Origin of the sequence: Azospirillum picis, assembly GCF_017876115.1 — a bacterium.
Lineage (GTDB): Bacteria > Pseudomonadota > Alphaproteobacteria > Azospirillales > Azospirillaceae > Azospirillum > Azospirillum picis.
In genome coordinates, this window is sequence record NZ_JAGINO010000019.1 from 1 (window position 1) to 113,050 (window position 113,050).

General features: G+C 69.5%; 103 protein-coding genes, 1 pseudogene and 1 riboswitch. Of the genes and pseudogenes, 45 read left to right on the plus strand and 59 right to left on the minus strand.

The annotated features are described in order from the left end of the window. Window positions 1–256 precede the first annotated feature (256 nt). Together J2850_RS32370 and J2850_RS22185 are read left to right on the plus strand one after the other, a co-directional pair. A pseudogene (locus tag J2850_RS32370) lies at window positions 257–373 on the plus strand (pentapeptide repeat-containing protein); the annotation flags it as partial. Window positions 374–379: 6 nt separating this feature from the next. Continuing rightward, window positions 380–736, plus strand: coding sequence for a pentapeptide repeat-containing protein (locus tag J2850_RS22185; RefSeq protein WP_209986457.1), 357 nt, complete (start codon window positions 380–382; stop codon window positions 734–736). A gap of 182 nt (window positions 737–918) precedes the next feature. Here J2850_RS22185 and J2850_RS22190 read toward each other — a convergent pair whose 3' ends face one another. The 5 genes from J2850_RS22190 to J2850_RS22210 form a co-directional block, all read right to left on the minus strand. Next, a complete protein-coding gene (locus J2850_RS22190) occupies window positions 919–1,401 on the minus strand; it encodes an ATP-binding cassette domain-containing protein (RefSeq protein ID WP_209986460.1) in 483 nt (160 codons plus the stop codon). A 53-nt stretch (window positions 1,402–1,454) separates the two neighbouring features. Continuing rightward, the gene (locus tag J2850_RS22195) at window positions 1,455–2,150 is read right to left on the minus strand and encodes an amino acid ABC transporter permease (protein WP_209986462.1); all 696 of its coding nucleotides are present in this window, start codon (window positions 2,148–2,150) and stop codon (window positions 1,455–1,457) included. A gap of 2 nt (window positions 2,151–2,152) precedes the next feature. Beyond that, on the minus strand, window positions 2,153–2,911 hold the full coding sequence (locus J2850_RS22200; RefSeq protein WP_209986465.1) for an amino acid ABC transporter permease: 759 nt from the start codon (window positions 2,909–2,911) through the stop codon (window positions 2,153–2,155). A gap of 87 nt (window positions 2,912–2,998) precedes the next feature. Next, complete coding sequence (locus J2850_RS22205; protein ID WP_209986468.1) at window positions 2,999–3,946, minus strand: amino acid ABC transporter substrate-binding protein; 948 nt, start codon at window positions 3,944–3,946, stop codon at window positions 2,999–3,001. A 103-nt stretch (window positions 3,947–4,049) separates the two neighbouring features. Then, complete coding sequence (locus J2850_RS22210; RefSeq protein ID WP_209986470.1) at window positions 4,050–5,372, minus strand: aspartate aminotransferase family protein; 1,323 nt, start codon at window positions 5,370–5,372, stop codon at window positions 4,050–4,052. A 217-nt stretch (window positions 5,373–5,589) separates the two neighbouring features. On the opposite strand from J2850_RS22210, the gene J2850_RS22215 reads away from it, so the two are divergent. From J2850_RS22215 to J2850_RS22245, 7 genes are all read left to right on the plus strand, one after another. After that, complete coding sequence (locus J2850_RS22215) at window positions 5,590–6,510, plus strand: LysR substrate-binding domain-containing protein (RefSeq protein ID WP_209986472.1); 921 nt, start codon at window positions 5,590–5,592, stop codon at window positions 6,508–6,510. 160 nt (window positions 6,511–6,670) lie between these two features. Beyond that, a riboswitch (TPP riboswitch) is annotated at window positions 6,671–6,798 on the plus strand. A 99-nt stretch (window positions 6,799–6,897) separates the two neighbouring features. Beyond that, on the plus strand, window positions 6,898–8,022 hold the full coding sequence (locus J2850_RS22220; RefSeq protein WP_209986474.1) for a LuxE/PaaK family acyltransferase: 1,125 nt from the start codon (window positions 6,898–6,900) through the stop codon (window positions 8,020–8,022). A 1-nt stretch (window position 8,023) separates the two neighbouring features. Then, window positions 8,024–9,514, plus strand: a complete 1,491-nt coding sequence (locus tag J2850_RS22225) for an acyl-CoA reductase (RefSeq protein ID WP_209986477.1) — start codon at window positions 8,024–8,026, stop codon at window positions 9,512–9,514. 68 nt (window positions 9,515–9,582) lie between these two features. Next, on the plus strand, window positions 9,583–10,356 hold the full coding sequence (locus J2850_RS22230) for an ABC transporter ATP-binding protein (RefSeq protein WP_209986480.1): 774 nt from the start codon (window positions 9,583–9,585) through the stop codon (window positions 10,354–10,356). Next, entirely contained in the window at window positions 10,353–11,171 is an 819-nt protein-coding gene (locus J2850_RS22235; protein ID WP_209986484.1) for an ABC transporter permease, read from the plus strand. The genes J2850_RS22230 and J2850_RS22235 overlap by 4 nt, the downstream gene beginning before the upstream one ends. A gap of 14 nt (window positions 11,172–11,185) precedes the next feature. Further along, a complete protein-coding gene (locus J2850_RS22240; RefSeq protein WP_209986487.1) occupies window positions 11,186–12,220 on the plus strand; it encodes an ABC transporter substrate-binding protein in 1,035 nt (344 codons plus the stop codon). Beyond that, window positions 12,217–12,984 (plus strand): SDR family oxidoreductase, encoded by a 768-nt coding sequence (locus J2850_RS22245; RefSeq protein ID WP_209986490.1) that lies wholly within the window; start codon window positions 12,217–12,219, stop codon window positions 12,982–12,984. The genes J2850_RS22240 and J2850_RS22245 overlap by 4 nt, the downstream gene beginning before the upstream one ends. Before the next feature lie 34 nt (window positions 12,985–13,018). Here the strand turns inward: J2850_RS22245 and J2850_RS22250 are convergent, their stop codons facing one another. Beyond that, on the minus strand, window positions 13,019–14,203 hold the full coding sequence (locus J2850_RS22250) for a plasmid replication protein (RefSeq protein ID WP_209986495.1): 1,185 nt from the start codon (window positions 14,201–14,203) through the stop codon (window positions 13,019–13,021). A 767-nt stretch (window positions 14,204–14,970) separates the two neighbouring features. Here J2850_RS22250 and J2850_RS22255 point away from each other — a divergent pair. Beyond that, window positions 14,971–15,975 carry a helix-turn-helix domain-containing protein gene (locus J2850_RS22255; protein WP_246513365.1) on the plus strand — a complete coding sequence of 335 codons (1,005 nt, stop codon included), beginning with the start codon at window positions 14,971–14,973 and terminating at the stop codon, window positions 15,973–15,975. 71 nt (window positions 15,976–16,046) lie between these two features. Beyond that, complete coding sequence (locus J2850_RS22260; RefSeq protein WP_209986498.1) at window positions 16,047–16,670, plus strand: hypothetical protein; 624 nt, start codon at window positions 16,047–16,049, stop codon at window positions 16,668–16,670. Window positions 16,671–16,685: 15 nt separating this feature from the next. On the opposite strand, the gene J2850_RS22265 is transcribed toward J2850_RS22260, so the two are convergent. The 13 genes from J2850_RS22265 to J2850_RS22325 form a co-directional block, all read right to left on the minus strand. Beyond that, entirely contained in the window at window positions 16,686–17,825 is a 1,140-nt protein-coding gene (locus J2850_RS22265) for an alpha-hydroxy acid oxidase (RefSeq protein WP_246513367.1), read from the minus strand. Window positions 17,826–17,853: 28 nt separating this feature from the next. Further along, complete coding sequence (locus J2850_RS22270) at window positions 17,854–18,732, minus strand: IclR family transcriptional regulator (protein WP_209986503.1); 879 nt, start codon at window positions 18,730–18,732, stop codon at window positions 17,854–17,856. Window positions 18,733–18,820: 88 nt separating this feature from the next. Continuing rightward, entirely contained in the window at window positions 18,821–19,741 is a 921-nt protein-coding gene (dapA, locus tag J2850_RS22275; RefSeq protein ID WP_209986506.1) for a 4-hydroxy-tetrahydrodipicolinate synthase, read from the minus strand. 45 nt (window positions 19,742–19,786) lie between these two features. Next, window positions 19,787–21,571 carry an ABC transporter permease subunit gene (locus tag J2850_RS22280; RefSeq protein WP_209986510.1) on the minus strand — a complete coding sequence of 595 codons (1,785 nt, stop codon included), beginning with the start codon at window positions 21,569–21,571 and terminating at the stop codon, window positions 19,787–19,789. A gap of 1 nt (window position 21,572) precedes the next feature. After that, a complete protein-coding gene (locus J2850_RS22285; RefSeq protein ID WP_209986512.1) occupies window positions 21,573–22,697 on the minus strand; it encodes an ABC transporter ATP-binding protein in 1,125 nt (374 codons plus the stop codon). 182 nt (window positions 22,698–22,879) lie between these two features. Continuing rightward, window positions 22,880–23,962 carry an ABC transporter substrate-binding protein gene (locus tag J2850_RS22290; RefSeq protein WP_209986514.1) on the minus strand — a complete coding sequence of 361 codons (1,083 nt, stop codon included), beginning with the start codon at window positions 23,960–23,962 and terminating at the stop codon, window positions 22,880–22,882. A gap of 57 nt (window positions 23,963–24,019) precedes the next feature. Next, window positions 24,020–25,477, minus strand: coding sequence for an FAD-binding oxidoreductase (locus J2850_RS22295; protein WP_209986516.1), 1,458 nt, complete (start codon window positions 25,475–25,477; stop codon window positions 24,020–24,022). Window positions 25,478–25,807: 330 nt separating this feature from the next. Next, the gene (locus tag J2850_RS22300) at window positions 25,808–26,002 is read right to left on the minus strand and encodes a hypothetical protein (protein WP_209986518.1); all 195 of its coding nucleotides are present in this window, start codon (window positions 26,000–26,002) and stop codon (window positions 25,808–25,810) included. A 38-nt stretch (window positions 26,003–26,040) separates the two neighbouring features. Continuing rightward, window positions 26,041–27,234 (minus strand): ROK family transcriptional regulator, encoded by a 1,194-nt coding sequence (locus J2850_RS22305; RefSeq protein WP_209986521.1) that lies wholly within the window; start codon window positions 27,232–27,234, stop codon window positions 26,041–26,043. A gap of 152 nt (window positions 27,235–27,386) precedes the next feature. Beyond that, on the minus strand, window positions 27,387–28,148 hold the full coding sequence (locus J2850_RS22310; protein ID WP_209986524.1) for a DeoR/GlpR family DNA-binding transcription regulator: 762 nt from the start codon (window positions 28,146–28,148) through the stop codon (window positions 27,387–27,389). Between the two features lies 1 nt (window position 28,149). After that, window positions 28,150–29,847, minus strand: coding sequence for an ABC transporter permease subunit (locus tag J2850_RS22315; RefSeq protein WP_209986526.1), 1,698 nt, complete (start codon window positions 29,845–29,847; stop codon window positions 28,150–28,152). Continuing rightward, a complete protein-coding gene (locus tag J2850_RS22320) occupies window positions 29,844–30,851 on the minus strand; it encodes an ABC transporter ATP-binding protein (protein WP_209986529.1) in 1,008 nt (335 codons plus the stop codon). Before J2850_RS22320 ends, J2850_RS22315 begins: the two co-directional genes overlap by 4 nt. A gap of 94 nt (window positions 30,852–30,945) precedes the next feature. Then, entirely contained in the window at window positions 30,946–31,995 is a 1,050-nt protein-coding gene (locus J2850_RS22325; protein ID WP_209986531.1) for an ABC transporter substrate-binding protein, read from the minus strand. A 152-nt stretch (window positions 31,996–32,147) separates the two neighbouring features. Between J2850_RS22325 and hisN the strand changes: the two genes are divergently transcribed. The 8 genes from hisN to J2850_RS22365 all read left to right on the plus strand — a co-directional run bounded on the left by hisN (window position 32,148) and on the right by J2850_RS22365 (window position 41,146). Further along, window positions 32,148–32,951, plus strand: coding sequence for a histidinol-phosphatase (gene hisN, locus J2850_RS22330; protein WP_209986533.1), 804 nt, complete (start codon window positions 32,148–32,150; stop codon window positions 32,949–32,951). Between the two features lie 424 nt (window positions 32,952–33,375). Then, window positions 33,376–34,686, plus strand: coding sequence for an ABC transporter substrate-binding protein (locus tag J2850_RS22335; RefSeq protein ID WP_209986535.1), 1,311 nt, complete (start codon window positions 33,376–33,378; stop codon window positions 34,684–34,686). 139 nt (window positions 34,687–34,825) lie between these two features. Next, complete coding sequence (locus J2850_RS22340; protein ID WP_209986537.1) at window positions 34,826–35,698, plus strand: carbohydrate ABC transporter permease; 873 nt, start codon at window positions 34,826–34,828, stop codon at window positions 35,696–35,698. Window positions 35,699–35,701: 3 nt separating this feature from the next. Then, window positions 35,702–36,532 carry a carbohydrate ABC transporter permease gene (locus J2850_RS22345; RefSeq protein ID WP_209986539.1) on the plus strand — a complete coding sequence of 277 codons (831 nt, stop codon included), beginning with the start codon at window positions 35,702–35,704 and terminating at the stop codon, window positions 36,530–36,532. An 11-nt stretch (window positions 36,533–36,543) separates the two neighbouring features. After that, the gene (locus J2850_RS22350; RefSeq protein WP_209986541.1) at window positions 36,544–37,572 is read left to right on the plus strand and encodes an ABC transporter ATP-binding protein; all 1,029 of its coding nucleotides are present in this window, start codon (window positions 36,544–36,546) and stop codon (window positions 37,570–37,572) included. 11 nt (window positions 37,573–37,583) lie between these two features. Continuing rightward, on the plus strand, window positions 37,584–38,357 hold the full coding sequence (locus tag J2850_RS22355; RefSeq protein WP_209986542.1) for an L-iditol 2-dehydrogenase: 774 nt from the start codon (window positions 37,584–37,586) through the stop codon (window positions 38,355–38,357). Between the two features lie 71 nt (window positions 38,358–38,428). Beyond that, entirely contained in the window at window positions 38,429–39,901 is a 1,473-nt protein-coding gene (locus J2850_RS22360; protein ID WP_209986545.1) for a mannitol dehydrogenase family protein, read from the plus strand. 237 nt (window positions 39,902–40,138) lie between these two features. Then, entirely contained in the window at window positions 40,139–41,146 is a 1,008-nt protein-coding gene (locus J2850_RS22365) for a PfkB family carbohydrate kinase (protein WP_209986548.1), read from the plus strand. Between the two features lie 12 nt (window positions 41,147–41,158). Here the strand turns inward: J2850_RS22365 and J2850_RS22370 are convergent, their stop codons facing one another. The 6 genes from J2850_RS22370 to J2850_RS22395 all read right to left on the minus strand — a co-directional run bounded on the left by J2850_RS22370 (window position 41,159) and on the right by J2850_RS22395 (window position 49,556). After that, a complete protein-coding gene (locus J2850_RS22370; protein ID WP_209986550.1) occupies window positions 41,159–42,862 on the minus strand; it encodes a methyl-accepting chemotaxis protein in 1,704 nt (567 codons plus the stop codon). 232 nt (window positions 42,863–43,094) lie between these two features. Further along, window positions 43,095–44,645: an AMP-binding protein gene (locus J2850_RS22375; protein WP_209986556.1), complete on the minus strand. Its 1,551-nt coding sequence runs from the start codon at window positions 44,643–44,645 to the stop codon at window positions 43,095–43,097. 38 nt (window positions 44,646–44,683) lie between these two features. After that, entirely contained in the window at window positions 44,684–46,447 is a 1,764-nt protein-coding gene (locus J2850_RS22380; RefSeq protein ID WP_209986557.1) for an ABC transporter permease subunit, read from the minus strand. After that, window positions 46,444–47,532, minus strand: a complete 1,089-nt coding sequence (locus J2850_RS22385) for an ABC transporter ATP-binding protein (RefSeq protein WP_209986562.1) — start codon at window positions 47,530–47,532, stop codon at window positions 46,444–46,446. The genes J2850_RS22380 and J2850_RS22385 overlap by 4 nt, the downstream gene beginning before the upstream one ends. 25 nt (window positions 47,533–47,557) lie before the next feature. Then, window positions 47,558–48,643: an ABC transporter substrate-binding protein gene (locus J2850_RS22390; RefSeq protein WP_209986565.1), complete on the minus strand. Its 1,086-nt coding sequence runs from the start codon at window positions 48,641–48,643 to the stop codon at window positions 47,558–47,560. Between the two features lie 133 nt (window positions 48,644–48,776). After that, on the minus strand, window positions 48,777–49,556 hold the full coding sequence (locus tag J2850_RS22395) for an enoyl-CoA hydratase/isomerase family protein (RefSeq protein ID WP_209986568.1): 780 nt from the start codon (window positions 49,554–49,556) through the stop codon (window positions 48,777–48,779). 175 nt (window positions 49,557–49,731) lie between these two features. On the opposite strand from J2850_RS22395, the gene J2850_RS22400 reads away from it, so the two are divergent. From J2850_RS22400 to J2850_RS22410, 3 genes are all read left to right on the plus strand, one after another. Beyond that, entirely contained in the window at window positions 49,732–50,589 is an 858-nt protein-coding gene (locus J2850_RS22400; protein WP_209986571.1) for an IclR family transcriptional regulator, read from the plus strand. A gap of 228 nt (window positions 50,590–50,817) precedes the next feature. Next, window positions 50,818–51,072, plus strand: a complete 255-nt coding sequence (locus J2850_RS22405; RefSeq protein ID WP_209986574.1) for a hypothetical protein — start codon at window positions 50,818–50,820, stop codon at window positions 51,070–51,072. Continuing rightward, entirely contained in the window at window positions 51,060–51,326 is a 267-nt protein-coding gene (locus tag J2850_RS22410; protein WP_209986576.1) for a hypothetical protein, read from the plus strand. The genes J2850_RS22405 and J2850_RS22410 overlap by 13 nt, the downstream gene beginning before the upstream one ends. Before the next feature lie 70 nt (window positions 51,327–51,396). On the opposite strand, the gene J2850_RS22415 is transcribed toward J2850_RS22410, so the two are convergent. Genes J2850_RS22415 through J2850_RS22435 form a run of 5 tightly spaced genes read right to left on the minus strand, consistent with a single transcriptional unit; the run spans window position 51,397 to window position 57,308 of the window. After that, window positions 51,397–52,278, minus strand: coding sequence for a phosphonopyruvate hydrolase (locus J2850_RS22415; protein ID WP_209986579.1), 882 nt, complete (start codon window positions 52,276–52,278; stop codon window positions 51,397–51,399). Between the two features lie 11 nt (window positions 52,279–52,289). Then, window positions 52,290–53,492, minus strand: coding sequence for a pyridoxal phosphate-dependent aminotransferase (locus tag J2850_RS22420; protein ID WP_209986581.1), 1,203 nt, complete (start codon window positions 53,490–53,492; stop codon window positions 52,290–52,292). A gap of 55 nt (window positions 53,493–53,547) precedes the next feature. Continuing rightward, complete coding sequence (locus tag J2850_RS22425; protein ID WP_209986583.1) at window positions 53,548–54,555, minus strand: extracellular solute-binding protein; 1,008 nt, start codon at window positions 54,553–54,555, stop codon at window positions 53,548–53,550. A 12-nt stretch (window positions 54,556–54,567) separates the two neighbouring features. Then, window positions 54,568–56,214, minus strand: a complete 1,647-nt coding sequence (locus J2850_RS22430) for an ABC transporter permease (protein WP_209986586.1) — start codon at window positions 56,212–56,214, stop codon at window positions 54,568–54,570. A 14-nt stretch (window positions 56,215–56,228) separates the two neighbouring features. Next, window positions 56,229–57,308, minus strand: a complete 1,080-nt coding sequence (locus J2850_RS22435; protein WP_209986589.1) for an ABC transporter ATP-binding protein — start codon at window positions 57,306–57,308, stop codon at window positions 56,229–56,231. 208 nt (window positions 57,309–57,516) lie between these two features. Here J2850_RS22435 and J2850_RS22440 point away from each other — a divergent pair, with 208 nt between their 5' ends. After that, window positions 57,517–58,407 carry a LysR substrate-binding domain-containing protein gene (locus J2850_RS22440; protein WP_209986593.1) on the plus strand — a complete coding sequence of 297 codons (891 nt, stop codon included), beginning with the start codon at window positions 57,517–57,519 and terminating at the stop codon, window positions 58,405–58,407. Window positions 58,408–58,954: 547 nt separating this feature from the next. After that, window positions 58,955–60,037, plus strand: coding sequence for an apurinic/apyrimidinic endonuclease family protein (locus tag J2850_RS22445; RefSeq protein WP_209986595.1), 1,083 nt, complete (start codon window positions 58,955–58,957; stop codon window positions 60,035–60,037). A 10-nt stretch (window positions 60,038–60,047) separates the two neighbouring features. On the opposite strand, the gene J2850_RS22450 is transcribed toward J2850_RS22445, so the two are convergent. Further along, window positions 60,048–60,590 (minus strand): TetR/AcrR family transcriptional regulator, encoded by a 543-nt coding sequence (locus tag J2850_RS22450; RefSeq protein WP_246513369.1) that lies wholly within the window; start codon window positions 60,588–60,590, stop codon window positions 60,048–60,050. Window positions 60,591–60,826: 236 nt separating this feature from the next. Between J2850_RS22450 and J2850_RS22455 the strand changes: the two genes are divergently transcribed. Beyond that, window positions 60,827–61,414: a sugar O-acetyltransferase gene (locus J2850_RS22455; RefSeq protein WP_209986601.1), complete on the plus strand. Its 588-nt coding sequence runs from the start codon at window positions 60,827–60,829 to the stop codon at window positions 61,412–61,414. A gap of 60 nt (window positions 61,415–61,474) precedes the next feature. Here J2850_RS22455 and J2850_RS22460 read toward each other — a convergent pair whose 3' ends face one another. Then, window positions 61,475–61,846, minus strand: coding sequence for a winged helix-turn-helix transcriptional regulator (locus tag J2850_RS22460; RefSeq protein ID WP_209986603.1), 372 nt, complete (start codon window positions 61,844–61,846; stop codon window positions 61,475–61,477). Between the two features lie 97 nt (window positions 61,847–61,943). Here J2850_RS22460 and J2850_RS22465 point away from each other — a divergent pair, with 97 nt between their 5' ends. The 3 genes from J2850_RS22465 (at window position 61,944) to J2850_RS22475 (ending at window position 63,877) form a co-directional block, all read left to right on the plus strand. Continuing rightward, complete coding sequence (locus tag J2850_RS22465) at window positions 61,944–62,330, plus strand: nuclear transport factor 2 family protein (protein ID WP_209986607.1); 387 nt, start codon at window positions 61,944–61,946, stop codon at window positions 62,328–62,330. Then, window positions 62,327–63,109, plus strand: a complete 783-nt coding sequence (locus J2850_RS22470; protein ID WP_209986609.1) for an SDR family oxidoreductase — start codon at window positions 62,327–62,329, stop codon at window positions 63,107–63,109. The genes J2850_RS22465 and J2850_RS22470 overlap by 4 nt, the downstream gene beginning before the upstream one ends. Window positions 63,110–63,502: 393 nt before the next feature. Further along, window positions 63,503–63,877 (plus strand): DUF427 domain-containing protein, encoded by a 375-nt coding sequence (locus tag J2850_RS22475; RefSeq protein WP_209986611.1) that lies wholly within the window; start codon window positions 63,503–63,505, stop codon window positions 63,875–63,877. Window positions 63,878–64,055: 178 nt separating this feature from the next. Here the strand turns inward: J2850_RS22475 and J2850_RS22480 are convergent, their stop codons facing one another. Beyond that, the gene (locus tag J2850_RS22480; protein WP_209986613.1) at window positions 64,056–64,760 is read right to left on the minus strand and encodes an ArsR/SmtB family transcription factor; all 705 of its coding nucleotides are present in this window, start codon (window positions 64,758–64,760) and stop codon (window positions 64,056–64,058) included. 124 nt (window positions 64,761–64,884) lie between these two features. Here J2850_RS22480 and J2850_RS22485 point away from each other — a divergent pair, with 124 nt between their 5' ends. Together J2850_RS22485 and bla are read left to right on the plus strand one after the other, a co-directional pair. Next, complete coding sequence (locus J2850_RS22485; protein WP_209986615.1) at window positions 64,885–66,153, plus strand: MFS transporter; 1,269 nt, start codon at window positions 64,885–64,887, stop codon at window positions 66,151–66,153. A gap of 142 nt (window positions 66,154–66,295) precedes the next feature. Continuing rightward, window positions 66,296–67,195: a class A beta-lactamase gene (gene bla / locus J2850_RS22490; RefSeq protein ID WP_209986618.1), complete on the plus strand. Its 900-nt coding sequence runs from the start codon at window positions 66,296–66,298 to the stop codon at window positions 67,193–67,195. Window positions 67,196–67,281: 86 nt separating this feature from the next. On the opposite strand, the gene J2850_RS22495 is transcribed toward bla, so the two are convergent. The 7 genes from J2850_RS22495 to J2850_RS22525 all read right to left on the minus strand — a co-directional run bounded on the left by J2850_RS22495 (window position 67,282) and on the right by J2850_RS22525 (window position 73,510). Beyond that, entirely contained in the window at window positions 67,282–68,448 is a 1,167-nt protein-coding gene (locus tag J2850_RS22495) for a hypothetical protein (RefSeq protein ID WP_209986621.1), read from the minus strand. A 257-nt stretch (window positions 68,449–68,705) separates the two neighbouring features. After that, the gene (locus J2850_RS22500; protein ID WP_209986624.1) at window positions 68,706–69,053 is read right to left on the minus strand and encodes a RidA family protein; all 348 of its coding nucleotides are present in this window, start codon (window positions 69,051–69,053) and stop codon (window positions 68,706–68,708) included. Window positions 69,054–69,101: 48 nt separating this feature from the next. Continuing rightward, on the minus strand, window positions 69,102–69,449 hold the full coding sequence (locus J2850_RS22505) for a RidA family protein (RefSeq protein ID WP_209986627.1): 348 nt from the start codon (window positions 69,447–69,449) through the stop codon (window positions 69,102–69,104). Between the two features lie 22 nt (window positions 69,450–69,471). Next, window positions 69,472–70,647, minus strand: coding sequence for an NAD(P)/FAD-dependent oxidoreductase (locus J2850_RS22510; RefSeq protein WP_211113998.1), 1,176 nt, complete (start codon window positions 70,645–70,647; stop codon window positions 69,472–69,474). Window positions 70,648–70,657: 10 nt separating this feature from the next. Beyond that, window positions 70,658–72,097, minus strand: a complete 1,440-nt coding sequence (locus J2850_RS32120) for an FAD/NAD(P)-dependent oxidoreductase (protein WP_209986630.1) — start codon at window positions 72,095–72,097, stop codon at window positions 70,658–70,660. After that, the gene (locus J2850_RS22520) at window positions 72,094–72,396 is read right to left on the minus strand and encodes a (2Fe-2S)-binding protein (RefSeq protein WP_209986633.1); all 303 of its coding nucleotides are present in this window, start codon (window positions 72,394–72,396) and stop codon (window positions 72,094–72,096) included. The genes J2850_RS32120 and J2850_RS22520 overlap by 4 nt, the downstream gene beginning before the upstream one ends. Continuing rightward, complete coding sequence (locus tag J2850_RS22525) at window positions 72,377–73,510, minus strand: NAD(P)/FAD-dependent oxidoreductase (protein WP_209986636.1); 1,134 nt, start codon at window positions 73,508–73,510, stop codon at window positions 72,377–72,379. The genes J2850_RS22520 and J2850_RS22525 overlap by 20 nt, the downstream gene beginning before the upstream one ends. A gap of 367 nt (window positions 73,511–73,877) precedes the next feature. Between J2850_RS22525 and J2850_RS22530 the strand changes: the two genes are divergently transcribed. The 5 genes from J2850_RS22530 (at window position 73,878) to J2850_RS22550 (ending at window position 79,033) form a co-directional block, all read left to right on the plus strand. After that, on the plus strand, window positions 73,878–74,834 hold the full coding sequence (locus J2850_RS22530; protein ID WP_246513371.1) for a LysR family transcriptional regulator: 957 nt from the start codon (window positions 73,878–73,880) through the stop codon (window positions 74,832–74,834). A 261-nt stretch (window positions 74,835–75,095) separates the two neighbouring features. After that, window positions 75,096–76,151: an ABC transporter substrate-binding protein gene (locus J2850_RS22535; RefSeq protein ID WP_246513373.1), complete on the plus strand. Its 1,056-nt coding sequence runs from the start codon at window positions 75,096–75,098 to the stop codon at window positions 76,149–76,151. Between the two features lie 85 nt (window positions 76,152–76,236). Further along, complete coding sequence (locus J2850_RS22540; RefSeq protein WP_209986639.1) at window positions 76,237–77,310, plus strand: ABC transporter ATP-binding protein; 1,074 nt, start codon at window positions 76,237–76,239, stop codon at window positions 77,308–77,310. Beyond that, on the plus strand, window positions 77,307–78,236 hold the full coding sequence (locus J2850_RS22545) for an ABC transporter permease (protein WP_209986643.1): 930 nt from the start codon (window positions 77,307–77,309) through the stop codon (window positions 78,234–78,236). The genes J2850_RS22540 and J2850_RS22545 overlap by 4 nt, the downstream gene beginning before the upstream one ends. Further along, complete coding sequence (locus J2850_RS22550) at window positions 78,233–79,033, plus strand: ABC transporter permease (protein WP_209986645.1); 801 nt, start codon at window positions 78,233–78,235, stop codon at window positions 79,031–79,033. Before J2850_RS22545 ends, J2850_RS22550 begins: the two co-directional genes overlap by 4 nt. Before the next feature lie 69 nt (window positions 79,034–79,102). On the opposite strand, the gene J2850_RS22555 is transcribed toward J2850_RS22550, so the two are convergent. Both J2850_RS22555 and katG read right to left on the minus strand, forming a co-directional pair. Beyond that, a complete protein-coding gene (locus J2850_RS22555) occupies window positions 79,103–79,309 on the minus strand; it encodes a hypothetical protein (protein ID WP_209986648.1) in 207 nt (68 codons plus the stop codon). A gap of 132 nt (window positions 79,310–79,441) precedes the next feature. Further along, complete coding sequence (gene katG, locus J2850_RS22560) at window positions 79,442–81,637, minus strand: catalase/peroxidase HPI (RefSeq protein WP_209986651.1); 2,196 nt, start codon at window positions 81,635–81,637, stop codon at window positions 79,442–79,444. Between the two features lie 139 nt (window positions 81,638–81,776). Here katG and J2850_RS22565 point away from each other — a divergent pair, with 139 nt between their 5' ends. From J2850_RS22565 to J2850_RS22580, 4 genes are all read left to right on the plus strand, one after another. After that, window positions 81,777–82,691, plus strand: coding sequence for a hydrogen peroxide-inducible genes activator (locus J2850_RS22565; RefSeq protein WP_209986655.1), 915 nt, complete (start codon window positions 81,777–81,779; stop codon window positions 82,689–82,691). Between the two features lie 377 nt (window positions 82,692–83,068). Beyond that, window positions 83,069–83,824 (plus strand): SDR family oxidoreductase, encoded by a 756-nt coding sequence (locus J2850_RS22570; RefSeq protein WP_209986658.1) that lies wholly within the window; start codon window positions 83,069–83,071, stop codon window positions 83,822–83,824. A 100-nt stretch (window positions 83,825–83,924) separates the two neighbouring features. Then, window positions 83,925–84,356, plus strand: a complete 432-nt coding sequence (locus J2850_RS22575; RefSeq protein WP_209986660.1) for a cupin domain-containing protein — start codon at window positions 83,925–83,927, stop codon at window positions 84,354–84,356. 101 nt (window positions 84,357–84,457) lie between these two features. Then, window positions 84,458–84,988 (plus strand): RrF2 family transcriptional regulator, encoded by a 531-nt coding sequence (locus J2850_RS22580; RefSeq protein WP_209986662.1) that lies wholly within the window; start codon window positions 84,458–84,460, stop codon window positions 84,986–84,988. A 39-nt stretch (window positions 84,989–85,027) separates the two neighbouring features. Here J2850_RS22580 and J2850_RS22585 read toward each other — a convergent pair whose 3' ends face one another. Next, window positions 85,028–85,246, minus strand: a complete 219-nt coding sequence (locus J2850_RS22585) for a hypothetical protein (protein ID WP_209986664.1) — start codon at window positions 85,244–85,246, stop codon at window positions 85,028–85,030. A gap of 164 nt (window positions 85,247–85,410) precedes the next feature. Then, on the minus strand, window positions 85,411–87,012 hold the full coding sequence (locus J2850_RS22590; RefSeq protein ID WP_209986666.1) for a S41 family peptidase: 1,602 nt from the start codon (window positions 87,010–87,012) through the stop codon (window positions 85,411–85,413). Between the two features lie 289 nt (window positions 87,013–87,301). Between J2850_RS22590 and J2850_RS22595 the strand changes: the two genes are divergently transcribed. Both J2850_RS22595 and J2850_RS31860 read left to right on the plus strand, forming a co-directional pair. After that, window positions 87,302–88,315, plus strand: a complete 1,014-nt coding sequence (locus J2850_RS22595) for an SWIM zinc finger family protein (protein WP_209986668.1) — start codon at window positions 87,302–87,304, stop codon at window positions 88,313–88,315. Further along, window positions 88,213–89,058, plus strand: coding sequence for an SNF2-related protein (locus tag J2850_RS31860; RefSeq protein ID WP_307354473.1), 846 nt, complete (start codon window positions 88,213–88,215; stop codon window positions 89,056–89,058). The genes J2850_RS22595 and J2850_RS31860 overlap by 103 nt, the downstream gene beginning before the upstream one ends. Here J2850_RS31860 and J2850_RS32375 read toward each other — a convergent pair. The 11 genes from J2850_RS32375 to J2850_RS22655 all read right to left on the minus strand — a co-directional run bounded on the left by J2850_RS32375 (window position 88,968) and on the right by J2850_RS22655 (window position 99,195). After that, complete coding sequence (locus tag J2850_RS32375) at window positions 88,968–89,354, minus strand: type II toxin-antitoxin system RelE/ParE family toxin (protein ID WP_425514134.1); 387 nt, start codon at window positions 89,352–89,354, stop codon at window positions 88,968–88,970. The two genes, J2850_RS31860 and J2850_RS32375, sit on opposite strands and share 91 nt — an antisense overlap. Next, the gene (locus tag J2850_RS22610; protein WP_209986672.1) at window positions 89,291–89,524 is read right to left on the minus strand and encodes a hypothetical protein; all 234 of its coding nucleotides are present in this window, start codon (window positions 89,522–89,524) and stop codon (window positions 89,291–89,293) included. The genes J2850_RS32375 and J2850_RS22610 overlap by 64 nt, the downstream gene beginning before the upstream one ends. A 108-nt stretch (window positions 89,525–89,632) precedes the next feature. Beyond that, on the minus strand, window positions 89,633–90,439 hold the full coding sequence (locus J2850_RS22615) for an alpha/beta fold hydrolase (protein WP_209986674.1): 807 nt from the start codon (window positions 90,437–90,439) through the stop codon (window positions 89,633–89,635). 295 nt (window positions 90,440–90,734) lie between these two features. Continuing rightward, window positions 90,735–92,339 carry a Na+/H+ antiporter gene (locus J2850_RS22620; RefSeq protein ID WP_209986677.1) on the minus strand — a complete coding sequence of 535 codons (1,605 nt, stop codon included), beginning with the start codon at window positions 92,337–92,339 and terminating at the stop codon, window positions 90,735–90,737. 70 nt (window positions 92,340–92,409) lie between these two features. After that, window positions 92,410–93,111 carry a YoaK family protein gene (locus tag J2850_RS22625; RefSeq protein ID WP_209986679.1) on the minus strand — a complete coding sequence of 234 codons (702 nt, stop codon included), beginning with the start codon at window positions 93,109–93,111 and terminating at the stop codon, window positions 92,410–92,412. Between the two features lie 14 nt (window positions 93,112–93,125). Continuing rightward, entirely contained in the window at window positions 93,126–93,593 is a 468-nt protein-coding gene (locus J2850_RS22630; protein ID WP_209986682.1) for a DoxX family protein, read from the minus strand. A gap of 14 nt (window positions 93,594–93,607) precedes the next feature. Continuing rightward, complete coding sequence (locus J2850_RS22635) at window positions 93,608–95,593, minus strand: amidohydrolase (protein WP_246513375.1); 1,986 nt, start codon at window positions 95,591–95,593, stop codon at window positions 93,608–93,610. Continuing rightward, entirely contained in the window at window positions 95,593–95,883 is a 291-nt protein-coding gene (locus J2850_RS22640) for a XapX domain-containing protein (RefSeq protein WP_209986684.1), read from the minus strand. Before J2850_RS22640 ends, J2850_RS22635 begins: the two co-directional genes overlap by 1 nt. Window positions 95,884–95,994: 111 nt before the next feature. After that, on the minus strand, window positions 95,995–96,681 hold the full coding sequence (locus J2850_RS22645) for a hydrolase (protein WP_209986687.1): 687 nt from the start codon (window positions 96,679–96,681) through the stop codon (window positions 95,995–95,997). A 234-nt stretch (window positions 96,682–96,915) separates the two neighbouring features. Further along, window positions 96,916–97,752 carry an alpha/beta fold hydrolase gene (locus J2850_RS22650; RefSeq protein WP_246513377.1) on the minus strand — a complete coding sequence of 279 codons (837 nt, stop codon included), beginning with the start codon at window positions 97,750–97,752 and terminating at the stop codon, window positions 96,916–96,918. 174 nt (window positions 97,753–97,926) lie between these two features. Then, window positions 97,927–99,195 (minus strand): MFS transporter, encoded by a 1,269-nt coding sequence (locus J2850_RS22655; protein WP_209986692.1) that lies wholly within the window; start codon window positions 99,193–99,195, stop codon window positions 97,927–97,929. Window positions 99,196–99,354: 159 nt separating this feature from the next. Between J2850_RS22655 and J2850_RS22660 the strand changes: the two genes are divergently transcribed. Continuing rightward, complete coding sequence (locus J2850_RS22660) at window positions 99,355–100,230, plus strand: LysR family transcriptional regulator (protein ID WP_209986695.1); 876 nt, start codon at window positions 99,355–99,357, stop codon at window positions 100,228–100,230. Between the two features lie 166 nt (window positions 100,231–100,396). Here the strand turns inward: J2850_RS22660 and J2850_RS22665 are convergent, their stop codons facing one another. Together J2850_RS22665 and J2850_RS22670 are read right to left on the minus strand one after the other, a co-directional pair. Continuing rightward, the gene (locus J2850_RS22665; protein WP_209986698.1) at window positions 100,397–105,409 is read right to left on the minus strand and encodes a beta strand repeat-containing protein; all 5,013 of its coding nucleotides are present in this window, start codon (window positions 105,407–105,409) and stop codon (window positions 100,397–100,399) included. Window positions 105,410–105,943: 534 nt separating this feature from the next. After that, complete coding sequence (locus J2850_RS22670) at window positions 105,944–106,366, minus strand: MerR family transcriptional regulator (protein WP_209986701.1); 423 nt, start codon at window positions 106,364–106,366, stop codon at window positions 105,944–105,946. 76 nt (window positions 106,367–106,442) lie between these two features. Between J2850_RS22670 and J2850_RS22675 the strand changes: the two genes are divergently transcribed. The 3 genes from J2850_RS22675 (at window position 106,443) to J2850_RS22685 (ending at window position 110,860) form a co-directional block, all read left to right on the plus strand. Further along, window positions 106,443–108,752, plus strand: coding sequence for a heavy metal translocating P-type ATPase (locus J2850_RS22675; RefSeq protein ID WP_209986704.1), 2,310 nt, complete (start codon window positions 106,443–106,445; stop codon window positions 108,750–108,752). A 158-nt stretch (window positions 108,753–108,910) separates the two neighbouring features. Then, window positions 108,911–109,732, plus strand: a complete 822-nt coding sequence (locus tag J2850_RS22680; protein WP_370878950.1) for an alpha/beta fold hydrolase — start codon at window positions 108,911–108,913, stop codon at window positions 109,730–109,732. A 261-nt stretch (window positions 109,733–109,993) separates the two neighbouring features. Beyond that, the gene (locus tag J2850_RS22685) at window positions 109,994–110,860 is read left to right on the plus strand and encodes a substrate-binding periplasmic protein (RefSeq protein WP_246513378.1); all 867 of its coding nucleotides are present in this window, start codon (window positions 109,994–109,996) and stop codon (window positions 110,858–110,860) included. A 70-nt stretch (window positions 110,861–110,930) separates the two neighbouring features. Here J2850_RS22685 and J2850_RS22690 read toward each other — a convergent pair whose 3' ends face one another. Further along, window positions 110,931–112,190 carry a YbfB/YjiJ family MFS transporter gene (locus tag J2850_RS22690; RefSeq protein WP_209986707.1) on the minus strand — a complete coding sequence of 420 codons (1,260 nt, stop codon included), beginning with the start codon at window positions 112,188–112,190 and terminating at the stop codon, window positions 110,931–110,933. Continuing rightward, complete coding sequence (locus tag J2850_RS22695) at window positions 112,187–112,846, minus strand: TetR/AcrR family transcriptional regulator (RefSeq protein WP_209986710.1); 660 nt, start codon at window positions 112,844–112,846, stop codon at window positions 112,187–112,189. Before J2850_RS22695 ends, J2850_RS22690 begins: the two co-directional genes overlap by 4 nt. Between the last annotated feature and the right edge of the window lie 204 nt (window positions 112,847–113,050).

The window sequence follows — 113,050 nt, forward strand, 5'->3', positions numbered from 1 at the left end:
CCGAGGATGGAAGCCTCGAGGTTGAAATCAGCATCCACCACGGCGACGAGATCCAGCTCAAGGCTCACCGCTGGTAGTTTTTCAGCAGCCTGCTAATGGGCACCAGAAGTGCTTTCAAAGGCCTGCTGCAGTTAGCGCAGATGTTCAAACAGCTATTAGCATACTGAATAAATGGAGATCGTCACCATACTATTCAGATAGGTTTTGCAACAAGCCTCTAGCGGTACATGAAACAATCAATTTCCGGCAAGCGTATCTGTTTAAAGCAAGCTTTGAAGGATCTCACGGATACTGCGGGTCGTATTTTGAGCAATCCACCATACTTGGAGCGAATTTCAGAAATGCGGATCTAAGATACGCACAATTTGGAGGCGCCAATTTGGAAGATTGGAAAGCTTACGGAAACTGTGGCCCAGACGGCAACATCAGACCAGATAATCTGGATGAGGAATTGCATAAATTGAAAGAGTGGGAGAGGTATTATTATGGAGCTGACTTCACAGGCGCAATCCTTATTGGTGCGAATTTCCAGGACGCAGGGCTAACCGGAGCCATATTTAAAAAAGCGGATCTTAATGGAACGTCATTCAAGGGCGCGAATATCGGAAGAGCGGATTTCCGAGAGTCCCTGAATTTGAATGCTGAACAGCTCGCCGAGGCTTGTGCGGATGACACATTTTTCCCTCCTGATAGAATGAAAGATGAGGCCGTAAAGGTGAAGCGGTGTAGTAACTAAAGTTCCTTTTTACGCAATGATTTCCATTCCGGCAATTTGGGTAAATTTTGTGTTCCGCTGCAAAGTTTTACGGCAGGCGCGGGGAACCGTGCAAGTTGCGACTTCAGGCGGCCTTCTCCAAGAGGCTTGCGATGAAGGTCGCCTGGGCTGATACGTCGTTGGCAGGAATGGTGGCAACCCGCTCATCGCGGGCCATCGCCATGATTTCGGAGCCGGCGATCGTGCGGAACGCGCTGTGGACGCTCTTGCCCCCTTGTCTTGGCCAGCTCCGACGTCTTTTCCCGCCCGACGCCCTTGACCTTCATCGGTGCCAGGCAGCAGTTCTTGAGAATGGTCAGGTGAGGGAACAGGTTGAAATTCTGGAAGACCATACCGGTGTCCCGCCGGACGGCGGCGATATCCTTGCCGTTGTTGGTCAGTTCCTTGCCATTGACGACGATGCGCCCGCGGTTGTGCCGTTCGATGTGATTGATGCACCGGATCAGGGTCGTGCCGGACCCCGAAGGTCCGCAAATGATGACCCTCTCCCCCTTGCCGATCGCCAGGTCGATGTCCGACCGGGCCTGGAACTCACCGTAGATTTTGCACACGCCCTCCAGGCGGACGATCGGTTCCTCGTTCCTCGGCGTCGCAGGTTTTTCGGTATCGGCGATTTGAATGTCCATGGGCCATTTTCCAACCGTTCAAAGGTCTGCCGGGATTTTGCAAGTTCGGGGGCTCACCGCTGTGCCGCGTGGGCGGCCGTTCGGCGCTTGAGGATGGCGACGCAGTGCGATGCCAGGCTGCAGATGGCGAGATAAACCAGGGCCACGGTCACGGAGAGCTCCACGAACCGGCCGTTGAGCTGGACAAGTTTCGACGCCGCCCCGACAAGATCCGTCAGGGAAAGCACATAGACCAGGGACGTATCCTGAAAAAGAATGATGGTCTGGCTGAGCACGATCGGCGCCACCGTCCTGGCGACCTGGGGAAGGACGACGTAGCGGTAGGCTTGCGGCGTGGTAAGGCCAAGGGCATGCGAGGCCTCGACCTGGCCGCGGTTCAGGGCGCGCAGTCCGACCCGGATGATCTCCGAGTAATAAGCGGCTTCGAACAGGCAGAAGGTGATGAAGGCCGTCGACGTCGGACCGATCGAGATGGGCCGGCCGTCCGGCGACAGCGACCCGAGGATGATCGGAACCAGGAAGAAGAACCAGAACAGGACGAGGATCAGCGGAATGGATCGCATCGTCGCGATGTAGATCCGGTCGGCATGGCCCAGCACCGGGATCTCCAGATGCTGCGCCAGGGCGAGACCGGTCCCGAGCACGATCCCCGCCGTGAAGGCCGTTGCGGTCAGGGCCAGGGAAAAGGCGAGCCCCGAACACAGATAAGGCCAGGCCTGAAGGACGACCGTGAAATCGATGGCTTGCATGTCTAGGCTCCCTTCGCCGTCCGCAGGCGACCGAAGCGCGGCCGGCTGCGCTGTGCCGGCCCTGGAATGTGGAAACGGCGGTCGACCAGGGTCATCAGGCCGTAGGCCACGAGGGCTAGGGTCAGATAGGCGAGGGTGGCTGCGCCGAAAGCCGCGAAGGTCTGGAAGGTTTCCTCGCTGACCTGACGCGCCTGGGCGGTGAGTTCCAGCAGGCCGATGGTCAAAGCCACCGACGTGTTCTTGTAGATCGCCATCACTTCGCTGGTCAGGCTGGGCACGATCAGCCGCAGCGCCTGCGGCAGGATCACCAGCCGGTAGGCTTGGACGGACGAAAGCCCCAGCGCGCGCGTGGCTTCGGCCTGTCCCTTCGGCAAGGCCTCGATCCCCGCCCGGACCTGTTCGGCGACGCGCGACGCCGTGTAGAAGGACAGGCAGGCCAGGGCCGGCAGGAAGCTTCCCCAAGGCGGCGGAAGCTGCTTGAGCCAGCCGCCGGCCGCGGCCGGCAGGATTTCGGGCAGGACGAAGTACCAGAGGAACATCTGGACGAGGACCGGGATGTTCCGGAAGATTTCGACATACAGGCGCGCCAGGAGCGCGACGGAGCGTCTTTCGACCGTCCTGCCGACGCCGACCAGGACGCCGACGGCAAACGCAATCCACCATCCGAAAAACGCCAGGGCGAGAGTCCAGCCAAGCCCCGACATCAACCAGTCCAGATAGCGTTGGCCATCGGACGCTTGATCGAAAAGAACATCGAACATTCGACAACCCCTCGGCACGGTTTCCGGTTGGCCGCATCGGCACCGGACGGCGCCGGCACCATCGGCGGCGGTCGGTGGGACCGGAACCTAAGGGGTGAGGGCGTCGCTGGGGTGGGTGACGCGTTCCTTCAGGGCCGCGCTCATCGGCAGATAGAGGCTCATCCCGGCCGGCGGGATCGGCTGCACGAACCAGCGCTCGTACAGGCGGTCGAACTCGCCCGACGCCATCACCCGCGCCAGCACCCCATCGACCAGCCGCTTGAAGCCGGCATCGTCGCGGGCGAGCATCAAGCCGTAGAAGGTGCTGTCGCCACGGGAGTCCGGCAGGACGGCAAAGGCTTTCGGGTCGGGTGCGTTGGCCACCAGCCCGGCCTGCAGGATATCGTCTTCGAACCAGGCGGCGGCACGGCCGGTGCGGAGCATCAGCAGGGATTCCGCCTGGTCCTTGGTTTGGATGAAGGCCAGGTCGAGGGATTTTTCGCGATTGATCCGCTCGGCGACCGAACGGTTGAGCGACCCCTGCGTCACGACCACGGGTTTTCCCTTCAGCTCGTCCGCCTTGGCGATCCCCGAAGAGGCCAGCGTGAGCCATCTGGCCTGGCTGACGAACGTCGCCACCGAGAAGGCGATCTGCTTCTGGCGTTCGGCGGTGTTGGTCGTGCTGCCGCATTCGAGATCGACGGTGCCGTTCTGGATCAGCGGAATGCGGTTCGACGCGTTGACGGCCACATAGGCGATCTTGAGATCGGGACGCTTCAGCTCCGCCTTCACATGCTCGGCCACCGCCTGGCACAGGTCGATGGACAATCCGACAGGCTTCTGGTTGCCGTCCAGGTAGGAGAAGGGAACCGACGATTCACGATAGCCGAGCGTCAGCGTGCCGGTGTCCGCGATCTTGGCAAGCGTCCTGCCGTCGGCGGCAGCAGTGGCGGCAGCAGTGGCGGCCATGGCCGTGGTCGTAGACGTGGCCGCGGCGAGCGCCATCAGGCCGAGAGCGCCGAGGGCGGTGCCGACGAAGAATTGACGTGATTGCATGATGCCTCCTGTCGGCCGCCCGCGGGCGACCCTGGCCGTAGGTCTCTGCGATCGGACGGCCGGAGACGCCGGCCGCCCGACGGGTTCGCCCGCCTTCTCCCGGTCAGGCCGCCTTGCTCGCCGCCAGCTCGTCCAGGCTATCGCGCAGGGACCGGTCGAGGATGTCGACCGCGCGGTCGATCTCCTCGGTCGAGACGGTCAGCGGCGGCGCGATGCGCCACACCGAGCCGCGCTCCGGCCGCCTGCGGATGTTCATGCTCAGGCCGCGCTCGAAGCACTTCTGCGTGGTCAAGGCACCCAACTGGTGGGCCGGCGTGCGGGAGGTCCGATCGGTGACGAGTTCGACGCCGAGCAGCAGGCCAAGGCCCCGGATGTCGCCGATGGCCTCGTAGCGCTGCTGCAACTCCTCCAGCCGGCCGCGCAGATAGGTCCCCATGACGTTGGCCCGCGCGACCAGGCTTTCCCGCTGGATGACGTTGAGGACCGCCAGCCCGACCTCGGCGGCGAGCGGGTCCGAGACGTGGCTGGTGTAGAAGGCGAATTTCTTGGAATGGATGTCGTCCTCGATCTTCGCGGTCGTGGAAACCGCCGCAACCGGCAGGCCGCCGCCCAGCGTCTTCGACATGGTCATGATGTCCGGAACGACGCCGAAATACTCCGCGCCCGTCCGGGTCCCGATGCGGCCGAACGCCGTCTGGGCCTCGTCGAAGATCAGCAGCATGCCACGGTCGTCGGCCGCCTTCCGCAGCGCCTGCATGAAGGCCTTCGGGGGCACCAGCACGCCGCCGGCGCTGACCACCGGCTCCACGATGATGGCCGCGCCGCGGCCGGTCGACTGCATGTCGAACATCTTGAGCGCAAGGTCGAGATTGGCCAGTGCCGCCTCTTCCTCGGTCGCCTTGTCGATGTAGGGCCGGTAGGCGTTCGGTTCGGGGATGACGTAGATGCCGGACACCGGAACGCCGTAGCCCTTGCGGTCGCTTGCCATCGAAACCGCGCTGGCCCCACCGGTGATGCCGTGCCACGAACCGCCCAGCGCCAGGATCTCGAAGCCGCCGGTGTACATCTTCGCCATGCGAAGGGCGACTTCGCTGGCCTCCGAGCCGGTGTTGATGAAGATCGAGCGCTTGAGATCCCCCGGCAACCAGTCCCGCGCCAGCGTCTGGGCGAGCTCGGCCACCACCTCCGGGATCATGCCGCTGAAGAAATGGAAGGCCTTTTCACCGGCGCGATGCACCGCATCGACGATGGCCGGATGGTTGTGGCCGATCGTTGCGCACATCTGGCCCGACGTGAAGTCGAGATACTCCCGCCCCTGACTGTCCTTTACGATGGTTCCTTTCGCCGACGTAAACAGGGTCGGGAAGACGTCGCCACCATATCTGACCAGGTGCTCCTGAGCCAGATTGTAAAGATCTTCCTTCATTTTCGATTTTCCTTTGGAAACGTGAGCGATCTGGATTTCCGACTTAAAAGCAGTCTCGTCGTGAGAGCCTCCGAACTTCTGGACGAACTCACAGGACTGACAGTTATCCCCGACCAGACGCGCCGGATTTTGCTCAGATTTACTTGGATTTCCTTGACAGGATTGATACCGAATGCTTCACTGCCCAACCAGCCGAAAAAAGTCAGCGCCTTGTGAGATGAATTCAACAGCCGGACCCAAACGCCCCCGACTGCCTCCGCTCAAGGCTCTGCTTGCCTTCGACGCAGCCTGCCGGCACGGCAGCTTCAGCCAGGGCGCCGAGGAGCTCGGCGTGACCCCCTCGGCCGTGAGCCACCAGATTCAGCAGTTGGAGGATTTCCTGGGAATATCCCTGTTTCAAAGGCATGCAGGCCGGGCGGTCCTTACGAACACCGGGCAGGCCTACGCCCGCGAGATCGGACACGCACTGGGACTGATCGCCGAGGCGACCCGGCGAGCCGCCCCACAATCCCAAACCGGGCACCTCGTCATCGCCTCCGGTCCCAGCTTTGCGGCCAAATGGCTGCAGCCGCGCCTTCCACAGTTCCTGGCTGCCAATCCAGGGGTGAAGGTGCGGCTGTCGACATTGTCCGACCGTGGGGATTTCGACAACGCCCGGTTCGATATCGCGATCTCCTATGGCCGGCCGGCATCGCCGCAATGGCATGCCGAGCCTTTGTTGATCGAAAGGCTCCGACCCTACTGTTCTCCGCAGCTTGCGGAAGCGCTCGGCCTGAAGACGGTCGAGGACCTGGCGCGCGCGACACTGATCCACTCGGTCAACGCTCTGACCTGGGCCGAATATCTTCGCACCATCGGCCATGACGGCCTCAGGCCGGTGAACGAGCTCTGGCTTGACCGGTCGACCATGGCAATCGACGCTGCGGTCGCCGGCATGGGGGTCGTCCTCGAAAGCGAACTCCTGACCGCGCGGGAGGTCCATGACGGCAAGCTCGTTCCGTTGTACGAGGGGGCGTCGCTGCAGGTGGAGACAACGTCCTATTTCCTGGTCAAGCCACCCGGATACCGGCACGGCACACGGATCGCGGCGTTCGAAAAATGGCTGAGGAACGGGATCGCCGCCGAGAGGAAGGTTTGATTTCAGTAGGCGTGCCCGATTTCCCGGCGTCGGGACGGAAACCGCCGCCGGCGCCCCGCGACGGCACGCTTCCGGAAGAGGGCGATCCTCGCCAAACGCGATGCCCTTGTTCGCTTCTCCAACCATCCTTGACAGGATGCCGCAGGCTCCCCTAGCTTGGTCGCGTTCCCTGGGGGGCCTCGTTAGGAGGCTGAGACTCCGCCGGCCGGGCTTCGTCCCGGCAACGCGGTGACCCACCGAACCTGATCCGGGTCATGCCGGCGTAGGGATGCGGAACATCGGGCGGGTCAACGCCCCCTTTTTCCGTCCTGACACCCGTGGTCCGCCAGCCATGGTCCGCCGCACCGCCGGCCGGATCGGCCGCCCTCGCGAAAGGTGTCAGTGGACGTGTCCGACGCTCGAACCTCCGAAGCCCGCCTGATCGACGAACTGCTCGCCTTCATCGCTTCCGGCGATATCGAGGGTATCGGCGACGACGCCTTCAACCGCCTGGCCTTGCGGGTCTTCGCCCACCAGTTCGACCACAACGCGCCCTACCGCCGCTTCGCCGTACAGCGCGGCCGCACGCCGCGCACGGTGCGGAGCTGGCGCGAGGTGCCCGCCGTCCCGATCAGCGCCTTCAAGGACCTGACACTGAGCTGCCGGCCGCCGGAGGAGTGCGAGCGGGTCTTCATGACCAGCGGCACCACCCGCGGCGTGCGGGGCAAGAGCCACCATCCGACGCTGGCGGTCTACGACCGCTCGATGACCGCCAACTTCGCCCGCCGCTTCATGCCCGCCGACCCCGGCCGCCCGGACCAGCGGCAGGCGCGCCTGCGCATGGGCATCCTGTTCCCGACCGAGGAGGCGATGCCGAACTCCTCGCTGGCCCATTACCTGGCACTTGCACTGCGGGAGTTCGGCACCTCCGACAGCCGCCATTTCATCGGCGACGGCGGGCTCGACGTCGCCGCCGTAACCGCCGAGCTGGAACGGGCAGAGCGCGACGGCGAGCCCTACGCCCTGCTCGGCGCCAGCTACGGCTTCGTCCACCTGATGGACGCCCTGCGCGCCCTGGGCCGGCGCTTCTCGCTTCCCGCCGGCAGCCGCATCCTCGACACCGGCGGCTTCAAGGGCCAGTCGCGCGAGCTGGAGCCCGACGAGTTCTACGAATGCCTCTCAGCGTTCTTCGGCGTGCCGCGCAGCGCCTGCATCAACATGTACGGCATGACCGAGCTGAGCACCCAGTTCTACGACGACGGCAACGCGGTCTGCCCGTCGGTCAAATCCGGGCCGCACTGGATCCGCAGCCGCCTGATCAACCCCCTGACCGGGGAGGAGGTGCCGGACGGCGCGGTCGGCGTGCTGGTGCACCACGACCTGGCGCATTTCAACTGCGCCTCGGCCATCCTGACCGAGGATGCCGGGATCGCCGCGGGGGGCCGCTTCCGCCTGCTCGGCCGCGCCGACGGCGCCGACGCCAAGGGCTGCTCGATGGCGGTCGAGGAGTTCCTCAAGGCGGCGCGACCCTGAGATGGCGGCCCACGACGCGGAGATCGCCGGCCATCTGCCCGGCTTGGCGGCCGACGAGGTGGCTTGGCGGACGCTGGCCTTCGCCCGCGGCGGCGAGACGCTGGAGGTCGCCGTCCCGGCGCTTGACGAGGCGCAGGTCGCCCGGCTCGCCGCCCATGTCCGCGCCGCCGCATGCCGGTTGCGGGAGCGGCCGGTCGGCGCCATCGCCGCCGCCATCGATCTGGCGGTGGCGCGGCTGCTCGACCGTAGCGACCCGTGGCGGCGCAAGGCCGAACGGCTGCTGCCGCTGGTCACCGGCTACGACGCCGAGATGGTCCGGCTCGGCCTCACCAGTTACCTCAAGACCTTCCGGCGCCCGCAGCTTCAGACGTTCCTGGTCGAGGATTTCGGCAATCCCCTGGTGCTCGACGATTTCCAGCCGATCCCCAAGGGCGGTTTCGCCCGCGCCTTCGGTCCCGGCCTGCTGCTGCACGTCTGGGCCGGCAATGTCCCCGGCCTGCCGCTGTGGAGCCTGGTCTCCGGCCTGCTGGTGAAGGCCGGCACGGTCGGCAAGCTGCCAAGCGCCGAACCGCTGTTCGCCGGCTGGTTCGCGCGCATCCTGGCGGAGGTCGATCCGGATCTCGCCGACTGCCTCGCCGTCGTCTGGTGGAAGGGCGGGGACAGGGGCGGGGATGAGGCGCAGGAGCGGGCCTGGCTGGCGCAGGCCGACACCGTCCTCGCCTATGGCGGCACCGAGGCGCTTGACGCCATCCGCCGCCGGCTGCCGGTCACCACCCGCTTCCTGCCCTACGGCCACAGGATCAGCTTCGCCATGGTCGCCCGCTCGGCCCTCGACACCGGCAAGGCGCAGGCGGTGGCCGGCCGGGCGGCCTGGGACGTGATGCGCTACGACCAGCAGGGATGCTATTCGCCGCAGACCATCTTCGTCGAGCGCGGCGGGCGGGTGTCGCCGCGCGACTTCGCCGGCTACCTTGCCGGCGAGCTGGCCGGGCTGGAGATCCGCCATCCCCGCCGCGCCCTGTCGCTGGAGGAGGCGGGCAGCGTCGCCGCCTGGCGCCATGCCGAGGAGACGAAGGGCTTTGCCGATCCCGGCCGGACGCTGCTGGGCGATCCCGCCGGCGCCTGGAGCGTCGCCTGTGTGGACGGGCCCGGTGGCGGGTTGGGCGAAGCCGCGCTGGCGCCCTGCGGGCTGAACCGCACCGTCACCGTGGTCGCCCTCGACCGGCTGGAGGATGCCGTCCTCGGCCTCGTCCCCTATCGCGCCTTCCTGCAGACCGCCGGGATCGCCGCGGCGCCGGAGGAGCTGTTCCGCCTCTCCGGGCTGCTCGGCGGCGCCGGCGTCACCCGTGTCTGCGCGCTCGGGCGGATGACGGCGCCGGAAGCCGGCTGGCACCATGACGGGCGCTTCAACCTGCTCGACCTCGTCACCCTGACGGAGATCGAGCATTCGGCGGAGCAGGCTGCCGACGACTTCGCCCGCTATGCCGACTGAGCGGCCGGCCCTGAGGAGAACGGCCCTGAGAAGAACGGCCATGGGAGAGCGGCCTTGAGGAGACGCGCATGAGCTTCGTCGCCATCGACGGCGCCGGCTACGCCATCGGCAACGGTCCCGCCATCGTCGAGGACATCGACTGGCGGATCGGCGAGGGCGAGTTCCATTGCCTGGTCGGGCGCAGCGGCTGCGGCAAGACCACGCTGCTGAAGCTCGCCGCCGGCCTGCTGCTGCCGACCTCCGGCAGCATCCGCATCCGCGACCGGGCGGTGAGCGAGCCGAGCGCCGAGGTCGGCTTCGTCTTCCAGGCGCCGACCCTGCTCGACTGGCTGCCGGTGATCGACAACATCCTGCTGCCGCTGTCGCTGAAGCGCCGGGTCGGGCCGCAGGACCGCCGGCGGGCGGAGGAGCTGCTCGCCCTGGTCGCCATGCCCGGGCTCGGCGCCCGCTATCCGCGCGAGCTGTCCGGCGGCCAGCAGAGCCGGGTCGCCATCGCCCGCGCCCTGGTCACCGACCCGGCGCTGCTGCTGTTCGACGAGCCCTTCGCGGCACTCGACGCCATCACGCGCGAGGAGCTGCAGGACGACCTGCTGCGCCTGTGCGGCCGCGGCGGCACCACCATGCTGTTCGTCACCCACGACATCGCCGAGGCGGTCTATCTCGCCGACCGGGTCGCGGTGATGGCCGGCGGGCGGCTGTGCCACGACCTGCGCATCGACCTGCCGCGCCCGCGCGGGCGCGACGTCCGCTACGCCCCGCGCTTCACCGCACTGTGCCGGGAGCTCCGCCGGGCGATGGATGGCGGCGCGGTCGCGGCCATGCCGCTGGACGCCGCGTCATGAGCGCCCCAGGCACCCTGCGGACAGGCACCACCCTGCGGGCACGGGCCGGCTCCGTCCTGCTGCTCCTGCTGCTGGTCGGCGGCTGGGAGGGTTACTGCCGCCTTGCCGGCGTGCCGGCCCTGGTGGTGCCGCTGCCGTCGGCGGTGCTGGCGACCTTGTGGGACGGGCTGGCCAGCGGCTTCCTGCTGCCGCACATCGCCAGGACGGTGGCGGAGATGGCGCTGGGGCTGGGGCTCGGCTGCGCCGTCGGCTTCCTCGCCGGCGTGCTGCTGGCCGAGGCCGAGGGGCTGCGCCGGCTGCTCCACCCCTACGTCATCGCCAGCCAGGTGGTGCCGAAGCTGGCGCTGGGGCCGCTCTTCATCATCTGGTTCGGCTTCGGCATGACCTCCACCGTGGTGATCACCGCGCTCGTCTGCTTCTTCCCGCTGCTGGAAAACACCATGACCGGCCTGCGGCAGGTCGACCCGCAGAAGCGCGAGCTGTTCCGCATGCTGCGGGCCACCCGCCTGCAGACCCTGCTGCGCCTGAAGATCCCGGCCGGGCTGCCGGTGATCCTGGCCGGCGTCCGGGTGTCGGTGGTGCTGGCGCTGGTCGGCGCCGTCGTCGGCGAGTTCATCGGTGGGCGCACCGGGCTCGGCGCCTCGATCATCGCGGCGCAGGGCATGATGGACTCCACCATGATGTTCGCCCTGTTCGTCGTCATCACGGCGCTGGGCATGCTGGCCTACCAGGCCGCCGTTCTTCTGGAACGCCGGCTGCTGCGCCGCCATCCGTCCAACCAATCGACCAATCAACCAACCAACCGACAGGGCTGAAGGGCCGACCACCGATGAAGACGCCGTTTGCTGGGTATCTGCGCAGGGCCGCCGCCCTGGGCTTCGCCATCGGGCTCGCCGCCCTGTCGGGCTTGGCCACCGCCGGGCCGGCGCTGGCGATGGACAAGGTGACCGTCGCCGGCTGGAGCCAGCCGATCAGCGAGATCACCAACCTGCTGGCCGAACCCGACAAGGGCTTCTTCAAGGCCCGCGACATCGCGCTGGACTATGTGCCGGGCACCGGCGGCGGCTCGGCCATCCAGACCCTGCTGACCGGGCAAGCCAACGTCGCCTTCACCGACCCGGCCTCCTTCTTCCTGGCGCTCGACAAGGGCCAGAAGCTGGTCGCCATCTACAACATCTACCCGCAGAACGTCTTCAACGTGGTGTCGCCGAAGGAGCGCAACATCACCAGGCCGGCCGACCTGAAGGGCAGGCGGGTCGGGGTCTACAGCCTGTCCAGCGGCACCTACCAGAACCTGCTGGTGCTGCTGCACCAGGCCGGCCTGTCGGAAAAGGACGTGACCATCGAGGTGACCGGCCTGCTGAACTTCGCGCCCGTGATCCAGGGACAGGTCGACGCCACCGCGGCGACCGACACCGGCCTCCATGTCGGCCTGCAGAAGGGGCTGAAGGACGTCAACGTCATCGAGGTGAAGGACAGCCTGAACCTGCCCAGCGACATCTTCGTGGTGACCGCCGAGACCTACGCCACCCGGAAGGACCTGCTGAAGCGCTTCCTCGCCGGCTACCGCGACAGCGCCGCCTGGATGATCGCCCAACCCGAGGAGGCGGCGCGCATCGCCGTGACCCGCGCCATCAACGGCCGCGACGAGGCGACCAACCTCGCCATCATCACGCTGCGCAACGCCTCCAGCCAGTCGGAGACGACCCGGGCGACGGGGCTCGGCAGCTTCGACCCCGCGCTGATGCAGCAGGGCGCCGACAGCTTCCGGCAGCTCGGGCTGATCGCCGGTCCGATCGACATCGCCAAGGTGGTCGCCACCGACCTGATCCCCGCGCCGGACGGAAAGGCTGCCGCGCCATGAAATTCCGCGACAGGACCGTCCTCGTCACCGGGGCCAGCCGCGGCATCGGCGCCGCCATCGCCAGGGCCTTCGCGGCGGAGGGGGCGACGGTCGTCGTCAACTACCTCCGCAACGCCGAGGCGGCGGAGTGGGTGGCGGCGGAGTGCCGGTCGCTCGGCGGCGACGGCTGGGCGCTGCAGGCCGACGTCACCGACGACGGCGCGGTGCGCGCCATGGCCGACCGGCTGTCGGACGAGCTCGGGCGACTCGACGCCATCGTCAACAACGCCTTCCGGCCCTACGCCTTCGATCCCGAAAAACGCGCCCTGTTCTGGGACCTGGAGTGGGGGGACTACCGGTCGCAGGTCGACGGCGCCCTCAAGGGCACCTTCACCGTCTGCCGGGCGATGCTGCCGCTGCTGCGCCGGCGTCCGGGCGGCAGCATCGTCAACATGGCCACCGACCTCGTCGCCCGCCCGACGGTGCCCTACCACGACTATGCCACCGCCAAGTCGGCGCTGGTCGGCTTCAGCCGCAACCTGGCGGCGGAGCTGGGGCCGCTCGGCATCCGGGTCAACTGCGTCGCCCCCGGCCTGGTCTATCCCACCGACGCCAGCCGCTCCACCAGGGAGGACGTCAAGGACAGGATCATCGCCCAGACGCCGCTGCGCCGCATCGCCACGCCGGAGGACATGGCCGGCCCGGTGCTGTTCCTGGCCTCGGACTGGAGCCGTTTCATGACCGGCCAGACCCTCTACGTCGACGGTGGCCTGGTGATGGGATGAGGCATCGAGCCGGCCGCCAGCAGGCCGCAGCCGGTCAGTCCTCCGTCCGCGCGGCGCCGGCCTCCAGCAGGCTGGCGCGGCGGCGGCGCACCTCGGCGCTCTGGCCGGAGGTGATCGCGACGAACTCCTTCGGGCGCTCGTCGCCGCCGGCGAGTGCCTTGTAGGTGGCCGCGTTGGCCTCCTGGACGTCGTTGCCGCGCCGGACCTGGTCCAGGAACTTCCGGCTCGGCATCATGATGTACTCGATGTCGTCGATGCGCCGGCCGGCCTTCGACACCGTCTTCTCGACGCGGTCGAGGATGCCCTCGTCCACCAGGGAATCAACGGCCAGCGTCACGGTGCGCAGCGTGTCGCGGCGCCGGCTCCACTCGTTCATGCCGCTGTTGTTGATGATCTCGTCGGCCGACAGCGTCATCGGCGGCACGCCGGCCCGGTCGAGGCGGGCGGGATCGAGGTCGCCGTATTCGATCGACAGCCGGTTGTACAGCCAGCGCGCCACCGGGCTCTTCAGCCGCATGATCCACTGGTAGGAGATCGGCTTGAATTCCAGGTTGCGGATGGCCGAGGCGACCAGCGCGTTGAATTCCAGGTAGGTGTCGTCCTCGTCCTCCTCGCCGGCCTCGCCGCTGCGCGGACGGATGTACAGCGTCGGGAAGACCGAAGATTCCAGGACCGGGCGAGCCGACTTGCGGCCGTTCTCCGGACCCTTGCTGATGATCATCCGGGTGCGCGCCAGGATCTCCAGCGCCTCGCGGATCTCCGCCGTGTCCATGGTCCGATTCACGGCGCGCAGTTCGCGGCGGATTTCATAGAGCGAGAAATGGACGCGGACCCGGTCCTGCTTGTCCCCCATCAGCGACAGGCGCGACCGGTCCATCGCCAGCCGGCGGACCACCTGCTCGACGATCTGCTCGCGCTCGGACGGGAACACCTCGTATTCGACCATGCGCTTTTCCGCCGGATTCTCGCCCGGCACCGGCTTGGCCGGCCGGTAGATGCGGGCGGGCTGCAGCGTCAGGCTGAACATCGAGTCCTTGAAGGGGAACTCCTTGTGCACCGACTGGACGAAGGAATTGGCGGCCGGCAGCTCCGGCTCGCCGCCGCGCCCCTTCGACACGAACACGAAGCGTGGTGCGGTGTCGTAAAGCGCGATCATATGGGACTGGCTGCGGTCCTCCATCTCGAACAGCGTCAACTGGACCGCGTTTGCCTTGCTCATGGCTCATCCCTCCTCGCCCAGCCCTCACGATAGGGGGCGGCACGCCGCGCAGGCAACCGGCGGCGGCCTGCCGCAGCGGATCGCGGGCGCCGCCTGTGTCCCCTTTGCCCGCGTCTGTGTAGGAAATGCCCGCGGCTCATGTCCCGTTTGCCCGCGGTTCCTCCGGAAGGGGTCCGAGGATCTCTCGCGGCGCCGACGACGACGGGCCAGCGGGCGGAGGAAGCGCGCGAATCGGGGGTCGTGGGGAAGCGCGGGCAAACGGGACAGGTCCGGCCGCGACGGCGGCCGCGCTGGGAACTGACGGACCGCGCCCAAAACGCGGGCAAATGGGACAGGCCGTGGGCCTGCGGCTGGCAAACGCGGGCAAACGGGACACAAGCCACGCAGTGGCCGTCGGCCAAGCGCGAGCAAATGGGACAGGTCAGACCGCAAATCATCAGGAAGCGCGGGCAAACGGGACAAGCGGGGCGCCGGGGCGCGGTGCGCCGTCGGCGGCGGCGCACCGGCAAGCGCGGGCAAACGGGATCGAATCCGATTCGCGGAACAGGCGCGGGCAAACGGGACAGGTCCGCGAGCAAATCCGACACAGGCGCGGGCCGGCGGGACCGGCGCGCGGGCAAAAGGGACACAACCGACTCGGTCCTCTTTGCCCGCGATTCGACGCCTGCCGCGGTCGGCGGAATCCTTGGCGCAACGTCGCGGCCCGCCAAGCCGCATTCCCCCTGCCGCCGGCTCACCCCCGGCCACCCGATCGCGGAGAATCTCCGATGCCGACCATACCGCGCGACCCCCGGCGCGCTTCCAGGCCCGCTTCCCAGCCTGTTTCCAGCCCGGCCCGCCGCCCCGCCCATCCGTCCGGGGCCGGCAGCGCCGGAAAACCAGCCACGCAGGACGCCAAACCATACGATGCCCGCCGCTGGGGCCGCATTCCGGCATGGTGGCTGGAGCATCCCGACCTCGATGCCGACGGGTTCGCCGTGCTCGCGGCGCTGGCCACCTTCGCCGACGACCAGGGCCTGTGCTGGCCGTCGCAATCGACCCTTGCCGCCAAGCTGAAGCGGTCACGCCCGACGATCAACCGCATCATCCAGACGCTGGGTGACCTAGGGCTGGTCAGCGTCGAGCATCGCCGCGGCCGCGACGGCGCCCGCCTGTCCTGCCTCTACCGCCTGCGCTTCACCCCGGACGGCGCCACCCCGGACGGCGCCACCCCGGACGGCGCCACCCCGGAGGATGCCGCAGCGGAACTGGCCGCCGACGCGGCCGGCCTCCGCCCTGTCCAGGCGGCCGACAGGGATGACTCGCAGGCGTACACCCCCTGTCCGCAACCGAGTCAGGAACAGGTCCATTCCGAACAGATTCCGGACTCGCACGCTTCGGGCGGGCACGGGCCGGCGACGGACGGAGCCGCACGGGAAGTTCCCGCCGACTGGATGCCGAACGCCGCCGACCTCGCCTGGGCCGGAAGCCGCCATGCCGGAATCGACCTCGGCCGCCATGTCGAAGGCTTCGTCCTGCGTTGCCGGGCCCACGGCTACCGCTACCGCGACGTTTCCGCCGCGTGGCGGGCCTGGCTGATCCAGGATGCCGCCGCCGGCAAGGCGCCGCCGCAACCGGCTGGAATGCCGCCGTCGTTCCAGCGTGACGCCACCCCGGCGGCAGCTCTCAAAGCCACCCCGCCGCGCCCACAGGCTGCCGCCGACCAGCGCCTCGGCGCCTGGGCCGCCGCCGCCGCCGAGTTGCGCCGCCGGACCTTTGCCTCACCCCTCTGATCCGCCACTCCGGTCCATCACTCCGCTCCATTGTCCAACCCTCCGGAACGCCACGGGAGACCGCAACCGCCATGGCCACCGTCACCAGCCTGCCGCGCCCGCTGCCCTCGGTTTTCGATCCGGCCCTGCCGCCGCCCCTGCGCCGGGACAGCCTGCTGTCCGCCCTGCCGCCGGTCCTGCGCGATCGCCTTGCGCAGGGACGGACCGAAAGCCGCCCGCGTTTCGCCGAGGACGGCTTCGACGGCATGGCCGAGCGGTGGTCGCCGCCGGCCGGGGTGACGCCGGCCGAAGCGGCCCTGGCGCAGCGCGCCCACGACGAGCTGTGCGCCAGCGTGCTGGCGCCGGTCGACGGCGATCATCTGCTCGCCCGCATCCTGTCGCTGCTCAGCCATTTCCCGGCCAAGGGGTTGTCGCCGGAGGTGGAGCGGCTGGTGGCGCTGGACTGGGCCGAGGATCTCGGCGAATACCCCGCCTGGACCGTCGACGCGGCGGCACGCCTCTGGCGCCGGAGCCGCAAGTGGCGCCCGTCGATCGCCGAGATGCGTGCGCTCTGCGAGGAGCTCTGCGCGCCGGAACGCGCGCTGGCCGCCCGCCTGCGCGCCCTGGCGGCGGCCGGACGGGACGAGCGGGACGGGGCCGCACCGGCGGGCGGCGTTCGCGCGCCGGGTGCCGGCACGCTGCGGCGGATGGGCTGAGCGGTGCTGGCGCGGTCAGCCCATCCGGCAGCCGCGCAGGTCGGCGACGCTGCGGCACCCCAGCAGGGACATCGTTCGGTCGAGTTCGTCGGCGAGGATGGCGAAGGCCCGTTCGGCCCCTCGCTGCCCGTCCGCCGCCAGCCCGAACAGCGGCGCGCGGCCGAGCAGCACCGCCGAGGCACCGGCGGCCAGCAGCTTGGCGGCGTCGCTGCCGCGGCGCACGCCGCTGTCGGCCAGCACCGTCAGGCGGTCGCCGACCTCGTCGGCGATCCGCGGCAGCACCGCGAGCGGCGAGGGCGCGCTGTCCAGGTTGCGGCCGCCATGGTTGGACACGACGACGGCGTCGACGCCGGCCTCCGCCGCCTGCCGGGCATCGTCAGGCGACAGGATACCCTTGATGACGATCCGCCCCTTCCAGCGCCGGCGCAGCTCCGCCACGTCGCTCCAGCACACGCGGTCGCACAGCCGGACCGGATCGTGCGCCGCCGCTTCGGTGATGCGTCCGCGGAACTCCGGCGGATAATGGGCGTAGGCCGGCCAGCCGCCGCTGCGCAGGCAGCGCAGCAGCACCGTCCACGCCCAGGCCGGGTGAAGCGCCACGTCGACGGCACCGCGCAGGCTGGGGGTGACCGGGACGCCGAAGCCGTTGCGCTGGTTGTATTCGCGCTTGGGCGACACTGCCGTATCGACGGTCAGCACCAGCGTTTCCGTCCCGCAGGCCGCCACGCGGTCGAGCAGCCGGTGGGTCAGGCCGCGGTCGCGCCAGACATAGAGCTGGAACCACAGCTCGGCGCCGGACGCGGCGATCTCCTCGATGGCGGTGATCGACTGGGTGGAGACGCAGAAGGGGATGCCGGCGGCCTGCGCGGCCCTGGCCAGCAGCACCTCGCCGCCGAAGCGCACGAGGCCGGCGGCGGCGGTGGGCGCGACGACGAAGGGCAGCGGACGCCGCCGCCCGAACAGGCCGGTCTCCAGGCTGCGCCCGTTGGTGTCGACCAGCACCCGCGGCATCAGCTCGCAGCGGTCGAAGGAGCGGCGCAGGCGGGAGAGCGCCGTCTCGTCCTCGGTGCCGCGGTCGATGTACTCGAACATGCCGCGCGGCAGGAAGCGCCGGGCGGCCCGGCGCAGGTCGTCGATGTTGAGCGTCGCGTCCATGGGGAGCCTGGAAGGGGGCCGGGATCCGTCAGCGCGGATAACCCGCGAACTTGTTGACGGAGATCGAGGTCGCTGCCACCTGCACATGCTGGGCGAGTTCCTGCTCGGCGCGTTCCGGCGTCCAGCGGGTGGTGGGGACCGAAATGTTCAGGCCGGCGACGGCGCGGCCGTGCTCGTCGGTGACGGCGGCGGCGACCGAGATGTCGCCCATCACCGTCTCGTTGGCCACCACCGCATAGCCCTTCTCCGCCGCCTCGCGGACGCGGGCGCGCAGGCGGGCCGGATCGTTGATGGTGAAGGGCGTGAGCGGGCGCAGGTCGGTGCGGGCGAGGATTTCCTCCTGCTCGTCCTCCGACAGGCGCGACAGGATGGCGGTCCCCGACGCGGTGAAGTAGGCGGGCAGCCGGCTGCCGACCATGATGTCGATGTTCACCAGGTGGCGGCCGGGAAAGCGGGCGACGAAGACGATCTCGTGGCCGTCCAGCTCCTGCAGGTTGGCGGTTTCGCCGACACCGCGGCTGATCTCCAGCAGGTAGGGCGACGCCTTCTCGATCAGCTCGTTGGCGCGCAGGTAGTTGTAGGAGAACTGGAGGAGCTTCGGGCTGAGGGCGTAGTTGCGCGTGCCGTGCACCCGCCGCAGGTAGCCCAGAACCTCCAGCGTGTAGACCAGCCGCTGGGCGGCGCTGCGGTCCAGCCCCGCCGCCTTGGCGATCTCCGACAGCGGCATCTGCCGGTGCGGGCCGTCGAAGGCGTGCAGGACCTGGAAGGTCTTCTCGGTCGAGCCGACGAACAGCGACGAGCCGCGCGGATCGGCTTTCGCCTTCGTCTCCGCCGCGGCGGCGGCACCCTCTTGTCCGGCCCGTTCCGCCGTGCTGCCCGTCTCGGTGGGGTTCCCGGCCTTCGGCATCGGTCCTGCTCCTCGCGTCATCGGCATTCCCTCGCGCAACGCATAGCATCCGGCGGGCCGGATGCCACGCGTGTCGCGATGCGAGCGGTCAGGCGACCGCCGCGACCGGCAGTCCTTCGTAGGTGGTCAGCAGGCGCGACAGCTCGCGCCGCAGGGCGTCGCGCAGCTCCGGCCGCGGCTCGCGCAGCGGCGGCAGCATCGCCGGGGCGTTGACGCCGATCAGGTCCATCACCGACTTCATCGGCCCCGGATTGGTTTCGGCGAAAGCGAGGTTCATCATCGGGATGAGGCTGCGGTGGATCTCCAGCGCCTCGGCGGTCTTGCCGGCCGAGGCGAGGTCGAACACCAGGCGCCAGGCGCGCGGCAGCAGGTTGGCGGTCACCACGATGCCGCCCTTGGCACCGGCGGCGACGTGCAGCGGGAACAGCGTGTCCTCGCCGCTCAGCATGGCGAAGGAGGGATGCAGCCCCGCCACCGTGCGCAGGAAGTGGTACATGTCGGTGTTGCAGGCCTTCATGCCGACGATCCGCTCGTGGCGCGACAGCTCGTGCAGCACCTCGGGATCGACGGCGATGCGGGTGCGGTAGGGGATTTCGTAGATCAGGATCGGCACCGGCGACTCGTCGGCATAGCGCAGGAAGTAGTCGCGGATGCCGGCCTGGGTCGGGTTGGTGTAGTAGGGCGTCAGCACCAGCAGGCCGTCGACGCCGGCTGCCGCGAAGTCGCGGCCGGCGGCCAGCGCGTCATGGTAGCCGGTGTCGAGCACGCCGGCGATGACCGGCCCCTTTCCCGCCATCGCCTCGACCGTCAGCTCGGCGAAGCGGTTGCGTTCGGCCCGCGCCAGCGCGCCGTATTCGCCGGTTCCGCCCAGCGGGACCACCCCGTCGATCCCCTGGCGGTTCAGCCAGGAGAACAGCGCCTTGGACGCCGCGACGTCGATGGTGCCGTCGGCGGTCACCGGCGTCGGGGTGGCGGGCAGAATGCCGCGGAGCTTGGTGGCATCGAGCATGATGTATCCTTGGAAGTGCGAAGAGGTGGAGCGGCGGTGCAGGGCTCAGGAGGCCAGGCTGCGCCGGCGCAGCCGGTCGGCGGCGTAGATCAGCACCGCGACGAAGACGAGGAGGCCGGTCGACACCGCCGCGATGACGGGGGAGACCTGCAGCGTCACCTCGTCCCAGAACTGCTTGGGCAGGGTGGCGCTGAGGCCGCCCGACGAGAACAGCGAGATCGTCAGCTCGTCGAAGGAGGTGGCGAAGGCGAACAGGAAGGACGACAGCATGCCGGCGCCCAGGATCGGGAAGGTGACGTGGCGCAGCGCCGCCAGCGGCCGGGCGCCCAGGCTCTGCGCCGCCAGGTCGAGCCGGGTGTCGTAGTTGCGCAGCACCGCCGTCATCGTCATCACCACATAGGGCACGGCGACCACGGTGTGGCCGATCACCAGCCCGAGGATGGTGCCGACCAGCCCCATCTGGGCGAAGACGTAGAACAGGCCGACCGCGATGATCATGCGCGGTACGATCACCGGCGACAGGATGAAGGCCAGCATCGCGCCCTTGCCCCGCATGCGGCTGCGCACCATCAGGAAGGCGGCCGGCACGCCGATCGCCATCGACAGCAGCCCGGTGCCGAACGCCACCACCAGCGAGCGCGTCAGCGCCTGCATCCACAGCGGCGATTGCAGGAGCTGCTCGTACCATTGCAGCGAGAAGCCGGTCGGCGGCCAGGCCAGTCCGGCATTGCCGAAGGACAGCGGCACCATCAGGAAGGCCGGCAGGCTGATCAGCCCCAGCATCGCCCACACCAGGACGCGAAGCGTCGCGGCCGGCTTCTCGCCGGTGCCGTGCGGCCGGCGGCGCGGGAACAGGCCGAGCAGCGCGTCGCTGGCCGAACCCAGCAGCCCCAGCACCCGGCCGCCCAGCCGCCGCATGGCGGTGTCGCGGTTGTGCGTCGCGCCGGCGGTCTCGCCGGTCAGCGTGGAAAAGCCGAAGACGCGGTCGTAGAGCACGAACACCGCCAGCACCACCGTCAGCAGCAGCACCGAGATGGAGCCGGCCAGGCCCCAGTTCAGCGTCTGCTGCACCTGGTCGATGATGAGCTGGGTGATCATCGTCTCGCGCCGCCCGCCGAGCAGGGCCGGCACGATGAAGAAGCCGATCGCCGACACGAAGACCATGATCGCCGCGGCGGCGACGCCGGGCAGCGACAGCGGGAAATAGACGGTCCAGAAGGCGGTGCCGGGGCGGGCGCCCAGCGTGCTGGCGGCCCGCGGCAGGGTGCGGTCGATGTTCTCCATCACCGCCAGCATGGTCATCACCGCCAGCGGCAGCATGGCGTGCACCATGCCGACCAGCACGGCGCCGAAGCCGTAGAGCAGGTCGATCGGTCGGTCGATGATGCCCAGCGACATCAGCGTGCCGTTGATGACGCCGTTGCGGCCGAGGATGATGACCCAGGCGAAGGCGCGCACCAGGAAGCTGGTCCAGAAGGACAGCAGCACCCAGAAGATCAGCCGGCTCTTCGCCGGCCCCTTCGCGATCGAGATCAGGTAGGCGATGGGGTAGGCCCCGGCCACCGCGACCAGCGTCGTCGCCAGCGAGATCTTCAGCGTGATCCACAGGACGGTGACGTAGAGGCTGGAGGAGAAGAGCTGCTTGTAGGGCGCGAGCGTGAAGCCCTCGCCGTTGTAGACGCTGAGCGCCAGCAACTGCCCGACGGGATAGACCAGGAAGGCCAGGAGGAGCAGGACGACGGGCGCGCCCATCAGCACCGGCTTGCGCCAGGCCGGCGGGGCGGCGCGCCGGCCGGCCGAACGGGGCATGGTCATGGTGTGGTCGCTCATGTCAGGCCGCTTTCGCCGCGCCGGCGGAGGCCGCCGCGTCAGGGATGACCACCGCGTCGCGGCTGTTCCAGGACAGCGCGAGCACGTCGTCGATGCGGATGGCGTCGGCCTCGTTGCGGGTGGGGAAGGCGGCGACCAGCGGCGGCAGGGCGCGGTCGAGCGGCTCCATGTAGACCTTGGTCAGGCTGCCGGTGACCATCACGTCGGACACCCGCCCCCGCACGCCCGGCACGCCGTCGCCCGCCGGACGGGCGACGCCCAGGTTCTGCGGCCGCACCATCACCCGCACCGCCGAGCCCGCCGGCAGGTCCTGGCCGTTGGCGAGCGCGCGGCCGGGAATGCCGTCGCTGCCCAGCCGGATCTCCGCCTCGTCGCCGACGCGGGTGCCGAGCGCCGCCGGCAGAAGGTTGGATTCTCCGAGGAAGTCGGCGACGAACAGCGTGCGCGGGCGGAAATAGAGGTCGGCCGGAGTGCCGAGCTGCTCGATCCGCCCGGCGTTCATCAGGCAGATGCGATCGGACATCGTCATCGCCTCTTCCTGGTCGTGGGTGACGTAGACCACCGTCGTCCCCATCTCGCGGTGCAGCCGCTTGATCTCGAGCTGCATGTGCTCGCGCAGCTTCTTGTCGAGCGCGCCCAGCGGCTCGTCCATCAGGATGATCGACGGCTTGTAGACCATGCAGCGGGCGAGCGCCACGCGCTGCTGCTGGCCGCCCGACAGCTCGCGCGGGTAGCGGCCGGCGATGTGCGGCAGATGCACCATCTCCAGCGCGGCGCGCGCCTGCTTCTTCGCCTCCGCCGCCGCGACCTTGCGCATCTTCAGCGGGAAGGCGATGTTCTCCTCGATCGTCATGTGCGGGAACAGGGCGTAGTTCTGGAACACCACGCCGATGTCGCGCTCGTAGGGCGGGGCGTAGGTCACGTCCTGCGCGCCGATGCGCACGCTTCCCTCGTCGGGGGGGACCAGCCCGGCCAGCAGGCTGAGCAATGTCGTCTTGCCCGAGCCCGAGGGGCCGAGCAGCGTCAGGAATTCGCCATCGGCGACGACGAGGTCCGTGGGGGCGAGCGCCACGAAATCGCCGTAACGCTTGGCGAGGCCCTGGACGGTTAGGCTGGAAGACGACATGGCAGGTCTCCTCGCGGGGGAATGGGGTGGGAATGGGGGAAAGCGGGGAGGGGGCAAGGCCGTGCCTCTCTCCCGGCCCCTTCCCCGCCGTCGGCGGAGGAGGGGATCGCCGCCGCTCCGCCGGCCGCCCCCTTTTCCGCGTCAGCGGGGGAGGGCCGGGGAAGGGGCGGCGGGCCGGAGCCTCAGCTCAGCAGCCAGGCGTTGTAGCGCTCCAGCGCCTTCTGCTGGTTGTCCAGCCAGTACTGGGCGTTGATCTTGACGCCCTTCTCGATGTTCGCCGGGAAGGTCGGGCAGTCGGGCGCGACCTTCGGGTCGATGTGGTTGAAGGCGTCGGGCAGGGTGACGCCGGCCGGGAAGTACTTCACCAGCTCGGCCTGGCGCTTGGGGTCGCAGGTGAACTTGATGAACTGGCGGCAGGCGTCGGCGTTCGGCGTGCCGGCCAGGATGGCCCAGCTATCGAGGCCCCAGATGTTCTGGTCCCAGACGATGCCGACCGGGGCGCCGGCGGCGATCGCCGCCTGCGGGCGCGACACCCAGGTCGGCACCATGTCGACCTCGCCGGAGATCAGCATCTGCTCGACCTGCGCGCCGCTGGTCCAGAACACCGAGATGTCCTTCTTGATGCGGTCCAGCGCCTTGAAGGCGCGGTCGAGGTCGCAGGGATAGACCGAGCCGGTCGCTACGCCGTCGGCCATCAGCGCCTGCTCGATGGTGTCGAACGGGTGCTTGCGCAGGGCGCGGCGGCCGGGGAAGTTGGCGACGTCGTAGAAGTCCTTCCAGGAGGCCGGCGCCTTGCGGCCCTTGAAGGCGTCGGTGCGGTAGGCCAGCACCGTGGTGTAGACGTTGGTGCCGACGCCGTAGGCCGACATGTACTGCTTGGGGATGGCGGCGACGGCCGGGTCGTTCTCCAGCCCGTGCTTCTCCAGCATCGGCTTGTCGCCGGCGGTCAGCATCAGGATGGCCGGCTCGCTGATCTTGGCCATGTCCCAGGTGTAGGACTTGGCTTCCACCATCGAGCGGATCTGGGCGGTCGGTTCGGCGTTGGCCTGGACGCCGACCACCTCAATGCCGGTGGCCGCGGTGAAGGGCTTGTAGAAGACCTCGCCGTAGGCCTTGGTGTAGATGCCGCCGTCGTCACGGACGACGATCCGCTTGTTCTGTGCGCGGGCGGGGCTCCAGATCGCCGGCATGGCGAGCGCCGCGGTGCCGGCGGCGCCGGCTTTCAGCAGGGTGCGGCGGGACCAGCCGGATTGGCGCATGCTCATGTCGGAACTCCTCTTGGATGGATCTGGGTGGCGGGTGGGGTCGGGAAGCGGAGAGGCTCAGCCGGGCGGCAGCAGCCGGCCGGGATTGAAGATGCCCTGCGGGTCGAGCGCCTGCTTGACCGCGCGCATCAGCGCCAGTTCGGCCGCCGGCTTGTAGCGTTCCATCTCGGCGAGTTGGACGCGGCCGACGCCGTGCTCGGCGCTGAAGGTGCCCTTCAGGCGGGCGGCCTCGTCGTTGACGGCGTGGCGCAGCGCCGCGGCGAGCGCGTCGCGGCCGCCGCCCTCGCCATTGCCATTGCCTGCGCCGCCTTTTCCGGCCGCCGCCCAGGCGTCGAAGGTGAAGAAGGGGATGAAGTGGACGTTGCCGTCGCCGAGATGGGCGACGACGATCACCGGCAGGTCGGGCACCAGCGCATGCACCGCCGCGGTCGCCCCCCGGATGAAGGCGGGGACCGCCGACAGCGGCACCGCGCAGTCGGTGGTCAGGCCGACGCCGGCCTTCTTGTTGGCCTCCGACACGCTGTGGCGCACCTCCCACATGGCGTGGCGCTGCGCCTCGCTGGCGGCCAGCGCCGCGTCGCTCAGCAGGCCGTCGGCGAAGGCGTCCTCCAGGATCGCCTGCAGCTCGGCGTCGAGCGCATCGCCGGAGCCGTTGTCCGACAGCTCGATCAGCACATGCCACTCGGCCTCGCTCTCGATCGGGCTGCGGCGGCCGGGGACATGGTCGACCACCAGGTCGAGCTGCAGGCGGTTGATCATCTCGAAGGCGGACAGCCGGGCGGCGCTGCGTCCCTGCACCCGCGTCAGCAGGGTCAGCGCGTCTTCCGGCGACGCCATCCCGACCCAGGCCACCGCATGGCGCGTCGGCAGCGGATGCAGCTTCAAGGTCGCCGCGGTGATGATGCCGAGCGTGCCTTCCGACCCGATGAACAGGTGCTTCAGGTCGTAGCCGGTGTTGTTCTTGCGCAGGCCGTAGAGGCCAGACCAGATGGTGCCGTCGGCCAGCACCACCTCGAGCCCCAGCACGTTCTCGCGCGTGTTGCCGTAGCGCAGGACCGAGGTGCCGCCGGCGTTGGTGGCGATGGTGCCGCCGATCTGGCAGGAGCCCTCGGCACCCAGGCTGACCGGATAGAGCCGCCCGGCCGCCGCCGCCGCGTCCTGCACGGTGGCGAGCACGCAGCCGGCCTCGACCTCCATGGTGTTGTTCACGGGATCGATGGCGCGGACCGCGCGCATGCGCGTCAGGCTGAGGATCACCGGGGCGGGGCCGCTCTCCGACGGGACGGCGCCGCCGCACAGGCTGGTGTTGCCGCCCTGCGGCAGCACCGGGACGCCGTGTCTGGCGCAGCAGCGCACCACGGCGGCGACCTGCTCGGCGGTGGCGGGGCGTGCCAGGCAGAGCGCCGGGCCACGGTAGCGCCCGCGCCAGTCCTCGGTGACGGCTTCCAGGTCGGAGGGGGCGGTCAGGACGGCGTCGGCACCGATCAGGCCCGCCAGTTCAGCGATCACGTCCACGCGCGACCTCCTTAATCTTGTCCGGGATATAATCGAAATGCGATTACATCAACTGAAATATGATAACTCGGGTTTCGTACTCCAACAATCCACTTTTTGCATAGACAGCGAATTTTCGGCGGCCGGAGCGTTGGCCAGCCCATGGTCCCGTCCGGAGGTCTGCCGCGACGTCGACGGGCTCCGCCGGCCCGCCTTCCGCCGCTGTGGCCTTGAGAGAAGGTGGCCGGGCGCGCCGCTCCAGCCGGTGACCGGATCACCCTGCCATAGGGGAAAATAGCCCCTGGAGGAGGCTATGACGGGTAGGGTCATGAAGCATGGTGTGTGGGACGATCAATGACAGATCGAAAGCTGATCGGCGGCTCGTGTCCGGTTCTGGCCGATGCCCTTGAGCGGCTGGATGTTCGCAGCGGCCGGTGCTGTCGTGAACGCCTGGTGCAACGGATGAGGAATGCCGATCCGTCGCTTCCGCGGCACACCGGCGCCTTGCCGGAAGCCCGCGGCAAGGGCATCGCGATCGTGTCCCATTTCGAGAATACCCGGTCCGGTTCGCCCGGCCTCCGGCGCTACACCAGGTCCCTGGCCATGCCCGGGCGGACCAGCAGGTCGGTGTCGGGCGAGAAGCGCGCCTTCAGCGGCAGCATCGCCGCGCCGAGCACGCGGGCCATCGGCCCGATCGACCCGGCGGTGACGAGGGCGGGCTTCAGGCCGGACCGGTTGAAGCGCTCCAGCGCCGCGGACAGCCGTTGCGTGAAGCGGTCGCGCCAGGCCGGCGGCAGGAAGCCGTCCACCACCACCTCCTGGAAGTCGATGATGCTCAGCGCGGAGACGACGGCGCGCGACAGCTCCACGGCGGCGGTGTCGGCCCAGGCGTCGAAGATCGCGTTGGCGGTGCTGCCGGACCCGTCGGTGAGGGCGGCCGACGGATCGACGCCGCCGGCCTCCAGGGCGCGTTCCAGCAGGAAGATGGAGGCGCTGTGGATCAGTTGGCCAGGCGGCGCATCCGGCCCGGTCGGCCCGGTAGGCATGGACCCGATGGCACCGGCATTGCCCTGTTCGCCGCGGTAGAGCCGGCCGTCGATCACCACGCCGCCGCCGATGAAGGTGCCGAGGTAGATGTAGAGCGCACTGCGGCTGACGATGGCGTGCCCGGCGATCATCTCCGCCGCGCAGGCGGCCGCGGCGTCGTTGTAGAGCGTCACCGGCAGGCCGGTCGCCCGCCCCAGCGCCCCGGCGACGTCGGCCTCGCGCCAGCCGTCCAGCGCCCCCGCCGCCAGCCCCAGCTCGGTCGACCAGGCATGGATCTCGTCGGGCATGGCGACGCCGAGGCCGACGACGCGGTCGCGGGCCGCCGGAGGCAGGTGGCCGAGCAGGCCGGTGGCCTGGGCGATCGCGGTGGCGATCGTCCGTTCCGGCAGCGGCGCGTCGTAGCGCACCCGGCTCGCCCCCAGCTCCTCGCCCAGCAGGTTGACCAGGATCGCCTCCAGGCTGCGCCGGCCGATCTTCACGCCCAGCGCATAGGCGCCGTCCGGGTTGGGGGCGATCGGGGTCGAGGGCTGCCCGACCTGTCCGCGCACCTTGTCCAGCTTGACGAGCAGCCCGTCTTCCAGCAGGCGGTTGACGATCACCGAGGCGGCCTGGCCGCTGAGCCCGGTTTCGCGCGCGATCTCGGCCTTGGACAGCATGCCGGTCTGGAGCAGGGCATTCATGACCAGCCGTTCATTGTAGGCGCGCAGTCCGGTGGTGTCGCCGCCCCGCATGCTATCGTCGCCTCCCGGCTTCACGAATTCGGATGGGAGTCCGTCTATAGCAGACCGTTAGTAACAAAATCAAAATGATTTAGTTAACGGCGCTGCAACCGGGAGTGTGTCTGGTCCAGTTGCCGGCCTCGGTGCGTGGTGGCCGGCGGCGATCAGCCGAACACCACGCAGGGGACGGCCGAGGCGAGGGCGGGGAAGGCCGCCGCCTCCTGCGACCGGGCGTCGGTCACGATGGTGTCGATGCGGCCGGGGGGGCAGAAGCTGATGCGGCTGGTGTGGCCGATCTTGCTGTGGTCGGCCAGGATCACCACGCGATCGGCGTTGTCGACCATGGCGCGGGCGACCTCCGCCTCGCGCGGGTCGAAGCTGGTGGCGCCGTAGCGCGGGTCGAGGGCCGCCGGCGACAGCAGCGCCACGTCGGCGCGGTAGCGGTGGATCTCGGCCACGGTTCCCTCGCCGAAGGTGGCGGGGATGCCCTCGTCGACCCGGCCGCCCAGCAGGGTCGCCGTACCGCGCTTCCCTTGCGCGATGGTCTGCGCCACGTCGAAGGAGTTGGTGACGATCGTCAGGCCCGGCAGGCTGGCCAACTCCTCGGCCAGGGCGGAGACGGTGCTGCCGAAGTCGAGGAACAGCGTCTGCCCGGCGGTGACGAGGCGGGCCGCCGCCTTGGCGATGGCCCGCTTCTCCTTCAGGCGGACCTGCGAGCGCACCGCGATCGGCGGCTCCGGCTCCGGCGCCACGGCGACCACGCCGCCGTGCACCCGGCGCAGCTCGCCGCGCGCCTCGAGTTCGACGAAGTCGCGGCGGACCGTCTCGCGCGACACGCCGAGGTCGCTGGCCACCCGCTCGGTGGTGGCCCGCTGCATCGACGCCAGAAGGGCGCGGATGCGCTGGTGGCGTTCCTCCTGCAGCATCTCAGGACACCGTGCGGCGCGTCGCCAGCGTCACCGCCCCCCGCATCGCCAGCGCCGCCGCCGCGACGACCGCCATGATGCAGGTGGAGAAGGCGGCGGCCTGCGAGACGAAGCCGGCCTCGTCCAGGCGCATCACCGAGACCGCCCCCAGGGTCACCGACGGCGTCACCAGGAAGATGACCGCCGACAGCGTCACCATCGAGCGCATGAACAGGAAGAAGAAGACCGACAGCAGGGTCGGCACCATCACCGGCACCACCACGTCGCCCAGCACGCGCACCGCGCCGCCGCCGAGGCAGGTCGCCGCCTCTTCGAGGGCCGGTGGCACGGCGCGCATCCCGGTGACCATCGTGAGGAAGCCCTGCGTGTGGTAGTGGTAGAAGTTGCACAGCGCCAGCAGCAGCGCCGACCCATACAGCACGTGCAGCGGCGATCCCGCAAGGTTGAAGGCGAAGATGTAGGACAGGCCGAGCACCAGCCCCGGCACGCCGACCGGCAGGACCGCCAGCAGATACACCGTCTTCGCCACCGCCGCCGGCAGGCGCCGCAGGCCGAAGGCCAGCGCGAACAGCAGCGCCGTGCCGATGCCGGCCGCCGCGACCGAGACGCCGAGCGAGGTCCACAGCGGCTCGTAGCCGCCGCTGAGGGTGATTGCGTAGTGCTTGGTGGTGAGGTCCAGCCGGTAGGGCCACAGCCGGACGAAGCTGGCGAAGACCACCGTCGCCACCACTGCGACGATCGACAGGGCGAGCGCCATGGTGGCGAGGAACAGCGGCACGTCGCGCGCCGGCACATGGTCGGGAACCGGCGGCAGCGCGCTTTCCGACCCGGTGCCGAACTGCCGCTGCGCCGCCACCCGCTCGATGTAGACCGCGACCCCGGTCGGCAACAGCAGCAGGATGCCGACCGCCGCGCCGATGCCGAACTTCATCTGGCCGGTGACCTGGTTGTAGATCTCGGTGGCCAGCACGGTGAAGTCGCCGCCGATGGTGACCGCGTTGCCGAAATCGGTGATCGTCACCGTGAAGACCACGAAGCCGGCGCTGAGCAGGCCGAACTTCACGTTGGGCAGAGTGATGCCGGTGAACTGCTGCCAGCGGGTCGCCCCCATCACCTCCGCCGCGTCGTAGTAGCGGGCGTCGGAGTGGCGGAGTGCGGCCTGGATGATCAGCACCGCCTGCGGCAGCGCGTAGAGCACGTTGGCGATCAGCAGCCCGGAAAAGCCGTAGATGTTGATGCGGGTGCCCAGCAGGTTGCTGACCAGCCCGTTGCGGCCGAGCAGGAAGATCAGCCCGAGCCCGAGCACCAGGGACGGCGCCAGCAGCGGCAGCGACAGCGCCGCCGACACGAAGCGCTTGCCCGGCATCCGCGTGCGCTGCACGGCATAGGCGACCATGAAGCCCAGCACCAGGCAGACCGCCGTGGTCGCCAGCCCCACCGCCAGGCTGTTGGTCACCGCGCGCAGGATGCCGGGGGTGCGGAACAGCGCCAGATAGTTGCCGGGGCCGACGCCGCCGGCCTCCTCGACCAGGCTGCGCCAGACGATGGTGGCGAGCGGGAACAGGAAGAACAGGAGCAGGGCCGCGACCGGCACCAGCACGCAGGCGCCGTAGAGCAGCCGCTCGTCGGCGCTGCTGCGGGCGCGCCGTGCCGGGCTGCGGTTCAGCGGGATGGCGGAGGGCGTGGCCGGCATGGTCATGCGCGCACCCAGGCGCAGGCGTCCGCCGCGACCGACACGTCCACCGCCTCGCCCGGCGCCACGCCGGGGTCCTGGTGGGTCTCCGCCAGCAGCTCCCGCCCGCGCCAGGCGAGGCGCAGGCGCCGGATGTTGCCGAGGAAGGTCAGGTCGATCACCCGCCCCTCGGCGCCCGGCGCCGGTGTGACCGACACGCGTTCCGGCCGGACGCAGGCGTCGAAGGCCGCCTCGGCGCCGTCGGGCCGGGAGGGCATGAGATGCGGCATGGCCTCGCGCACCCAGCCGGTCGGCAGCAGGTTGCTGCTGCCCATGAAGTCGGCGACGAAGCGGGTGCGGGGGCGCAGGTAGAGATCCTGCGGCGTGCCGACCTGCTCGATCAGCCCGTGGTTCATGCAGACGACCTTGTCGGCGAGCACCAGCGCCTCCTCCTGGTCGTGCGTGACCATGATGGTCGGGATGCCCAGGCGGCGCTGCACGTCGCGGATCTCCGTGCGCAGGTCGGCGCGCACGCGGGCGTCGAGCGCCGACAGCGGCTCGTCCAGCAGGATCAGCGACGGATCGACCGCCAGCGCGCGGGCCAGCGCCACGCGCTGCTGCTGGCCGCCCGACAGTTGCCAGGGATGGCGGTCGGCGACCTGCGGCAGCTTGATCAGGTCCAGCAGCTCGGCGACGCGGGCGGCGATCCGCTCCCTGGGAGCGTGGCGGATTTTCATGCCATAGCCGATGTTCTCCGCCACCGTCATGTTGGGGAAGAGCGAATAGGACTGGAAGACGATGCCGAAGCCGCGGTCGCGCGCCGGCACGCCGCCGAGGTCGCGGCCGCCCATCAGCAACTCGCCGCTGTCGTAGGGCAGCAGGCCGGCCACGATGCGCAGCAGGGTCGTCTTGCCGCAGCCGCTCGGCCCGAGCAGGCAGACGAACTCGCCGTCCCCCACGGTCAGGTTGATGCGGTCGAGGGCGACGAAGCCGTTGAAGGTCTTCAGGAGGTTTCGGATCTGCAAATCCATGGCAAGGGCCCCACTGCAACGGAACGGGAAAGGGCGCGGGCGGCACCCCGAGGCCGGGGCCGCCCCAGGGCCGCCCGCGTCTGTCGTCGCCGCGTCAGCGGCCGATGCTGCCCTGCCAGGTCTGGAGGATGGCGTCGCGCTCCTTGGCGGACTTCGCGAAATCCATCGGATAGAGCACCGTCTGCAGGTCGGCCGGCAGCCCGGCCTCCCGCGCCGCCTTGGAGACTGGCGTGTCCGGGATGGTCACGATCTCCTTGTACTTGGTGTAGAGGGCCGCGGCCTTGGGCGACAGCGTCCAGTCGAGGAAGCGCTTGGCGTCCTCCTTGTTCTTGGACGACTTCATCAGCGCCGAAGCTTCCAGCTCGTAGCCGGCGCCGTCGGTCGGGATGACCATCTTGATCGGGAAGCCCTCCTCCACCGACTTGATCGCGGCGAAGGCCAGTGAGGTGCCGATCGCGTATTCGCCCGAGCGCGCCGACTTGCAGGGCTTGGAGCCGGACTTGATGTACTGCGCGACGTTGCCGTCCAGCGTCTTCAGGAACTGCCAGCCCGTCTCGTTGCCCTGGCCCTGCAGGATGGCGGCGATCTGGAGATAGCCGGTACCCGACGACACCGGGTTGGGCATGACCAGCTCGCCCTTGTAGGCCGGGTTGGCCAGATCCTTCCACGAGGTCGGCACCGGCAGGTTCTTGGCCTTCAGCAGCTCGGTGTTGACGCAGAAGGCGGCCATGTAGCCGGTGGCGGCGAACCAACTGCCGTCGGCGCCCTTGTAGGCGGCCGGCAGGGCCGCCGACCCCTTGGCGGCATAGGGCTCGACCAGCGCCATCACCCGCGGATCCAGCATGTTGGTGACCGCCCAGCCCCAGATCACGTCGTGCTGCGGGTTGGATGCCTCGGCCAGCATGCGGGCGCCGAGGTCGCCGGTCGACAGGCGCAGCACCTTCAGGTCGATGTCCGGCAGGTCCGCCTTGGCCGCCGCGACATAGTCGGCGATCTCGTCCTCCTCCAGCGCGGTGTAGACGGTCAGCGTTCCCGCCCGGGCCGTGCCGGCCTGCGTCATGGCGGTGCAGGCCATCAGGATCGCGCCGGCTGCCCAAGCCTTCCCGCGCGCCTTTTCCCAGGCCCTTCCATAGAACTGAAGCATCCCAGAAAACCCCCTCGTTCTTGATCGCATGCGCCCGGCGAAACGCCGCCGGTCGTGTATTTGAGTGGATGTTTGCAGTTTTGTGCTTTTGTGTCTACCATGATTGCACAGATGTCGTGCATTTGCGCATCAGCACAAAAATAAGGCAAATCATGAGCCGACACCCCACCGACACGCTTGCCCTGGCCGATTTCGCGGAGGTTCTGGCGGACGAGGCGCGGCCGCTGTCGCTTCGCTGGTTCCGCACCCCGGTGGCGATCGACATCAAGTCCGACGACAGCCCGGTGACCATCGCCGACCGCGAGGTGGAGGCCGCGCTGCGCCGGCACATCGCCGGGCAGTTCCCCGACCACGGCATCCTGGGCGAGGAGCATGGGCGCGACCGGCTGGACGCCGAGTTCGTCTGGGTGATCGATCCCATCGACGGCACGCGCAGCTTCATCACCGGCTGGCCGATCTACGGCACCCTGCTGGCGGTGCTGCACGAGGGAGCGCCGCTGGTGGGCGTGATCGACATGCCGGCGCTGGGCGAGCGCTGGATCGGGCGCGCCGGCCTTCCGACGCTGTTCAACGGGCAGCCGTGCCGGACGCGCGATTGCCGCCGGCTCGCCGACGCGGTGGTCTACACCACCTCGCCCGACGCCTTCGACGCCGAGGGGCTGAGGATCTTCGACTCCGTCAGCCGGCAGGCGCGCAGCCGCCGTTTCGGCGGCGACTGCTACATCTACGGCCTGGTCGCCTCGGGGCATGTCGACCTGGTGATCGAGGCCGGGCTGCAGCCCTACGACTACCTGGCGATGGCGCCGGTGATCGATGGGGCGGGCGGGGTGATCACGGACTGGCAGGGCAGGGCGCTCACCACCGGTTCGGACGGCCGCGTGGTGGCCGCCGCCACCGCCGACCTCCATGCCGAGGCCATCGCCGCCATCGGCGCGGCGGGTGCCCTGGCGCTCTGATGGGCGCGCGGCGCTGACTTTCCCCCTCCTAGCCTCCCCCGCTTCGCGGGAGAGGGACTGCCGCCGCTCTGCTGATCGGTTCACGCCGACAAGCATCCTGCCCCCTCTCCCGCGAAGCGGGGGAGGGATGGGGAGGGGGTAAAATCAGCGCCCGGCCGCCATGCGCCCTCATTGGAGCAGCGTCCGGGACTCCCCCCTCACATCCGGCAGACGGCAGTACCCCCAACCAATACCAAAATCAGTGTGATTTATATATTGACGGCTCCTGCGGCTGCGCGCACTATCCTGTTCGTGTCACCCACAAACAAACGCGCGATGCCGCTGGAGCCGTGGGGACGGAACCAATGGCCGGCAGGGCGGCGCCCGGTGCCGGACGGCTGCGTCCGCAAGGCGGCGGCCGAAAAGGAATTTCGGGAGGAACAGCATGAAGTGCGCGCTATCCCTGATCGGCGCGGCGGTGGCCGCCTTCCTCGGCACCTCCGCGCAGGCCGAAACGCTGTCGATCGCCACGGTCAACAACGGCGACATGATCCGCATGCAGAAGCTGGCGGACCATTTCACCAAGGCCCACCCCGACATCACGCTGAACTGGGTGACGCTGGAAGAGAACGTGCTGCGCCAGCGCGTCACCACCGACATCGCCACCAAGGGCGGCCAGTACGACATCCTGACCATCGGCACCTATGAGGTCCCGATCTGGAGCAAGCAGAACTGGCTGATGCCGCTCGACAAGCTCGGCGCCAACTATGACGCCGACGACCTGCTGCCCTCCATCCGCAACGGCCTGACCAGCGACGGCAAGCTGTACGCCGCGCCCTTCTACGGCGAAAGCTCGATGGTCATGTACCGCAAGGACCTGTTCGAGAAGGCCGGCCTGACCATGCCGGAGGCCCCGACCTGGGCCTTCATCGGCGACGCCGCCCGCAAGCTCACCGACAAGGAACAGGAAGTCTACGGCATCTGCCTGCGCGGCAAGGCGGGCTGGGGCGAGAACATGGCCTTCCTCAGCGCCATGGCCAACTCCTTCGGGGCGCGCTGGTTCGACATGAGCTGGAAGCCGCAGTTCAACACCGACCCCTGGAAGAAGACGCTGACCACCTATCTCGGCCTGATGAAGGACGCCGGCCCGCGCGGCGCCTCGTCGAACGGCTTCAACGAGAACCTCGCCCTGTTCCAGACCGGCAAGTGCGCCATGTGGATCGACGCGACGGTGGCGGCCTCCTTCGTCTCCAACCCGGCGCAGAGCAAGGTCGCCGACAAGGTCGGCTACGCGCTGGCACCCGACAACGGGCTCGGCAAGCGCTCCAACTGGCTGTGGGCCTGGAACCTCGCCATCCCCGCCAGCAGCAAGAAGGCCGACGCGGCGCAGAGCTTCATCGCCTGGGCGACCTCCAAGGAGTACATCGACCTCGTCGCCAAGGAGGAGGGATGGTCCAACGTCCCGCCCGGCACCCGCAGCTCGCTCTACGCCAATCCCGAATACCGCAAGGCGGCTCCCTTCGCCGACCTCACGCTGAAGTCGATCCAGGCGGCCGATCCCCTGCATCCGACGGTGCAGGAGGTGCCCTATACCGGCGTCCAGTTCGTGGCGATCCCCGAATTCCAGGGCATCGGCACCGCGGTCGGGCAGGCGTTCTCCGCGGCGCTGGCCGGCCAGATGACCGCCGACCAGGCCCTGCAGAGCGCGCAGGCGCTCGCCACCCGCGAGATGACCAAGGCCGGCTACATCAAGTAGCCGGTTCCCCCGCGGTTATTTCCGCGGTCGTCCCCGCAGTCATCTCCGCAGTCATCTCCGCTGCCGGCGGTGCCGGCGGCGCGCGCCCCGCCCGCGCCCCTGTGCCGCCGCCCGCAATGCCGCCCCGAGGGTCGAGCCAATGGCCACCGCCCATTCCCGCGCCGCCGCGCGCCTGACGATGTCACCGGCCGTCCTGCTGCTGCTCTGCTGGATGCTGATCCCGCTGGTGATGACGCTCTACTTCTCGTTCCTGCGCTACAACCTGCTGATGCCGGGGACCGAGGAGTGGATCGGCGTCCTGAACTACCAGTATTTCCTGACCGATCCCGCCTTCTTCGCAGCGCTCGCCAACACGCTGGCGCTGGTCGGCGGCGTGCTGGTGCTGACCATCGCCGGCGGCATCGGGCTCGCCCTGCTGCTCGACCAGCCCTTCTGGGGGCAGGGGATCGTCCGGCTGCTGGTCATCGCCCCCTTCTTCGTCATGCCCACCGTCTCGGCGCTGGTGTGGAAGAACATGCTGATGAACCCGGTGAACGGCCTGTTCGCCGCCATCGCCAAGGGGCTGGGCCTCCAGCCCTTCGACTTCCTGGCCGAGGCGCCGCTGTCCTCGATCATCCTGATCGTCACCTGGCAGTGGCTGCCCTTCGCCACGCTGATCCTGCTGACCGCCCTGCAGTCGCTGGACCGCGAGCGGCTGGAGGCGGCGGAGATGGACGGCGCCGGGGCGCTTGACCGCTTCATCCACATCATCCTGCCGCATCTGGCCAGGGCGATGACGGTGGTGACGCTGATCCAGACCATCTTCCTGCTGTCGGTCTTCGCCGAGATCCTGGTGACGACCAACGGCGGCCCCGGCACCGCCACCACCAACATCACCTATCTCGTCTACGCCCAGTCGCTGCTGCAGTTCGACGTCGGCGGCGGCTCCGCCGGCGGCATCGTCGCGGTGGTCCTCGCCAACATCGTCGCCGTCTTCCTCATGAGGATGATCGGCCGCAACCTGGACATCTGAGCCATGGCGCGCGCCGCAACCAACCGCCGCAAGCTGGGCCTGACCCTGCTCGCCTGGTCGATCGGGATCGTGATCTTCTTTCCGATCCTGTGGACCGCCCTCACCAGCTTCAAGACCGAGGCGGAGGCGGTGGCCTCGCCGCCTTCCTTCCTCGCCTTCCACTGGACGCTGGAGAACTACACCGAGGTGCAGCAGCGCTCGGACTATTTCCTGCACTTCATGAACTCGGTGATCGTCTCGCTCGGTTCGACGCTGGCCGGCCTGCTGGTCGCCGTCCCCGCCGCCTGGTCGATGGCCTTCGTGCCGGGCCGCCGCACCCGCGACGTGCTGATGTGGATGCTGTCGACCAAGATGCTGCCGCCGGTCGGCGTGCTGATCCCGATCTACCTGCTGTTCCGCGACACCGGGCTTCTCGACACCCGCGTCGGGCTGGTCATCGTGCTGACGCTGATCAACCTGCCGATCATCGTCTGGATGCTGTTCACCTATTTCCGCGAAATTCCCGGCGAGATCCTGGAAGCGGCACGGATGGACGGCGCCGGGCTGAAGGCGGAGATCCTCTACGTGCTGCTGCCGATGGCGGTGCCCGGCATCGCCTCGACCCTGCTGCTCAACGTCATCCTGGCCTGGAACGAGGCGTTCTGGACGCTGAACCTGTCCGCTTCCCAGGCGGCGCCGCTGACCGCCTTCATCGCCAGCTACTCCAGCCCGGAGGGGCTGTTCTACGCGAAACTGTCGGCCGCCTCGACCATGGCGGTCGCGCCGATCCTGGTTCTCGGCTGGTTCAGCCAGAAGCAGCTCGTGCGCGGCCTGACCTTCGGCGCCGTGAAGTAGGGAGACCTCCCATGGGTGAAATCGTCCTCAAGCAGATCACCAAGAGCTTCGGCGACATCTCCGTCATCCCGCCGCTCGACCTGACCATCGCCAACGGCGAGTTCGTGGTGTTCGTCGGCCCGTCGGGCTGCGGCAAGTCCACGCTCCTGCGCCTGATCGCCGGGCTGGAGGACGTGTCGTCCGGCACCATCCGCATCGACGGCAAGGACGCCACGGCGCTGCCGCCGGCCCAGCGCGGGCTGGCCATGGTGTTCCAGTCCTACGCGCTCTACCCGCACATGACCGTGCGCAACAACATCGCCTTCCCGCTGAAGATGGCGCGGCTCGACAAGGCGGCGGTCGACCGCAAGGTCGAGGCGGCGGCGGCGGTGCTGAACCTCACCGGCTATCTCGACCGACGGCCGGGCCAGCTCTCCGGCGGCCAGCGCCAGCGCGTCGCCATCGGCCGCGCCATCGTGCGCGAGCCGACCGCCTTCCTGTTCGACGAGCCGCTGTCCAACCTCGACGCGGCGCTGCGCGTCAACATGCGGCTGGAGATCTCCGAGCTGCACGCCAGCCTCGGCACGACGATGATCTACGTCACCCACGACCAGGTGGAGGCCATGACCATGGCCGACAAGATCGTGGTGCTGAACGCCGGCCGCATCGAGCAGGTCGGCTCGCCGATCGAACTGTACAGCCGGCCGCGCAACCGCTTCGTCGCCGGCTTCATCGGCTCGCCGCGCATGAACTTCATCGAGGGCGAGGCCGCGCGCGGCGACGGCGCCGACACGATCGGCATCCGCCCCGAGCATCTCGTGCTCTCCACCGATGGCGGCCGCTGGAGCGGCACGGTCAGCGTCTCCGAACATCTGGGATCGGACACCTTCGTCTATGTCCAGGTCGACGGGATCGGCACGCTGGTCGCGCGGGCCGGCGGCGAATTCCCGGTGCGCCACGGCGACCGCGTGTGGCTGACGCCACAGGCCGAGAAGCTGCACCGCTTCGACGCCGCGGGGAACGCCCTGTCCTCCCTGGCTTCCGGCAAGAAAGTGGCATGAAGGATCCCGCCATGAAGCGTCTCGACGGCAAGTCGGCCATGATCACCGGTGCCGCGCGCGGCATCGGCCGCGCCTTCGCCGCGGCCTATGCCGGTGAGGGTGCCACCGTCGCCATCGCCGACATCAACCTCGCGGCGGCCGAGCGGGCCGCGGCGGAGATCGGTCCCGGCGCCTATGCGGTGGCGCTCGACGTCACCGACCAGGGCTCCATCGACGCCGCGGTCGCGCGGGTGGTCGAACGGGCGGGCGGCATCGACATCCTCGTCAACAACGCCGCCCTCTTCGACCTGGCGCCCATCGTCGAGATCACCCGCGACAGCTACGACCGGCTGTTCGCCATCAACGTCGCCGGCACGCTGTTCACGCTCCAGGCGGCGGCCAGACAGATGATCGCGCAGGGGCGCGGCGGCAAGATCATCAACATGGCCTCCCAGGCCGGCCGCCGCGGCGAGGCGCTGGTCGCCGTCTATTGCGCGACCAAGGCGGCGGTGATCAGCCTGACCCAGTCGGCCGGGCTGGACCTGATCCGCCACGGCATCAACGTCAACGCCATCGCCCCCGGCGTGGTCGACGGCGAGCATTGGGACGGCGTCGACGCCCTCTTCGCCACGCATGAGGGGCTCCGGCCCGGCGAGAAGAAGCGGATGGTCGGCGAGGCGGTTCCCTACGGCCGCATGGGCCGGGCGGAGGACCTGACCGGCATGGCCGTCTTCCTGGCCAGCGCCGAGGCCGACTACATCGTCGCCCAGACCTACAACGTCGACGGCGGCAACTGGATGAGCTGAGCCTCTCCCGCTTCCCGCCCTCCGCCCGCCCTCCGGCCCGACTTCCGGCCCGGCCTCTGCAGGACACCGCCATGACCATCGCCCTTTCCGCCGCCACCCTTCCGGCCGTCGCCGCTCGGGCGTCGGTGCCGGCCTACGACCGCTCCGCGCTGACCGCCGGGATCCTGCATTTCGGCGTCGGCAACTTCCACCGCGCCCATCAGGCGGTCTATCTCGACAGCCTGTTCGCCCAGGGCCGCGACCGGGACTGGGCCATCCTCGGCGCCGGGGTGATGCCGTCGGACCAGCGCATGCGCGACGCCCTGGAAGGGCAGGACTGGCTGACCACCGTCGTCGAGCAGTCGGGTGCGCAGAGCCTCGCCCGCGTCACCGGCGCCATGGTCGGCATGCTGCCGGTCGGCGATGCCGCGGCCATCATCGACCGGCTCGCCGATCCGGCGATCCGCATCGTCTCGCTGACCGTGACCGAGGGCGGCTACTACATCGACGCCTCCGGCGCCTTCGACGCCGGCCACCCGACCATCCGCGCCGACATCGCCGCCCCCGGCCGGCCGGAGACCGTCTTCGGCCTGATCGTCGCCGGGCTGGCGCGCCGCCGCGCCGCCGGCACGGTCCCCTTCACGGTCATGTCCTGCGACAACATCCCCCACAACGGCGTCGTCACCCGCAACGCCGTGCTCGGCATCGCGCGGGGGATCGACGCCGGGCTGGCGGACTGGATCGCCGAGGCGGTTGCCTTCCCCAACGGCATGGTCGACCGCATCACGCCGGCCACCGGCGAGCAGGAGCGCGGGGCGCTGGCCCGCGACTTCGGCATCGCCGACGCCTGGCCGGTGTTCTGCGAGGACTTCACCCAATGGGTGCTGGAGGACCGCTTCTCCGCCGGCCGCCCGGCGCTGGAGGCGGTGGGGGTGCAGTTCGTCCCCGACGTCACCCCTTTCGAGACGATGAAGATCCGCATCCTGAACGGCGGCCATGCGGTGATCGCCTATCCGGCCGGGCTGCTCGGCATCACCTTCGCCCACGAGGCGATGGAGACGCCGCTGATCCGCGCCTTCCTGCGGAAGATCGAGCAGGACGAGATCATCCCCACCGTGCCGCCGGTGCCCGGCACCGACCTCGCCGCCTATTTCGGCATCATCGAGCGCCGTTTCGCCAACCCCAAGATCAAGGACACCATCCGCCGCCTCTGCCTCGACGGCTCCAACCGCCAGCCGAAATTCATCGTGCCGTCGATCGCCGACCGCCTGAAGGCCCGTGCCGGCATCGAGGGGCTGGCGCTGGAGTCGGCGCTGTGGTGCCGCTACTGTTACGGCGAGACCGAGACCGGCGAGGCGATCGAGCCCAACGACCCCAACTGGGAGCGCCTGACCGCGGCCGCCCGCCTTGCCCGCGGCGAGCCGACCGCCTGGCTCGACATGGAGGAGGTCTATGGCGAGGTCGGCAAGGCCGACGCCTTCCGCGAGCGCTTCGCCGCGGCTCTGCGCGCCCTGTGGGCGGACGGCACCCAGGCGGTCCTCGCCCGCTACGTCGGCGAGCCGTAACACCTCTGCCCCCACGTAACTTTGCCCCCTCCTAACCTCCCCCGCTTCGCGGGAGAGGGACTGCCGCCGCTTTGCCCGACACGCACTTGCCCCCTCTCCCGCGAAGCTCTCGCACAAAGCTCCGCTTTGTGCTGACGCGGCAGGCGGACCTTCGGTCCGCTGAGAGCGGGGGAGGGTTGGGGAGGGGGCAAAGGACACACCCCCGCGCGCCCAAACCACTTGCAAAGGACCCCAGCCATGACCGCTTTGCCGCAAGGTGACGGCAGTCCCGATGCCCCGCGCATGGACACGCCGCGCATCGATGCGCTGTGCATGGGCGAGGTGCTGATCGACTTCATGCCCGCCGGCCCCATGGCGCCCGGCACCCTCGGCGGCTTCACGCCGGCACCGGGCGGCGCACCGGCCAACGTCGCGGTCGGGCTGGCCCGGCTCGGGGTGCGCAGCGCCTTCCTCGGCCGGACGGCGGCCGACGGCTTCGGCCGCTTCCTGGCGCGCGCGCTGTCCGACGGCGGGGTCGACGTCCGCTGCCTGCGCCGGTCCGCCGGTGCGCGCACGCCGGTCGCCTTCGTCTCCCTCGACGAGGCGGGCGAGCGCGAGTTCCTGTTCTATGGCGAGCCGATGGCTGGCTTCTCAGCCGCCGACCTCGACCTGGAGGCGGTTGGGGCGGCGAGCCTCCTGCACTCCGGCTCGATCGGGCTGATCGACCCGGCGTCGCGCGAGGCCGGGCTGCTGGCGGTGGAGACGGCGCGCCGAAACGGACGGCTGGTCTCCTTCGACGCCAACCTGCGCCTGTCGCTGTGGCCGGACCGTGGCATGGCGGAGCGCATGATCCGCCGCGGCATCGCCGACGCCGCCATCGTCAAGCTCAGCGACGAGGAGCTGGACTTCCTCACCGGCACGACGGATCCGGCGGGGGCACGGACCCTGTGGCATGACGGGTTGCGGCTGCTGGTGGTGACGCACGGCCGCGACGGCTGCACCTTCCTGACCGGCGATGCCTGCGAACGGGTGCCGGGCCTGGCGGTGGCGACGGTCGACACCACCGGGGCCGGCGACGCCTTCGTCGCCGCCCTGCTGGCCGGCATCCTGGAGGATGTCGGCACCGCCTTCACCCCCGGGCGCCTGCGCGCCGCCTGCCGCTTCGCCAACGCCGCCGGCGCCCTCGCCACCACGGCGCCGGGGGCGATCCCGGCCTTGCCCGACCGCGCCGCCGTCGAGCGGCTGTTGGCCGGCGGGGAAAAATAGGGGAGGGCGTCCTTACGCCGCCCGCACCTCTGCGATGAAGGTCTGGATCTGGTCGCGCAGGCGGTCGGAGTCGCGCGACAGGCTGTCGGCGGCGCCCAGCACCTCGGATGCCGCCTGCCCCACCTCGCCGGCGGCGCTGCTGACGCCGGTGATGCTGCCGGTGACGAGCTGGGTTCCCTGCGCCGCCTGCTGGATGTTGCGGCCGATCTCGTGGGTGGCGGCGGTCTGCTGCTCCACCGCGGCGGCGATGGCGCCGGCGATGGTGTCGACCTCGGTGATGGTGCGGCCGATCGACTGGATGGCGCCGACGGTGCCGTCGGTGACGGTCTGGATCTCGGCGATCTGGCTGCCGATCTCCTCGGTGGCGCGGGCGGTCTGGGTGGCCAGCGCCTTCACCTCCTGCGCCACGACGGCGAAGCCCTTGCCGGCCTCGCCGGCACGGGCCGCCTCGATGGTGGCGTTCAGCGCCAGCAGGTTGGTCTGGCTGGCGATGTCCTGGATCAGGCTGACCACGTCGCCGATCCGCTGCGCCGCCTGGACCAGGCGGGTCACCAGCGCGTTGGTGCGGGCACCCTCCTCGACGGCGTTGCGGGCGATGGCGGCGGCGGCGTTCACCTGCCGGCCGATCTCGCCGATCGAGCTGCCGAGCTGCTCGGATGCCGCCGCCACGGTGGCGACGTTGGCCGAGGATTGCGCCGTGGTGGCGGCGACCGTCGAGGCCTGCTCGGTGGTGCGGCCGGCGACGGCGGTCATCGTCTCGGCGTTGCTGCGCAGGTGGCGGGCGGCGCTCGCCACCGCCTGCACCACGTCCTGCACGTCGGCGTCGAAGCGGTCGGCGAGCGCCCGCATGCCGGCCTTGCGCTCCTCCTCCGCCTGCTGCTTCTGCGCCTCGCGCTCCTCCTGCAGCTTGCGGATGGCCAGCCCGTTCTCCTTGAAGACCGCCAGCGCGCGGGCCAGCAGGCCGACCTCGTCCTGCCGCTCGGCGCCGCGCACCGAAACCGCCAGGTCGCCGCCGGCGATGGCGGTCATGTCGGCGATCAGCCGGTGCAGCGGCCGCACCACGAAGACGGCGATGATCGAGCCGAACAGGCCGATGGCGACCAGCAGGCCGGCGGCGGCGACGGTGGTCAGCCGGGTGGTCACGCTGTCCGACAGCTCCAGCGCCCGCGCCTCCGCCATCTTGGTTTCCTCCAGGCTGCGGTCGACCCGCTCGCCGAGGGCCGCGGTCAGCTTCTGGCGCACCGGGCGGCCGACGTCGATCGACACCCGCATGGCGCTGTCGGTGTCGTAGGAGCGCGCCAGTTCGACCGCCTTCTGCGACACCCGCTCATATTCCGCGACGATCGTCTTGATGTCGGCGACCGCCTCGCGGTCGGCCGCGTTGTCGTAGGCGGCGGCGAGCCGGTCGATGCCCTCCAGCGCCTTGGCGATGTCCTCCTTGTAGATCGCGACCGCGGCGTCGATCCGCTCGCGCGTGCCGGCGACCAGCGCGTTCGCTTCCGCGTCCATCGCCTCGCCCATCGCCGACTGGATGGCGAGCGCCGCCGCCAGCCGGCCGGCCACCACCTCGGTCACCCGGCCGGTGGAGGCGGTCAGCTCCACCAGGGCGGATCTGGCTGTCCACACCACGCTTCCCATGACGGCGAGCAGCAGCAGCGTCGGGATCAGCAGCTTGTGGACCAGTTTCCGGTCGGAAAACCAGCGATGCAGGGACATGGGGAAAGGCCTCTTCTGGCGGGGGCGGGGCAAGGGGACGGCGATCACCGGCCCGATCGGACGCGGCGTTGTGCGGGGCTTTCCCCTCCGGCTCGCGGCTGCCGGAACCCGGGGGCGGCAACCGCAAAATAATCTCTATGTGATTACTACAACTGGAGTATGATAATTGAAGGTTTGTGTCCGAACAATTGCTTTTTCGCGTCCGCCGTGCGCCGTGATCGTCCGTCCGTCGTCAGCCGCGCTGGCGGTCCCAGCAGCGGTCCACCTCCGGCGGCAGGCGGTGCTTCATGATGCGCTGGCTCGGGGTGCGCTCGAACTCCTCGACCAGCGCGATGTAGCGGGGGTTCTGGTAGGGGGCGAGCTGGCCGGCGAGCCAGCCGGACAGGGCGGGGATGTCGACGGCGGCGCCGGCCTTGGGCTTGACGAACAGCTTGATGTCCTGCTCGCCGACCTCGGCCCTGACGCCGATGACCGCGCAGTCCTCGACGTCGGGGTGGGTGGCGGCGATGTGCTCGATCTCCCAGGCGGAGACGTTCTCGCCCTTGCAGCGCATGCTGTCGGTCATCCGGCCGTGGAACAGCAGCGTGCCGTCCGGCAGCAGGGAGCCCAGGTCGCCGGTGTGCAGCGCGCCGTCGCGCAGGGCGCGGCCGGTCGCCTCCGGGTTGCGGAAATAGCCGGCGAACAGGGCGCCCGGCACATGGCTGCGCACCACGATCTCGCCGCGGGCGCCGGGGGGCACCGGCGCCCCCTGCTCGTCGAGCAGCGCCACGCTGAACCAGGGCATCGGCCGGCCGACGGCGCCGACCGTGCCCTCGTCGTTGCAGGTGGTGATGCTCGACGCTTCGGTCATGCCGTAGCATTCGCGGATGCGTACGCCGAAGCGCTCCTCGAACGGCGTCCAGGTCTCCTTGGGGCAGCCGCCGCCCCAGGCGATGCGCACCGGATGGTCGTGGTCGTGCGCCGAGGGCGGCTGCTTCAGCAGGATCTGCAGGATGCCGCCGAGATAGTGGATGTGGGTGGCGCCGTACTCGCGCACTTGGTCCCAGAAGCGGCTGGCGCTGAAGCGATCGACCATCGCCAGGGACACCGGCCGGATCAGCGGCAGCACGATCATCTGGGCGCCGCCGATGTGGTAGAGCGGCTCCCACACGAACATCACGTCGCCGTCCCCGGCGTCGGCCACGCGGGCCACCGCCTCGCCGGCCAGCCGCATCATGCGGTGCGTCACCAGCGCGCCCTTGGGCCGCCCGGTGGTGCCGGAGGTGTACATGATCGCGAAGTCGTCGTCCGGGCCGGGCAGCGCCCCTTCGAAGCGGGCGCCGGACTCCAGCATCGGTTCCAGCCGCAGGGCGCCGGCCTCTCTGCCGGCTTCTCCGTCCGCGGCGCCGTGCAGGACCAGCGGCCGGCCGGCCATGTCGGCGCCGCAGCCGGCGATGACCGGCACGAGGTCGGCCTCGGCCAGGATGGCGCGGGGATCGCAATGCTCAAGGATGTAGCGCAGCCCCTCGCCGCGCTGCTGGGCGTTGATCGGGACCCAAACCAGCCCGGCCTTGGCGAGGCCGAACAGGGTGGGCAGCACCGCCGGGCTGTTGCGCAGCATCAGCGCCACGCGGTCGCCGGGGCGCAGGCCCAGCCGGCTGAGCTCGGCCGCGACGGCGTCGGACCGGCGGTCGAGCGCGCCGACGCTGAGCGGGATGCCGTTGAAGCGGGCGAACAGGCGGTCGCCGTCGGTCCGTGCGGCCTGCGTCAGCAGGCCGGCGAACCCGGTATCGAAATCGGACATGATGCGGGATCCGGGGGAGAGGGAAGGGGCGGGGGCGCTCAGCGGCCGGAACGACGCAGCCGTTCGGCGATCACCAGGAGCGCCATGACGATGAGGAAGACGACGACCGACACGGCGGCGAGCGTCGGGTTCAGTTGCAGGATCATGTCGTCCCACATCTGCTTGGGCAGCGTGGTCTTGACGCCGCCGCTGACGAAGATCGCCACCGTCAGCTCGTCGAAGGAGGTGATGAAGGCGAACAGGAAGGCGGCGACCAGCCCGCCGCGGATCAGCGGCACCGTCACCCGCAGCAGCGTCTGCAGCCGGTTGGCACCCAGCGTCGCCGCCGCCTGGTCGAGGCGCCAGTCGTGGCCCTTGACCACGGCGGCGATGGCGACGAAGGCGAAGGGCAGGGCCAGCACGGTGTGGCCGATGACCAGGCCGAGGTCGGTGGCGACCAGCCCGATCTGGGCGAACAGATAGAACAGTCCGACGGCGATGACGATGCGCGGCACGATCATCGGCGCCAGGAACAGGGCGAAGATGGTGCCGCGCCAGCGCGAGGTGGAACGGGCGAGCGCCAGCGCCGCCAGCCCCGCCACCAGGGTCGCCAGGACGGCGGTTGCGAAGGCGACGCCGAAGGAGCGCAGCGTCGCCCCCAGCCACAGGTCCGACTGGAAATAGACCGCGAACCACTTCAGCCCGTAGCCCGGCGGCGGGAAGTCGAGGAAGGGCGAGCTGGTGAAGGCGATCGGCACCACGACCAGCGCCGGCGCCACCAGGAACACCATCACCAGCGCCGAATAGAGGCCGGGCAGCCGTTCACGGCCGCGCGGGCCCAGCACCGGGGCGGCGAGGCGGGCGGCGAGCGCGGTGGCGGCGGCCATCCCGGCCAGCAGCCGCAGGCCGAGCCGGCGCAGCCGCCCGCCGCCCGAGCCCCGCCGCGAACCCTCGCCCGACAGGGTCGAAAGGCCGAAGACGCGGTCGTAGACCCAGCAGGTGACCAGGGCGGCGGCCAGCATGAAGGTGGCGAGCGCGCCGGCGAAGGCCCAGTTCAGCATCTCCTGGATCTGGGTGATGATGAGCTGCGCCAGCATGGTCTGCTGCGGCCCGCCCAGCAGCGCCGGGACGATGAAGAAGCCCAGCGAGGAGATGAAGGTCAGCAGCCCCGCCGCGGCGACGCCGGGCAGCGAAAGCTGGAAATAGACCAACCAGAAGGCGTGGCCGGGGGCGGCCCCCAGCGTTTCCGCCGCCTGGACCAGCCGGCGGTCGATGCCGGTCATCACCGGCAGCATGGTCAGCACCGCCAGGGGCAGCATGGCGTGCACCATGCCGACCATCACGCCGAACTCGTTGTGCAGCATCTCCGGCGCCGGCAGGCCGCCCGCCGACAGCAGGCGGCTGATGACGCCGGTCCGCCCCAGGATGATCATCCAGGCGAAGGTCTTGACCAGGTAGCTGGTCCAGAACGGCACCATCACCGCCAGCACCATGGTGCCGCGGCGGCGCTCGGGAAGCTGCGCCAGCCAGTAGGCCAGCGGATAGCCCAGCAGCAGCGAGAACAGCGCCGTCAGCCCGGCGATGCGGAAGGTGCCGAGCAGGACGCGGAAATAGACGCCGGTGTCGGCGATGCGGGTGTAGTGCTCGGTGGTCCAGGTGCCGGCGTCGAGGTCCTGGACGCTCAGCCCCAGCAGCCGCAGCACCGGGTAGAGGAAGAAGACGGCGAGGAAGGCGAGGCCGGGAGCCGCCAGCCACAGCGGGCCGAAGCGCAGGCGCCGGCGTGCCGTCTCCGCGGCGTGGCCGTGCAGGATGGCGGCGCTCATGACACCAGCACCCCGGCCTCGCTGCGCCAGCGCACCGCCACCTCGTCGCCCAGCGGCGGCGGCGCCATGCCGCGGCGCAGCCGCACGGTGACGGTGGACTGGTCGCCGAGCGCCACCAGCACCCGCGTCTCCGACCCGGCATAGACGGTGTCGACCACCCGGCCCGATACCTCGTTGTCGCCGTCGCCGTCGAGGTCGAGCTGTTCCGGCCGGACGATCAGCGACGCCTCGCCCTGGCCGGCGCCGTCCGCCAGCGCCGCGGCGGACAGGCGGAAGCGGCCGCCGCCGGTCACCAGGATCGGCGCGCCGCCGTCGTCGCGCTGGATGCTGCCGCGGAAGATGTTCGACACGCCGATGAAGTCGGCGGCGAAGGCGGTCTTCGGCCGGGCGTAGATGTCGTGCGGCGTGCCGATCTGCTCGATGCGGGCATGGTTCATCAGGCAGATGCGGTCGGACATCGCGAGCGCCTCTTCCTGGTCGTGGGTGACGTAGATGATGGTGGCGCCGGTCTCGCGGTGCAGGCGCTTGATCTCGTACTGCATGCGCTCGCGCAGCTTCTTGTCGAGCGCCCCCAGCGGCTCGTCCATCAGGATGACCGAGGGCTGGTAGACGAAGCAGCGCGCCAGCGCCACGCGCTGCTGCTGGCCGCCCGACAGCTCCTTGGGGAAGCGGTCGCCGAGATGGCCGAGATGCACCATGTCGAGCGCGTCGCGCACCCGGCGGTCGAGGTCGGCTGCGGCCACCCCCCGCATGCGCAGGGGGAAGCCGATGTTCTCGGACACCGTCAGGTGGGGGAACAGCGCGTAGTGCTGGAACACCAGCCCGATGTCGCGCTTGTGGACGGGGGTGCGGGTCTCGTCGCGGCCGTCGATCAGGATGCGCCCGCCGCTCGGCTCCACCAGCCCGCAGATCATCTGCAGCAGCGTGGTCTTGCCCGAGCCCGACGGGCCGAGCAGCGTCAGGAACTCGCCCGCCGGCACCTCGAGACGGGTGGGTTGCAGGGCGACGACGCTGCCGTAGCTCTTGGTGAGGCCGTCGATCTGCAGCTTGCAGGCGGGAGGGGCCGTTCCGGGGAGGGGGGACATGCGGCGGGTCTCCTTGATGCGGTCGTCAGCCGAGGATCCAGGCGTTGAAGCGCTCGCTCATCTTCGAGCGGTTGGCGCCCCACCAGTCCTCCTTGGCGATGGTCATCTGCTTCAGGTTGGCCGGGAAGGTCGGCAGCGCCTGGGCGCGCTCCTTCGGGATGCTGTCGTAGGCCTTGAGGTTGGTCGGGCCGTAGGCCAGCACCTCGGTGAAGACCGCCTGACGCTGGGGATCGGCGCAGAACTTGATGAACTGGCGGGCGGCGTCGGCACGCGGGTTGCCCTTGGGGATGCCCCAGCCCTCGATCGAATAGAGGCCCTGGCCCCAGGAGATCTTCACCGGCGCGCCGCCATCGATCGCCGCCTGGGCGCGGGCGTTCCACAGCGCGATCATGTCGACCTCGCCGCTCTGGATAAGCTGCGTCGACTGGGCGCCGCCGGTCCACCACACCGCGATGTGCTGCCTGATGCGGTCCAGGCTCTTGTAGGCGCGGTCGACGTCCAGCGGGTAGAGCGCGTCGAGCGGCACACCGTCGGCCAGCAGCGCCTGCTCCAGCGTGTCGATCGGGTTCTTGCGCAGCGAGCGGCGGCCGGGGAACGTCTCGACGTTCCAGAAATCGGCCCAGCTCTGCGGCGCCTTGGACGCGAACTTGTCGCTGCGGTAGCCGAGGATGGTCGAATAGACGTCGGTGCCCATCCACTGGCCGGTCAGCGCCTCCGGCATCAGGCCGGGAGCGTCGGCCGCCGGCAGGTTCAGCGGCTCCAACAGGTTCTGCTTGGCCAGGATGTCGCGGGCCGACAGCGTCAGGGTGCAGACGTCCCAACTGTAGGACCCGGTCTCGACGATCGCCTTGAACTGGGCGGTCGGCTCCGCCTCGCGGGCGACGTTGACCACCTGGATGCCGGTCGCCTTCTCGAAGGGGTCGTAGAAGGCCTTGCGGAAGGCCGGGCTGTAGGGGCCGCCGGGGTCGGCGACGGTGATGCGTTCCGCGGCGGCGGCCGGCCGCATCATCGCCGCCGGCAGCGCGGCACCCAGGGCGGCGCCGGCCGCCCCCTTCAGCGCGGTGCCGAACAGGCTGCGGCGGCTCATGGTGAAATCGGTGGTCTTGGTCATAACCTTGTTCCCTGTTCGCTGACCGGGTCTTGTGGGCGCCCGGTTCGGGTGGTGAGAAAAATCCAAGGTGCGAAAGGATGGCCGGCGGACGGCCGGTTCCGGTGTCGGCGGGACGGGCCGCCCGCCTGCGGTGTCAGGCGCCGACGGCCTTGCGGGCGGCGCGCTTGGCGAGGAACTCCTCCATCATCCGGGCGGGTTCGCCGGAGGCGTAGGCTTCGCGCTGGATGCGCACGCCGGCGGCCAGGCAGTCGCGGAAGCCGGCCTCGGTCATCTCGCGGAAGCGCTGCTTGTCGAGCCGCATGGCGACCGGCGGCTTGGCGGCCAGTTCGCCTGCCAGGGCGAGCGCCTCGTCCATCACGCGCTCCTGCGGCACCAGCCGGTTGATCAGCCCGATGGCGTGGCATTCCCCGGCGTCCATCAGCCGGCCGGTCAGCGTCAGGTCCATGGTGCGGGCCAGCCCGATCATCTCCTTCATGATCCAGGGACCGGTGGTGCTGGCGATGCCGGAATTGATCTCGGGCTGGCCCATGCGCACGCCCGGATGGCCGACCCGGAGGTCGCCCAGCAGCGCCACCTGGAAGGCGGAGCCGGCGGCGATGCCGTTCAGCGCCACGACCAGCGGCTTCGACAGGCTGCGCATGCGGTCGTAGAGCCGCTCCCACTCCGCCACCCACTCCTCGGCGCGGTCGGCGTCGAAGCTCTTGGTTTCATTCAGATCCTGGCCGGCGCCGAAGGCGCGGTCGCCGGCGCCGGTGAGGATGATCGCACGGACCGCGTCGTCGGCCTCGAACCGGTCGAAGGCGGCGACCAGGGCGTCGCGCATCGGCTTGTTCCAGGCGTTCAGCACCTCCGGCCGGTTCAGCGTGATGACGCCGACCGCTCCGCGGATGTCGGTGAGGATGGTGTTGGTCAAGGGTCCGCTCCTGTCGCACGACACGGATCGGGTCCCGCCGGGCAGGCTGCCATGGCCGGAGCGCCGCGTCGGATTGAAGTGTATTGGATAGCAATATCTTGTATTGAATAGCTTGGCTTGCTTTGGGTAGCCTGTCAACGGTATCTCTCACCGCGCACTTCCGGGACCTATCGACATGGCACCGCGCCGCTCCAGCGCTCCAGCGTCCAACGCCGCCAACACAGCAGCCGAAGCCGCGGACGGCGCGGGAGCCGGCGGCCGGGCGGGCGACTCCCGCAGCGCCGATCCGTTGATGGTGATGTCGGTGGACAAGGCGTTCCGCGTGCTGCACGCCTTCGACCACACCCGTCCGACCATGAGCCTGACCCAGGTCGCCGCCGCCGTCGGCATGGACAAGAGCGCGGCGCAGCGCTTCACCTACACGCTGGAAAGGCTGGGCTACCTGTACAAGGACCCGGTGACCAAGCGGTTTGAGCTGACCATCCGCACGCTCGACCTCGCGCACCATTACCTGCGCAGCAACGCGCTGCTGGAACGGGCGATGCCCTACCTGATGCATCTCAGCAAGACGACGGAGGAGACGATCAACCTGACCGTCCTCGACCGGACGGAGATCGTCTTCGTGTCGCGCTTCATGAGCCGGCACGTCCTGAACACCGACGTCATCGTCGGCACGCGGATGCCGGCCTACTGCACGGCGCCCGGCATCGCCATCCTGTCGCGCCTGCCGGCGGCGGAGGCCGCCGGCCTGGTCGACCGCATGGATCTCCAGGCCTACACGCCGCACACCACCTGGCGGCGCGAGGATCTGCTGGCCAAGATCGCCGGTGCGGCGGTGCGCGGCTACGCCACCGCCTTCGAGGAATATTACCATGGCGACCTGTCGGTGGCGGCGGCGATCCGCGGGCCGGGCGGCGTTCCGCTGGGCGCCATCAACATCGCCGTCTCGCGCGCCCGCTTCACGCCCGAGGAGATGGAGGGGCGCTTCGCCCCCCTTGTGGTCGCCGCCGCCGGATCGGTCTCGCAGCGGTGACGGATGGCGGGATGCTCGCCGGCGATTGTGTGGTTGGTTGGGGAATCGTCGCCTGGATAATCGGGCGCGTCGCTTCTCGGACGCATGGTGCGTTTGGGAAGCCGTGTGCCTAAACCGTCTGGCGGAAGGAGAGCGCCGGATCAAGGTGGGCTTCCACCATCCGCTTCACAACCCGAAGGTAACGGCCGAGCCTATCGTCGCAGGCTGGGCCGAAGTGGCGGTGGCGGCTTGTGCGGGGCCGTCCTGCTCCACGCGATGATCGCCGTCTATGCCGAGACGCAGGACTGTCCGGGCCTGCTTGCCGGACAGCTTCGGACCCGGCCGGAGAAGCCGCCGGTCAGGCGTGACGCCAATGGCCGCAAGAAGAGGACCCACTCCAAGGCTGCGTTCGAGGATCGCGAAGCGCACCGCTGGATCGAGACGGCCGAGGCGGCTAAGCAGAGCCTTGGAGAGGGCCTCGGGAGGGGGCTATGGTCACCATGATCGCCGATCGCGAGGCCGCCCCGTATGCGCTGTGGACGTCGGTTCCCGAACCCGGCGTCCATGTGCTGGGCCGGGTCTACCATGACCGCCCCATGATCGCCGCCATGATCGGCGGCGGCTGCCTGTCCGCCTTGGCGCGGTTCAGCCGCCGCTTTGCGCGAGATACTCGTCATCGCCTGACCGACCGGGTCGGAAACCGGCTGCGCCGCGCCCACTCGCCCGTCCTGGCGCGAGAGTTGATGGGACTGACGTAGGGCCGCTGCCGCCGGGAAAGCGGCCCCCCGGAACCGTCGCAAGGACGAGGGGGCCTCCGTCCCGTCGCCGTCAGCGGAGAAAGGCCCGCTCGTGCGCCTTCACCCGGTCCATTCTCTGGAGACGGAAGATTTCCTCGACCGACACGATCTCTTCATTGACCTTCTGGATGCCGCCATCCCTGATGATGGCGGAGAAGGTCTTCTGCATGGCCGTCACCGACGCGCGGATGGCGTGGTTGCCGTAGATGACCATTCGGATCTTGCCGAGCGCGCGGATCCGTTCCGCGTTCATCTCAGGATAGGCGGTCGGCACGATGACGACCGGCGCCCTTCCATGCCAGGCGTTGACGAAGCTTTCGACCTCGTCAGGGGTCTTCTTCTTGGAATGGATCAGGATCATGTCGGCGCCCGCCTCCTCGTAGGCTGCAGCCCGTTTGAGCGCCTCCGGCTCGCCCAGGCCGGCGATGAGCGCCTCGTCGCGGGCGACGATGAGGAAGTCGGGATCCTTGCGGGTCTTGCAGGCGGCCTCGATCTTGCCCTGGAACTCCTCGATCCGCAGCAACTCCTGGCGGCCGTCGGCAACGAGGCTGGTGACCTTGGGGAAGGATTTGTCCTCGATGACGACCGCTGCGGCGCCCGCCGCTTCGTATTGCTCGACCGCGTAGATCACGTTGACGGCGTTGCCGAACCCTGTGTCGATGTCGGCGACGATCGGCAGGTCCATCTGTTCCGACATGGCGCGCATCATGTCGAGGTGCTGGGTCATGGAAACCAGACTCACGTCCGGAAGACCGTAGAGCGCGGACAGTTCGAACCCGCTCGCCCAGACGCCGTCGAACCCGGCCTCCTCGGCAAGCCGCGCCGACAGCGGCGCGTGTGAGGCCATGATGTGGACGAGGCCCTTGTCGGCCATCGCGTCGCGCAGGATGCGGCTCTTGCTCTTGGTGGTCATGTCATTATCCTTCAACGCAGATCCGCGCAGGCTTTGATGATCTTGTCGCAGGCACGCTCGAGCTCCTCGAAGGAGGAGGCGTAGGAGATCCGGATGTAGGGCGAAGCCATGAAGCCGGAGCCGGGCACCACCGCGACCCCGGCGGCGTCGAGCAGATGCATGGCGAAGTCGGTGTCCGACGTGATGGTGTCGCCAGAGGGCGTGCGCTTGCCGATCACGCCGGCGCAGTTCGGGTAGACGTAGAACGCACCCTCCGGCGTCCGGCACCGCAAACCGGGGGCCTCGTTCAGCCGCGCCACGACAAGGTCCCGGCGCCGTTGGAATTCGGCGACGAAGCCGGCTATGTAGGATTGGTCGCCGGCGATCGCCTCGATCGCGGCATGCTGCGAGATCGAACTCGTGTGCGACGAGGTCTGCCCCTGGATCGTGTTCATCGCCTTGATGAGCTCGATGGGACCGGCGCCGTAACCAACCCGCCAACCGGTCATGCAGTTGGCCTTGGAAACGCCGTTGATGGTGAGCGTGCGGTCATGGAGGTCGGGGGCGATCTCGGCCATGGTCGCGAAGCGGGCCGGCGGGTAGACGAGCTTCTCGTAGATGTCGTCGGCCAGCACCCAGACGTGAGGGTGTCTGCGCAGCACCTCGGCGAGGCGGGACAAATCCGCGGCGCTGTAGACCGCTCCGGTGGGGTTCAGCGGGGAGTTCAGCATCAGCCACTTCGTGCGCGGGCTGATGGCCGCCTCGAGGCTCTCAGGCCCGAGTTTGAAGTCCAGGACTTCCGAGCATTCCGCCATGACCGGCGTTCCGCCGGCGAGCCGCACCATGTCGGGATAGGACACCCAGCAGGGGCTGGGGATGACCACCTCGTCGCCTGGATTCAGGCTGGCGAACAGGCCGTTGAACACCACCTGCTTGGCACCGCATCCGACGGTGATCTGGTCGACGTCGTAATCGAGGCTGTTGTCGCGCTTCAGCTTGTCGCGGATCGCCTCCCTCAGCGGAGTGATGCCGGCGACCGCCGTGTAGCGCGTCTTTCCGGAGCGGATCGCCTGGATGCCGGCTTCAAGAACGTTATCCGGCGTATCGAAATCCGGCTCGCCCTGGCTCAACGTGATGATCTCCCGCCCTTGCGCCTTGAGCGCAGCGGCGCGGGCCGTCATCGCCTTCGTTTCCGAAGGACGAACGGCTTTGACGTGGTTGGCGACGATTCCCATGATTTTCCTTGATGAAAGAGTGGCGGCGCGAGCCCGCGCCGCTGTTTGGCGTTGGTCAGCGCCGGGCGTCGGCGACGATGGTGTTCCACACCTTCAGCACCTCCTCGCGATCCTGGGAGGCGGCGCTCTGGTCGACGTCGAGCAGGGCGATGTCGGCCATGTCCGGCAGCTTGACGATGGACGAGACCCTGATGTCCGCGCGGGACGGGCGCCGGTACGTCGTCTTGAGGACAGCCTCCTGCACCTCCTTCGAGAGGAAGGCGTCGTAGAGCCGGCGGGCGGCGTCCGGGTTCCTGGCGCCCTTGATGAGCACCACCCCCTCCGGCGACAGCACGGCGCCCTCTGCCGGGTAGATCAGCGAGATGCCTGGTTGCTCGGCGGCGACATACTCGTAGGCTGCGGCTTCGGAGGTGATGCCGAGGGCGTATTCTCCGTCGGAAACGCCTTTGTTCGTCTGCCCGGTCGTGCCGGTGATCACGAGGTTGGCGGCAAGCTTGCGCAACCCCTCGACGCCGAACCTCTGCAGGAGGGCGTAAACGGTGATGTAGGTGAAGCTGGAGTTGTTCGGGTCGGTCATGGCGACCTTCCCGTTCCATCGGGGGTCGAACAGGTCCGTCCAGGATTTCGGAAGGGAAGCCCCGCCGGCGCGGCTTTCGTTCGCCATGAACAGCATGACGTGAACGTTGGTCCCGGTCCAAAGACCGCCGGGACCGTGCAGGTTCTGGGGGATCGCGGCGACCTCGGGCGAGCGGTAGCTTTCGAAATGCCCGACATAGGCGCCGAGCGTGCCGAACCCGCCGCTCCAGAACACGTCGCCCGCGGGGCTCGTGGCCTCCGCTTCGATGCGCTTCATCAGCATGCCGGTGCCGCCGGTGACCTGCTCCACCCGCAGGTCGGGGATTCGCGTCCGGACGACGTCGAGGGCGCTCTGGACGACCTCGGTGTTGTTCGAGGTGTACAGGACGACCTTGCCCGCGCCCTGCTGCCCAAGGGAGGCCGACGCGAAGCCGGCGGTGCAAAGGCCGGCACCGGCGGCAAGGACAAAGCTGCGGCGATCAAGCATGTTTTCGATCCTTCACTTGGTGGCGAACAGCCGGATGCGGAGCAGCTTCACGCTCAGCGCGATCGGCACGACGATGAGGACGACAAGCACGGCGGCGTAGGCCGAAGCCGGCCCCATGCGGCCGCTGTCGACTTGGCGAAAGATCGCGATGGGCAGCGTTTCCAGACCGCCGCCGTAGACGACGATGGAGGCGCTGAGCTCCGACAGCGTGCTCGCCCACATCAGGACGAAGGCGGACGCGACGGAAGCCCACATCACGGGAACGACGACCTTGAGGAAGGTCTTCAAGGGAGGGACGCCGAGGCTGATCGACGCCTCCTCCAGCGAGTCCGGAATGTTGTAGAGCGAGGACGCGGCCGAACGGATCGAGAAGGGCATCCGGCGCACCACATAGGTGACGATCATGATGAGCGCGGTGCCGGTGAGGACCATGCTGCCGCTGTTGAAGGCCTGCACCAGCGCGATGCCCAGCACGGTGCCGGAGATGGTCAGCGGCAGCACGACAAGGTAATCGAGCGCCTGGGTCGCGGCCGACCGCTTCTTGACGATCAGGTAGCTCGCCAACACCGCGAAGGCGATGCCCGCCGCCGTCGCGACCGACGCGAACTTGAGCGAATTCAGGATCGGGTCGACGCCTGCGGTGAGCGCCCGCTCGATGCCGGCGAGCGAGAACGTGCCCCAGCGGACGAGCGGACCCCGGCTTTCGCTGAAGGCGGCGACGAACACGGTGACGAGCGGCAGGAACGACAGCAGGACGACCACCAGCACGAGGCCGGCAAAGGCCATGCCCCGCCACGAGGCGACCCGGACCGCAGCGGGCGCGCGCCCCTGCGCCATCTGCACGAGCCGCCGCTCGACAAACCGCTTCTGCACGAACAGCACGATGGCGACCAGCGTGATCATCACCAGGGAGAGCGTGCTCTGCATGACCGGACTGCCCCCCATCTCGTTGACGAAGGCGTTGTAGGTCTGGATCGAGAGCAGCGGGATGCGGTTGCCCAGGATGATCGAGACCGCGAAATTTCCGACGACCAGGGTGAAGACCACCATCGCGTTGACGAGAATGGCGGGCGCAACGGTGGGAATCACCACCCGGAACACGGTCTCGACCGGGGTGCGCCCGAGCGACCGGCTCGCCTCTTCCAACTGGCCATCAAATCCACGCAACGCGGCGAGCGTGCCCAGATAGATGTAGGTGTAGTACACCAGCGTCATGACGAAGATCATGCCGCCCCACCCGTAGAAGCTTGGAAGCTCGATCCCCGCCGAGTCACGCAGGGCCTTGGTGACGAAGCCGTTGTTGCCGAGCACCAGAAGCCAGGACTGGCAGGTGATGACTTCTGGAATGATGATGGTGGCGACCGGCAGAAGCGCTACGAAGTTCTTCAGCGGGAAATCATAGCGCGCCACGATGTAGGCGAAGGGCACGCCCACGAGAGTCGCGGCGACGGTGACCGCGACGCCGAGCACCACCGTGTTGCGCAGGCCTCGGAGGTAATCGGGAGTCGCCAGGAACCTCGCAAGCCCGTCGAAGCCGATGCCGTCGGCGCCGCTGAAGCTGTTTCCCACCAGCGTCAGCAGAGGAAAGAGCACGAACAGGGCGTTGATCGCGATGCACAGGGTGGTCAGGGCGCCCCAGGGCAGAATACGCTGTCGCATGGATACGCCTCCCTTCAGGCTGCCACGACGCGGGATGTCCTCGGCACGACCACGTCCACCGGCTGGCCGGGCGCCAGCAGGGGCTGGTGCGTGGCGCCGGCGTGCCGCTCCGCCGTGATCGTGAGCTCGTTGCCGATTCGCACCGTGTAGACCGTGCGGGCGCCGAGATATTGCCGCCGTGCAACTTGGCCCTTGAGCACGTTCGGCGTGCCGGGCGCCGCTTCGGCTTCGCCCAGCACCAGCAATTCGGGCCGGGCAATGAGTTTGCCGTCTTCGCCACCGCGCGCCGTGCCGCTGCCCAGGCAGCACAACTCGTGTCCGGCGATCGCGGCGATGACGTGGCCTTCGCCCGCCGCCCGCAGGATCCGCACCGGCAGCACGTTGGCGGCCCCGATGAAATCGGCGACATAGGCATTGGCCGGCCGTTCGTAGAGATCCTCCGGCGTGCCCACCTGCGCGATGACGCCGCGATCGAGAATGGCGATCCGGTCGGACATCGACAGAGCCTCTTCCTGATCGTGCGTCACGAAGATGGTGGTGGTCCGGGACGCCCGCTGAAGGTCGAGGATGGTTTCCCGCATGGTGACGCGCAGCTTCGCGTCGAGGTTCGACAGCGGCTCGTCCATCAGGAGCACGCGCGGGCGGATGACGAGCGCGCGGGCCAGCGCGGCGCGCTGGCGTTGCCCGCCGGAGAGTTCGGCCGGGTACCGGTCGCCGAGATGCGCCAAGCCGACCCGGTCGAGGTGCGCGGCGACGCTTTTCTCGACGGTGCTCCGGTCATGGCCCCGGGCGCGCAAACCGTAGGCGACGTTGGCAAACACCGTTTTGTCGGGGAACAGCGCGTAATCCTGGAACACCATACCGATGTCCCGGCGATGGACCGGCACGCGGGTCACGTCTTCGCCGTCGAAGAGAATTTTCCCCGTGTCGGGAGAGATGAAGCCGGCGATGGTTCGCAGCAACGTGGTTTTCCCGCAGCCGCTTGGCCCGAGAAGCGTAAAGAACGTGCCATTTTCGATTGCGAGCTCGACGCCTTGGAGCACAGCCGCCTTGCCGTAGGCTTTCGACACCTTGCTGATGGTGATTGCAGCCATGAATTTTCCCTGTTCTTCGGAATCGGATCGCGACGGGCATCGTGGATCTGACGCACGACCGCACGGCCGCTGCTCGGTACCAGCAGCTACCGTGTTGAAAGATATTATTTTTCTTTGATGGGCGGTTGCGCCGCACGATGTCTGTATGTAAGAAAATCAGTCGGCGCTCCAGTTCGAAAATCTGACCGACCTGTTAGGAGGCTTGGGAATGAGACGCCTTCCACCGCTCCGCGCGCTCAGGGTCTTCGAGGTGGTGGCACGCCACGCAAGCGTGACCAGAGCCGCGGAAGAGCTTGGGGTTTCCCACAGCGCCGTGAGCCAGCAGATCAAGCAGTTGGAAGATCACTTCGGGCAGCCCCTTTTCGTGCGCTCGGGACGCGGCATCAGTCCGACGCCGGGGGCCACCGCGTTCCTGGAGGATGTGCGATCCTGTTTCGACCGCCTCGCCATCGCCTCGGAGCAACTGTCGCACCGGACCTACGGGCGGGTGCTGAAGGTCGACGCGACCCCATCCTTCGCACTGCGGTGGCTGATTCCTCAAATCTCGGCATTTCAGCTTGCCAACCCTTCGATCGAGCTGCGCATCTCGACCTCGGCGACGGATGGGATCGGCCATCTCAACGAGCCGGTCGACTTCGTTGTCCGGCGCGACGTCATGAGACGCCCCGACCATGTGTGCCAGCGTTTTCTCGATGACGTGTCGACCGTCGTGCTGAGCCCGACCTTGCTGGAGCAGAAGCGTATCGCGTCTCCCGAGGATCTGCTCGAGGTGCCGCTCCTGCATTTGAAGTCGCGGCCCGACGCATGGACACGGTGGTTCAGGACCACCCACGTGGCAACACCCGAAGCGATCGCCGGACCGTTCTTCGATCACTTCTTCCTGTCGCTCCAGGCCGCGATCAGCGGCCTGGGTGCGGCGATCGGCCCCTATGCACTGATCAAGGATGATCTCGCCGCAGGGCGGCTTGTCGCGCCCTTTCCGCAACACAGGTTGGTTGGGCCCGGTTTCCACGTCCTTTACAGTGCGGGCACCGCGAAAGATCGCACTGGCCGGGTTTTCCTCGAATGGTTGCTGAAGCGGGATTCCGAGGCGGGATGACGGCGTCGCCTCTTGCGGCGTCTTCGCGACGGTCCGTCGGCCGCCCGACAGGGGAGTTTGCACCGAAATGCTCTTTCGATGTCGATCGGCTTGAGATGGGGGGCTCTTCGACGTTTCGTGTGCACAACTCCGAGAGCTGTTTGTCGCTTGGCCGCGCCACCTCGTGCTGGCGAAATGCTACTTTAGGCTGAACAGAGGATTTGCGTTGGGTGGACGGTCTGGTAGGGCTGTGGCCGTCATCCGCCGCCATCAGGGTAGCAGTTTATGGGCACCGCCGTTCGTCCCGCAAGCACTCGCCTTTCGCGGTTACCTTCAGCCCGGTGGAGTCAATCACCACGCCCGGCGGGGGAGGCTAGGTGGGGGCAAAGTCAGCGCCTCCGCGCCTTCGGGAATGACGGAAAGCCCTCCAGCCCAAGTCCCGGCGGGTAAATGCTGATGCATGGGGCGCGCGCGACGCCCGGCCGCCGCGAGGCTTCGGAGCGCAAGGTGGACCGCCGCCGCCGCCGCTCCATATCAAGGGACCCGGTCCCCACAGCCTGCGGCTCCCATGGCTCCCTCCGCTGCCTCTCCCTCCGCGCCGTCCGCCTCGGCCGATGCCCGCTTCGGCTGGTGCTGCCAGTTCGTGCCGCCGGACGGCGACGCGGCGGCAGCCAAGCGGATGAACCCCGGCACCGTCACCATCGCCACCCTGAGCCGCCTGTCCCCGGCCCGCGCCGAGGAGAAGCTGGCCGAGGTGCTGCGCCGCAACCTGCAATCGCTGCACCTGCAGCTCGACGAAGTGGCGCGGCATCCCGCCTACCGCCGTCTGCTGCGGGTGAACAGCGGCCTGCTGCCGGCCTACACCCACGAGGTCGGGCGGCCGCTCTACCGCCAGCCCGGCATCCAGGCGCTGGTGCGCAACGGGCTGGAGCATGCCGGGCGCAAGGCGGCGGCGGCCGGCATCCGCATCGGCCTGCATCCCGACCAGTACTGCGTCCTCAACAGCGCCAACCCGGCGACGCTCGACAATTCGGTGGCGGAGCTGGAATACCATGCCGACGTGCTGCGCATGATGGGGCTGGCCGGCGGCTGGCATCCCAAGGGCGCCCACGTCAACATCCATGGCGGCGGGCGCAGTGAGGGGACTGCGGGTTTCCGTCGCGGCCTGGCCCGCCTGTCGGAGGATGCGCGCAACCTGGTGACCGTCGAGAACGACGAGCTGTCCTTCGGGCTGGACGACCTGCTGCCGCTGGCCGATGCGGTGCCGGTGGTGCTCGACATCCATCACCACTGGGTCAAGAGCCAGGGCGACTACATCCGTCCCGACGATCCCCGCATCGGCGCCATCGTGGCATCCTGGCGCGGCGTGCGTCCGGTGGCGCATGTCAGCGTGTCGCGCGAGGAGCTGCTGGCCGACTGGCCGGCCGACCGGCTGCCGGATTACCCGGTCCTGGCAGCGCGCGGGCTGACCGTCCGCGACCTGCGCGCCCATTCCCAGCGTATGTGGAACCATGCCCTCAACCGGCTGGTCGCCGACCATCTCGCCTGGGCCGATTTCGAGGTGGAGGCCAAGGCCAAGAACCTCGCGGTCGACGATTTGGAGCATGACGCGCTGGCGGCCGGGGCGGTCGGGGCGGGACCTGCCGCCTGACGGGTTGCCGTCACACAAGCCGCCGGACGATCGCCCGGACCTCTTCGCGCGTCGCGGGGTGCGCATCCACCGAGCGGTGGATGGACAGTCCCTCGATCACGGCATCCAGCACCTTGGCGGTCTCGGCCGTGAAATGCTGCCGCAGCGCCGCGCGGCTCTTCTCCATCCACGCCTGCATGACCCCGCGCAGGGGGGGATTGCGGGCGGCGTAGGCGTACAGCTCGTAGCTGAGCAGCATGTTGCGCGGCGTGGCCCAGCTTTCGTCGACGATGAGGTCGACCACCGCCTCGCAGGCGTCGTCGAGCGTCGAGGCGGCGGCGAGCCGCTCGGTGAAGCGGCCCGACACTTGGTCGGCAAGAAGGGTGAAGGCCTCCGTCAGCAGCTCGTCCATGCCCGCGAAGTGATAGGTCATCGAACCGAGCGGCACGTCCGCCGCCGCCGCGACCCGGCGGTGCGTCGTGCCGGCGACGCCATGCTCGGCGACGACGTCGAGGGTCGCCTGGAGGATGCGGGCGCGGCGGTCGGGGTCGTAGCGGCGTTTGGGCGAGGGCAAACCGATGCTCCTGGGGAAGGGCGGGATCCGCGGAACGGAGGGGGTTGGCAAGGCCGGAGCTGTTATGTACATATGTACACAACAGCCGTGAGGGCCGAAACCCTCTGGCGGCGGGCCGGCCCGGCGGATGGGTGCCGGCCATCCGCCGGCGAAAGGCCCGCTTCGGCCTCCAGGCTTTTCAGCTCCCACGATTTTCCGGCTCTCGCCATGTCGATCCATGACCAGGAGGATGCCCGATGCGCACCGAACGTGAAAAGATGCTGGCTGGTGACCTCTACGACGCCCTCGATCCCGAACTGGTGGCCGACCGCAACCGCGTCAGGGAGCTGTGCCAGGCGCTGAACGCGTCGCGCGATGCGGATGAGGTCCTGCGCCGCGACCTGTGCAGGCGGATCTTCGGCAAGGGCGGCGACACGGTCTGGATGCAGCCGCCGTTCTACTGCGACTATGGTTCGAACATCGAATTGGGCGAGCGGGTGTTCTTCAACTTCAACTGTGTCGTCCTCGATGTCTGCCGGGTGCGCATCGGCGACTACACGCTGTTCGGGCCGGGCGTCCAGATCCTGACGCCGATGCATCCGCTCGACGCGGCCCTTCGCCGGAAGCAGGAATACGGCAAGCCGATCGACATCGGCTCCGACGTGTGGGTCGGCGGGGGAGCCCTGATCCTGCCCGGCGTCACCATCGGATCGCGCACGGTCATCGGTGCGGGAAGCGTCGTCACGCGCGACGTGCCGGACGGGGTCTTCGCAGCCGGCAACCCGTGCCGCGTCATCCGCGAGATCGGCGAGGACGAGCGGCAGTCCTACGCCTCCCCCTCCTGACGCCCGCTCACCCGGCGGCCGTCAGGCGGCCATCAGGCCGCCGGTCCATTGCCGACACCGTCAGCCACGCTGATCTCCGCCCGCTTCGTTGGTGCCTTCCCCGCCGTCGGCCCCCCGCCGGGCCGCCCATGTGAGCAGTGCGTCCAGCGCCGGGCACAAGGCCTGACCCCAGTCGGTCAGGCCATACTCGACCTTCGGCGGCACCTGATGGTGGACGATGCGGCGCACCATCCCGTCCTTCTCCATCTGGCGAAGCTGCTGGCTCAGCATTTTCTGGGAAATTCCCGGGATCGCCCGCTCCAGATCGGAGAAGCGCAGCACGTTCCCGCCAAAGAGGTGAAACAGGATGGTGAGCTTCCAACGTCCCTCGATGAGCTTGATCGCGCTCTCGACGCCTTCGGCTGCTGTCTCTCTCGTATATTGATGAGGCATACTTTTCCGTAAGTACCTTACTTTTTCGTGCGTTCTTGCGCTTTTGAAAGATTAGGTCATTTTCCATCACCGGACAAGTTCAACCCGGAGATCGACCATGGCGCTTTCACTGCCCAAACCCATAGCCGAGTACTTCGCCGCGGATGCGGCGGATGGCGCTGCACTCGCAGAGTGCTTCGCCGCTGACGCCGTGGTGATCGACGAAGCGCGGACGCACCGGGGACGCGAGGCGATCGCGCGCTGGAAGGCAGCGGCTACGGCAAAATACGATTATGCCAGTGAGCCCGTGGCCATCGACGGGCGGGGCGACAGGATCGCCGTTACCGCGCGTCTCACCGGCACCTTTCCCGGAAGCCCGGTGAACCTCCGCTACGCGTTCACGCTCGCGGAAAGCCAAATCGCCCATCCGGAGAACGCCTGCCCGGAGAACGCCCGTCCGGAGATCGCCCATCTGGAGATCGTCCGCCTGGAGATCGTCCCATGAGCATCGATCTCGGCCTCGACGGGAAACGGGCCCTGGTCACGGGTGGGACCAAGGGCCTGGGGGCGGCGGTCGTCCAGGCACTGGCGACCGCGGGCGTGAGGGTCGCGACGACGGCCAGGACGGTGCCGGAAAGCGGCTCCGGACGAATCCACTATATCGCCGCCGACCTCACCACCGCGCGGGACTGCGCGAATGTCGCCGGGGAGGTGCTGCGCATGTTCGGCGGCATCGACATCATCGTCGATGTGCTTGGCGGATCGAGTGCGCCGGCGGGCGGCTTCGCGGCACTGACGGATGAGGAATGGCGCAGGGAGATCGATCACAACCTCATGCCTGCGGTCCGGCTGGACCGCGCGTTGCTGCCGTCGATGATCGCCCAAGGATCAGGCGTCCTCATCCATGTGACGTCGATCCAGCACCGATTGCCTCTGCCGGAATCGACGACGGCCTACGCGGCGGCGAAGGCGGCGCTGTCGACCTACAGCAAGAGCCTGTCGAAGGAGGTGGCTGCCAAGGGGGTCAGGGTTGTCCGCGTATCGCCGGGCTGGATCGAGACCGATGCCGCCGTGGCGCTCGCGGAGCGCCTCGCGCGCGAGGCCGGCACCGATTATGAGGGCGGCAAGAGGATCATCATGAAGTCCCTCGGCGGAATTCCGCTCGGGCGGCCCGCGAAGCCGGCGGAGGTCGCAGACCTCATCACCTTCCTGGCATCGCCGCGGGCCGCGGCCATAACCGGCAGCGAGCATGTCATCGATTGCGGGACCGTCCCCACTGCCTGAGGCGCCGGGGGCGTTCACCGTGATCTCCCCAAGCCTGGAACAACGAACACCCTTCCACAGGCGGGCGAGAGGGGCACGCGGATCCGCCTCAGGAGGCCGATTGCCCTTCAAGGAGACTCTCTTCGACGGAACCGAGGTCCTGAAGGATGCGGACAGCGGCCTCGTAACTGTCCTGTCCGGCGGGCGCCACGGCAAGGGCGCGCGGACCTCTCGCGGGGAGTTGCGTCCCGCGCCGCCTGTGAATAGCGTCCGCTTTCGACGACGCGCGCCGACATCCGCAAGGCGTCCAGCCTGTCCATCGCTGTGATTCCGAGCAGGAATGGAAGGCATGGCCGTTTCCGATCCTGGATGATCACTTATATGACGTGGCTCCGCAGGCGAAAGGACAGCGTCATGGCCGACCGCAAGATACTGACCCCCGATGCGACCCACCCCATCACCATCGGCAGGTGCCTGTCGACGGTCGTCGTCAGGAAAGGATCACTTCACATCGCAAGAACCGGGAGCGCCCTGACGCTTGTGGAGGCGTCCTATCCGCCTGTCCACTATGTCCCACGGCACGACGTCGACATGTCGCTCCTGGAGCGCTCGCAGCACACCAGCTATTGCCCGTACAAGGGGGAAGCAAGCTACTACAGCATCCCGGCCCTCGGAGAGGCCGGGCGGAACAGCGTCTGGACCTACGAGACCCCCTTCGATGCGGTTGGCGGCATCGCCGGCTATCTCGCCTTCTATCCCGACCGGATGGAGATCGAGCTGGCCGACTAGGCCATAACCGTCCGGAAGAGCGCCTGGAAAAGGCGGTGATGGGCCTACCGAAGGGCGAGTCCCTCGTCGGACTTGGCGAGGGTTAGGATCCGCGCGGCGGCGACGGTGCCCGGCTGGCATCTTGAAGGACGCGAGTTCATGGTCGGCCATGCCGCACCGGTGATGGCGGAGCGGTGCATCAGCCGTCGGTCCTGATCCCGAAGGCCTCCCGCAGTGCCGTTTTTCCATGCGGCGTGACCTCCAGGGCCCGGCTGCCGCCGATGCGCCGGACCCAGGCCCGCTCGAAGGCATGGGCGCAGAGGGCGGCGCCGAGCTGGCCGGCGATGTGCGGGCGGCGCTCGCTCCAGTCGAGGCAGGGCCGGCAGAGCGGCCGCGGGGCCCGCGGCCGCGGGTGCACCGGCAGCGCGATGCCGACCTCCGCCATCAGTTCCAGGCCCCGCCGCGTCACCAGCCCGTTGTCGCCTTCGATCTCCACCGCGCCCATCGCGACGAGCGCGTCGGAGATCCGGACGCCGAGCTGGCCGGCGAGATGGTCGTAGCAGGTGCGGGCCGCCCGCAGCGCGGCGTCGCGCGGGCCGACCCGCAGGGGCTTGCGCAACGCCGGCCCGCCGCCGCCGATCCGCATCATGCTCTCGATGAGCACCGCCACGTCGGCGCCGGCCAGCCGGTGGTAGCGGTGCCGGCCCTGCTTTTCCCCGACGATCAGGTGTGCGGCCACCATCTTCGCCAGATGGCCGCTCGCGGTCTGCGGCGTGACCGCGGCGACCTCCGCCAGTTCACCGGCTGTCAGCGCGCGTCCGTCCATCAGCGCCACCAGCATGGCGGCGCGTGCCGGTTCGCCGATGGCGGCCGCCACCTCGGCAAGCTGATTGGGCGTGACCATCCTGTCTCCTCCGATCGGCACAGCATAACCGAACCCGGCTGCGTGATCCTTCGCTTCGCACCGAACCATCCCGCGGCTCGGCCGGTCCATAAGCGCGGCGACCCTTCCAGGAGAACCGCGCATCATGTCGGCAACCTTGAGCCAACCTCCGTTCCTCGGGTGGCGCGTCGTCGCCGCCGCCTTCCTGCTGGCCATCTTCGGCTGGGGTGTCGGCTTCTACGGCCCGCCCGTCTATCTCTACGCCGTCATCGAACGCACCGGATGGCCGGTGGCCCTGGTCTCCGCGGCCGTGACGGTGCATTTCCTCTGCGGCGCGCTGGTGGTCGCCAACCTGGCGCGGCTGCACCGGGCGCTGGGCATCCCCGGCGCTACCTGCCTCGGCGCGGCGCTCCTGGCGACCGGTGTCGCCGGCTGGGCGACCGCCACGGCGCCGTGGCAGCTTTTCGCCGCCGCACTGGCCAGCGGCGCCGGCTGGGTGGCGATGGGGGCCGCCGCGATCAACGCCATCATCTCCCCCTGGTTCGTCCGCAAGCGCCCGGCGGCGCTTGGAATGGCCTACAACGGCGCCAGCATCGGTGGCGTCATCTTCTCGCCGCTGTGGATCGCCCTGATCTCCGGCATCGGCTTCTTCCGCGCCGCCGCCGCCGTCGGCCTGGTGATGATGGTGGTGGTCGGGCTGCTCGCGGCACTGGTCTTCTCCAAGACGCCGCAGAGCCTCGGCCAGGAACCGGACGGCGGCAGGGGTGGCGGTCCGTACGACACCCCGGTGGCGGCTCCGGCGCCGCGCGACGGCCGTCCCCTGCCGGATGGCGGTCTCTGGTTGGACCGCCGCTTCGTCACGCTTGCCGGCGGCATGGCGCTCGGGCTGTTCGCGCAGATCGGGCTGCTCGCCCATCTGCTGTCGCTGCTGGCGCCGGTGCTCGGCGAGTCGGCCGCCGGACTGGCGATGGGCGGTGCCACGCTGGCGGCGATCGCCGGCCGCAGCGCCGTCGGCTGGATGATGCCGCCGTCTGCCGACCGCCGCCTCGTCGCCTGCGCAAGCTACGGGACGCAGTTGCTCGGCACGGCCGCCCTGACGGTGGCGGGCATGGCGATGGATGGCATGGCGATGCTGGCGGCCGGCATTTTTCTGTTCGGGCTGGGGATCGGAAACGCCACCTCGTTGCCGCCGCTGATCGCCCAGGCCGAGTTCGCGCCTGCCGACGTGGTGCGCGTGGTTCCGCTGATCGTGGCCGCCGGTCAGGCGGCCTACGCCTTTGCTCCCGCCGCCTTCGGTCTGCTGCGGACTGCGGCCCCCGGCGGCGTCGAGACGGGAGCTCCGCTGTTCCTGGCCGCCGGCCTCGTGCAGGCGGCGGCCATCGCCTGTTTCCTCGCGGGGCGGCGTATGCGCTGAAGCCGCCTCCCTCCCCGGTCCAGCCGTCCCGTGCTCCGGAGATACAAATTTTATTGGGGGCTTCCGAAAGGAAACGTCGTTTGCGGCAGTCCGACGGCTTTTCTACGGTGCGCCCGTCACAACAGCCGGGAGGAAGGCGGAGATGATCGGACGGCGTGGGTTTCTGGGAGCGGCGGGCGGTGCGCTGCTGGTGGCGGCGAGCGGGGTTCAGGCCGCGACACCGGCCGATCCCAAGGGGCTGGGCGGTTCCGCCCTCAAGGAGCGCATGGCGGCGCTGGAGGCGCGCAGCGGCGGCCGGCTCGGCGTGGCGGTGTTCGACACCGGCAGCGGCCGGCGCTTCTCCCGGCGGGGCGGCGAACGCTTCCCGATGTGCAGCACCTTCAAATTTCCTTTGGCCGCCGCCGTCCTGAAGAAGGTCGGGGAGGGGGCGGAGAGTCTGGACCGCCGCATCCCGGTGACCGCCGCCGACCTCATCCCCTACGCCCCCTTCGCCGAGACGCGGGTGAACGGCCAGCCGCCGACGGTGGCCGAGCTGTGCCAGGCTGCGGTGACGCTGAGCGACAATGTCGCGGCGAACCTGCTGCTGCCGGTGGTCGGCGGCCCGGCCGGGCTGACCGCCTTCCTGCGCGCCATCGGCGACCGCAAGACCCGGCTGGACCGCAACGAGCCGACGCTGAACAGCGCCATCCCCGGCGACCCACGCGACACCACCACGCCGGTCTCGATGGTGCATTGCCTGGACCGCCTGATGGTCGGCGACGCCCTGCCGCCGGAGCAGCGCCGCCAACTGATCGACTGGATGGTCGCGACCAGGACCGGCGACAAGCGCCTGCGTGCGGGCGTGCCCAAGGGCTGGCGCGTCGGCGACAAGACCGGGACCGGTGTCAACGGCACCGCCAACGATGTCGCCATCCTGTGGCCGGAAGGGCGGGCGCCGGTGCTGCTGGCCAGCTACCTGACGCAGACGGCCAAGGACTTCAAGGGTCAGGACGCCGTCCACGCCGACGTCGCCCGCGCCGTGGTGGAGGCGCTGGCGGCGTGACCGCCGGGAAAGACGGCCGGCCGCCGTCGATCAGGCGGCGGGGCGCCCAGCCCTGATCCGGAGCGCCATGGTTCAAGAGGCCCGAGTCAGACCACGGTGTCGGTTCGGGCGGCAGCGGTCCCGGATGTGGACGCACCGGACCCGTCCTTCAGCGACTGCGTCAGGGCCGCAAGGATGCCGTCCTTGCCGTCCGCTTCGTCGGGGACGGGTTTCGGTGGGCCGGGCTGCGGCCGGAACAGTGCGGCATCCGCACCCGCCGTCGGCATCGCGAGCAGCATGTCGATCCTCGGCGTCGGCTTTTCGGCCTGATGTGCCAGAACCTGCTGCCAAGCGGTCTTGAACGCGTCGGCGGACGAGGTGTAGCCGGGGGGAAGCGTCTCGGGCTGTTGGTTTTGCGGCTGCCGTGGCGGGGCGTCGGGGGTCGGCAAATCCGGCACCTTGCTCAGATCGACCCCGGCGGCGACGGCGGTCGCCGCGTCCTTGTACATCCCCTGACGGAAACCCGCATCGAACAGTTTCTGGACGGCGGCGGTATCGCTTCTGGAAAAGGGATCGGGATCCTCCTCATCGGCGAAGATGTCCGCGTGCCGCAGATTGTTGCTGAGCCTGCGCTGCCACGCGGCCTCCGGAAGGTCGCCCGAACCCTCGCCTGAACCGTCGCCGGGTTTCCCGTCGATTTCCCCATATTGGCGTATGAAATTTTCCTTGTGCGCCTGGAGCGACGCCATCAGAGTTTTCATCGAATCCTGCGATTCGGTCCTGTATTCCTCGCCATTCTCAGGAAGGGTTTTGGCCAAGTCCTCGTATTTTTCCGAGTGCTGCCTCATGATCTCGGCGGATTCTTTGGCGAACTTAAGCCTTCTCTCTGTGGTTTCGCGACGCTCCCGCGCCGAGGCGATTTCCTCCTGCGTTGCCGGAGCCGTCGCCATGTACCGGTGGTCCACCGCTTCCTTGACGATCCCCCGCAATCCCTTCACCACATCGTCGGCGGTGAGCACGCCCGCCTTGACCGAGTCCTCCAGCATCGCCTTCGCCTTGCCGTCGAGCTTCTCGAACATCTTGGCGGCGACGCCGGTCAGGGCCTTGCCCAGCGGGCTGACGTCGACACTGTCGCCCCGCTGCGCCGACGGCGTGGAAAAGGCGGTGGCGACGAGACTTCTTGCCGTACCGTGCGCCGCAGCGTTCGTGGGCTTCCACACCCCCGACGAGCCGGCTGAGACGGTGGAGAACAGGCTGTGAGGGGTGAGAGACATGGCGGCCTCCAGGTTCGGCGGCAACGGGCGGGTGTCCTGGAAAGGAGACCAGCCACTTTACAATCTCAAGGTTTGCACAAATGTCGATAAAATACAATAAGGCGATGCGCAGGCACGCTGCGGTATATATACTTAGAAGCCTAAACATCTCCGGGATGTGGTCGCCGATACCGGACAGCCGGGCATAAAAAAAACCCCCGCACCGACGGTGGAACGCCGTCGGTGCGGGGGAGTCGCTCTCTCGTCCGGCCGGAGGATCAGACGGCGGCGGTGACCACCACCTCGATCTTGATCTCCGGCTTGCCGAGGTCGGCGACGCCGATGGTGGCGCGGGCCGGCAGGTCGTTGCCGTCCAGCCAGGCCAGCCAGGCGTCGTTCATCTCGTCCTTCAGGCCCATGTCGGTGATGAAGAGCTGGGCCGACAGCAGCTTGGTCTTGTCGCTGCCGGCCATCGCCAGCACCTGGTCGAGCTTGCCGCAGATCTGCGTGACCTGGCCGCCCATGCCGACGCTGACGTCGTCGGCGATGATGCCGCCGAGATAGGCCGTGCCGTTGTTGACGACGACGCGGTGCATGATCTTGGTCTTCTCGATACGCTTGATCACTGAAGGACTCCTGTTTGTGAAACGTGGCGTTGGGGTGAGGCGCCGGCCTTACAGCCCCGCGACGACGACGATCTCCACCAGGACCGCCGGGTCGGCCAGCTTCGCCTCGACCGTCGCGCGGGCGGGCGGGTTGGCGCGGTCGACCCAGGCGTCCCAGGCGGCGTTCATCTCGGCGAAGGTGGCGATGTCGGCGAGGTAGATGGTGGCGGTCAGCAGGTTGCTCTTGCTCGTCCCGGCCTGGGCCAGCAGGGCGTCGATCTGGCGCAGGACGTCGCGGGTCTGTGCCTCCACCGTGGTGGAGCCGTCGTCGACGATCTGGCCGGCGAGATAGACGGTGTCCTTGTGGATGACCATGTCGCACAGGCGCGGGGTCGGGTGGAAACGCTGAATGGTCACCGTGGCAAAACTCCGATGGGCATCAGGCGGCGAAGCGGCCGATGCGGAAGGGGGCGATGGGCAGGTCGGTCGACCCGCCCGTGATGAGGTCGGCGGTGATGCGCCCGACGATCGGGCCGAGCTGGAAACCATGCGCAGAAAAGCCGAAGGCATGGAAGAGATCCGGCTCGGTGCCGCTGGGGCCGATCACCGGGATCTGGTCCGGCATGCGCGCCTCGATCCCCGCCCAGGACCGCACCACGGTGGCGCCGCGCATGATCGGGAACAGGTCCCACACCGTCCGCGCGTTCACCGACACCTGCGAGAAGTCCAGCTCCGTCCGGTTCTCGTCGCGCTCCGCCCGGCCCAGCAGGCCGCCGCCGATCAGCACGGTGCCGTTGGGGAACTGCTTGAAGGACAGGGTGCGGCCGGCGGCGCCGACCACCGGCTTGATGAAGGGCGGCACCCGGGCGGTGATCATCAGCATGGGCGCGATGACCTCCAGCGGCACCGGCTCGCCCACCTGGGCGGCGATGCGGTCGGCCCAGGCCCCGGCGCAGTTGACGACGACCGGCGCCTCGAAGCGCCCGCCCTCCGCGGTCTCCACCGTCCACAGCCCGCCCCGGCGCGACAGCCGGGTCACCGCCCCGCCTTCCTGGAAGCGGGCGCCCAGCGCGATCGCCTTGCGGCGGAAGGCGAAGGTGGTGCGGAAGGGGATCGCCGCGCCGTCGCGCCGCGACACCAGCGCGCCGACGCAATGATCGGCGATGGCCGGGACCAGCGCCCGCAGCTCGTCGCGGCCGATGGTCTCCTCATGGCCGAAGCCGAGCGCCCGCAGCTCGTCGACGCGGGCCTGCAGCCCGTCCAGCTCCTCCTCCGTCTCCGCCACCTTGATCTGGCCGTGGCTTTCGAAGCCGCAGTCGTCGTCGACCAGCTCGCCGATACGGTGCCACAGCTCCATCGAGGCGACGGACAGCGGCACCTCGGCGACATGCCGGCCGAGCTGGCGCACGCCGCCGGCATTGACGCCGGAGGCGTGGCGGGCGACATGGTCCTTCTCCAGCACCAGCACGCGCACCCCGCGCATCGACAGGTGCAGGGCGGCGGAGCAGCCGTGCAGCCCGCCGCCGATGACGATGACGTCGGGCCGGAAGCCCGCGGTGCCGGGGCCGGAAGAGGGGCTGGAAGAGGGGCCGGAAGCGGTGCCGGTTTCGCTCATGCCGCTGTCCTCAGTGCTTCAGAACGGCGTCGAGGTCGGCCTCGCCCTTGGGAAGCGCCGCCAGCTCGGCCAGCGTGATCGGCTTCACCGGCGGGCGCAGGCGGTAGTAGCCGACTTCGGCCGGGGAGACGCCGCGCTCCGCCGCGATGACCTCGGTCACCGTCGGGCCGCACAGCCGCCCCTGGCAGGGTCCCATGCCGCAGCGCAGGAAGCTCTTGGCCTGGTTGGGGCCGGAGCAGCCCAGCCGCACCGCCTCGCGCACCGCGCCGGCGGTGATCTCCTCGCAGCGGCAGACGATGGTGTCGTCCGCCGGCACGCGGAAGGGCTCCGCCGGACGGTAGAGCGTGTCGAGGAAGGCGCGGCCGGCCAGCGCGCGGTCCAGCGCCGCGCGCACCGGCTCCGCCGCGCGGTCGCGGCCGGCGCGGTCGAGGCGGCCCAGCCGGTGCAGGGCGTCGAGCGCGGCCAGCCGGCCTGCCTCCTCCGCCGCCCGGGCGCCGCCGATCCCGGCGCCGTCGCCGGCCAGCGACACGCCCTCGACCGAGGTGGCGCCCCAGTCGTCGGTGGTCGGGCGCCAGCAGCGCTGCACCTCGTCCCAGCGCTGGGCGCAGCCGGTGGCGTTGGCCAGGTTCAGGTTGGGCAGCACGCCCTGGTGCAGCAGCAGCGTTTCGGCCGGCAGGCGGTGCTCGCTGCCGTTGCGGGTGTAGACGACGGTCCGCAGCACGCCGTCGCCCTCGGCGCGCAGGGCGGTCACGTTGCCGATCACCGTCGCCTTGCGGCGCACCTCCAGCAGCAGCTTCATGCCCTTGCCGAGATAGGGCGAGCGCAGGAAGCCCGGCAGCAGCGGCAGGGCGGCGCGCCAGTTCTCCCTCGGCGTGGTGTCGAGGATGGCGTCGATCCGCGCGCCGGCCTGCAGGTACTGCCAAGCCAGCAGCCACAGCAGCGGCCCGCTGCCCGCCATCACCGTGGCGCCCGACGGCACCAGGCCGGAGGTCTTCAGCAGCACCTGCGCCGCCCCGGCGCCCAGCACGCCGGGCAGCGTCCAGCCGGGGATCGGGAAGGGGCGTTCCAGCGCGCCGGTCGCCAGGATGACGTGGCGCACGGTCAGCAGCGATGCCGAGCCGTCGCGGGACAGGCCGATCTGGATGCGGCGCCGGCCGCCGGCGGCGTCCTCGCGGGCACGGGCGACGCTCCACACCGTGCTGCCCGGCCAATGGGCCGCACCGCTGTCGCGCAGCGGGCCGAGCAATTCGGCGCCGTGCCAATAATCGGGGCCGAGGATCCTGCGGTCGCGCACCGGCGTCTCGGTGACGGCGCGGTAGATCTGGCCGCCCGGCTCCGCCTGTTCGTCGAGCAGCACCACCGAAGCGCCGCCGGCGGCCGCGCGGGCGGCGGCGGCGAGGCCGGCCGGGCCGGCGCCCACCACCGCGATGTCGAAATCGAAGCCGCTCACAGCTCCACCTCCCGCTTGCCGTCCTGGGTTTCCACGGCCATGCCGTCGGCGACGCGCACCTGGCAGCCCTGGCGGTTGCCGACGCCGTCGATGGTGACGAGGCAGTCGAAGCACACGCCCATCATGCAATAGGGGCCGCGCGCCGCGCCGCTGACCGGCGTCTTGCGGCAGGCGGTGACGCCGTTGGCCAGCAGGGCGGCGGCGACGCTGTCGCCGGCCCGCGCACTGGCGGGGCGGCCGTCGATGGTGAAGCCGATCGCGTCGCCGGCGGCGGCGATCTCAGGCAGCCTGCGGAACATGGAACCTCCGGGCGCTGAAGGTCTGGAAACGGTCGCCGAGGTCGCCGGCCGCGATCAGCGGTGCCAGCGTCAGCGCGTGGTTGGCGGCGAGCGTGACGCCGCTGTGGCAGGTGACGACGAAGGCGCCGGGCGCCGTCGCCGACTGTTCGTAGATCGGGAAGCCGTCGGGGGTCAGCACGCGCAGCGCCGCCCAGCTCCGCACCACGTTCAGCTTGCCCAGCAACGGGAAGATGCGGATGGCGCGGGCGGCGATGGCCGAGGACACGCCCGGCTGCAGCGTCGTGTCGAAGCCGGCCTCCTCGAAGCTGTCGCCGATCATCACCCCGCCCTCGTCGGTCTGGCGGACGTAGTTGGTGGGATGGTGCAGGAAGGGGGCGGTCTTCTCGGTGACGATGATGTGGCCGCGCTGCGGGCGCACCGGGGCCGACAGCCCGACCATCGGCGCCAGCCGCGCGCCGTCGTGGCCCGCCGCCAGCACGACCTTGCCGGCGCGGACCTCGCCCGCCGCGGTCGCCAGCCGGAAGCCGCCGTCGCGGTGGTCGATCCGCTCCACCCGGTGGTTGGGGCGGTAGTCGACGCCCAGCAGCCCGATGCCCTTGTGCAGCGTGCGCAGCAGCCGCAGCGAGTTGCAGTGGCCGTCCAGCGGGCAGTAGGTGCCGCCGACCACCTCGGGGCCGATGAAGGGCAGTTCCTTCAGCAGGGCCTCGCGGTCCAGCACCTCGTAGGGGTAGCGGATCATGTTCGGCTGGTTGTGCAGCCGCATCATGGCGTTGGCGCGGGACTGCAGGTCCTCCTCCGACAGTGCCGGCATGAAGCCGCCCGGACGGCGGTAGGCGACGTCGATGCCGGTCTGCTCGCGCAGCAGCTCGGCGAAGCCGCCCCAGTCCTCCGACGACTGCCGGGACCAGCCGGCATATTCCGGCATCCCCAGTCCCTTGCCCTGGACCCAGACCAGCGCGAAGTTGCCGCGCGACGGCCGCACGGCGATGTCGCCCTCGTCCAGCACCGCAACCTTCTGGCCCGACCGCGCCAGGCCCCAGGCCAGCGCCGACCCGACCAGTCCGCCGCCGACGACGGCGACGTCGTATTCCCCGCCCTGCTTGGGCTGCGTCATCGTCTCCACTCCCGCTGCCGGCCCCGCCTTCGATCCGGGGTGCCGGTCGCCTCTGTCGCGATGGGTACACCGCTCCGCCGTCCGCACCATGCCGCACCCTTGCGGGGCCGCGTGCCGTTGCGGACGGACGCCCTATGGACCGTGGTGTGTGAGCCGCGTGTCTTGAGCCGCGTGGCTGTGCGGGCCGGGAGCCTTGCCAAATCCCCCGCCCGAGGCGCTCGCCCGAATCCCGTGTCCGATCCTTGCGACAGCATCGGCAGCCAACTTATAACTGTCAAATCAGTTCGAAGGCGTGTTCCATGACCGAATGTTATGAGCTGCCGACAGGGCAGCAACAGGGCAGCAACAGGGCAGACCGGGGGGAGCCATGATCAATCCGCGCCAGATCGAGGCGTTCCGCGCCGTCATGCTGACCGGCGGCATCACCGCGGCGGCGGAACTGCTCAACATCTCCCAGCCCGCCGTCAGCCGGCTGATCAGCGACCTGCAATATGCGCTGAAGCTGACGCTGTTCGAGCGCCGCGGAGCCCGCATCGCCCCGACCAGCGAGGCGATGTCGCTCTACCAGGTGGTCGACCGCGCCTTCGTCGGGCTGGAGCTGATCGAGCAGACGGCGCGCGACCTGACAGCGCGGCGCAGCGGCACGCTGCGGGTGGCGGCGATGCCGGCGCTGGGGGTGGGCTTCCTGCCGCGCTACGTCGCACGCTTCCTGGCGGAGCGGCCGCGGGTGGACATCGCGCTGCGCGGCAGCACCTCGCCGATCATCCTGGACTGGGTCGCAACCGGCCAATGCGAGATTGGCTTCGCCCACACCCCCATCGACCATGCGGCGGTGCTGACCGAGAAGATCCATGGGCTGCCGGCCGTCGCCATCCTGCCGCCCGGACACCCGCTGGCCGACAGGGATGTGCTGCGGCCGAAGGACTTCGAGGGGGAAAGCTTCATTTCCACCACGCCGCCGACGCTTCTGCGCTACCGCATCGACACCGTCTTCGCCGACCACGACGTCTCCCGCGTGATGCGGGTGGAGACGCAGTTGACGATGAACGCCTGCGCCATGGTGGCGGCCGGCCACGGGGTATCGATCGTCGATCCCTTCACCGCCCGGGAGTATGTCCCGCACGGGCTGCTGGTCCGTCCGTTCGAGCCGTTCATCGGCTTCGACATCGCCGTCCTGCGCTCCGCCCAGGTGCCGCTGTCGATGATCGCCGAGGACTTCCTGGCCGGCTTCCTGGAGGAGGTGACGCGCTTTCGCGACGGCTTGCCTGGAGCCGGCGCGGCCTCTGCGGACCGGCCGAAAGTGGCTCGCCCCACGGACCTATAACATTACCGGATGGGTTGCCGCGCGAATTCGATTTGACGGTTATGTGACTGCGCCATCACCCTTGCCGCACGTCCCGGTGAAGACCTTCGCGAAGAACAGCACCGCCAGTCGGCGGCCGGCAAGGCGACGGACGGCGAGAGCGGTGGCCCCGAGCCCATGCGGCGACGTGGTGCAACCACGTGACACGACGACGTGGCGCGGCGGCAGGGACCGGGCTCGACTGAACTCAGATCCATGAACAGGGACCAGGCTGAGAGGAGAATGACGATGCGCTCCGTGATGTGCGGGTTGATGGCGACGGCGGCCCTGTGGTGCGGCATGGCCGCGGTCCAGACGGCTGAGGCCCAGGAAAAGACGCTCTATGTCGCCGCCTACGGCGGTTCGTTCGAGCAGACCATGCGCAAGGACATCATCCCGGCCTTCGAGAAGGCGACCGGGGTGAAGGTCGAGTATGTCGCCGGCAACTCCACCGACAACCTCGCCAAGCTGCAGGCCCAGAAGGGCAACCAGCAGATCGACGTCGTCATCCTCGACGACGGGCCGATGTACCAGGCGGTGGCGCTGAACTTCTGCGCCGACCTGGAGAAGGCGCCGGTCTACGACCAGCTCTACGATCTGGCGAAGATGCCGTCGGGCAAGGCGGTCAACTTCGGCGCCGTCGGCACCGGCATCGTCTACAACAAGGCCTGGTTCGACGAGAACAAGATCCCGGTCCCGACCTCCTGGAAGGACATCGAGGATCCGCGCTTCAAGAAGAAGCTGGCGGTCCCGCCGATCAACAACAGCTACGGCCTGCACGCCCTGGTGATGATGGCGCGGCTGAACGGCGGCGGCGAGAAGGCCATCGACCCCGGCTTCAAGGAATTCAAGGACAAGGTCAACCCGAACGTGCTGGCCTACGAGCCGTCGCCCGGCAAGATGACCGAGCTGTTCCAGAGCAACCAGGCGGTGATCGCCATCTGGGGCTCGGGCCGCGCCAAGGCGCTGGCCGACACCGGCTTCCCGGCCGCCTTCACTTACCCCAAGGAGGGCGGCGTCGTGCTCGGCTCCGCGGCCTGCCAGGTCGCCGGCAGCAAGAACGCGCCCGAGGCGCAGAAGTTCATCCAGCACATGCTGGGTGTCGAGGCGCAGACCGCGCTGGCCGTCAGCGCCGGCTTCGGCCCGGTGAACAAGACGGTGGAGCTGCCCGCCGACAAGCAGGCCGGCATCCCCTACGGCCCGGAACAGATCGGCAAGCTGCTGGTGGTGGACTGGGATACCATCAACGCCAACCGCGAAGTCTGGAACAAGCGCTGGACCCGCGAGATCGAGCGCTGATGCAAGGCTGTCCTCTCCCGCCTCCCGCACCGGCGACGTTTGGGCGGGAGGCGGGAGAGGGCGGCACGGAAAGGGAGACGACGGTATGACGTATCTGGTTCTCGACCAATTGACCAAGCGCTTCGCCAATTGGACGGCGGTCGATCGCGTCTCGCTGACGGTGGAGAAGGGCGAACTGATCTCGCTGCTCGGCCCCTCGGGCTGCGGCAAGACCACGACCCTGCAGATGATCGCCGGCTTCCTCGATGCCGACGGCGGGCGGGTGACGCTGGACGGCCAGGACCTGCTGGCGAAGAAGCCGAACGAGCGCGGCCTCGGCATCGTCTTCCAGAGCTATGCCCTGTTCCCGCACATGACCGCCGCCGAGAACGTCGCCTTCGGGCTTGAGATGCGCAGGATCAACCGCGCCGACCGCGACCGCATGGTCGCCGACGCGCTGCGTCTGGTCGGGCTGGACCAGTATGGCGACCGGCATCCCCGCCGCATGTCGGGCGGCCAGCAGCAGCGCGTGGCGCTGGCGAGAGCGCTGGTGATCAAGCCCAGCCTGCTGCTGCTGGACGAGCCGCTGTCCAACCTCGACGCCAAGATGCGCGAGGAGATGCAGATCGAGCTGCGCCGCATCCAGCGCACCGTCGGCACCACCATGATCCTGGTCACCCACGACCAGTCGGAGGCGATGGCGCTGTCCGACCGCGTGGTGGTGATGAACAAGGGCCGCATCCAGCAGGTCGCCACCCCGCAGGACGCCTACGACCGCCCGGCCAACGCCTTCGTCGCCAACTTCCTCGGCCGCACCAACCTGCTGCCGGGCATGGTCGCCGGCGGCCCGGCCGGCACCACGATCACCGTCGCGGACTCCGTCTGGCCGGTGGCGGAGCCGGTGGCGCCCGGACCGGGCGCCCTGGCGGTGCGGCCGGAGAAGATCGGATTCGTCGATGCCGGCGGCCTGCGCGGCACGGTGCAGGCCCGCGTCTTCCAGGGCACCCAGTGGCTGTTCGAGATCGAGACCGCCGCCGGCCGCCTGATGGTGATCCGCCAGCATGACGGCTCGCCGCTGCCGGCCGAGCAGGAGCGCGTGATGGTCGGCTGGCGTCCGCAGGACATGGCGGTGATGCCCGCCGATCCAGAGGCGGCCGGCGCCTCCCGGGAGGCGGCATGAGCATGGCGGCCTCCAGCGAAACCGACGCCCCCGTTCCGGCCACGGCCGCCGCCCCGCCGCCGCCCCGCCGGCACCGCTGGCCGCTGGTGCCCTACCTGCTGAGCGCCCCCGGTCTCGCCCTGTTCGCGGTGCTGCTGCTGGTGCCGCTTACGATGACCTTCCTGCTGTCGCTCAACAGCTTCAGCTTCTACGGCGGCATCCAGGACGTCTGGCAGTGGGGCAACTACGCCGACATCATCGCCGACGACTATTTCCACGAGGTGTTCCTGCGCACCTTCCGCATCGCCGCACTGGTCACCGTGCTGTGCGCGGTGTTCGGCGCGCCCGAGGCCTACATCCTGCGCCGGATGAAGTCGCCCTGGCGCGGCCTGTGCCTGCTGGTCGTCCTGGGGCCGCTGCTGATCTCGGTGGTGTCGCGCACCCTGGGCTGGGCGCTGCTGTTCGGCTCCACCGGGCTGGTCAACCAGGGCCTGATGGCGCTGGGGATCATCGCCACGCCGATCGAGTTCATGTACACCGAGACCGGCGTCGTCATCGCGCTCACCCATGTGCTGGTGCCCTTCATGGTGCTGTCGGTCTGGGCCTCGCTCCAGCGGCTCGACCCGCAGGTGGAGAACGCGGCCCTGTCGCTGGGCGCCGGGCCGCTGACGGTGATGCGCCGGGTGGTGCTGCCGCAGATCATCCCCGGCATCCTGTCCGGCTCGATCATCGTCTTCGCACTGGCGGCCAGCGCCTTCGCCACCCCGGCGATCATCGGCGGGCGGCGGCTGAAGGTGGCGGCGACGCTCGCCTACGACGAGTTCCTGAACACGCTGAACTGGCCGCTGGGCGCCACGGTGGCGGTGCTGCTGCTGGTCGCCAACGTCGTGATCATCGTCGGCTGCAACCGGCTGGTCGAACGTCGCTACAAACAGGTGTTCGAATGAACCGCAACGGCCCGATCGCCCTGATCTTCCACGTCCTGTTCCTGGGCTTCCTGCTGGCGCCGATCCTGATCGTCTGCGCGGTCGCCTTCACCCCCGAAGGCTACCTGTCGCTGCCGACCAACGGGCTGTCGCTGCGCTGGTTCCGCGCCATCGGCGACAACCCGGAATTCATCCGCGCCTTCAAGGACAGCCTGCTGCTGGGGGCGGTGTCCTCCACCCTGGCGATCCTGGTGGCGGTGCCGGCGGCGCTCGCCATCGCCCGCCACCAGTTCTTCGGGCGCGAGGCGATCCAGGCGCTGTTCCTGTCGCCGCTGATGGTGCCGCACATCGTGCTCGGCATCGCCTTCCTGCGCTTCTTCACCATGATCGGCCTGGGCGGAACCTTCGCCGGGCTGGTGCTGAGCCACGTCATCATCATCCTGCCCTTCGCGCTGCGGCTGATCCTGGCGGCATCGACCGGCATGGACCGGGCAGTGGAGAATGCCGCGGCCTCGCTCGGGGCCTCGTCCTGGACCTGCTTCCGCCGGGTGACGCTGCCGCTGATCCTGCCCGGCGTCGCCAGCGGCTGGGTGCTGGCCTTCATCAACAGCTTCGACGAGGTGACGATGACCGTCTTCATCGCCTCGCCCGAGACCACCACCCTGCCGGTGCGGCTGTTCCTCTACATCCAGGACAACATCGATCCGCTGGTCGCGGCGGTGTCGGCGCTGCTGATCTTCCTGACCGTCGGCGCCATGCTGGTGCTCGACCGCGTCTACGGGCTGGAGCGGCTGCTGGTCGGCAAGGGCAGGGACTGATACCCGGCCATAGGCGGCGGAACGGCGCGTCCTTCGGGCGGGGAGCCTCTCCCCGCCATTTTCCCGGATCTACGCCGGCGGCTTGCCATCGAGACGGTCGAGGATCTCCTGCGCCTGGGTGAGCAGGGAGGCCCGCGCGGCGGACAGCCGGTCGAGCGCCGACTGCGCCTGCGTCATCGTCCATCGCGCGTGGTAGATCTGCTGGTCGAGGCTGTCGATGTCCCTCTCGATGAAGGCCAGCCACTCCCGGTCGGTCTGGACGTGGCGGTTGGTCATGATCGATCCTCCCTTGCTCGGTCTTCCGGCCCTTTCCTATTTCTCCCCTCCCAACCTCCCCCTCTCCCGCGCGAGCGGGGGAGGGTCGGGGAGGGGGCAAAGCCGGTGCCTCCCCGGGCGGTCATCCCCGCGTCAATGCGGCGACCGGGCGAGGTCGAAGCGGTCGGCGTTCATGACCTTCGTCCAGGCCGCGACGAAGTCCCTGGCGAACTTCTCCCCGGCATCGCTGCACGCATAGACCTCGGCGAAGGCGCGAAGCTGCGAGTGCGACCCGAAGATCAGGTCGACGCGGGTGGCGGTCCATTTGGGCTGGCCGGTCCTGCGGTCGCGGCTCTCGTAGACGCCGTCGGCGTTCGGGGGCTGCCACTCCGTGTTCATGTCCAGCAGGTTGACGAAGAAGTCGTTGGTCAGGGCGCCGGGCCTGTCGGTGAAGACGCCGAGGCTGGAGCCGCCGGTGTTGGCGCCGAGGACGCGCAGCCCGCCGACCAGGACGGTCATCTCCGGCCCGGTCAGCCGCAGCAGGGCCGCCCGGTCGACCAGCGCCTCCTCCGGCATCATGAACTGCCGCTTGCTGCTGTGCAGGTAGTTGCGGAAACCGTCGGCCCGCGGTTCGAGCGGCGCGAAGGAGTCGACGTCGGTCTGCTCCTGCGAGGCATCCATGCGCCCCGGCGAGAACGGGACCTGCAGCGACAGCCCGGCGTCCTGTGCCGCCTTCTCGATCGCGGCGCCGCCGGCCAGCACGATCAGGTCGGCCAGCGAGATCCTCTTGCCGCCGGCGCCCGCGTTGAACTCCGTCCGGATGGCGTCGAGCGCCTGCAGCACCGTCTGGAGCCGGGCCGGTTCGTTGACCTCCCAGTCCTTCTGGGGCGCGAGGCGGATGCGGGCCCCATTGGCGCCGCCGCGCTTGTCGGATCCGCGGAAGGTCGAGGCCGACGCCCACGCCACCGAGACGAGCTGCGCCACCGACAGGCCGGAGGCGAGGATCCGCGTCTTGAGCGCGGCGATGTCGGCATCCCCGACCAGCGGGTGGTCGACCGGCGGGATCGGATCCTGCCAGATCAGCGTCTCCTTCGGCACCAGCGGGCCGAGATAGCGGACGACCGGCCCCATGTCGCGGTGGGTCAGCTTGAACCAGGCGCGGGCGAAGGCGTCCGCGAACTGGTCGGGGTTCTCGTGGAACCGCCGCGAGATCGGCCCGTAGATCGGGTCGACGCGCAGCGACAGGTCGGTGGTCAGCATGGTCGGCAGGCGCTTCGCGGAGTCCGCCGACGGGCCGGGGATCGACGGTTCGGCGTCCTTCGCCTGCCATTGCCAGGCGCCGGCCGGGCTCTTGGTCAGCTCCCACTCGTACTTGAACAGGTTGTCGAAGAAGTGGTTGCTCCATCTGGTCGGCGTCTGCGACCAGATCACCTCCGGGCCGCCGGTGATCGCGTCGGCCCCGAAGCCCCTGCCGTGCTTGCTCTTCCAGCCGAGGCCCTGGTCCTCCAGCGCGCCCGCCTCGGGCTCCGGTCCCATGAAGGACGGGTCGCCGGCGCCGTGCGTCTTGCCGAAGGTGTGGCCGCCGGCGATCAGCGCCACGGTCTCCTCGTCGTTCATGGCCATGCGGTAGAAGGTCTCGCGGATGTCCTTGGCCGCCGCGGCCGGATCGGGGTTGCCGTTCGGCCCCTCGGGGTTGACGTAGATGAGCCCCATCTGCACCGCGCCGAGGGGGTCGGAGAGCTGGCGTTCGCCGCTGTAGCGCTCGTCGCCGAGCCAAGTCCCCTCCGGGCCCCAGAACAGCTCCTCCGGCTCCCAGGCGTCGACGCGGCCGCCGGCGAAGCCGAAGGTCTTGAAGCCCATCGATTCCAGGGCGACGTTGCCGGCCAGCACCATCAGGTCGGCCCAGGAGAGCTTGCGGCCGTATTTCTGCTTGACCGGCCACAGCAGGCGGCGCGCCTTGTCGAGGTTGGCGTTGTCCGGCCATGAGTTGAGAGGCGCGAAGCGCTGCTGGCCGGTACCGGCGCCGCCGCGGCCGTCGGTGATGCGGTAGGTGCCGGCGCTGTGCCAGGCCATGCGGATCATCAGCCCGCCATAATGGCCGAAGTCCGCCGGCCACCAGTCCTTGGAGTCCGTCATCACGGCATGCAGGTCCTTGATCACCGCGTCGAGATCAAGGGACTGGAATTCCTTGGCGTAGTCGAAGTCCCTGCCCATCGGGTCGGACAGCGCCGAGTTCCGATGGAGCATCTCGATGTCGAGGGCGTTCGGCCACCAGTCGCGGTTCCTCCGGCCGCGGCTTCCCCCGGTGAACGGGTATTTGCCGGCGCTTTCGTCGGTCCTTGCGTCCATCGTTCTTCCCTCCTGCGAGCGCTCGTGGGTTCTCTCGTGGGGTCTCTTGACGGCGACATATGAGCGGATACACGGATTGTAGATTTCATAGACAATCAGGTAAAATGGTCTTTGGTGATCGCTGCGATAAGGCGGGCTTATGATCCCCAGTTCCGTGACCCTCCGGCAGCTCCGCTACTTCGATGCCCTGGCGCACCACGCCCATTTCGGGCGTGCGGCGGCGGCCTGCGCCGTCTCGCAGCCTGCCTTGTCGATGCAGATCAAGGAACTAGAGGAGAGCCTGGGCGCCACGCTGGTGGAAAGAGGTGGGCGGAGCGTCCGCCTCACCAGGTTCGGGGAGGAGGCGTCCTTGCGCGTCCGCGACATCCTGCGCTCGGTCGACGAACTGGCGGAACTGGCGCGGGCGTCGCGTGACCGCATCAGCGGCCGGCTGCGCGTCGGCATGATCCCGACGATCGCACCCTATCTGCTGCCGCGTGTCGTCGCGGTCATCACGCGGCAGCATCCCCAGGTCGAGATCGACGTGCGCGAGGCGACGACGTCGAGGCTGGTCGAGGAACTGGCGGAGGGCCGGCTCGACACCGCCGTCGTCGCCCTGCCGGTCTCGGAACCCTGGCTGACCGAGGTCGCGCTGTTCACGGAAGCCTTTCTGCTGGTGCGGCCGGTCGAGGACGAGGGGAAGCCGGTGCCCGACGGCGAAACGCTGCGCGACATGCGGCTGCTCCTGCTGGAGGAGGGCCATTGCTTCCGCAACCAGGCCCTGTCCTTCTGCAACGTGCCGTCCTCCTCCCCGCGCAAGGCGCTGGATGCGAATTCCTTCTCCACGCTCGTCCAGATGGTCAGGGCGGGCATGGGCGTGACCTTGATCCCGGAAATGGCCGTGGCGGTGGAGACCGGAGCGGGATCGGTGTCCGTCGTCCGCTTCAGGGATCCGCAGCCCTCGCGGACCATCGGCATGGTCTGGCGCAGGACAAGCCCGCTGGCCGCACAACTCCTCCAACTGACCGGCCTGATCGGTCGCCCGGTCCGCCAGGAGGATAGGGCACCGGCCTGACGGCCCGTTCCCGGGCAACACGATGCCCCCTGCGGGGCACACCGCGTCCGCTCGTGTGGGCCATGGGGCCAGCACCCCGTCCGGGTTGCCTCTTCGGGCGAAAATTCAACACGGATAAAGTTTGTCGCTGTTTATGCTTGCGCCAGGAAACGCGGACTATTATTGTCTTCGTTAAGGGGGCGCCGCTGGAAACGGTTCCCGGAAAGCGGCCTGCCGGACCGGTGATGGCGCCGCCGGACGCGATGCCCGGCGGGTGCGCTTCCGGCCGGATGTCCGCCGGGAACCGGACCGGACATCCGGCTCGCACGCTCCCTGCGGCTTTTTGCAATCCCTGCTTTTCAAACCTGGCACCCGGTGCCTGCGGACGGGAGAGATCCATGAAGATCGTCGTTATCGGTGGAACGGGCCTGATCGGTTCCAAGCTTGTCGCCATCCTGACTGCCGGCGGACACCAGGCCGTGGCCGCCTCGCCCAGCACGGGCGTCAACAGCATCACCGGCGAGGGGCTGGCCGCGGCGCTGGCCGGCGCCGACGTCGTCGTCGACGTGTCCAACCCCCCATCCTTCGACGGGGCGGTGGTGTCGGACTTCTTCCGGACCTCCGGCCGCCATCTGGTCGCGGCCGGAACGCAGGCCGGCATCCGGCACCATGTCGTCCTCTCCATCGTCAACACCGACCGGATGCCCGACAATGGCTACTTCCGGGCCAAGGTGGAGCAGGAGACGCTGATCGCCCGGTCCGGCATCCCCTACACCATCGTCCGCGCCACCCAGTTCCTTGAATTCCTCGGCACCATCGCTGCCACCCATGCCGACGGCGACACGGTGCGCCTGGCCGACGGGCTCTTCCAGCCGATCGCCGCCGATGACGTGGCCGCCATCCTGGCCGAGACGGCGCTGGGCGCACCGCACAACGGCGTCATCGACATCGCCGGCCCGGAGCGTGCCCCCTTCGCGGCGATCATTGGCCGCTATCTGGCGGCGGTCGGCGACGGCCGCCAGGCGGTCGCCGATCCCGCCGCCCGCTACTTCGGCGGCCACGTCGGGGAGCAGTCGCTGGTCCCGACCGGCGAGGCCCGCCTCGGCCATACCGGCCTGGACGACTGGCTCCGCCATTCCCCGGCCAAGGCCTGATCCTCCACCTCAAGCCCACGCAACCCGCCCACGCAACCCGCCCTCGTAACCCACTCTCACCCGACGGCCAGCCGATGGCCCTCCGGCAAGGAACAGACCGATGAAACACCCTTTCCGCACCCTGCTTTCCGCCGCCCTTCCAGCGCTTCTCCTGCCTGCCGCCGTCGCCCTGGCCGACAGCCCGCCATCCCGTAACGCCAAGGTGACGCAGGTCTACGAGCACGTGCTGCCGGATGTCCCCGGCAAGAGCGTCAAGGGCGTGCTGGTCGAATACGGCCCGGGCGGCTACTCGCCCGCCCACACCCATGCGAAGTCGGCGCTCATCTACGCCACCGTGCTGGAAGGAGCCATCCGCAGCCAGATCAACGGCGAGCCGGCCAAGACCTACAAGGCGGGCGAGAACTTCACCGAATTGCCGGGCGACCATCACGGCGTCAGCGCCAACGCCAGCGACACCCGGCCGGCCAAGCTCCTCGCCGTCTTCGTCGTCGACACCGCGGATGTCGACCTGACCACCCCGGACCGCAGGTGACGCCAAGCTGCGGCGCGCCGGGAGAGTCCGTGGTCGCGGCTTGCATGCTCAAACACGGATGCCTAAGGTCCCTGTTCCTTCGCATCTCACCGGGGACGGCCATGGCACACCTCACCGTCAGCGTCGAGTACGGCATCCATTGCCTTCTTTGGCTGATCTCGGCGGACGACAAGCCCCTGAGCAGCCGCGACCTGGCCGAGTTGCAGGGCATCTCGCCGTCCTTCCTCGCCAAGATCTTCCCCAAGCTTGAGAAGGCGGGCATCGTCGCGGCCAGCGAGGGCGTGCGCGGCGGCTACCGCCTCGCCAGGGCGCCGGAGGACATCACCTTCCTGGACGTCGTGGACGCGATCGAGGGCGACAAGCCGCTGTTCGACTGCCAGGAAATCCGCGGCCGCTGCGCGGTGTTCGGGGAGCGGCCGCCGTCCTGGGCGACGTCCGGCGTCTGTGCCGTGCATGCGACCATGATGCGCGCGGAGAAGGCGATGCGGGCCGTCCTGGCGCAGGAGACGCTGGCCAGCGTCGCCGGCACGTTCGGGCGGAAGGCTCCGCAGGAGTTTTCCGATGACGTCGCGCGCTGGATGCAGGACCGCTTCAGCGCCCGCGCTTCCACGCGGACGGCGCGGTCCCGCTGAAACGCCGCCGGCCGCCCCTGCCTCCGCCCGCGGCGCTGCTCAGCGGGACATCGTGCGTTCCAGTTCCAGGTGCTCGCGTGCCAGGTCGAGCGAGGTTTGAAGCGTCCGCAGCACGTGCCTGGCCTTGTCCGCCGCCTCCGCGTGGCCGGCCTTGACGAGACCGTCGAGGATGGCGCTCTGCCGCTCGACCCGCTTCTCGGCTTCGCTGACATGGCGTGCCGCCTGTTCGAGCGGCGTTTCCGGCGGAGTTGCTGGCATCACGTCCCTTTCTGCGGCGGTTTCACGCCATGGCGCCGCCCGATGGTGCGGGCCGATGGCGCCCAGCGACGGCACCCACCGACGGCGTTGCCGGTTGGCGTTTCCACGCGGCGCTGCCCGCCTGTACCGACCGGCTGGGGCGCCGCTCCTACAGGTTTCGGTCCTCACGCCTGAAACCTTCGCGGGCATTCTGCCAGAACCGCGCCTGCGAAGGCGAGCAGGTCGCGGTTCTCATCCAGGATGTCGGCCTTGGTGAGCTGGTGGACGATGGAGGCAGGCACCCCGACATCCTCGATCGGGATGCCGGCGCTGACTCCGGTGCGCAACGCCCGGCGCAGCGAGAGGTTGAGGCCGTAGCCCGGCGGCAGCGGGCCGATCGGAATGCCCACGAGCCCCGACAGGGTCGACAGGACGTCCCAGCTCCACACGTTGGCGCCGCCGGCACCGGTCAGCGGGTCGGTGCCGATCACGATGCCCAGGCCGTTGTCGGTGAAGTCGGCGGCGAAGAAGTCGCTGGTGCTGTAGGACAGCGCGTCGATGATCAGCGCCATGCTGCCCGGATAGCGGTAGGCCGGCAGGTCGTCCAGGGAGGTGATGGAAAAGGCCTGCGAGTAGCCGAGCCCGGTCGAGGTCTGCATCCGGATCGACGCGTGCCAGGGCGCCAGGGACGCCACCGTGGTCAGCGCCTGCGTCTGCGGCGTGTTGCGGAAGTCGATCGGCGCCATGGCCGGACTCCGCCCCCCGGCCAGCAGGGCCACCAGCTTCTGGCCGGCGAGGATGTTGCCGCCCGGATTGGCGCGGATGTCGATGAGCAGGCGGTCCTGCGGCAGCGTGGCCAGGATGCCGGCGATCGCCGCGGCGAACTGCGCGGCGTTGTCCGTCTCGAAGGTGAAGATGCGCAGATAGGCGGCGTCGCCGGCCGGCGTCGGGACGCGGCCGTAGCGGAACGGCCCCTGCGTGACGAAGCCCGACTGCGACGGCGTCAAGGCGCCGCCGGCACCGCCGCCCGTGCCGCCCCTACCGCCGCTTGCGGCGTCGCGCAGGAAGGTGCCGGTGGCCAGCAGCTTCCGGTCCAGACCCTGGGCCATCGCCGACGCCGGCATGGCCGCCGCGCCCATCATCGGGCTGCTCGGCGGCTGGGCCGGCATCGCGCAGCATCGCCAAGGCGTCGAGGCCGCCGAGAAGCCGCCCCTGCCGTCCAGGTAGGTCAGCGTCACCCAGTCCTCGCTCGGCCGCAGCATGTAGGCGAGCGGCCGGACGGTCAGGTTGGACAGGGCAAGGCGCATCTGCGCCGACCAGTGGGCCCCCTGCGTCTCCTCGGCCAGGTTTTCCAGATACAGGCCGATGGGGACGCCGTTCCAGTGGGTGACCTCGACGCCGAGCGGGATCTCCTCGAAGCCGAAGAAGCGCTTGGTGACGATGTAGTGGGGGACGCCGTTCTCGTGATACTGCTCCAGCAGGAACGGCACGTAGGCCACCATGTCGGTCCAGGGCGGCGCCAGTTGCAGGGTGGTGTGGCGGTCGCGCAGCGACGCGACGATCGACAGCAGCCGGCGTGAGAAGTTGGTCCCGTCCGAATTCCGCAGCAAGGTCAGCGCCTGCACCGGGTCGATGGCGAAGCCGGCGCGCTTCTGCGGCAGGTGGACGTAGTAGTTTTCCAGCGCGAAGCGCAGTTGGTCGCAGAGCATGGCGCGGACGTCGGCCGGCGGTTCCTGGAACGCGCCGCGCGTCGCGGCCAGCAGCGGCGTTGCGAGATAGTTGAGCATGACGGCGGACTCCCTCCCACTCCCCTGCCGGCCCGTTCCCTGCCGGCCCGTCCGGCGCCGGCTCCCGGCTTCCCCGGCTGCCAGCTAATCCGATCGGGGGAGGGAACACAACCTTTCCAGCGCATCCGGAGGTCTTCGTCGCCTTTCCGGCGCATCGTCGGCGGGCCCACCCTCGACCGCCGCGCCAAGCCGTGCCTTGTGCCGCTCCGGGCTTGCGCCGATAATGCGCCTCGCCGCGCAACCGCCGCCGGCCTGCCAGGGTCCGGCCGGCCATCAGAGGACAGGCCGTTTGTTCTCCCAGTCCGACCTCCGCCGCTTTTTCGATGCCGGTACCTTCGAGCGCGGCCGGAGGTACTGGCAGGAGGGCCGGGTCCGCGGCCTGGAGGTCAAGCACGAGCGGGCGGACCGCTGGACGCTGGCGTCCTCGGTCAGGGGCTCGGGCCGGGTGCCCTACGACCAGGACATCATGGTCACGGTCGCCGACGGCAAGGTCGTGGAACTCGACGGCAACTGCGACTGCCCTATCGGCTACAATTGCAAGCATGTCGCCGCGGCGCTGCTGGACTGGGCGGAGCGGCTGTCCCGGCAACTGGCCGGCCGGCCATCCCCGGCCCCGCCTGTCCGGAGCCCATCCGTGCCGGCGAGGCTGGCATCGGTGCGGAAGGAGCCATCCTCGCCGGAGCCGGCCCTGTCGGTTCCGGTCCGGGACCTGCTGTCGCGGCTGAACGCGGCGGCGCTGCGCGAGGCGGCGGACCAGCATCCCGACACCGTCCGCAAGCGGCTGCTCTATGTCCTGGACCTGGATGACACACCGGCCGGCCAGCGGGCGCTGCTGCTCCGCGTGGTTTCGGTCACCCTGCGCAAGGACGGTGCATTCGGCAATGACGAGAAGTCCTACGGCCCCCACCAGTTCGGCGGCCTGAACGCGTCGAAGTTCGTCGTTCCGGCCGACCATGCGCTGCTGGATGCCCTGTCGCGCAATGCGCAGTCCAGTTCGCTGGGATTCCTGCTGCCGGCCGATGCCGCCCCCTGGCTGATCGGGCGCATGCTCCCCACCGGCCGGCGTTATTGGCGTGACTTCCGCGAGGGCCGGCCCTTGCGTCCGGGGCCGGGGCTGGCCGGGACTCCACGTTGGGAAACCGACCGCACCGGACACCAGCGCTTCGCGATCACGACCGGGACGGCAGCGCGACGGCCGTCGTGCTGCCGACCGTGCCGCTGCTCTATGTCGATCCGGCGGCGGGCCTCTGCGGCCCGGTCGAGGCGGAGTCGGTGTCCCCGCACGTCGCCGTGGTGCTGCTGACCGCGCCGCCGCTGGCGCCGGGCGAGGTGGCGGCGTTCCGCGCCGAGGCGGCGCGCCTCGGCGACCGGTTGCCCGTGCTGCCGGCGCGTCAGGAACGGCGCCGCCTTGCGCCGTGTCCGGCCGGTGCTGTGGCTGGGGATGGCCCGGCCGGCCTGTCCTTCCTGCACCAGAACGCCTATGCGCTGGCGGGGGTGCCCAGGATCCCCGTGGCCGACCTGTCCTTCGACTATGCCGGCACCCGCCTGCACTGGAAAACGGGCGGGCCGCCGCTGCAATGGATGGAGGACGGCGTGCTGGTCACCGCCGGGCGGCAGCCGGCGGAGGAGAGGCGCGCGCTCGTGCGGCTGGAGGAGGCCGGCCTCGCCTGGCTGCAGTTCCTGGCCGCCCACGGCTTCGGCGGCATCCTCGCCGACGACATGGGGCTGGGCAAGACCCTGCAGGCGCCGGCCCATCTGCTGGCGGAGAAGGAGGCGGGCCGCCTCGACCGCCGACGATCTCGACGTCCTGCTGGCACCCATCGACGGCTGAGGCGGTTCCGTTGCAACGTTCAACGGCAGGCACGGAGCGCCCCGGTGTCCGCATCGCCGGACGGCGATCCCGAACGGGCGGGCGGGGAAGGCCGCCACCATCCCATGGTTCTTGGCGGCCGGCATCAGTCCGGCGTTCGTAGCGCGCCTTCGGGCAGGACCGCGCCGTGCAACAGGCGGAGGATCCGCAGGCTGTCGGGCGTTTGGCGACGATAGTAGACGATGTAGCGCTCGAAGCCGATCACGGGCCATGCCCGCACGCCCCGCAGAACGGGATTCCGCCACAACCGGGTCGATCCTATGTCGGGGCGCTCGGCGATCCGGCGGACGGTCCGGTCCACCGCCACGAGGAAGCGTTCGGCGGCGTCCTCGTTCCGCAGGCCGATGCGTGTGTAGTGGTCAATCACGTCCCTCTTGGCACGGGGACTCTGGATGACGCGCAAGGCCGTCAGGTGCCCTTGGCGGCCTTGAGGGAGGCATTGCACCCGGCTCGCATCGCGTCCAGGCTCCACTCCTCGCCGTCGCCGTCGAGCCCCTCCAGAAGAGCCCCCTCAAGGGCACCGTCGGAGGCATCGCGGATATCGGCGGCGACCAGATGCGCCACATAGTCGGCCGCGTCCCGGTAGCCGCCTTCGGCAGCGCGGCGGGCCGCCATCCGTTCGATTTCCTGTGGCAGGTCCATCCCTGTGCTCCTTGTCGTCACCGACAGTAACAGGTCGGCAGCCAAGCGGGCAATGTCCAGGCACCTCATGGTCGGGATCTCGTCGCCGGCAATCGCCCGGCGCGGGGCTCAGCGGAGATGACGGCGCAACGCCCCGACGACCAGATCCGGCGCGGTCAGGTGCGGCAGGTGGCCGGCGGCGTCCAGCATGTCTAGGACGCTGCCCTTCAGGTGGTCGCGCAGATGGTCGGCTGCCGCCTGCGGGACGGCGGGGTCGTGGGCGGTCTGGAGGATCACCGCCGGAACGGAAACCTCCGCCAGCCGCGGGCGGACGTCGATGTTCAGCACGTTCAGCAGGATGGACAGCGCCATGTCCGGGCGCATCGCCCGCAGGCTGGCGACGAACTCCCTGACGGACGGATCGTTCGCGGGCGCCGACACCACCATCTGGCCGTAGCGCCCGGTCCAGGCGATGTAGTCGGCGGTGGCCTCGTCGATCAGCCGGTCGATGTCCACGGCATCGAAGCCGCCGTGATAATCACCCGTGTTGCGGTAGCAGGCGGACGATCCCAGCAGGACCAGCCTGGTGATCATCTCCGGGGTCCTGATCGAGGCGAGCGCCGCCACCATTCCCGCCACCGAATGGCCGACGCAGATGCACGGCCCGAGCCGCAGCGCCCGCAGCAGGCCGGCGACGCTGTGGGCGTAGGCGTCCAGGCTGTGATAGCGGGCATGATCGTAATGGGACTGGCTGCCCGGACCGATGCCGGGAAGATCGAACAGCACGATGCGGTAGCGGTCCCGGAAGGCCTCGACGACGTGCCTCCAGGCGGACTGGTCGGTGCCGAAGCCGGAGATGAGGACCAGCGCCTCGTCCCCCGTCCCGGTCAAGGTCACGTTGTGGCGTTCGATTAGGGTCGCTTCGGTGTCGATCATCCCTGCAAGCCCGCTCGCCATGCATGGGAATACAACCATAGGTGCGAGTTTGTTGCAAGTGGTGATCGGCATCCCGCCGTGCTTTCTCGCGTCCGGACGGCGGCAGCGGGCAGCGGCCTGGGAGGGTGCACCGCCGCGACGGCGAACGGCGATCCGGCGGGCGGCTTTGCACCGACGACGCCGCCGGGGAGGGCGCGTAGCTACTCTTGGTTGAGCCCACCCTCGGCATGGACGACGATCAGCGGGCGGATGTCGGGCCCGGGGGCGAAGCCGTCGGCCCCCGCCCGCCGGTGCGTCAGCCCACGGCCTCGCCCTCCGCCAGCGCCTGCTCGGCGCTCAGCTCCTCCAGGTCCAGCTCCGCCTCCAGCCGGTGCAGCACGGTGTCGTGGATGCGGCCGCTACGGTGCAGGCTCAGGATTTCGTTGCGGGCGGCGCGGTTGGCCGCCAGCACGGCGGCGAAATGCTCCTGCCGGTCGGACAGCAGCATGCCCTGGCTCTCGTGGAAGCGCACCGCCATCCGCGCCCGGTGCCCGTACTGCTCGACCAGCCGCGGGTGGCGCTCCGCCCCGTCGGTGCCGGAGGAGCGGCTGCGCACCGCCTCCAGGGCGGCCTGCGACATGCGGATCCGCGCTTCCGATTCCGACAGCGTCGCCCGCCGCTCCAGGGTGAAGCCGCCGAGCTTCATCATCCGGATCAGCGGTGCCAGCGTGGTCCCCTGCAGCAGGATGGAGATCAGGATTCCGCCCCAGGTGGTCGCCAGGATGACGTCGCGGCCGGGAAAGCCATCGGGGATCGACAGCGCGACCGCCAGGCTGACCACGCCGCGCATGCCGGCCCAGCTCATGATCACCGGCACCGCGACCGAGGGATAGGGGTCGCGCCGCCGCAGGCCGGGGGACAGGAAGCGCGGTACGTAGGTCGACGTGAAGATCCAGGCGAAGCGGGACAGCACCATGGCGACGGCGACGAAGGCGACGACCGGCAGCAGGTCCGACAGGTCGGTGCCCGCCTCGGCCAGCCGGCCGAGCACCCCGCGCAGCGACAGCCCGATGATGATGAAGACCAGCGATTCCAGCACGAAGACGACGACGTTCCACACGGCGCTGGCGTGGGTGCGCACCAGGGCGCTGAACAGGTCGTGCTGGCGCTGCCCCATCACCAGCCCGCAGCCGACGGTGGCCAGCACGCCCGACACCTCCAGCGCCTCGCCGCCCAGATAGGACCCCCAGGCGGCGAGGAAGCCGGCGACGATGCTGAGCGGCACGTCGCGCAGCCGGCCGAGCACCAGGGCGGCGCCGTAGCCGAATGCCACCCCGGCCAGCACGCCGCCGCCCGCCAGCCACACGAAATCGATCGCCGCCTCGCCGGCGTCGAAGGCGCCGGTCATCCCGGCGGCGACGGCGATGCGCACCAGCACCAGGCCGGTGGCGTCGTTCACCAGGCTCTCGCCCTCCAGCAGCGTGACGATCCGCGGCGGCAGCGGCAGCCCCTTCAGCACCGCCTTGGCGGCCACCGCGTCGGGAGGCGACAGGATGGCGCCCAGCGCGAAGCAGGCGGCCCAGGGCAACGACGGCATCACCATGTGGGCGGCGACGCCGACGGCCAGCGTGGTGAAGGCGACGGCCCCGACCGCGAGCTGCAGGATGATGCGCAGGTTGGCGCGGAAATCGCTCCACACCGTGAAATAGGCGCTGGCGAACAGGAGCGGCGGCAGGAAGAGCAGCAGCGTGAGGTCGGGGTCGGGCGTGATCTCCGGCAGGCCGGGGACCAGCGCCAGGACGATGCCGCCCGCCACCAGCACCGCCGACGGTGGCAGGCGCAGGCGCTGGGCCGCCAGTTCCAGCGCGATGACCGCCGCCATCAGGCCGAGGATGAGTTCGAATTGACCGGAGGGTGACATGGGCGGGATCCGATGGGCAAGTGGCTGGCGTCGGGCGTCAGGCGTCGGCTGCGGGGCTGCGGGGCTGCGGTCAGGCCCTTGCCGGATTGGCGGACTCCGGATGCAGCGCGCAGGCGGCGGTGCCGACAAGCCCGAGGGCGCCGGCCAGCAGCAGCGGCGCTGCGAGCCCGCCGTTCAACACCAGTGTGGCACCGATCGCCGCCCCGGCGAAGATGGCGGCGACGCTGCCGATCCGGCGGCCCCAGTTCGGGTTGGCGCCGCCGGCCAGCCGGGAATCGGCCGCCAGGCCGGTCAGGGTGAGGGTCAGCACCGTGGTGGTCAGGTCGGGGACCTTGAGCTGGCGGATGGTGGCGTTGCGGAAACCCATCGCCAGCGCCGTCAGCAGGATGATGCCGTAGAAGGCGGCATGGCCGGCGGCCCCGCCTTCCCGCAGCCAGGCGAGCCCGGCGGCTGCCCACAGCAATCCCGCCTCGATGCAGGCCGCGACCAGCAGCCAGTGCCGCATCGGCCGTCCGGCATGGGCCTGCCCGGTCCGCCCCCCGACCAGCGCGCCGGTCAGGAAGGCGACGATCGCCACCAGGTAGGGGGCGACGTCGAAGCCCGGCGTGCCGGCGGCGGCGAAGCCGAGGAAGACGATGTTGCCGGTCATGTTGGCGGTGAACACCTTGTCGAGGCCGAGTACGCTGGTGGCGTCGACCAGCCCGGTGGTCACCGACAGCAGCATCAGCAGCCACGGCAAGGGGGAGGAGGGCGAAGGGGAAGGGGCGGCCATGGTGGTTCTCCCGCTCAAGCCCCGGCCGCCTGCCGGACCTGCCGCCGCAGGCGCGACAGCATGGCGGCGAGCGCGAAGCCGCCGGCCAGCCCGAGATGCTCGAAGAAGGCGTTGGTGGCCATGAAGCGCTCCTGCCCCGCCGCCATCGACCAGAAGTCGTTGGCGACCAGGGCGGCCAGCACGGTGAAGACGCCGAGCGCGCCGGCACCCAGCCAGAGCGCCCGGTCCAGCAGGATCAGCACCGGCCCGGCCAGCTCCACCAGGATGGTCAGCGCCGCCCACAGGGCGGGCGGGCTCATCCCGAAATGGACCTGTTCCGCCACCGCGCCCGGCCAGTCGGTCAGCTTCACCACCCCGCCCAGAAGGTAGGCGCCGACCAGCGCCAGCCGCGCCAGCAGCCAGGTGCCGTCCCAGTCGAGAACACGGCCGACGATGCGCTCCACCGGATTGCCGATCGCATGGTTCTGCTCGCGTACCGTCATCGCCGGCCCTCCCCTCAGACCGCCCAGCAGCCGCAGCCGAGCGAGCCCCAGAAGGACTGCACGTCGGCGGCCGGCACGTCGGCGGCGTAGGCGGCGGCATGGTCGTGGCCGTGGACGCCGCAGCCCGAGGCGCAGCCGCAGGCCGAGGCCAGCGCCTTGCGCTGGTCGCCGCCCTGGCGGTCGGCGGTCTTGTAATAGCCGCCGAAGCTGCGGACCGGCGACCAGTCGGGCATCGGCTTCGGCAGCTCCGGCGCCAGCGGGCGGTAGTCGCCCTCGCCGTGGACGATCTTGCCGCCCAGCATCGTCAGCACCGAGCCCAGATGGGGGATGCGGTCCTCCGGCACCGAGAAGTAATCCTCCGACAGCACCGCGAGGTCGGCGAGCTGGCCGGCCTCGATGCGGCCCTTCTTGCCCTGCTCGTTGGAGAACCAGGTGTTGGCCTCGGTCCACAGGCGCAGCGCCGTCTCGCGGTCCAGCAGGTTGGCCTGCGGGTAGAGCCGCATGCCGCCCACCGTCCGGCCGGTGACCAGCCAGGACAGCGAGACCCAGGGGTTGTAGCTGGCGACGCGCGTCGCGTCGGTGCCGCCGCCCACCGGCAGGCCGGCCGCCATCATCCTGGCGATCGGCGGCGTCCGCTCGGCCGCCTTGGCGCCGTAGCGCTCGACGAAATATTCGCCCTGGTAGGCCATGCGGTGCTGCACCGCGATGCCGCCGCCGAGAGCGGCGATGCGGTCGATGTTGCGGTCGGTGATGGTCTCGGCATGGTCGAAGAACCAGTGCAGGCCGTCGAAGGGGATGTCGCGGTTGACCTTCTCGAAGACGTCGAGTGCGCGGCTGATCGTCTCGTCATAGGTGGCGTGCAGCCGCCAGGGCCAGCGGTTCTCGGCCAGCAGGCGGATGACCGGCTCCAGGTCGCCTTCCATGCTCGCCGGCATGTCGGGGCGGGCGACGCGGAAATCCTCGAAGTCGGCGGCCGAATAGACCAGCATCTCGCCGGCGCCGTTGTGGCGGTAGCTGTCGTCGCCCTGGCCCGGCTTCACCGTGCCGACCCAGCCGGAGAAGTCGGCCAGCTCCTCCTTCGGCTTCTGGGTGAACAGGTTGTAGCTGATGCGCAGCGTCAGCTCGCCGTCGGCATGCAGCTTCTCGATGATCGCGTAGTCGTCGGGATAGTTCTGGTAGCCGCCGCCGGCGTCGATCACCCCGGTCACGCCCAGCCGGTTCATCTCGCGCATGAAGTGGCGGGTGGAGTTGATCTGGTATTCGGGCGGCAGCTTCGGACCCTTGGCCAGCGTCGAGTAGAGGATCGTCGCGTTGGGCTGCGCCAGCAGCAGCCCGGTCGGGTTGCCGGCGGCGTCGTGCACGATCTCGCCGCCCGGCGGGTTCGGCGTGTCCTTGGTGTAGCCGACGGCGCGCAGCGCCGCGGCGTTCAGCAGCGCGCGGTCGTAGAGGTGGAGGATGAAGACCGGCGTGTCGGGGGCGGCGGCGTTCAGCTCCTCGATGGTCGGCAGGCGCTTTTCGGCGAACTGGTGCTCGGTGAAGCCGCCGACCACCCGCACCCACTGCGGCGCCGGCGTGATGGCGGCCTGCTGCTTCAGCATCGCCATGGCGTCGGCCAGGCTCGGCACGCCGTCCCAGCGCAGCTCCATGTTGTAGTTCAGGCCGCCGCGGATGATGTGCATGTGGCTGTCGATCAGGCCGGGGATGACGCGGCGCCCCTTGGCGTCGATCACCCGTGCCTGCGGCCCGGCGGCGGCCCGCACCTCCGCCTCGGTGCCGACGGCGAGGAAGCGGCCGTCGCGGATGGCGACGGCGTCGGCCAGCGGCTTGGCGCGGTCCAGCGTGGTGATCTTGGCGTTGACGAGGATCAGGTCGCCGTTGGCGGCAGCATCGGGCATGGCGGCGTTTCCGGTTCTGGACGCGAAGGTGGACAGCAACGGTGCGGCGAGCATCGAGGCGGCGGCGGTGCCCGCCATCGCCTTGCGGCGGGTGACCGGAGGCATCAGGCACGCTCCTTCATGACGGTGTTCTCGGTTGCCTCGGCGGCGGTCCGGGCCGGCCGGGCGCCTGCCTGCGGGCCGAGGACATGGCGGGCGCAATCGTCCTGGATGAATGCCACGACCGGCTTGCCGGCGACCATCCTCTTGACGACCGGCACGACCTGTTCGCCGACCAGCATGCCGAGCAGCCCGATCAGCGCGATGGTCGGCGGGGCCGGCGAGCGCACGCCGATCAGCGCATAGATGACGCCGACCAGGATACCTGCGCCGAGCGAAAGAAGATAGGGCGTCACGGGAACGGCCTCCGGGCTTGGGGTGGCGGGAAGCGGGCCGCCCTCCCGCCGGCCCCCCGCGCCAAGGCGCGGAGGGCCGGGGGAGGCGGCGGGGCCTGTCGGGCGTGCCCGTCAGGCGTGCTCGTGCGCCGCGGCGCCGACCACCTTGTGCGGGTACTCGGCGCGCTGCGGCGCCTTGTGAACGACGGTGTAGGCGTAGTCCACGCCCATGCCGTAGGCGCCGAAATGCTCGCGCACGATGTTCATGACGCCGTCGTAGGTCTTGCGCTTGGCCCAGTCGCGCTGCAGCTCCAGCAGGACGTTGATCGAGGTGATGGAATGGGCGCCGGCCTGCTCCATGCGGCGGACCGCGGCGTCGTGGGCCTCCTGCGAGGTGCCGCCCGAGGCGTCGGTGACGATGTAGACCTCGAAGCCCTCTTCGATGGCGCACAGCGTCGGGTACAGCAGGCAGGCTTCGGTCCACAGCGCGGCGATGACCAGCTTCTTCTTGCCGGTCGCCTTCACCGCGGCCACCAGGTCTTCCGAATCCCAGCTGTTCATCGAGGTGCGCTCGATCGGGTCCTGCTTCAGGACGTCCATCAGCTCCGGCCAGATGTAGCCCGAGAAGCTCTCGGTCTCGACCGCGGTCAGGATGGTCGGGATGTTGAACAGGCGGGCGGTCTTGGCCAGCGCCACCGTGTTGTTCTTCAACTGCTGGCGGTCGATGTTGACCACGCCGAAGGACATCTGCGGCTGGTGGTCGACGAAGAGGAAAACGGTGTCGTCCGGGTTGATGAGCGACTTGGCCGGGAAGGTCATGTTCGTTTCCTGCGATTAAGGGTGGACCCATCGGATGTGGGCCTGGGGACGGGGGAGCGGCCGGCGCGGGAAGCGCTGTGCCGGTCCTCCGGTTGGTGAAGGGCTGTGTCCTGTCTCATGCCTGCGTGGTCGCCGGCACCGTCTGACAGGAAGGTGTCACGGTTGGTGTTTCGCGACAATCACGCCTATCGGAACATGATTGTCATTTTCAGAAGAACAATAACGCCTGTACGCTCAGCCGCGGATGAAGGCGAGCAGTTCCTCGTTCACGATGTCCTTGTGCGTGGTGCACAGGCCGTGCGGGGCGCCGGGGATGATCTTCAGCGTGCCCTGCGGCAGCAGCTTGACCGCAGCCCGGCTGGTGGTGGCCAGCGGCACGATCTCGTCGTCGTCGCCGTGCAGCACCAGCGTCGGCACGATCATCTTCCTCAGGTCGTCGCGGAAGTCGGTCTCGGAGAAGGCCTTGACGCCCTCGTACTGCGCCAGCAGGCTCCCCATGATGCCCTGCATCCAGAACCCGTCGATCGCGCCCTGCGACGGCTTGGCGCCGGGGCGGTGGTAGCCGTAGAAGACGGTGGTGAAGTCCTTGTAGAGCTGGCCGCGGTCGGTCTTCACGCCGGCGCGCAGCCCGTCGAACACGTCCGGCGACAGGCCCTCCGGGTTCCAGGGGGTCCGGGCCATGATCGGCGTGACGGCGGCGATCAGCACCGCCTTGGCGACGCGCGACACGCCGTGGCGGCCGATGTAGCGGGCGACCTCGCCGCCGCCGGTGGAATGGCCGACATGGACGGCGTTCCTGAGGTCCAGCGCCTCGGTGACCGCCGCGAGGTCGTCGGCGTAATGGTCCATGTCGTTGCCGAAGCCCGGCTGCGACGAGCGGCCATGGCCGCGGCGGTCATGGGCGATCGCCCGGTAGCCGTGATGGGCCAGAAACATCATCTGGTCCTCGAAGGCATCGCCGTTGAGCGGCCAGCCATGGCTGAAGACGACCGGCTGGCCGGACTCCGGACCCCACTGCTTCACATAGATCTGGACACCGTCCCTCGTGGTCACATGGTTGCCCTGGAGCATCGGTCTGGTTCCCGTGTCGTGATCCTGCGGCCGGCCGGTGCGCCTCATGGCGTCCGGCGCCGCGGGTTGGATCGTGATGCGCCGATGGTACGGAAGTGACCCGAGGGGGGATTGCTTCTTACGAACCGCTTTTGCCGGTTCTGCGCATGATGCGACCGGCCGTCCCGGCCGGCGTCAGGCGCCCTGCCGCCGGCCCTCGGCCAGCGGCCGGCGGGAGGAGGCCAGCACCTGCGCCAGCACCGCCAGCGCCGACAGGCCGCCGGCGAGCAGGCTGACCGCGTTCCAGCCGCCGACCGTCCACACCTCCATCGCGGCGGCGGAGCCGGCCGCGCCGCCCAGGAACATGGTGCCCATGAACAGCGTGTTCAGCCGGGCCCGGGCCTGCGGCCGCAGGGCGTAGACGATGTGCTGGTTCGAAACCAGCGCCGACTGCACGGCGAAGTCCAGCACCACCACCCCGACGACCATGCCGGCCACGCCCTGCCACAGCCCGAAGACCAGCCAGGCCGCCAGCGTCATCGCGGCGCCGGCCACCACCACCATGCCGGGGCCGCGGCTGTCGGCGATCCGGCCGGCCAGCGGGGCGGCGAGGATGCCGACCAGCCCCAGCACGCCGAACAGGCCGGCGACGTCGGCGCCCATCCCCATGTCCGGCTGCTGCAGCCGCAGCGCCAGGATGGTCCAGAAGGCGCTGAAGGCGGCGAACAGCAGGGCCTGGGTCAGCGAGGCCAGCCGCAGCGCCGGGAACTCCCGCCACAGATGGACCAGCGAGCGCAGGGCGTGGCCGTAGCGCAGGCTGCCGTCGGCCGGGCTCCTGGGCAGCCGCAGCGCCATCCAGCCGGCCATGCCGACCGCGACCGGCACGGCCAGCCAGAACATCACGCGCCAGCCGCCATGGCTGCCGACCAGTCCGGCGACGGTGCGGCTGAGCAGGATGCCGGCGAGCAGGCCCGACATCACGGTGCCGACCACGGCGCCGCGCCGGTGCGGTTGCGCGAGATGCGCGGCGAAGGGCACCACCTGCTGCGCCACCGTGCTGAAGACGCCGACCAGCAGCGAGGCGCCGAGCAGCACGCCGGCGCCCGGCGCCACCGCGGCACCCGCCAGGGCCAGCGCCAGCGCCAGGAAGGTGGCGACGATCAGCGCCCGGCGTTCCACCATGTCGGCCAGCGGCACCAGCAGGAACAGGCCGGCGGCGTAGCCGAGCTGGGTCGCCGTCGGGACCAGGCTCAGCGCGCTGCCGCCGCCGAGATCGTGTTCGATCAGCCCCAGCATCGGCTGGTTGTAGTAGATGTTGGCGACCGCCACCCCGGCCGCCGCGGCGAGCGCGAAGGTCAGCCCGCGGCCGAGGCCCTGGCCGCCATGGGCCGGGGTGTCCGCGCCAGGGGAGGGGCCAGGGGAGGGGGCCGGGGAGGTGGCCGGGGAATGGGATGGATGCGCCATGACGGAACTCCCGTTCAGGATGGTGGGGTGCGCCTCAGGCCGGAGGGGCGGACCGGAGGGCCGGGCCAGCTTGGCCCCGTTGCGTTGGCATCAATCTGGATTGGATCAGTTTTTCACGGTAGTCTGGGATTTCGATAAGGCAGCCTATCGGTAAGCGATATGATCGACCTGGGGGACGTCGAGGTGCTGGTGGAGGCGGTGACGGCCGGCAGCCTTGCGGCGGCGGCCCGGCGGCTCGGCATCGCGCCGATGGCGGCGTCGCGCCGGCTGGCGGCGCTGGAGGAGGAACTGGGCGTGCGGCTGGTCCACCGCACCACGCGCTCGCTGTCTCCGACCACCGCCGGCGAGGCGTTCCTGCCCCATGCGCGCGCCCTGCTGGAGGGGGAGGCCGGCGCCCGCGCCGCCGTCCGGCCGGATGGGCTCGGCGCCTCCGGCCTGCTGCGGCTGACCACCTCGGCAGCCTTCGCCCGCAAGGTGGTGGCGCCGATGCTGCCGCGCTTCCTGGCGGACCATCCGGGGTTGAAGCTGGATCTGCTGGTGTCGGACCACCGGATCGACATGGTGGCCGACGGGGTGGATCTCGCCATCCGCATCGGCACGCCGTTGGACAACAGCCTGGTGGCGCGGCGGCTGGCCGACAGCCCGCGCCGGCTCTATGCGAGCCCGGCCTATCTGGCCGCCCGCGGCCGGCCGACGCGACTGGCCGACCTGGCGGCGCACGACTGCCTGACGCTGTCCGACAACCCCTTCTGGGACTTCCGCACCGGCGGCCGGCTGGCGCGCCACCATGTCGCCAGCCGGGTCAGCGCCAATTCGATGGAGATCCTGTTCGAGGCGTGCGTCGGCGGCCTCGGCATCGCCTGCATGGCCGACTGGAACTCCGCGTCGGCGGTCGCCGACGGCGGCCTCGTCCCGCTGGACCTGGAGGATGCGGCCTGCGAGGCGTTCGGCATCTGGGCGGTCACGCCGACGGCGCGGCTGGTGCCGCCGAAGGTGCGGCTGTTCGTCGCCGCGCTGCGGGCGGCGCTGGCCTGACTGGACCTGCCGGCGCGGGGACGTCTCGCCGAGGCGTCCCCGTTTGCAGCGCTCATCCCATCGGGACCGTCCCGCCACCGGACATGACGGCGGCGATGACGGCGGCGATGGGGAGCGGGGTTGGCGAAGCCTTCGCCCCCGGTCTCGGGAGCGAAGGCCCCCGTGCTTACCAGCCGGTGTAGGTCAGATGGCTGGCGACCTCGCTTGCGCTGATGCCCGACACATGGACGGTGCTGTACACCATCCCGCGATACCCGGTCTCGATGGTGCAGGCGTTGGCGCCATTGTCGTAGATGGTGAGGGGAACCCCGCCGGTATAGATGCGGTCCCCCTCGGACGCGCGGAAGTCGGAAATGTAGTCGACGCTGTTGGTGCCGCCGGTGATGTCGAAGACATCGGCACCGCCCCCGCCCCACATGGTGTCGTTCCCGGTCCCTCCCGAGAGCTTGTCGTTCCCGTTTCCGCCGATGAGGTAGTCGTTTCCGGCTTGGCCATACAGGGTGTCGGAAGCGTCATCCGCCAGCAAGGTGTCGTTGCCGTCACCGCCCGCCAGCGTGTCGGACCCGGCGAGCCCGACGAGGAAGTCGTCGCCCGCATCTCCCTGAAGCACATCGGACCCCAGCGTGCCATAACGCCCGGAGGCGAGGGTGTCGCCGCTGAAAGCCTTCCAGTCATTGCCGTTTGCCTGCACCCAGTTGACAACCTGGGACAGGCCCACGCCCTGCAGCGTGATGGTGCCGTGGGAGGGCATGAGATTGAGCGGCCCGTCGGCGTATTGCAAAACGGTGCTGCCGTTCACCTCGCTGATGGCGACGAGATGGGCGGGAGCACGCAGGGTATCCTCACCAAGACCGAAGTCCTCGACGACAAGGTTGAAGCCCTGTGCCTGATGCATGCCCTCGAAGACGGCCGAAATGGTGTCGTGCCCGGCGCCGCCGTTCATCGTGCCATAGGATGCCGAGAGCAGGTCGTTGCCGAGTCCGCCACTGAGCGAATCGTCCCCCCAGCCGCCGATCAGGGTGTCGTCGCCGCCCATGCCGTAGAGCGTGTCGTTTCCCCAGCCGCCGTCGAGGCGGTTGTTGCCGGAATTGCCGGTGAAGGTCTCGCTCGACTGGTTGCCGGTGATCGAGCCGTTCAGAGAGGCGCTGTCCTCGCTCAGGATGACCTGCTCAACGCCATAGGGGTTGCCCCAGGAACCGGAGACGACGACCGTGTCGGTGTCGGCACCCAAACTGGCGTCCTCGACGACCAGGTCGCCTTCACGGACATAGTAGGTGTCGCTCCCGGCGCCGCCGGACAGCGTGTCGGCCGCGTTGTCGATGCCGGCGGACAGGGTGTCGTTGCCGGCCCCGCCTTCGAGCAGGTCGGCGCCCTCGGCGCCGTCCAGCAGGTCGTCGCCGGCCCCGCCCGTCAGCGTCTCATCGGCGGAGGTGCCGAAGACCACCCGGCCGCCGGAGGTGTCGCCGGTGAAGGCGGCCCAGTCATTGCCGTGGCCGCGCACCCATTGCGTCACGGCCGCTGCCGACACGCCTTCAAGGGTGAGGCTGCTGACCCCCACCAGCCCCATGCTGGTGCCATAGCCGAAGGTCAGGACGGTGCTGCCACCCTGGTCGGCGACGCTTTTGAGGGGCCGCGATACGGTCAGCCGGTCGACACCGAGTTCGAAGTCGGTGATCGTGACCGCGAAGCTGCCCATCTGCTGGCCGGAGGCAGAGATCACGAAGGCGTCGGCGCCGCTGCCGCCGGAGGCGCGGCCGCGGGAGAGGTGGATTTCGTCGTCGCCGTCTCCGCCGGAGATGGTGTCGACCCCCGATCCGCCATAGCCCGTGCCGCCATACAGCGTGTCATTGCCCGCCTTGCCGTCGATGACGTCATCGCCCTGGCTGCCGTCGATGACGTTGTCTCCGGCATTGCCGATGAGCGTTTCGTTCGCGTAGTTGCCGGTGATCGAACCGTTCTGCGCGGCGGCGTCCTCGCTGAGGATCACGCGCTCGACGCCGTAGGGGTTGGTCCAGGAGCCGGAGACGATGACGGTGTCCATGCCGCCGGCGCCATCCGGCTCTTCGATGACCTGATCGCCGGTGCTGACGACGTAGGTGTCGTCGCCGGCACCGCCGTAAAGCGTGTCGGCCGCGCCGTCGGCTCCGGCGGACAGGGTATCGTTGCCGTCGCCGCCATACAGGATGTCCGCTCCGCCCTTGCCGTCGAGGATATCGTTGCCGGACCCGCCGGTGAGGGTTTCGCCCCCGTCGGTGCCGTAGATCACGCGGCCGCCGGAGGTGTTGCCGGTCAAGGCGGCCCAGTCGTTGCCGTTCCGGCGGACCCAGGCCGTCACCTCGTCGGCCGTCACTCCGCTCAAGGTCAACCGCGCCGTTCCCGTGACCGGAACGTTCGGGTTCTCCAGGAAGCTCAGAACGGCATTGCCGTCGACGGACTCGATCCCGGTGAAAGTCCAGGGGATCGAGAGCCTGTCCTGCCCGAGAACGAAGTCGCCGATGGTCGCGCTGAACACGCCACCCAGGTGATTGCCTGCCCATGCGGCACGGAACACATCCGCTCCCTCGCCGCCGAAGGCCAGGCCAGTGCCGTCGCTCGACAGCGTGATGTCGTCGTTGCCGGCATCGCCGTAAATGGTATCGGAACCCCGGCCGCCGCTCAGCGTGTCGTTGCCGCCGCCGCCGCGGATGGTTTCATTGCCCCAGCCGCCGCTGATGACGTTGTTGCCCGAGTTGCCGACCAGCTCCATGGGGAGCATGCCGCCGGCCAGGGAGCCGTTTTGCGCCGCCTCGGCCTCGTTCAGCACGATCCGTTCGATGTTCAAGGTCGTGCCGGCGTTCCATCCCCCTGAGACGATGACCGTATCCGTGCCCTCGTCGGCGTTTTCCACGACCACATCGCCGGGGCCGCTGACATAGTACGTGTCGTTCCCAGTCCCGCCCAGCAGCGTGTCGGCGGCCGTGTCCTCGCCGCCATGAAGGGTGTCGTTGCCGGCCCCGCCGAAGATCGTGTCGGACCCGGTGTTGCCACGGAGGATGTCGTCGCCGTCGAGGCCGGAGATGGTGTTGCTGCCGGCTGCGGCCTGGATCGTATCGTTGCCGGGCGTGCCGGTGTAGGTCCGGGTGGTTCCTTCGCCGGTCTCTCCCCCTGTCTCACCGCCCGTGCCGGAGCCGGTGAGAAGGACGTTGGCCTGGGTCAATGCGCTGCGCTGCACGCCGGCGAGCTTCACGGCACCGGACGAGCCGAGGGTGACCACGGTGTCGGCCCCTTCCTGGGCGGTCGCCGCGAGGAAGGACTGGAAGCTGGTGAAGGAGGCGATGGCGCGCAGGTCCAGGACGTCGCCCCCGGCGCCGGCAGCGAAGCCGTCGATGTAGTCCCAGCCTTCATTGGCCCGGAAGACGAAGGTGTCGGACCCGGCGCCGCCGTTCATGTAGTCGTTGCCGCCGCGCGCATCGATCGTGTCGTTGTTCGCGGTGCCGATGATGGTGTCGCGGGCGTCGGTGCCGGTGAACGACTGGCCAGGCGTCCCGGCCGGGGGGACGCCCGTGCCGCCGCCCGTGCCGCCGTTACCGCCGCTCATGCTGTCATCGTTGGTGATCACGCCGGTGGCGCTTGCCGCCGTCACGGTCCAGCCGGAGCTCGGATTGGACAGCGTCACCGTGAAGCGTTCGTCGCTTTCCTGGAGCGCATCGGCCAGCACGGGCAGGGTGATGGTGGCGGTGGCCTGGCCGGCGGCAAAGGTCAGCGTGCCCTGCGGCAGGGCGTTGCCGGCGAAGTCCGCCGCGTCGGCCGCGGCGGTGCCGCTGCCGGCCACCGTCCACGCCACCGTCGAGGCAGCCGAGAGATCGCCGTTGCGGGTGACGGTGAACTGGTAGGGGGTGGTGCCGCCGCCGCTGCCTTCCGCGAGCGTCACCGTCGGCGGGCTGATGCTCACCGTGCCGCCACCGGCTTGTCCTCCTGTCTCACCGCCCGTGCCACCGCCCGTGCCGGAGCCGGTGAGAAGGACATTGGCCTGGGTCAATGCGCTGCGCTGCACGCCGGCGAGCTTCACGGCACCGGACGAGCCGAGGGTGACCACGGTGTCGGCCCCTTCCTGGGCGGTCGCCGCGAGGAAGGACTGGAAGCTGGTGAAGGAGGCGATGGCGCGCAGGTCCAGGACGTCGCCCCCGGCGCCGGCAGCGAAGCCGTCGATGTAGTCCCAGCCTTCATTGGCCCGGAAGACGAAGGTGTCGGACCCGGCGCCGCCGTTCATGTAGTCGTTGCCGCCGCGCGCATCGATCGTGTCGTTGTTCGCGGTGCCGATGATGGTGTCGCGGGCGTCGGTGCCGGTGAACGACTGGCCAGGCGTCCCGGCCGGGGGGACGCCCGTGCCGCCGCCCGTGCCGCCGCCGTTACCGCCGCTCATGCTGTCATCGTTGGTGATCACGCCGGTGGCGCTTGCCGCCGTCACGGTCCAGCCGGAGCTCGGGTTGGACAGCGTCACGGTGAAGCGTTCGTCGCTTTCCTGGAGTGCATCGGCGAGCACGGGCACGGTGATGGTGGCGGTGGCCTGACCGGCGGCAAAGGTCAGCGTGCCCTGCGGCAGGGCGTTGCCGGCGAAGTCCGCCGCGTCGGCCGCGGCGGTGCCGCTGCCGGCCACCGTCCACGCCACCGTCGAGGCAGCCGAGAGATCGCCGTTGCGGGTGACGGTGAACTGGTAGGGGGTGGTGCCGCCGCCGCTGCCTTCCGTGAGCGTCACCGCCGATGGCCCGATGCTCACCGTGCCGCCACTTGTTTGCCCTCCTGTCCCGCCGCCCGTGGCGGAGCCGGTGAGAAGGACGTTGGCTTGGGTCAACGCGCTGCGTTGCACGCCGGCCAGCTTCACGGCACTGGTCGGGCCGAGAGTGACGACGGTGTCGGCTCCCTCCTGGGCGGTCGCCGCGAGGAAGGACTGGAAGCTGGTGAAGGAGGCGATGGCGCGCAGGTCCAGGACATCGCCCCCGGCGCCGGCGGCGAAATCGGCAATGACGTCCCAGCCTTCGTTGGAGCGGAACACGAATGTGTCCGAGCCGGCACCGCCGACCGCATAGTCATTGCCGTTCCCGACATCGATGAGGTCATTGCCGGCGCCCCCGGCGATGTAGTCGCGATCGGACGTGCCGATCAGCGTATCGGCTCCCGCGCCACCTGTGAAGTTTGCCATCACAGCTCCAGTACCGGAAATTTTATTAGAAGGAGCGGTAAAATTCCTACAAAGATAGGTTGCTTTTCAAAGTGCCGTCGGAGTGATGGCTGTTTGTCCTGTCTGCTCCTATAGGCCACCCGAAAGGACGCGGCTTCCCCAGTATCGGCGAGAGGAACCTCAAAGGTTTTATCCGGGATACGGACAGGCGACGCCATGCCTACAACCTTGGTGCATGGAAATCGATCTGGCCAATCGACCCGCGGCCGTTTTCTTTCAGGCGGAGGGGGGATCGGGCGATCTGGCAGAAGATCCGCCGGGGCGGATACCACCGCGGGGTTGACGCCGGGCCACGAAGGCGTTTCTCGCTCCGTGACCAACAGCTTGACTGCCCAGGTCGCAGACCGATGTCGGGCCTTCAAGCGCGCACGAAGATGAGATCTTACCAAGGCGAGAGCTTGCGACGATGGCTCCGGGTCGCCTTGTGAAACATCCGGCTCCCGGTTCCGGCAAGGCGGCCCTCCCACCCCGGCAGCCGCCTTCGGAACACCGCCGTCAGTGATGCTCGTGCAGGCAATGGGCGTGGTCGGCGAGCACCTCGATCACATGGCAACTGCGCACCTCTCCCTGCGCGCACTGGTTCACCATCTGCCGGACTTCCGCCCGCAGCGCCTGCAGCCGCCGGATCTTCGACTCGATGTCGGCCAGATGCGCGCGGGCGAGCGCGTCGGCCGCCTCGCAGGGCTGCTCCGGATGGTCGGCCAGGGTCAGCAACTGGCGGATGGCGTCGACCTCGAAGCCCAGTTCGCGGGCATGCCGGATGAAGCGCAGCCGTCGAACCGCGGCATCGTCATAGGTCCGGCGGTTGCTGTCGGTCCGCGACGGAGGCCGCAGCAATCCGATGCTCTCATAGTAGCGGATGGTCGGGATCTTCACGCCGGCCTGCGTCGAAAGGGCACCGATGGTAAGAGCGCTCATGGCGAATTTTCCGTCTTGATCCTCCAGTCGCTGGAGAATGTACGGTCATGGCATGACATCGACAAGGGAGCCTGCCATGAGCGCCATCGACGAAACGACCCCGCAGGACCGGCAGCGGACCCGTTTCCGGGTGAGCGGGATGGATTGCGGCTCCTGCGCCGCGAAGATCGAAACCGCGCTGCGGCGGGTGGCCGGGGTGCATGAGGTCCGGGTCTCCGTGCCCAACGGCACGATGACCGTCACCCACGACCCGTCGACCGGCAGCGAGGCCATCATCGCCCCCGTCGCCCGGCTGGGCTACCAGACCGGTCCCGCCGAGGTCCTGACGGCTGGCGGCGGCGCCATGGAGCGGAACCATGACACCGGTTCCTGCTGTGGCCACGATCATTCCCATGCCGGAGGGGATGGCCACGGGCACGATCACGCCCATTCCCATTCCCATTCCCACGGGCATGTGCATGGTGCCGCGGAGGACCCGGATCCTGCCTTCGCCGAGCTTCCCTGGTGGCGTCGGCCGAAGGCCCGGCTGGCGCTCGCCTCCGGCCTCGCCCTCGGCGCCGCCTATGTCGTGGGGGCGCTGGTTCCCGCCATCTCGCAATGGGCCTTCCTGCTGGCGATGGCGGTCGGCCTGCTGCCGATCGCGCGCCGTGCCATGGCCGCCGCCGGCTCCGGCACGCCCTTTTCGATCGAGATGCTGATGACCATCGCGGCGGTGGGCGCCGTCGTCATCGGGGCGGTGGAGGAGGCGACGGCGGTCGTCTTCCTGTTCCTGGTCGGTGAATTGCTGGAAGGGGTCGCCGCCGGCCGTGCCCGCGCCAGCATCCAGGGACTGATCGGCCTGATGCCCGATACCGCCCTGGTCGAAGGGGACGGCAGGGGGCGGGACGGCATGGAGCGGGATGGCGGGCCGCGGTCGGTGCCGGCATCGAGCCTGACAGTCGGCGCCGTCATCCTAGTGCGCCCGGGCGACCGGGTGGCCGCCGACGGGGTGATCCTGTCTGGGGACAGCGCGCTCGACGAAGCGCCGGTGACCGGCGAGAGCGTGCCCAAGCGCAAGGGCGAAGGCGACCGGGTGTTCGCCGGCACCATCAACGGTGACGGCACCCTGCGGGTGCGGGTCAGCGCGGCGGCGAAGGACAACACCATCGCCCGCGTGGTCCGGCTGGTCGAGGAGGCGCAGGAGAGCAAGGCGCCGACCGAACGCTTCATCGACCGTTTCTCCCGCTGGTACACGCCGGGGGTCGTCGTCGTGGCGGCGCTCGTCGCCGTGCTGCCGCCGCTGCTGGCCGGGGGAAGCTGGGGGGAGTGGGTCTACAAGGGGCTGGCCGTCCTGCTGATCGGCTGCCCCTGCGCCCTGGTGATCTCCACCCCGGCGGCGATCGCCGCCGGCCTGTCCAACGGGGCGCGCCGCGGCCTGCTGATGAAGGGCGGCGCCGTGCTGGAGGCGCTGGGCCGCATCACCACCGTCGCCTTCGACAAGACCGGCACCCTGACCGAGGGCAGGCCGCGGGTCACCGACGTGATCGCCTTCGCAGGCGGCGAGCAAGAGGTGCTGCTCCGGGCGGCCGCGCTGGAAACCGGGTCGAGCCACCCCCTGGCCAAGGCGGTCCTCGCCGCCGCGGCGGAGGCCGGACTGGCCGTCACCCCGGCGTCCGACGCCGGTGCGCTCGCCGGCAAGGGCGTGCGGGGATGGATGGACGGGCTGGAGTTGGCCCTGGTCTCGCCGCAGGCCGCCCAGGAGCGGGCCGCCCTGACGCCGGACCAGGCGGAACGGGTCGCCGCGCTGAACGGCGAGGGCAAGACGGTGTCGGTCCTGCTGGTGGACGGCCGGGTGTCGGGCCTGCTGGCGATGCGCGACGAGCCGCGGGCCGATGCGCAGGCCGGCGTCGCGGCGTTGCGCGCGGCCGGGATCCGGTCGCTGATGGTGACGGGCGACAATGCCCGGACCGCTAGGGCGGTGGCGGACAGGCTGGGGGTGGAGCCCCATGCTGAGCTTCTGCCGGAGGACAAGCAGCGCATCGTTCGCGACCTGCAGGCGCGGGGCGAGCGGGTCGCCAAGGTCGGCGACGGCATCAACGACGCCCCGGCGCTCGCCGCCGCCGACGTCGGCATCGCCATGGGCGGCGGCGCCGACGTGGCGCTGGAAACCGCGGACGCCGCCGCGCTGCATGCCCGGGTCGGCGACGTGGCGGCGATGGTCCATCTGTCGCGCCGGACCATGGCGAACATCCGCCAGAACATCGTGCTGGCGCTGGGGCTGAAGGCCGTGTTCCTCGTCACCACCGTGGCCGGGATCACCGGGCTGTGGCCGGCGATCCTCGCCGACACCGGCGCCACCGTCCTGGTCACCGCCAACGCCCTGCGGCTGCTGTCGCTTCGTCCGTGACGCTTTCCGGTCCGCAGTCCACAGATCCACTGTTCCGGAAGGCCGTGGCATCCCCGTCGCCCATCCCTCCGTCCGGTGACGGACGCCGTCCGGTGCGAATGCGTCTGGAACGCCGGGCCGGGCGGCCGGTTACCCGCTGGGAAGTCCCACGGAGATCAATGATGGCATTCGTCGAAGCGAAAGATGGCACCAAGCTCCATGTCAAGGACGGCGGGCACGGGCGGCCCGTCGTCCTCATCCACGGATGGCCCCTGACGGGCGACATGTTCGAGTATCAGGGCCTCGCCCTGCTCGAGGCCGGGTACCGGGTCGTCACCTACGACCGCCGAGGCTTCGGGCAGTCGGGCCATCCGGCGTCCGGCTACGATTACGACACCTTCGCCGACGATCTGGCGGCCGTCCTCGATGCCCTCGACCTGCAGGGCGCCACGCTCGTGGGATTTTCCATGGGCGGCGGCGAGATCGCGCGCTACCTGACGCGGCACGGCGCCGGGCGGATCGCCAAAGTGGCGCTGGTCGCGTCCGTCGTGCCCTATCTACTGAAGGGCGCGGACAACCCCGACGGCGTCGACCAGAGCGTCTTCGACGACATGAAGGCACAGATCCGCAAGGACCGCTTCGCCTTCCTGCAGAGCTTCGCCAAGCAGTTCTACGGTGTCGGCCTGGTGTCCAGCCCGGTCAGCAGCGCCCTGCTCGACTGGACCTTCGTGCTGGCGCTGATGGCGAGCCCGAAGGCGACGATCGACTGCGTCGATGCGTTCGGCAAGACCGACTTCCGCCAGGATCTCCGCTCCTTCACGGTGCCGACCCTGGTCATCCACGGCACGTCCGACAAGACCGTGCCGATCACCCCCTCCGGCCGCGCGGCGGCGCAGGGGATCGCGGGGGCCAAACTGATCGAGTATGACGGGGAGCCGCACGGGCTGTTCGCGACGGCGCCGGACAGGCTGAACCGCGACCTCATCGACTTCATCGGCTGACCTGTCATCGCCGCGGCCGTCATCGTCGCGAGACGGGTTCGCCCGGCTCTCGCGGGTGACGGCTCCGGCGCTTCCCGGCGCAGGCGGGCCTGCCCGGATCAGGAGGATGCTGCCGTAACGCGCCTCGCGCGTCCCGCGGGGGCGGTCGTGATGTTGAAGAAGGCCTTTGTCCAACCGAGGGCATCAGGCTGCACGGCAGGATGTCGAGAAGAGTTCTTCCCCAATCGGGCGTGGCGATGTACCACTGCGCGGAGCACACGAATGACGCTTTACCAGACGAAGCGCCATCCTCTGAACTCCGGCTTGCTGGCGAAACCGATGATTTCCAGGCTCAGTGACATTTCCACTTCGGAACGAAAAGCCCCATTCCTTGAGAGATTGAATATTTTATTAAGAACCATGGTGGTGATGCTGGCCGCCGCATCGGCCGCCACGCTGGTTGTCACCGCGGTTCCGGCTCGTGCCGAGAATTGGACCGTCGCTTCCGAGGATTTCTTTCCGCCCTACAATTTCACGCTGCGCGGCAAGAGGACCGGGATGGACACCGAGATCGTCGAGGCCCTGTTGAAGGAAATCGGCGTCTATCCGGTTCATCGTCCGATGACATGGCCGGAAGTGGTGCGTGCCCATGATAAGAACGAGGTGGATGTCGCCTTCCAGTTCTTCACCTCGCCCCGCCGGCTGGAGCGCGGCCATCTGATCGGGCCGTACCGGGTCGGAGCGACCGTTCTGATGGTCCGCAGCGATTCGACCATCGGCTACACCGGCATCGAGGACCTGCGGGGGCTGCGGATCGGCGTCGTCGAAGGGTTCGAGTACACGCCCGAATTCGACAGGTCCGAGCTTTTCGAGAAGGTCGACAGCAGCAGCAATGTCGTCTCGTTCCGGCGCCTGCTTCTCGGCCGCGTCGACGCCATCGCCGGCGATCTGCAGGTGCTCACCTATCTCGCCGAGAACGAGGGCCGAACCGGCTCGGTCAAGATCCTTCCCAAGCCCCTGGCCATGGTGCCCCGCTACATCTCCGTCCCCAAGCCCCGGACGGAGAATGCCGAACGGCTGCGTGCGGCCTACGAGAAGCTCAAGACGGACGGGACGATCGACGCCATCGTCCGCAACTGGGAACGGTAACCGGGGCCGGGAAGCCGGGGCCGGCTGGCGGGCGGCCGGCCCCGGCATCGCCAGCCTCATATCGCCGCCCTCAGGCGGCGGCGCGGGCGAGCGCCCGCCGGTGCCGCGCGTTGGCGAGGATGTCGACGCCGAGCGCCACCGCCAGCGAGCCCGCACCGCAGACGAACACCAGGGCATAGCTCTCGCCGCTGTGGGCGAAGAGATAGGAATAGCCGTAGCCGGCCAGCGCCTGGAACAGCGCGAAGGCCGTGGTCGCCCGGCTCCAGGCCGCCCGCTGCTCGGCATGGCTGTGCGGCAGCAGTTCGTGGATGCGGCCGAGCACCAGCGGCACCACGCCCGGCGTCAGGGCGCCGACCACCACCGTCGCGGCGGCGACCGCCAGCGGGTGGCCGCTGGCTGCCAGGGTCGCCACGGCTGCCGCCTGCAGCAGCAGGCCGATGCGGTAGGTGGCGGCATAGCCGATGCGGTCGGCGACGGTTCCGGCCACCACCGGCCCGGCCACCGAGGCCACGCCATACAACACCCAGTAGAGCGCGCCGATGTCGGCGCCGTGATGCAGGCCGCGGGCGACGTAGTCGACCAGCAGCAGCATCACCGGCACCAGCCCCAGCGCGTTCAGCGCATATTCGGCATAGAGCGACCGCAGCACCCGTCCCTCATGGCGCGGGGCGTGCCCGACCGGGGCCGCCGGGGTGGCAGGCGGCGACGCGGCAGGCCAGCCGAACCAGGACAGCGCGGTCATCAGCAGCGACAGGGCGCCCAGCCCGAGCCATGTTTCCGGCAGCCCCAGCCGCATCAGCGCCGGCACCGCCGTGCCGGAGGCGGCGATGCCAAGCCCGATGCCGACGAAGATCATGCCGCTGGCGAAGCCGCGCCGGGCGGCCGGGATGTGCGGCAGGATGGTCGTCGCCACCAGCACCATGATGGCGCCGCCGCCGAGGCCGGAGAGGAAGCGCCAGGCGAAGAACCAGGGCAGCGACAGCGGCCAGGCACAGGCGATGAAGGCAAGCGAGGTCGCCAGCATCAGCAGGCGCAGCAGGGCGCGCGGCGGCACCAGCGCCGCCATCGGCCTGCCGAGCAGGGCGCCGGCGAGGTAGCCGGCGAAGTTCGCCGCCCCCAGCGTGACGGCATCGCCGGCGGAGAACCAGTGCGCCTGGATCAGCGATGGCACCAGGGGAGTGTAGGCGAAGCGCGCCAGCCCGATGGCGACCAGGCTGCCGGCCATCCCGGAGACGATCGCCGCCCAGGCGGCGCCATCGAGCTTGGCACCAACTGGCTTGGCACCAACTGGCGTGGCGCCCTCGGCGCCGCCCGCGGTCTTTCTGGTCATGATGCTGTGTTCCCGTTGGCGGCGCTGCCGGTCGAAGCGGCGGCGTCCGGTGAGTGCGGTGCCGGCAGCGCCGGCAGGCCGAGGCATGCCAGGGCGGCGCGCGCCGCCCCTTCCAGCAGGTCGCGGTCCGGGCGGACGCGCGCCAGCACGCGGATGCCGAGCAGGCTCGCGAAGAGCAGGCGCGCGGCGTCCTCGGGGGCGGGGCCGTCGGGGATCTCGCCGCTCTGCCGTCCCCGGGCGATGCAGCGCCGGAAGAAGGATTCGATCGTCATCAGCTCGGCATCCAGGAACGCCTGCATGTCCGGGTCGGCCGGCGTGACCTCCAGCGCCGAATTGACCAGCAGGCAGCCGCGCTGCCGCCCGTCGCCCAGCGACCGCTCGACGCTTTCGCGCAGGAAGCCGGCGATGGCGACGCCGGCGGAGGGGGCCGCCTCGTGCCTGGCGATGCGCCGGCGCAGGGAGCCGTCCAGGTAATGGTCGAGCGCCCGGCGGAACAGCGTCCGCTTGTCGCCGAAGGCGTTGTGCATGCTGGCGAGCGTCATGTGCATGCTCTGCGCCAGCTCCCGCGTCGAGGTCGCCTCGTAGCCTTGCGTCCAGAAGCGGTCGACCGCCGCGTCCAGCACCGCCTTCTCGTCGAATGTCCGCGGTCGCGCCATCCGTGCCCTCCTGCCCGCCCACCGCGGGCCCGGTGTTTTAGATCAGATGATCAAAAACTGAGACCGATGGACGCGATGGTCAAGGTGCTTGCAATGCAAGGCGACGCAGACCAGCCCCGCGCCGGAGTGGGCACAACCGGTCGGCCACTGCCGGGATGCGGTGGTGGGCGGCCCGCCGACCGGACTGTTGACAAGCCGCCTCGC

Bases quoted from the DNA above. Each gene is read 5' to 3' on its own strand.
- J2850_RS22250 (WP_209986495.1), bottom strand. From the start codon at position 14,203: ATGAGCAAGGCAAACGCGGTCCAGTTGACGCTGTTCGAGATGGAGGAC.
- J2850_RS22610 (WP_209986672.1), bottom strand. From the start codon at position 89,524: ATGGACCTGCCACAGGAAATCGAACGGATGGCGGCCCGCCGCGCTGCC.
- J2850_RS22235 (WP_209986484.1), top strand. From the start codon at position 10,353: ATGAGCGCCCCAGGCACCCTGCGGACAGGCACCACCCTGCGGGCACGG.
- J2850_RS22280 (WP_209986510.1), bottom strand. From the start codon at position 21,571: ATGAGCGACCACACCATGACCATGCCCCGTTCGGCCGGCCGGCGCGCC.
- J2850_RS22475 (WP_209986611.1), top strand. From the start codon at position 63,503: ATGGCCGACCGCAAGATACTGACCCCCGATGCGACCCACCCCATCACC.
- J2850_RS22240 (WP_209986487.1), top strand. From the start codon at position 11,186: ATGAAGACGCCGTTTGCTGGGTATCTGCGCAGGGCCGCCGCCCTGGGC.
- J2850_RS22190 (WP_209986460.1), bottom strand. From the start codon at position 1,401: ATGGACATTCAAATCGCCGATACCGAAAAACCTGCGACGCCGAGGAAC.
- J2850_RS22285 (WP_209986512.1), bottom strand. From the start codon at position 22,697: ATGTCGTCTTCCAGCCTAACCGTCCAGGGCCTCGCCAAGCGTTACGGC.
- J2850_RS22360 (WP_209986545.1), top strand. From the start codon at position 38,429: ATGACCATCGCCCTTTCCGCCGCCACCCTTCCGGCCGTCGCCGCTCGG.
- J2850_RS22465 (WP_209986607.1), top strand. From the start codon at position 61,944: ATGGCGCTTTCACTGCCCAAACCCATAGCCGAGTACTTCGCCGCGGAT.
- hisN (WP_209986533.1), top strand. From the start codon at position 32,148: ATGAGCCGACACCCCACCGACACGCTTGCCCTGGCCGATTTCGCGGAG.
- J2850_RS22325 (WP_209986531.1), bottom strand. From the start codon at position 31,995: ATGCTTCAGTTCTATGGAAGGGCCTGGGAAAAGGCGCGCGGGAAGGCT.
- J2850_RS22675 (WP_209986704.1), top strand. From the start codon at position 106,443: ATGAGCGCCATCGACGAAACGACCCCGCAGGACCGGCAGCGGACCCGT.
- J2850_RS22255 (WP_246513365.1), top strand. From the start codon at position 14,971: ATGCCGACCATACCGCGCGACCCCCGGCGCGCTTCCAGGCCCGCTTCC.
- J2850_RS22445 (WP_209986595.1), top strand. From the start codon at position 58,955: ATGGCTCCCTCCGCTGCCTCTCCCTCCGCGCCGTCCGCCTCGGCCGAT.
- J2850_RS22345 (WP_209986539.1), top strand. From the start codon at position 35,702: ATGGCGCGCGCCGCAACCAACCGCCGCAAGCTGGGCCTGACCCTGCTC.
- J2850_RS22200 (WP_209986465.1), bottom strand. From the start codon at position 2,911: ATGTTCGATGTTCTTTTCGATCAAGCGTCCGATGGCCAACGCTATCTG.
- J2850_RS22590 (WP_209986666.1), bottom strand. From the start codon at position 87,012: ATGCTCAACTATCTCGCAACGCCGCTGCTGGCCGCGACGCGCGGCGCG.
- J2850_RS22530 (WP_246513371.1), top strand. From the start codon at position 73,878: ATGATCAATCCGCGCCAGATCGAGGCGTTCCGCGCCGTCATGCTGACC.
- J2850_RS22290 (WP_209986514.1), bottom strand. From the start codon at position 23,962: ATGAGCATGCGCCAATCCGGCTGGTCCCGCCGCACCCTGCTGAAAGCC.
- J2850_RS22390 (WP_209986565.1), bottom strand. From the start codon at position 48,643: ATGACCAAGACCACCGATTTCACCATGAGCCGCCGCAGCCTGTTCGGC.
- J2850_RS22265 (WP_246513367.1), bottom strand. From the start codon at position 17,825: ATGGACGCGACGCTCAACATCGACGACCTGCGCCGGGCCGCCCGGCGC.
- J2850_RS22660 (WP_209986695.1), top strand. From the start codon at position 99,355: ATGATCGACCTGGGGGACGTCGAGGTGCTGGTGGAGGCGGTGACGGCC.
- J2850_RS22370 (WP_209986550.1), bottom strand. From the start codon at position 42,862: ATGTCCCTGCATCGCTGGTTTTCCGACCGGAAACTGGTCCACAAGCTG.
- J2850_RS22570 (WP_209986658.1), top strand. From the start codon at position 83,069: ATGAAGATCGTCGTTATCGGTGGAACGGGCCTGATCGGTTCCAAGCTT.
- J2850_RS22245 (WP_209986490.1), top strand. From the start codon at position 12,217: ATGAAATTCCGCGACAGGACCGTCCTCGTCACCGGGGCCAGCCGCGGC.
- J2850_RS22555 (WP_209986648.1), bottom strand. From the start codon at position 79,309: ATGACCAACCGCCACGTCCAGACCGACCGGGAGTGGCTGGCCTTCATC.
- J2850_RS22270 (WP_209986503.1), bottom strand. From the start codon at position 18,732: ATGCCGAAGGCCGGGAACCCCACCGAGACGGGCAGCACGGCGGAACGG.
- J2850_RS22625 (WP_209986679.1), bottom strand. From the start codon at position 93,111: ATGGCCGCCCCTTCCCCTTCGCCCTCCTCCCCCTTGCCGTGGCTGCTG.
- J2850_RS22225 (WP_209986477.1), top strand. From the start codon at position 8,024: ATGGCGGCCCACGACGCGGAGATCGCCGGCCATCTGCCCGGCTTGGCG.
- J2850_RS22195 (WP_209986462.1), bottom strand. From the start codon at position 2,150: ATGCAAGCCATCGATTTCACGGTCGTCCTTCAGGCCTGGCCTTATCTG.
- J2850_RS22535 (WP_246513373.1), top strand. From the start codon at position 75,096: ATGACGATGCGCTCCGTGATGTGCGGGTTGATGGCGACGGCGGCCCTG.
- J2850_RS22665 (WP_209986698.1), bottom strand. From the start codon at position 105,409: ATGGCAAACTTCACAGGTGGCGCGGGAGCCGATACGCTGATCGGCACG.
- bla (WP_209986618.1), top strand. From the start codon at position 66,296: ATGATCGGACGGCGTGGGTTTCTGGGAGCGGCGGGCGGTGCGCTGCTG.
- J2850_RS22565 (WP_209986655.1), top strand. From the start codon at position 81,777: ATGATCCCCAGTTCCGTGACCCTCCGGCAGCTCCGCTACTTCGATGCC.
- J2850_RS22215 (WP_209986472.1), top strand. From the start codon at position 5,590: ATGAATTCAACAGCCGGACCCAAACGCCCCCGACTGCCTCCGCTCAAG.
- J2850_RS22680 (WP_370878950.1), top strand. From the start codon at position 108,911: ATGATGGCATTCGTCGAAGCGAAAGATGGCACCAAGCTCCATGTCAAG.
- J2850_RS22460 (WP_209986603.1), bottom strand. From the start codon at position 61,846: ATGCCTCATCAATATACGAGAGAGACAGCAGCCGAAGGCGTCGAGAGC.
- J2850_RS22315 (WP_209986526.1), bottom strand. From the start codon at position 29,847: ATGACCATGCCGGCCACGCCCTCCGCCATCCCGCTGAACCGCAGCCCG.
- J2850_RS22655 (WP_209986692.1), bottom strand. From the start codon at position 99,195: ATGGCGCATCCATCCCATTCCCCGGCCACCTCCCCGGCCCCCTCCCCT.
- J2850_RS22485 (WP_209986615.1), top strand. From the start codon at position 64,885: ATGTCGGCAACCTTGAGCCAACCTCCGTTCCTCGGGTGGCGCGTCGTC.
- J2850_RS22430 (WP_209986586.1), bottom strand. From the start codon at position 56,214: ATGCGACAGCGTATTCTGCCCTGGGGCGCCCTGACCACCCTGTGCATC.
- J2850_RS22210 (WP_209986470.1), bottom strand. From the start codon at position 5,372: ATGAAGGAAGATCTTTACAATCTGGCTCAGGAGCACCTGGTCAGATAT.
- J2850_RS22300 (WP_209986518.1), bottom strand. From the start codon at position 26,002: ATGGGACACGATCGCGATGCCCTTGCCGCGGGCTTCCGGCAAGGCGCC.
- J2850_RS22335 (WP_209986535.1), top strand. From the start codon at position 33,376: ATGAAGTGCGCGCTATCCCTGATCGGCGCGGCGGTGGCCGCCTTCCTC.
- J2850_RS22580 (WP_209986662.1), top strand. From the start codon at position 84,458: ATGGCACACCTCACCGTCAGCGTCGAGTACGGCATCCATTGCCTTCTT.
- J2850_RS22435 (WP_209986589.1), bottom strand. From the start codon at position 57,308: ATGGCTGCAATCACCATCAGCAAGGTGTCGAAAGCCTACGGCAAGGCG.
- J2850_RS22545 (WP_209986643.1), top strand. From the start codon at position 77,307: ATGAGCATGGCGGCCTCCAGCGAAACCGACGCCCCCGTTCCGGCCACG.
- J2850_RS22635 (WP_246513375.1), bottom strand. From the start codon at position 95,593: ATGCCTCCGGTCACCCGCCGCAAGGCGATGGCGGGCACCGCCGCCGCC.
- J2850_RS22525 (WP_209986636.1), bottom strand. From the start codon at position 73,510: ATGACGCAGCCCAAGCAGGGCGGGGAATACGACGTCGCCGTCGTCGGC.
- J2850_RS22685 (WP_246513378.1), top strand. From the start codon at position 109,994: ATGACGCTTTACCAGACGAAGCGCCATCCTCTGAACTCCGGCTTGCTG.
- J2850_RS22410 (WP_209986576.1), top strand. From the start codon at position 51,060: ATGGTCACCATGATCGCCGATCGCGAGGCCGCCCCGTATGCGCTGTGG.
- J2850_RS22305 (WP_209986521.1), bottom strand. From the start codon at position 27,234: ATGCGGGGCGGCGACACCACCGGACTGCGCGCCTACAATGAACGGCTG.
- J2850_RS22620 (WP_209986677.1), bottom strand. From the start codon at position 92,339: ATGTCACCCTCCGGTCAATTCGAACTCATCCTCGGCCTGATGGCGGCG.
- J2850_RS22630 (WP_209986682.1), bottom strand. From the start codon at position 93,593: ATGACGGTACGCGAGCAGAACCATGCGATCGGCAATCCGGTGGAGCGC.
- katG (WP_209986651.1), bottom strand. From the start codon at position 81,637: ATGGACGCAAGGACCGACGAAAGCGCCGGCAAATACCCGTTCACCGGG.
- J2850_RS22440 (WP_209986593.1), top strand. From the start codon at position 57,517: ATGAGACGCCTTCCACCGCTCCGCGCGCTCAGGGTCTTCGAGGTGGTG.
- J2850_RS22340 (WP_209986537.1), top strand. From the start codon at position 34,826: ATGGCCACCGCCCATTCCCGCGCCGCCGCGCGCCTGACGATGTCACCG.
- J2850_RS22575 (WP_209986660.1), top strand. From the start codon at position 83,925: ATGAAACACCCTTTCCGCACCCTGCTTTCCGCCGCCCTTCCAGCGCTT.
- J2850_RS22480 (WP_209986613.1), bottom strand. From the start codon at position 64,760: ATGGTCACGCCCAATCAGCTTGCCGAGGTGGCGGCCGCCATCGGCGAA.
- J2850_RS22380 (WP_209986557.1), bottom strand. From the start codon at position 46,447: ATGAGCGCCGCCATCCTGCACGGCCACGCCGCGGAGACGGCACGCCGG.
- J2850_RS22585 (WP_209986664.1), bottom strand. From the start codon at position 85,246: ATGCCAGCAACTCCGCCGGAAACGCCGCTCGAACAGGCGGCACGCCAT.
- J2850_RS22650 (WP_246513377.1), bottom strand. From the start codon at position 97,752: ATGCTCCAGGGCAACCATGTGACCACGAGGGACGGTGTCCAGATCTAT.
- J2850_RS22205 (WP_209986468.1), bottom strand. From the start codon at position 3,946: ATGCAATCACGTCAATTCTTCGTCGGCACCGCCCTCGGCGCTCTCGGC.
- J2850_RS22470 (WP_209986609.1), top strand. From the start codon at position 62,327: ATGAGCATCGATCTCGGCCTCGACGGGAAACGGGCCCTGGTCACGGGT.
- J2850_RS22365 (WP_209986548.1), top strand. From the start codon at position 40,139: ATGACCGCTTTGCCGCAAGGTGACGGCAGTCCCGATGCCCCGCGCATG.
- J2850_RS22495 (WP_209986621.1), bottom strand. From the start codon at position 68,448: ATGTCTCTCACCCCTCACAGCCTGTTCTCCACCGTCTCAGCCGGCTCG.
- J2850_RS22520 (WP_209986633.1), bottom strand. From the start codon at position 72,396: ATGTTCCGCAGGCTGCCTGAGATCGCCGCCGCCGGCGACGCGATCGGC.
- J2850_RS22385 (WP_209986562.1), bottom strand. From the start codon at position 47,532: ATGTCCCCCCTCCCCGGAACGGCCCCTCCCGCCTGCAAGCTGCAGATC.
- J2850_RS22550 (WP_209986645.1), top strand. From the start codon at position 78,233: ATGAACCGCAACGGCCCGATCGCCCTGATCTTCCACGTCCTGTTCCTG.
- J2850_RS22310 (WP_209986524.1), bottom strand. From the start codon at position 28,148: ATGCTGCAGGAGGAACGCCACCAGCGCATCCGCGCCCTTCTGGCGTCG.
- J2850_RS22510 (WP_211113998.1), bottom strand. From the start codon at position 70,647: ATGAGCGAAACCGGCACCGCTTCCGGCCCCTCTTCCAGCCCCTCTTCC.
- J2850_RS22420 (WP_209986581.1), bottom strand. From the start codon at position 53,492: ATGGGAATCGTCGCCAACCACGTCAAAGCCGTTCGTCCTTCGGAAACG.
- J2850_RS22540 (WP_209986639.1), top strand. From the start codon at position 76,237: ATGACGTATCTGGTTCTCGACCAATTGACCAAGCGCTTCGCCAATTGG.
- J2850_RS22230 (WP_209986480.1), top strand. From the start codon at position 9,583: ATGAGCTTCGTCGCCATCGACGGCGCCGGCTACGCCATCGGCAACGGT.
- J2850_RS22670 (WP_209986701.1), bottom strand. From the start codon at position 106,366: ATGAGCGCTCTTACCATCGGTGCCCTTTCGACGCAGGCCGGCGTGAAG.
- J2850_RS22455 (WP_209986601.1), top strand. From the start codon at position 60,827: ATGCGCACCGAACGTGAAAAGATGCTGGCTGGTGACCTCTACGACGCC.
- J2850_RS22400 (WP_209986571.1), top strand. From the start codon at position 49,732: ATGGCACCGCGCCGCTCCAGCGCTCCAGCGTCCAACGCCGCCAACACA.
- J2850_RS22415 (WP_209986579.1), bottom strand. From the start codon at position 52,278: ATGACCACCAAGAGCAAGAGCCGCATCCTGCGCGACGCGATGGCCGAC.
- J2850_RS22375 (WP_209986556.1), bottom strand. From the start codon at position 44,645: ATGTCCGATTTCGATACCGGGTTCGCCGGCCTGCTGACGCAGGCCGCA.
- J2850_RS22695 (WP_209986710.1), bottom strand. From the start codon at position 112,846: ATGGCGCGACCGCGGACATTCGACGAGAAGGCGGTGCTGGACGCGGCG.
- J2850_RS22350 (WP_209986541.1), top strand. From the start codon at position 36,544: ATGGGTGAAATCGTCCTCAAGCAGATCACCAAGAGCTTCGGCGACATC.
- dapA (WP_209986506.1), bottom strand. From the start codon at position 19,741: ATGCTCGATGCCACCAAGCTCCGCGGCATTCTGCCCGCCACCCCGACG.
- J2850_RS22615 (WP_209986674.1), bottom strand. From the start codon at position 90,439: ATGATCGACACCGAAGCGACCCTAATCGAACGCCACAACGTGACCTTG.
- J2850_RS22260 (WP_209986498.1), top strand. From the start codon at position 16,047: ATGGCCACCGTCACCAGCCTGCCGCGCCCGCTGCCCTCGGTTTTCGAT.
- J2850_RS22645 (WP_209986687.1), bottom strand. From the start codon at position 96,681: ATGACCTTCCCGGCCAAGTCGCTCATCAACCCGGACGACACCGTTTTC.
- J2850_RS22320 (WP_209986529.1), bottom strand. From the start codon at position 30,851: ATGGATTTGCAGATCCGAAACCTCCTGAAGACCTTCAACGGCTTCGTC.
- J2850_RS22355 (WP_209986542.1), top strand. From the start codon at position 37,584: ATGAAGCGTCTCGACGGCAAGTCGGCCATGATCACCGGTGCCGCGCGC.
- J2850_RS22690 (WP_209986707.1), bottom strand. From the start codon at position 112,190: ATGACCAGAAAGACCGCGGGCGGCGCCGAGGGCGCCACGCCAGTTGGT.
- J2850_RS22425 (WP_209986583.1), bottom strand. From the start codon at position 54,555: ATGCTTGATCGCCGCAGCTTTGTCCTTGCCGCCGGTGCCGGCCTTTGC.